Origin of the sequence: Larkinella insperata (assembly GCF_026248825.1) — a bacterium.
Taxonomy (GTDB): domain Bacteria; phylum Bacteroidota; class Bacteroidia; order Cytophagales; family Spirosomataceae; genus Larkinella; species Larkinella insperata.
On sequence record NZ_CP110973.1, the window covers coordinates 2,180,344 to 2,295,686 of the forward strand.

100 protein-coding genes (2 of these 100 only partly in view) are annotated in these 115,343 nt (G+C 53.8%); 55 read left to right on the forward strand and 45 right to left on the reverse strand.

Going from position 1 to position 115,343, the window contains the following annotated elements; genetic code table 11:
- Positions 1 to 331: the 5' portion of a TPM domain-containing protein gene (locus tag OQ371_RS08890; RefSeq protein ID WP_265993414.1), read on the reverse strand. Its footprint begins 104 nt before the window's first position; the window shows 331 of its 435 coding nt (coding positions 1-331); the start codon lies at positions 329 to 331; its stop codon lies off the left edge, out of view.
- A gap of 79 nt (positions 332 to 410) precedes the next feature.
- A complete protein-coding gene (locus OQ371_RS08895; RefSeq protein WP_265993415.1) occupies positions 411 to 992 on the reverse strand; it encodes a LemA family protein in 582 nt (193 codons plus the stop codon).
- A 229-nt stretch (positions 993 to 1,221) separates the two neighbouring features.
- On the opposite strand from OQ371_RS08895, the gene OQ371_RS08900 reads away from it, so the two are divergent.
- Positions 1,222 to 2,010: an SDR family oxidoreductase gene (locus tag OQ371_RS08900; RefSeq protein WP_265993416.1), complete on the forward strand. Its 789-nt coding sequence runs from the start codon at positions 1,222 to 1,224 to the stop codon at positions 2,008 to 2,010.
- Between the two features lie 4 nt (positions 2,011 to 2,014).
- Here the strand turns inward: OQ371_RS08900 and OQ371_RS08905 are convergent, their stop codons facing one another.
- The 3 genes from OQ371_RS08905 to OQ371_RS08915 are packed head-to-tail and all read right to left on the reverse strand — an operon-like array spanning position 2,015 to position 4,611.
- A complete protein-coding gene (locus tag OQ371_RS08905; protein ID WP_265993417.1) occupies positions 2,015 to 2,764 on the reverse strand; it encodes a DUF4129 domain-containing protein in 750 nt (249 codons plus the stop codon).
- Positions 2,748 to 3,632, reverse strand: coding sequence for a hypothetical protein (locus tag OQ371_RS08910; RefSeq protein ID WP_265993418.1), 885 nt, complete (start codon positions 3,630 to 3,632; stop codon positions 2,748 to 2,750). Before OQ371_RS08910 ends, OQ371_RS08905 begins: the two co-directional genes overlap by 17 nt.
- A gap of 13 nt (positions 3,633 to 3,645) precedes the next feature.
- On the reverse strand, positions 3,646 to 4,611 hold the full coding sequence (locus OQ371_RS08915) for a stage II sporulation protein M (RefSeq protein WP_265993419.1): 966 nt from the start codon (positions 4,609 to 4,611) through the stop codon (positions 3,646 to 3,648).
- A 173-nt stretch (positions 4,612 to 4,784) separates the two neighbouring features.
- Between OQ371_RS08915 and OQ371_RS08920 the strand changes: the two genes are divergently transcribed.
- From OQ371_RS08920 to OQ371_RS08945, 6 genes are all read left to right on the forward strand, one after another.
- Positions 4,785 to 5,885: a glycosyltransferase family 4 protein gene (locus OQ371_RS08920; protein WP_265993420.1), complete on the forward strand. Its 1,101-nt coding sequence runs from the start codon at positions 4,785 to 4,787 to the stop codon at positions 5,883 to 5,885.
- Positions 5,886 to 7,070: a glycosyltransferase gene (locus OQ371_RS08925; protein ID WP_265993421.1), complete on the forward strand. Its 1,185-nt coding sequence runs from the start codon at positions 5,886 to 5,888 to the stop codon at positions 7,068 to 7,070.
- Positions 7,071 to 7,081: 11 nt separating this feature from the next.
- Positions 7,082 to 7,780, forward strand: coding sequence for an RDD family protein (locus OQ371_RS08930; protein ID WP_265993422.1), 699 nt, complete (start codon positions 7,082 to 7,084; stop codon positions 7,778 to 7,780).
- 123 nt (positions 7,781 to 7,903) lie between these two features.
- Complete coding sequence (locus OQ371_RS08935) at positions 7,904 to 9,103, forward strand: M20 metallopeptidase family protein (RefSeq protein WP_265993423.1); 1,200 nt, start codon at positions 7,904 to 7,906, stop codon at positions 9,101 to 9,103.
- 12 nt (positions 9,104 to 9,115) lie between these two features.
- The gene (locus OQ371_RS08940) at positions 9,116 to 9,625 is read left to right on the forward strand and encodes a SixA phosphatase family protein (RefSeq protein ID WP_265993424.1); all 510 of its coding nucleotides are present in this window, start codon (positions 9,116 to 9,118) and stop codon (positions 9,623 to 9,625) included.
- A 95-nt stretch (positions 9,626 to 9,720) separates the two neighbouring features.
- The gene (locus OQ371_RS08945; RefSeq protein ID WP_265993425.1) at positions 9,721 to 10,182 is read left to right on the forward strand and encodes a hypothetical protein; all 462 of its coding nucleotides are present in this window, start codon (positions 9,721 to 9,723) and stop codon (positions 10,180 to 10,182) included.
- A 42-nt stretch (positions 10,183 to 10,224) separates the two neighbouring features.
- Here the strand turns inward: OQ371_RS08945 and OQ371_RS08950 are convergent, their stop codons facing one another.
- Genes OQ371_RS08950 through OQ371_RS08960 form a run of 3 tightly spaced genes read right to left on the reverse strand, consistent with a single transcriptional unit; the run spans position 10,225 to position 13,493 of the window.
- The gene (locus OQ371_RS08950) at positions 10,225 to 11,139 is read right to left on the reverse strand and encodes a TonB family protein (RefSeq protein WP_265993426.1); all 915 of its coding nucleotides are present in this window, start codon (positions 11,137 to 11,139) and stop codon (positions 10,225 to 10,227) included.
- Between the two features lie 6 nt (positions 11,140 to 11,145).
- Positions 11,146 to 13,125: a TonB family protein gene (locus OQ371_RS08955; RefSeq protein WP_265993427.1), complete on the reverse strand. Its 1,980-nt coding sequence runs from the start codon at positions 13,123 to 13,125 to the stop codon at positions 11,146 to 11,148.
- Positions 13,122 to 13,493 carry a BlaI/MecI/CopY family transcriptional regulator gene (locus OQ371_RS08960; protein WP_265993428.1) on the reverse strand — a complete coding sequence of 124 codons (372 nt, stop codon included), beginning with the start codon at positions 13,491 to 13,493 and terminating at the stop codon, positions 13,122 to 13,124. Before OQ371_RS08960 ends, OQ371_RS08955 begins: the two co-directional genes overlap by 4 nt.
- Positions 13,494 to 13,803: 310 nt before the next feature.
- On the opposite strand from OQ371_RS08960, the gene OQ371_RS08965 reads away from it, so the two are divergent.
- On the forward strand, positions 13,804 to 14,814 hold the full coding sequence (locus OQ371_RS08965) for an LLM class flavin-dependent oxidoreductase (RefSeq protein WP_265993429.1): 1,011 nt from the start codon (positions 13,804 to 13,806) through the stop codon (positions 14,812 to 14,814).
- Positions 14,815 to 14,862: 48 nt separating this feature from the next.
- Here OQ371_RS08965 and OQ371_RS08970 read toward each other — a convergent pair whose 3' ends face one another.
- Positions 14,863 to 16,137 carry a PQQ-dependent sugar dehydrogenase gene (locus OQ371_RS08970; RefSeq protein WP_265993430.1) on the reverse strand — a complete coding sequence of 425 codons (1,275 nt, stop codon included), beginning with the start codon at positions 16,135 to 16,137 and terminating at the stop codon, positions 14,863 to 14,865.
- A gap of 102 nt (positions 16,138 to 16,239) precedes the next feature.
- Between OQ371_RS08970 and OQ371_RS08975 the strand changes: the two genes are divergently transcribed.
- Complete coding sequence (locus OQ371_RS08975; RefSeq protein ID WP_265993431.1) at positions 16,240 to 17,844, forward strand: serine hydrolase domain-containing protein; 1,605 nt, start codon at positions 16,240 to 16,242, stop codon at positions 17,842 to 17,844.
- Positions 17,845 to 17,979: 135 nt separating this feature from the next.
- Here the strand turns inward: OQ371_RS08975 and OQ371_RS08980 are convergent, their stop codons facing one another.
- From OQ371_RS08980 to OQ371_RS08995, 4 genes are read right to left on the reverse strand one after another with little or no spacing between them, the layout of a single operon-like run.
- Positions 17,980 to 19,437, reverse strand: a complete 1,458-nt coding sequence (locus OQ371_RS08980; protein ID WP_265993432.1) for a M20 family peptidase — start codon at positions 19,435 to 19,437, stop codon at positions 17,980 to 17,982.
- Between the two features lie 4 nt (positions 19,438 to 19,441).
- A complete protein-coding gene (locus tag OQ371_RS08985) occupies positions 19,442 to 20,782 on the reverse strand; it encodes a DUF58 domain-containing protein (protein ID WP_265993433.1) in 1,341 nt (446 codons plus the stop codon).
- Positions 20,779 to 21,753 (reverse strand): AAA family ATPase, encoded by a 975-nt coding sequence (locus OQ371_RS08990; RefSeq protein ID WP_265993434.1) that lies wholly within the window; start codon positions 21,751 to 21,753, stop codon positions 20,779 to 20,781. Before OQ371_RS08990 ends, OQ371_RS08985 begins: the two co-directional genes overlap by 4 nt.
- A 15-nt stretch (positions 21,754 to 21,768) precedes the next feature.
- The gene (locus OQ371_RS08995; RefSeq protein ID WP_265993435.1) at positions 21,769 to 22,953 is read right to left on the reverse strand and encodes a DUF4350 domain-containing protein; all 1,185 of its coding nucleotides are present in this window, start codon (positions 22,951 to 22,953) and stop codon (positions 21,769 to 21,771) included.
- Positions 22,954 to 23,116: 163 nt separating this feature from the next.
- Here OQ371_RS08995 and OQ371_RS09000 point away from each other — a divergent pair, with 163 nt between their 5' ends.
- The 6 genes from OQ371_RS09000 to OQ371_RS09025 all read left to right on the forward strand — a co-directional run bounded on the left by OQ371_RS09000 (position 23,117) and on the right by OQ371_RS09025 (position 29,778).
- Positions 23,117 to 23,653 carry a DUF2911 domain-containing protein gene (locus OQ371_RS09000; protein WP_265993436.1) on the forward strand — a complete coding sequence of 179 codons (537 nt, stop codon included), beginning with the start codon at positions 23,117 to 23,119 and terminating at the stop codon, positions 23,651 to 23,653.
- A gap of 34 nt (positions 23,654 to 23,687) precedes the next feature.
- A complete protein-coding gene (locus tag OQ371_RS09005) occupies positions 23,688 to 25,655 on the forward strand; it encodes a M1 family metallopeptidase (RefSeq protein WP_265993437.1) in 1,968 nt (655 codons plus the stop codon).
- Positions 25,656 to 25,662: 7 nt separating this feature from the next.
- Entirely contained in the window at positions 25,663 to 26,592 is a 930-nt protein-coding gene (locus OQ371_RS09010) for a hypothetical protein (RefSeq protein WP_265993438.1), read from the forward strand.
- A gap of 107 nt (positions 26,593 to 26,699) precedes the next feature.
- Complete coding sequence (locus OQ371_RS09015) at positions 26,700 to 27,965, forward strand: MFS transporter (protein ID WP_265993439.1); 1,266 nt, start codon at positions 26,700 to 26,702, stop codon at positions 27,963 to 27,965.
- A gap of 20 nt (positions 27,966 to 27,985) precedes the next feature.
- Positions 27,986 to 29,218 (forward strand): MFS transporter, encoded by a 1,233-nt coding sequence (locus tag OQ371_RS09020; protein WP_265993440.1) that lies wholly within the window; start codon positions 27,986 to 27,988, stop codon positions 29,216 to 29,218.
- 131 nt (positions 29,219 to 29,349) lie between these two features.
- Complete coding sequence (locus OQ371_RS09025) at positions 29,350 to 29,778, forward strand: T9SS type A sorting domain-containing protein (protein WP_265993441.1); 429 nt, start codon at positions 29,350 to 29,352, stop codon at positions 29,776 to 29,778.
- A 40-nt stretch (positions 29,779 to 29,818) separates the two neighbouring features.
- On the opposite strand, the gene OQ371_RS09030 is transcribed toward OQ371_RS09025, so the two are convergent.
- Both OQ371_RS09030 and OQ371_RS09035 read right to left on the reverse strand, forming a co-directional pair.
- Complete coding sequence (locus tag OQ371_RS09030) at positions 29,819 to 30,598, reverse strand: FecR family protein (RefSeq protein WP_265993442.1); 780 nt, start codon at positions 30,596 to 30,598, stop codon at positions 29,819 to 29,821.
- 79 nt (positions 30,599 to 30,677) lie between these two features.
- A complete protein-coding gene (locus tag OQ371_RS09035; RefSeq protein WP_265993443.1) occupies positions 30,678 to 31,220 on the reverse strand; it encodes an RNA polymerase sigma-70 factor in 543 nt (180 codons plus the stop codon).
- A 439-nt stretch (positions 31,221 to 31,659) separates the two neighbouring features.
- Between OQ371_RS09035 and OQ371_RS09040 the strand changes: the two genes are divergently transcribed.
- Positions 31,660 to 31,956: an SCP2 sterol-binding domain-containing protein gene (locus OQ371_RS09040; RefSeq protein ID WP_265993444.1), complete on the forward strand. Its 297-nt coding sequence runs from the start codon at positions 31,660 to 31,662 to the stop codon at positions 31,954 to 31,956.
- Positions 31,957 to 31,991: 35 nt separating this feature from the next.
- Positions 31,992 to 33,431 (forward strand): Gfo/Idh/MocA family protein, encoded by a 1,440-nt coding sequence (locus OQ371_RS09045; protein WP_265993445.1) that lies wholly within the window; start codon positions 31,992 to 31,994, stop codon positions 33,429 to 33,431.
- A gap of 62 nt (positions 33,432 to 33,493) precedes the next feature.
- Here OQ371_RS09045 and OQ371_RS09050 read toward each other — a convergent pair whose 3' ends face one another.
- Both OQ371_RS09050 and OQ371_RS09055 read right to left on the reverse strand, forming a co-directional pair.
- On the reverse strand, positions 33,494 to 33,883 hold the full coding sequence (locus OQ371_RS09050; protein ID WP_265993446.1) for a RidA family protein: 390 nt from the start codon (positions 33,881 to 33,883) through the stop codon (positions 33,494 to 33,496).
- 82 nt (positions 33,884 to 33,965) lie between these two features.
- Positions 33,966 to 34,682, reverse strand: coding sequence for a pyridoxine 5'-phosphate synthase (locus OQ371_RS09055; RefSeq protein WP_265993447.1), 717 nt, complete (start codon positions 34,680 to 34,682; stop codon positions 33,966 to 33,968).
- A 137-nt stretch (positions 34,683 to 34,819) separates the two neighbouring features.
- On the opposite strand from OQ371_RS09055, the gene OQ371_RS09060 reads away from it, so the two are divergent.
- From OQ371_RS09060 to OQ371_RS09075, 4 genes are all read left to right on the forward strand, one after another.
- Positions 34,820 to 35,272, forward strand: coding sequence for a GatB/YqeY domain-containing protein (locus OQ371_RS09060; RefSeq protein WP_265993448.1), 453 nt, complete (start codon positions 34,820 to 34,822; stop codon positions 35,270 to 35,272).
- Positions 35,273 to 35,412: 140 nt separating this feature from the next.
- Positions 35,413 to 36,000, forward strand: coding sequence for a CvpA family protein (locus OQ371_RS09065; RefSeq protein ID WP_265993449.1), 588 nt, complete (start codon positions 35,413 to 35,415; stop codon positions 35,998 to 36,000).
- On the forward strand, positions 35,997 to 37,052 hold the full coding sequence (rlmN, locus tag OQ371_RS09070) for a dual-specificity RNA methyltransferase RlmN (protein WP_265993450.1): 1,056 nt from the start codon (positions 35,997 to 35,999) through the stop codon (positions 37,050 to 37,052). The genes OQ371_RS09065 and rlmN overlap by 4 nt, the downstream gene beginning before the upstream one ends.
- 190 nt (positions 37,053 to 37,242) lie before the next feature.
- Positions 37,243 to 38,658, forward strand: coding sequence for an inorganic phosphate transporter (locus OQ371_RS09075; protein WP_265993451.1), 1,416 nt, complete (start codon positions 37,243 to 37,245; stop codon positions 38,656 to 38,658).
- A 46-nt stretch (positions 38,659 to 38,704) separates the two neighbouring features.
- On the opposite strand, the gene OQ371_RS09080 is transcribed toward OQ371_RS09075, so the two are convergent.
- Entirely contained in the window at positions 38,705 to 39,517 is an 813-nt protein-coding gene (locus OQ371_RS09080) for a lysophospholipid acyltransferase family protein (protein ID WP_265993452.1), read from the reverse strand.
- A gap of 223 nt (positions 39,518 to 39,740) precedes the next feature.
- Here OQ371_RS09080 and OQ371_RS09085 point away from each other — a divergent pair, with 223 nt between their 5' ends.
- A complete protein-coding gene (locus OQ371_RS09085; protein ID WP_265993453.1) occupies positions 39,741 to 40,433 on the forward strand; it encodes a porin family protein in 693 nt (230 codons plus the stop codon).
- Positions 40,434 to 40,606: 173 nt separating this feature from the next.
- Here OQ371_RS09085 and OQ371_RS09090 read toward each other — a convergent pair whose 3' ends face one another.
- Positions 40,607 to 41,242, reverse strand: coding sequence for a hypothetical protein (locus OQ371_RS09090; RefSeq protein ID WP_265993454.1), 636 nt, complete (start codon positions 41,240 to 41,242; stop codon positions 40,607 to 40,609).
- A 309-nt stretch (positions 41,243 to 41,551) separates the two neighbouring features.
- On the opposite strand from OQ371_RS09090, the gene OQ371_RS09095 reads away from it, so the two are divergent.
- Positions 41,552 to 41,926, forward strand: coding sequence for a DUF3244 domain-containing protein (locus tag OQ371_RS09095; RefSeq protein WP_265993455.1), 375 nt, complete (start codon positions 41,552 to 41,554; stop codon positions 41,924 to 41,926).
- A 55-nt stretch (positions 41,927 to 41,981) separates the two neighbouring features.
- On the opposite strand, the gene OQ371_RS09100 is transcribed toward OQ371_RS09095, so the two are convergent.
- Positions 41,982 to 43,007: an aldo/keto reductase gene (locus OQ371_RS09100; protein WP_265993456.1), complete on the reverse strand. Its 1,026-nt coding sequence runs from the start codon at positions 43,005 to 43,007 to the stop codon at positions 41,982 to 41,984.
- 118 nt (positions 43,008 to 43,125) lie between these two features.
- Here OQ371_RS09100 and OQ371_RS09105 point away from each other — a divergent pair, with 118 nt between their 5' ends.
- Positions 43,126 to 43,437: a hypothetical protein gene (locus OQ371_RS09105; RefSeq protein ID WP_265993457.1), complete on the forward strand. Its 312-nt coding sequence runs from the start codon at positions 43,126 to 43,128 to the stop codon at positions 43,435 to 43,437.
- A 1-nt stretch (position 43,438) separates the two neighbouring features.
- Here OQ371_RS09105 and OQ371_RS09110 read toward each other — a convergent pair whose 3' ends face one another.
- Complete coding sequence (locus OQ371_RS09110; RefSeq protein WP_265993458.1) at positions 43,439 to 45,754, reverse strand: glycosyl hydrolase family 95 catalytic domain-containing protein; 2,316 nt, start codon at positions 45,752 to 45,754, stop codon at positions 43,439 to 43,441.
- 193 nt (positions 45,755 to 45,947) lie between these two features.
- On the opposite strand from OQ371_RS09110, the gene OQ371_RS09115 reads away from it, so the two are divergent.
- Complete coding sequence (locus tag OQ371_RS09115; RefSeq protein ID WP_265994289.1) at positions 45,948 to 46,394, forward strand: DUF6265 family protein; 447 nt, start codon at positions 45,948 to 45,950, stop codon at positions 46,392 to 46,394.
- A gap of 6 nt (positions 46,395 to 46,400) precedes the next feature.
- Here the strand turns inward: OQ371_RS09115 and OQ371_RS09120 are convergent, their stop codons facing one another.
- Positions 46,401 to 47,261, reverse strand: a complete 861-nt coding sequence (locus OQ371_RS09120) for a glycosyltransferase family 2 protein (RefSeq protein ID WP_265993459.1) — start codon at positions 47,259 to 47,261, stop codon at positions 46,401 to 46,403.
- A 166-nt stretch (positions 47,262 to 47,427) separates the two neighbouring features.
- Between OQ371_RS09120 and OQ371_RS09125 the strand changes: the two genes are divergently transcribed.
- Complete coding sequence (locus OQ371_RS09125) at positions 47,428 to 48,558, forward strand: MBL fold metallo-hydrolase (protein WP_265993460.1); 1,131 nt, start codon at positions 47,428 to 47,430, stop codon at positions 48,556 to 48,558.
- On the opposite strand, the gene OQ371_RS09130 is transcribed toward OQ371_RS09125, so the two are convergent.
- On the reverse strand, positions 48,559 to 49,470 hold the full coding sequence (locus OQ371_RS09130; protein WP_265993461.1) for a class I SAM-dependent methyltransferase: 912 nt from the start codon (positions 49,468 to 49,470) through the stop codon (positions 48,559 to 48,561).
- 104 nt (positions 49,471 to 49,574) lie between these two features.
- Entirely contained in the window at positions 49,575 to 50,924 is a 1,350-nt protein-coding gene (locus tag OQ371_RS09135; protein WP_265993462.1) for a neutral/alkaline non-lysosomal ceramidase N-terminal domain-containing protein, read from the reverse strand.
- A gap of 205 nt (positions 50,925 to 51,129) precedes the next feature.
- On the opposite strand from OQ371_RS09135, the gene OQ371_RS09140 reads away from it, so the two are divergent.
- The 5 genes from OQ371_RS09140 (at position 51,130) to OQ371_RS09160 (ending at position 55,668) form a co-directional block, all read left to right on the forward strand.
- Positions 51,130 to 51,945 (forward strand): MlaE family ABC transporter permease, encoded by an 816-nt coding sequence (locus tag OQ371_RS09140; protein ID WP_265993463.1) that lies wholly within the window; start codon positions 51,130 to 51,132, stop codon positions 51,943 to 51,945.
- A gap of 4 nt (positions 51,946 to 51,949) precedes the next feature.
- Complete coding sequence (locus OQ371_RS09145) at positions 51,950 to 52,729, forward strand: ABC transporter ATP-binding protein (protein ID WP_265993464.1); 780 nt, start codon at positions 51,950 to 51,952, stop codon at positions 52,727 to 52,729.
- Positions 52,730 to 52,853: 124 nt separating this feature from the next.
- Entirely contained in the window at positions 52,854 to 53,897 is a 1,044-nt protein-coding gene (locus OQ371_RS09150) for an MlaD family protein (RefSeq protein WP_265993465.1), read from the forward strand.
- Between the two features lie 18 nt (positions 53,898 to 53,915).
- Positions 53,916 to 54,740 (forward strand): glutamate racemase, encoded by an 825-nt coding sequence (gene murI / locus OQ371_RS09155; RefSeq protein WP_265993466.1) that lies wholly within the window; start codon positions 53,916 to 53,918, stop codon positions 54,738 to 54,740.
- 67 nt (positions 54,741 to 54,807) lie between these two features.
- Positions 54,808 to 55,668: a pirin family protein gene (locus tag OQ371_RS09160; RefSeq protein ID WP_265993467.1), complete on the forward strand. Its 861-nt coding sequence runs from the start codon at positions 54,808 to 54,810 to the stop codon at positions 55,666 to 55,668.
- On the opposite strand, the gene OQ371_RS09165 is transcribed toward OQ371_RS09160, so the two are convergent.
- Complete coding sequence (locus OQ371_RS09165; RefSeq protein ID WP_265993468.1) at positions 55,658 to 56,779, reverse strand: hypothetical protein; 1,122 nt, start codon at positions 56,777 to 56,779, stop codon at positions 55,658 to 55,660. The two genes, OQ371_RS09160 and OQ371_RS09165, sit on opposite strands and share 11 nt — an antisense overlap.
- Before the next feature lie 621 nt (positions 56,780 to 57,400).
- Between OQ371_RS09165 and OQ371_RS09170 the strand changes: the two genes are divergently transcribed.
- On the forward strand, positions 57,401 to 57,925 hold the full coding sequence (locus tag OQ371_RS09170; protein WP_265993469.1) for a hypothetical protein: 525 nt from the start codon (positions 57,401 to 57,403) through the stop codon (positions 57,923 to 57,925).
- Positions 57,926 to 57,983: 58 nt separating this feature from the next.
- Here the strand turns inward: OQ371_RS09170 and tatC are convergent, their stop codons facing one another.
- From tatC to OQ371_RS09185, 3 genes are all read right to left on the reverse strand, one after another.
- The gene (gene tatC, locus OQ371_RS09175) at positions 57,984 to 58,862 is read right to left on the reverse strand and encodes a twin-arginine translocase subunit TatC (RefSeq protein ID WP_265993470.1); all 879 of its coding nucleotides are present in this window, start codon (positions 58,860 to 58,862) and stop codon (positions 57,984 to 57,986) included.
- Positions 58,863 to 58,929: 67 nt separating this feature from the next.
- On the reverse strand, positions 58,930 to 60,222 hold the full coding sequence (gene glyA / locus OQ371_RS09180) for a serine hydroxymethyltransferase (protein ID WP_265993471.1): 1,293 nt from the start codon (positions 60,220 to 60,222) through the stop codon (positions 58,930 to 58,932).
- A gap of 98 nt (positions 60,223 to 60,320) precedes the next feature.
- Complete coding sequence (locus OQ371_RS09185) at positions 60,321 to 61,190, reverse strand: helix-turn-helix domain-containing protein (protein ID WP_265993472.1); 870 nt, start codon at positions 61,188 to 61,190, stop codon at positions 60,321 to 60,323.
- 143 nt (positions 61,191 to 61,333) lie between these two features.
- Between OQ371_RS09185 and OQ371_RS09190 the strand changes: the two genes are divergently transcribed.
- The 8 genes from OQ371_RS09190 to OQ371_RS09225 all read left to right on the forward strand — a co-directional run bounded on the left by OQ371_RS09190 (position 61,334) and on the right by OQ371_RS09225 (position 72,656).
- Complete coding sequence (locus OQ371_RS09190) at positions 61,334 to 62,170, forward strand: phytanoyl-CoA dioxygenase family protein (protein ID WP_265993473.1); 837 nt, start codon at positions 61,334 to 61,336, stop codon at positions 62,168 to 62,170.
- Positions 62,171 to 62,356: 186 nt separating this feature from the next.
- Complete coding sequence (locus OQ371_RS09195; RefSeq protein ID WP_265993474.1) at positions 62,357 to 64,522, forward strand: protein-disulfide reductase DsbD family protein; 2,166 nt, start codon at positions 62,357 to 62,359, stop codon at positions 64,520 to 64,522.
- Positions 64,523 to 64,625: 103 nt separating this feature from the next.
- Entirely contained in the window at positions 64,626 to 65,546 is a 921-nt protein-coding gene (locus OQ371_RS09200; RefSeq protein ID WP_265993475.1) for a TIGR01777 family oxidoreductase, read from the forward strand.
- 125 nt (positions 65,547 to 65,671) lie between these two features.
- Entirely contained in the window at positions 65,672 to 66,418 is a 747-nt protein-coding gene (locus OQ371_RS09205) for a nucleoside-diphosphate sugar epimerase/dehydratase (protein ID WP_265993476.1), read from the forward strand.
- Positions 66,419 to 66,456: 38 nt separating this feature from the next.
- Positions 66,457 to 67,617 carry a UDP-N-acetylglucosamine 4,6-dehydratase family protein gene (locus tag OQ371_RS09210; protein WP_265993477.1) on the forward strand — a complete coding sequence of 387 codons (1,161 nt, stop codon included), beginning with the start codon at positions 66,457 to 66,459 and terminating at the stop codon, positions 67,615 to 67,617.
- 135 nt (positions 67,618 to 67,752) lie between these two features.
- Positions 67,753 to 68,961 carry an acetyl-CoA C-acetyltransferase gene (locus OQ371_RS09215; protein ID WP_265993478.1) on the forward strand — a complete coding sequence of 403 codons (1,209 nt, stop codon included), beginning with the start codon at positions 67,753 to 67,755 and terminating at the stop codon, positions 68,959 to 68,961.
- 10 nt (positions 68,962 to 68,971) lie between these two features.
- Positions 68,972 to 71,134 (forward strand): 3-hydroxyacyl-CoA dehydrogenase NAD-binding domain-containing protein, encoded by a 2,163-nt coding sequence (locus OQ371_RS09220; RefSeq protein WP_265993479.1) that lies wholly within the window; start codon positions 68,972 to 68,974, stop codon positions 71,132 to 71,134.
- Positions 71,135 to 71,153: 19 nt separating this feature from the next.
- The gene (locus tag OQ371_RS09225; RefSeq protein WP_265993480.1) at positions 71,154 to 72,656 is read left to right on the forward strand and encodes a M28 family peptidase; all 1,503 of its coding nucleotides are present in this window, start codon (positions 71,154 to 71,156) and stop codon (positions 72,654 to 72,656) included.
- A gap of 76 nt (positions 72,657 to 72,732) precedes the next feature.
- Here OQ371_RS09225 and OQ371_RS09230 read toward each other — a convergent pair whose 3' ends face one another.
- From OQ371_RS09230 to OQ371_RS09240, 3 genes are all read right to left on the reverse strand, one after another.
- Entirely contained in the window at positions 72,733 to 73,371 is a 639-nt protein-coding gene (locus OQ371_RS09230; RefSeq protein ID WP_265993481.1) for a porin family protein, read from the reverse strand.
- Between the two features lie 206 nt (positions 73,372 to 73,577).
- Entirely contained in the window at positions 73,578 to 74,810 is a 1,233-nt protein-coding gene (locus OQ371_RS09235) for a TonB family protein (RefSeq protein ID WP_265993482.1), read from the reverse strand.
- Entirely contained in the window at positions 74,803 to 75,387 is a 585-nt protein-coding gene (locus OQ371_RS09240) for an RNA polymerase sigma factor (RefSeq protein WP_265993483.1), read from the reverse strand. The genes OQ371_RS09235 and OQ371_RS09240 overlap by 8 nt, the downstream gene beginning before the upstream one ends.
- Before the next feature lie 110 nt (positions 75,388 to 75,497).
- On the opposite strand from OQ371_RS09240, the gene OQ371_RS09245 reads away from it, so the two are divergent.
- The 3 genes from OQ371_RS09245 (at position 75,498) to OQ371_RS09255 (ending at position 80,888) form a co-directional block, all read left to right on the forward strand.
- The gene (locus OQ371_RS09245) at positions 75,498 to 77,354 is read left to right on the forward strand and encodes a vWA domain-containing protein (RefSeq protein ID WP_265993484.1); all 1,857 of its coding nucleotides are present in this window, start codon (positions 75,498 to 75,500) and stop codon (positions 77,352 to 77,354) included.
- Positions 77,355 to 77,442: 88 nt separating this feature from the next.
- Positions 77,443 to 78,144 carry a hypothetical protein gene (locus OQ371_RS09250; RefSeq protein WP_265993485.1) on the forward strand — a complete coding sequence of 234 codons (702 nt, stop codon included), beginning with the start codon at positions 77,443 to 77,445 and terminating at the stop codon, positions 78,142 to 78,144.
- Positions 78,145 to 78,416: 272 nt separating this feature from the next.
- Complete coding sequence (locus OQ371_RS09255) at positions 78,417 to 80,888, forward strand: OmpA family protein (RefSeq protein ID WP_265993486.1); 2,472 nt, start codon at positions 78,417 to 78,419, stop codon at positions 80,886 to 80,888.
- Between the two features lie 74 nt (positions 80,889 to 80,962).
- Here OQ371_RS09255 and OQ371_RS09260 read toward each other — a convergent pair whose 3' ends face one another.
- Entirely contained in the window at positions 80,963 to 87,424 is a 6,462-nt protein-coding gene (locus tag OQ371_RS09260; protein WP_265993487.1) for a putative Ig domain-containing protein, read from the reverse strand.
- 361 nt (positions 87,425 to 87,785) lie between these two features.
- Between OQ371_RS09260 and ispE the strand changes: the two genes are divergently transcribed.
- Complete coding sequence (gene ispE / locus OQ371_RS09265) at positions 87,786 to 88,592, forward strand: 4-(cytidine 5'-diphospho)-2-C-methyl-D-erythritol kinase (RefSeq protein ID WP_265993488.1); 807 nt, start codon at positions 87,786 to 87,788, stop codon at positions 88,590 to 88,592.
- A gap of 74 nt (positions 88,593 to 88,666) precedes the next feature.
- On the opposite strand, the gene OQ371_RS09270 is transcribed toward ispE, so the two are convergent.
- A complete protein-coding gene (locus OQ371_RS09270; RefSeq protein ID WP_265993489.1) occupies positions 88,667 to 94,690 on the reverse strand; it encodes a putative Ig domain-containing protein in 6,024 nt (2,007 codons plus the stop codon).
- A gap of 433 nt (positions 94,691 to 95,123) precedes the next feature.
- Between OQ371_RS09270 and OQ371_RS09275 the strand changes: the two genes are divergently transcribed.
- The gene (locus OQ371_RS09275) at positions 95,124 to 95,729 is read left to right on the forward strand and encodes a cytochrome c oxidase subunit 3 (protein ID WP_265993490.1); all 606 of its coding nucleotides are present in this window, start codon (positions 95,124 to 95,126) and stop codon (positions 95,727 to 95,729) included.
- A gap of 45 nt (positions 95,730 to 95,774) precedes the next feature.
- Here the strand turns inward: OQ371_RS09275 and OQ371_RS09280 are convergent, their stop codons facing one another.
- The 7 genes from OQ371_RS09280 to OQ371_RS09310 form a co-directional block, all read right to left on the reverse strand.
- Positions 95,775 to 96,362: a YceI family protein gene (locus tag OQ371_RS09280; protein ID WP_265993491.1), complete on the reverse strand. Its 588-nt coding sequence runs from the start codon at positions 96,360 to 96,362 to the stop codon at positions 95,775 to 95,777.
- A gap of 27 nt (positions 96,363 to 96,389) precedes the next feature.
- A complete protein-coding gene (locus OQ371_RS09285) occupies positions 96,390 to 97,085 on the reverse strand; it encodes a hypothetical protein (RefSeq protein ID WP_265993492.1) in 696 nt (231 codons plus the stop codon).
- A 3-nt stretch (positions 97,086 to 97,088) separates the two neighbouring features.
- Positions 97,089 to 97,553 carry a QcrA and Rieske domain-containing protein gene (locus OQ371_RS09290; RefSeq protein ID WP_265993493.1) on the reverse strand — a complete coding sequence of 155 codons (465 nt, stop codon included), beginning with the start codon at positions 97,551 to 97,553 and terminating at the stop codon, positions 97,089 to 97,091.
- Between the two features lie 80 nt (positions 97,554 to 97,633).
- Positions 97,634 to 99,277, reverse strand: a complete 1,644-nt coding sequence (locus OQ371_RS09295; RefSeq protein ID WP_265993494.1) for a hypothetical protein — start codon at positions 99,275 to 99,277, stop codon at positions 97,634 to 97,636.
- A complete protein-coding gene (locus OQ371_RS09300; protein ID WP_265993495.1) occupies positions 99,249 to 99,818 on the reverse strand; it encodes an RNA polymerase sigma factor in 570 nt (189 codons plus the stop codon). Before OQ371_RS09300 ends, OQ371_RS09295 begins: the two co-directional genes overlap by 29 nt.
- A 165-nt stretch (positions 99,819 to 99,983) precedes the next feature.
- Positions 99,984 to 100,838, reverse strand: a complete 855-nt coding sequence (locus tag OQ371_RS09305; protein ID WP_265993496.1) for a hypothetical protein — start codon at positions 100,836 to 100,838, stop codon at positions 99,984 to 99,986.
- 152 nt (positions 100,839 to 100,990) lie between these two features.
- Entirely contained in the window at positions 100,991 to 102,238 is a 1,248-nt protein-coding gene (locus OQ371_RS09310; protein WP_265994290.1) for a bifunctional 3,4-dihydroxy-2-butanone-4-phosphate synthase/GTP cyclohydrolase II, read from the reverse strand.
- Positions 102,239 to 102,454: 216 nt separating this feature from the next.
- Between OQ371_RS09310 and OQ371_RS09315 the strand changes: the two genes are divergently transcribed.
- The 3 genes from OQ371_RS09315 to OQ371_RS09325 all read left to right on the forward strand — a co-directional run bounded on the left by OQ371_RS09315 (position 102,455) and on the right by OQ371_RS09325 (position 105,972).
- On the forward strand, positions 102,455 to 104,473 hold the full coding sequence (locus tag OQ371_RS09315; RefSeq protein ID WP_265993497.1) for a T9SS type B sorting domain-containing protein: 2,019 nt from the start codon (positions 102,455 to 102,457) through the stop codon (positions 104,471 to 104,473).
- 134 nt (positions 104,474 to 104,607) lie between these two features.
- Positions 104,608 to 104,943, forward strand: coding sequence for a YbaB/EbfC family nucleoid-associated protein (locus tag OQ371_RS09320; RefSeq protein WP_265993498.1), 336 nt, complete (start codon positions 104,608 to 104,610; stop codon positions 104,941 to 104,943).
- 3 nt (positions 104,944 to 104,946) lie between these two features.
- On the forward strand, positions 104,947 to 105,972 hold the full coding sequence (locus OQ371_RS09325) for a glycosyltransferase family 2 protein (RefSeq protein ID WP_265993499.1): 1,026 nt from the start codon (positions 104,947 to 104,949) through the stop codon (positions 105,970 to 105,972).
- A gap of 12 nt (positions 105,973 to 105,984) precedes the next feature.
- Here the strand turns inward: OQ371_RS09325 and OQ371_RS09330 are convergent, their stop codons facing one another.
- A complete protein-coding gene (locus tag OQ371_RS09330; RefSeq protein WP_265993500.1) occupies positions 105,985 to 106,206 on the reverse strand; it encodes a PspC domain-containing protein in 222 nt (73 codons plus the stop codon).
- A 422-nt stretch (positions 106,207 to 106,628) separates the two neighbouring features.
- Between OQ371_RS09330 and OQ371_RS09335 the strand changes: the two genes are divergently transcribed.
- Positions 106,629 to 106,835 (forward strand): cold-shock protein, encoded by a 207-nt coding sequence (locus OQ371_RS09335; RefSeq protein ID WP_124875441.1) that lies wholly within the window; start codon positions 106,629 to 106,631, stop codon positions 106,833 to 106,835.
- Between the two features lie 143 nt (positions 106,836 to 106,978).
- On the opposite strand, the gene OQ371_RS09340 is transcribed toward OQ371_RS09335, so the two are convergent.
- Together OQ371_RS09340 and lysS are read right to left on the reverse strand one after the other, a co-directional pair.
- On the reverse strand, positions 106,979 to 107,440 hold the full coding sequence (locus OQ371_RS09340) for a 3-oxoacyl-ACP synthase (RefSeq protein ID WP_265993501.1): 462 nt from the start codon (positions 107,438 to 107,440) through the stop codon (positions 106,979 to 106,981).
- 9 nt (positions 107,441 to 107,449) lie between these two features.
- Complete coding sequence (gene lysS / locus OQ371_RS09345) at positions 107,450 to 109,180, reverse strand: lysine--tRNA ligase (protein ID WP_265993502.1); 1,731 nt, start codon at positions 109,178 to 109,180, stop codon at positions 107,450 to 107,452.
- A gap of 236 nt (positions 109,181 to 109,416) precedes the next feature.
- On the opposite strand from lysS, the gene OQ371_RS09350 reads away from it, so the two are divergent.
- Together OQ371_RS09350 and OQ371_RS09355 are read left to right on the forward strand one after the other, a co-directional pair.
- Positions 109,417 to 110,256: an SPFH domain-containing protein gene (locus OQ371_RS09350; RefSeq protein WP_265993503.1), complete on the forward strand. Its 840-nt coding sequence runs from the start codon at positions 109,417 to 109,419 to the stop codon at positions 110,254 to 110,256.
- A 66-nt stretch (positions 110,257 to 110,322) separates the two neighbouring features.
- Positions 110,323 to 110,493: a type II toxin-antitoxin system antitoxin gene (locus tag OQ371_RS09355; protein ID WP_265993504.1), complete on the forward strand. Its 171-nt coding sequence runs from the start codon at positions 110,323 to 110,325 to the stop codon at positions 110,491 to 110,493.
- Between the two features lie 59 nt (positions 110,494 to 110,552).
- Here the strand turns inward: OQ371_RS09355 and OQ371_RS09360 are convergent, their stop codons facing one another.
- On the reverse strand, positions 110,553 to 111,371 hold the full coding sequence (locus OQ371_RS09360) for a type III pantothenate kinase (protein WP_265993505.1): 819 nt from the start codon (positions 111,369 to 111,371) through the stop codon (positions 110,553 to 110,555).
- A 184-nt stretch (positions 111,372 to 111,555) separates the two neighbouring features.
- Here OQ371_RS09360 and OQ371_RS09365 point away from each other — a divergent pair, with 184 nt between their 5' ends.
- The 4 genes from OQ371_RS09365 (at position 111,556) to OQ371_RS09380 (ending at position 114,833) form a co-directional block, all read left to right on the forward strand.
- Positions 111,556 to 112,797, forward strand: coding sequence for a serine hydrolase domain-containing protein (locus OQ371_RS09365; protein ID WP_265993506.1), 1,242 nt, complete (start codon positions 111,556 to 111,558; stop codon positions 112,795 to 112,797).
- A 151-nt stretch (positions 112,798 to 112,948) separates the two neighbouring features.
- Positions 112,949 to 113,425, forward strand: a complete 477-nt coding sequence (locus OQ371_RS09370) for a Panacea domain-containing protein (protein ID WP_265993507.1) — start codon at positions 112,949 to 112,951, stop codon at positions 113,423 to 113,425.
- A complete protein-coding gene (locus tag OQ371_RS09375; RefSeq protein ID WP_265993508.1) occupies positions 113,412 to 113,774 on the forward strand; it encodes a hypothetical protein in 363 nt (120 codons plus the stop codon). The genes OQ371_RS09370 and OQ371_RS09375 overlap by 14 nt, the downstream gene beginning before the upstream one ends.
- Positions 113,775 to 113,852: 78 nt before the next feature.
- Positions 113,853 to 114,833 carry a DUF4886 domain-containing protein gene (locus OQ371_RS09380; RefSeq protein WP_265993509.1) on the forward strand — a complete coding sequence of 327 codons (981 nt, stop codon included), beginning with the start codon at positions 113,853 to 113,855 and terminating at the stop codon, positions 114,831 to 114,833.
- A 159-nt stretch (positions 114,834 to 114,992) separates the two neighbouring features.
- Here OQ371_RS09380 and OQ371_RS09385 read toward each other — a convergent pair whose 3' ends face one another.
- Positions 114,993 to 115,343: the 3' portion of a PQQ-dependent sugar dehydrogenase gene (locus tag OQ371_RS09385; protein ID WP_265993510.1), read on the reverse strand. Its footprint extends 882 nt past the window's final position; the window shows 351 of its 1,233 coding nt (coding positions 883-1,233); its start codon lies beyond the right edge, outside the window; its stop codon occupies positions 114,993 to 114,995.

Below are 115,343 nucleotides of genomic sequence, written 5' to 3' on the forward strand. Positions count from 1 at the left end.
CGGTAAACTGGTTCTGACGAAAGTGGTCACGCATGACGTTCTTGGTGGTTTCCCAGAAATCAGTCGGCACAACTTTGTTTATGCCTTCATCGCCCAGCACAGCAAACTTTCGGTCATCGGTGGCCAGATAAAACAGCACCCCGTTGCGTTGGGCGGTCTGTTCCATTCCCAACTGCCGGAATACCTGCACCGCCCGGTCTATCACGTTGGGTTCCGGGCAAAGCAATTCAATGTGCACCCGGATTTCGCCCGACGTTTCCATTTCGGCGGACCGAATGGCCTGAATAATCTGCTGCTGCTCCTCCTCCGTAAAAAGGTTGATTGCGGACATGGATGAATAAAGAATTATAAATGATGAGTTATGAACGAAATGCCAAAACCTTCCTCGTTCACAACTCACCATCCATTATTTAGAACTGGACCGTTGGGGCGTTTTGGGCAGCTTGCGAGGCTTCAAAGAAACCTTTGGGCGAGAAGCCGAACACACCCGCGAAAATATTGGCCGGGAACGTGCGAACAGAGACGTTATAATCTTTAACAGCCGAGTTAAAATCGTTCCGGGCAACGCTGATGCGGTTTTCCGTACCTTCCAGTTGAGCCTGTAACTCCGAGAAGTTTTGCGTGGCTCTTAATTGCGGGTAGTTTTCGGATACGGCCAGCAAACGCGACAGCGTACCGCCCAATTGATCCTGGGCCTGTTGGAAACGCTGAACGTTTTCGGGCGTCAGTTGGTCCGGACTCAGTTGAACGCTGGTTGCTTTTGAGCGGGCTTCCATGACGGCCGTCAGGGTGCTTTTCTCAAAGTTAGCGGCTCCTTTGACGGTGTTGACCAGGTTCGGAACCAGATCGGCCCGGCGTTGATACTGCGTCTGGACCTGAGCCCATTTCTCCCCTACATTCGCGTCTTTACCGACAAGACCGTTATACGTACTGCATCCAAAGAAACCAAAAATGAGGGCTATAACGATGACAATGATAAGACCTTTTGACATGGTGTTATTCGATTAATTTGTTAAGCAAAGCTCGTTAAAAATGGATCTAAACCGTAAGAATTTACAGGATCGGATCCTTTTGACCGTAATCGATACGCCCGGGTTGATGACCGGAAGCAACGAGTTTACCGCAAGGAATCCGGCTAGATAACTGTTTTTGGCTAACAATTGATTGAGAATTTTGTAAAATCCTGCCGTAAAACCGTTATTTCGGGCAAACCGTATACGCATGAATCTTTCGCTTACTGGAAAAACGGCCATTGTCTGCGGTAGTACGCAGGGCATCGGCTACGCTTCGGCGGTCGAACTGGCTCTGTTGGGCGCTAACGTCACGCTGCTGGCCCGCGACGAAGAAAAACTAAAGAAGGCAGTTGACGCACTGGATACGCAGCAGGGCCAAAAACACCACTACCGGGTTGCCGACTTTGCCAATCCGGAAGAAGTAAAAACCGTGATCGACGCTTACCTGGCTGAGTTTCCGGACGCCCATATCCTGGTCAATAACACCGGCGGACCGGCGGGCGGGCCGTTGATCGATGCCCGGCTGGAAGAATTTACAAAAACTTTTGCCGCTCACCTGTTAAACAATCAACAACTGACGCAGGCCATTGTGCCGGCGATGAAGCGGCTGGGGTACGGCCGGATCGTCAACATTATCTCAACATCCATCAAGCAACCGATTGTCGGGTTGGGCGTATCCAACACAATTCGGGGTGCGGTGGGGCAGTGGGCCAAAACCTTGTCGCTGGAAATTGCCCAGTATGGCATCACAATCAACAACGTGTTGCCGGGTTATACCAGAACGGCGCGGCTGGAGGCCATCCTAAACAAGCGGATGGACGAGCAGGGGAAATCGCGGGAGGAAGTGGAAGCGCAGATGCAGGCGGAAATTCCGAGCCGACGGTTTGTGGAGCCGGAGGAGGTCGGAGCGGCCGTGGCGTTTTTGTGTACGCCCGCAGCGGCTTCGATTAACGGAATCAATGTGCCAGTCGATGGCGGCAAAACCGGAAGCCTCTGATCATTTAGCGGTTAAACCGCACGAACGATTCCTGCAAGGGTTTGAACCGTTCTTCGGTGATCGGAAAATCGCCGTACCAGATGTATTCAAACTGCGTGGTCAGGGTTTCAAAGTCCGGTTGCAGGGGCGACTGCGCCAGTTCGTAGACGTAGCTGCGGTTGGTTTTGTCGGGCTTCCAGTCAATCAGGTTGCGGTTACTCAGGTGTTTGAGCGTTTGCAAATAAAGCAGCCTGACCGCCAGCCGGTAATTTCGTTGCTGAATGGCCGCATCAATTTGCTGTTCAAAATCGATTTCGTGAATGTTTTCGGTAACGGCTTCGTAGGGGAAGGCCACGCTCCGCGCTTTGGGGCTAAAGACAAAGCCCAGCACTTCGGCTTTGATCAACAGCCAGATGGCCCCGCCCGCAATGGTCGCCAGAATAACGTATTGCCAGAAATTTTCGTAAGCCCGGCTGGTGAAAAAAGCGCCCACTTTCTGCCAGAACCAGCTCCAGAACTTCGACCACAAACTGTTCGTGGGTTTAAAGTCCTGCCCATACTGATACTCCCGGTCGTTGCGGTACTCGTCGATCCGGTCGGCGGCCGGACGCCGGACTCGTACGGCACTGCGGTCGTCGGGCGCGGGCTGGGCCTGGGCGGTGCCTTTGGGTTGAGGCACCGGAAGCTGGGCAGCGGCTGAAAAGCCGGTAATCGTCAGCGCGAGTAACCACCCGAACAGCCACCATACCGCCATTCGATTAATAATCACCTTCATCGGCTGAGCGGGGGATGGGCGGGGGTGTAGAAGCCCCGATGTTGTCGATAGCCGCCAGAAGGCTGCGGCCTTCGCGTCGTTCAATCAGGTTGAAATACTGAAAGGCAATGCCCAGCGCAACGAGCGCCGAAACCAGCACGCTGCCAATCGTACTGAGGATACTGGTCAGAATGGAAACGTAGACCGGCATATCGGGCGCTATTTTCAGCGAAGCCATCATGCCCACGGCGGCCGCCGGTACGTTGAACACGAAACTGAGCAGGTAAGCAATCAAACTGATGACGAGTATCAAGCCAAACGTCGACCACCATTTGTCCCGGATCAATTCGAAACAGCGGCCCATGAACGTACTGGCCGAAGCTCCTTCGAAAACGACCAGCGCCAGCGCCAGCGAAAAAACCACGCCCAGGTAAATGCCCGGAAAGATAAAGAAAAACGTAGCCGCAATCACGAGCATAGTCACTACTACCCAGGTAGATACGGCCCGTCCCAATGCCGATTGAACCTCCGCCCAAACGGCTTCAACGGTCACTGGTTCGCCCTGGTTACGGTCGTACACCTTCATGTGGCCATAAACCGTCAGGTTAACCAACAGCGGTATCAGTAACGCAAAAATAAACGCCACAATGTAGTACGGGCTTGATAGCTGCTGCGCCATCCAGTAGCCGATGTCGTAGCTGCCCGGCCGGCCGCTGGGTTGGGTCGAGAACATCGACGAGGCCGACACCCCCGACGCAATACCGGCAATCAGGGCCGGAGCTCCGGCAATGTACAGCAAAGCCATTCCGAGGCTTCGGATTTGCTTGACGGCGTACTGGATTGTGGCATTGATTTTCTCGCCAAAATCGCGCTGTTGGTATAAATTCATAACGAAAGGTAAGCTAAGGATTTTCCGTAAACCTTTTTTCCAACTGAATCGGATAAAGGACAAAATACCAGATAATAAACGCTGCGGACGTCACAATGATGCCGAAACTGGCAACCGGGGGCAGCGGCAACCGGGTCACGAAGCTTTCCAGAAAACCCGCCGTGATGAAAACCGGCACCAGCCCAATCACGATTTTAAGGCCCTGTTTGGCCCCGCGTTTAAACGACTCCAACCGCGACAGCGTTCCCGGAAACAGAAGGCTGTTGCCGAGCGTCAGACCGGCGCAGCCCGCAATGACGATGGCGGAGATTTCCAGCGTTCCGTGGATCCAGATCGTCAGGACCGATGGCAGCAGCAGACCGCGTTCGTAGAAAAAATACTGAAAGGCCCCGAGCATCACGCCATTCTGAAACATAACGGCTATGGTGCCGAACGACGCAAACAGACCGAGGATAAACGCAATAAACGAAACCCGGATGTTGTTGACGGTGATGGCCAGAAACATATCGGCCTGCCCGCTGCTTTTGTATACCGCCAGCGGATCGCCTTTCCGGATGTTTTCGAGCGTCATGTTTACGTAATCGTCGCCCAGAATCAGCCGGACGAACAATTCGTCGTTGGCCGCCGACACCCAGCCCAGCGCCCCTGCCACCACAAATACCAGGAACGATACGAGCAGCAGCCGGTGCGATTTCCGAAACAGCAACGGCAGTTCGAATTTCCAGAACCGGACAAACCGGCCCCGCTCTTCGCGTTTGTTGTGCATCAGCCGTCGGTGCATGCTGGCTGTCAGTCCGTTCAGGTAGCGGGTAACGGGTGAGGTCGGGTAAAAAGTACGGGCGTACGACAGATCGTCGGTCAGTTCGATGAAGTGATCGGTCAGCGTATCGGGGTCGGAGCGGTCGCTGCTGGTAGCAGTTTCGCCCTCGATTTCCTTCCACTTGTCGGTATTGCGTTTGATAAAAGCGGCTTCGCGCATGAAAAAGACATCTGATGGGCCGGAGCACCTTGGTCTGATAAATTGCAAATCAAATCCCAGATTTCAAAGCTGGCGGTCCGAATTGCGGTATGGCCGCTGATTTAAAAAACAAATAGCCGTTGTCAAAGGGTTTCTCCGTAAGTTTGCAGCCGGATTGCGTAGTTATATGGCGTATGAAAATATTGTTTGATCATCAGGCTTTTACGGGAGTGCGGTACGGGGGTGTTTCCCGGTACTTTTATGACCTGATGATAACGCTTCGGCAAAAAGACATCCAGACGCAACTGTCAATTTTATTTTCCAACAATGCCTACCTGCTCGAAAGTGGGGCGTTCCGGGTGCAGTCTTTTTCGTACTTTCTCGGCTTTATGCCCACCAATATGCTTTTTTCGCAGGTCAACCGGTTGTGGAGCATTGCGAAACTGAAGCAGGATGATTACGACGTGTTTCATCCGACGTTTTTTCACCCCTATTTTCTGAACCATGCGAAAAAACCGTACGTGCTGACGTACCACGACGCGATCAAGGATAAGTTTGGCGCACGGTTTGGGCACATCGACAATGCCTCCAAGGAGCTGAAGCAGCAACTGCTCGACCGCGCGGCCCGGGTGATTGCCGTCTCGGAAAACACCAAGAAGGATCTGGTGGAGCTTTTCCGGATTAAGCCCGAAAAAATAACCGTGGTTCATCACGCTACGGCTTTTCAGGGCCTGCAGGTGCCCGACGCATTTCAGGTTCAGGTGCCCGACGCTTACCTGCTGTACGTCGGTGCCCGCAATGATTACAAAAACTTTATCCCGTTTTTGAAAGCCCTTGCGCCCACGTTTCAGAAATACCCGCACGTTCAGTTGATTTGCGGGGGGGGCGGCCCGTTTAGTCCGGAAGAAACACAGGCCATTCAGCAAGTGGGGTTGACGGACCGGGTTAGCCAGCGGAATATCGATGATTTCGTCCTGTACCGGTTTTACCAGAAGGCCCTGGCGTTTGTGTATCCGTCGCTGTACGAAGGCTTCGGAATTCCGATTCTGGAAGCGTTTGCGGCTGGCTGTCCGGTGGTGCTGAGTCGGGCGTCGTGTTTTCCGGAAGTGGCGCAGGACGCGGCTTTGTACTTTGATCCGGAGTCGGAAGAAGATATCCGGCAGCAACTGGAAACGATTATTGGGGACGATTCGCTGCGTCGTTCGCTGATTCAGAAAGGACGGGAGCGGGGCCGCGACTTTTCGCTGGAAAAAATGGCAAGTCAAACCCTTCAGGTTTATCAACAGGTTGTATAAGTGAACAGAGCGAAGAAAATCCTGCTTTTTGATACGATCATCGACGGCCACCATGCGGATTATCTGACGCATCTGATCCGGTATTGGGTGGATAAGCGGTTGGCCGGTGAGCTGATTGTGGTCACGCAGCAGGCGTTTCAGCCGTGTTTTCAGGACCTGACCGACGGGCAACCGGGAGCCGGAAATGTCCGGTTTGTGCCTATTTCGCCGTCGGACATTGAAGCCGTACACGGCGCGTCGATGCTGACGCGATCGTTCAAAGAATGGAATCTGCTGCTGAAATACGTTCAGACCTACCAGCCGACCCACGCGCTGCTGATGTATTTCGATCTTTTTCAGCTGGCTACCTGGCTGGGCCGGTCGGCGCCCTGCCCGATTTCCGGAATCTACTTCCGTCCGGATTTTCATTACAAACAGAATCCCGGCTTTAAAGCGCAGCTGAACGGTTTCCGGAAAAAGGTAACGCTGAAAGGTGCGCTGCGGCAGGCAACCCTGGCCAATGTATTTTGCCTCGATCATTCGGCGGTGGAGGGGTTGCGGCAGTTGAGCCCAGCCGCCAAAATCTGGCCGTTGGCCGATCCGGTGGAATCCTACACCCTTACACCCGCCGAAGTTGGGGCATTGCGCACGAAACTCGGTATCGAATCTGGCCGTCAGGTTTTTCTGCTGTTCGGCTACCTGGATGAGCGGAAGGGCATCGAACCGTTGCTTGAAGCCGTGAAGGAATTGCCCGCCGATCGGCAGAAAGCCGTCTGTCTGGTGTTGGCGGGGCCGGTTCAGCCGGCTTTTCAGGAAAAAATCGAGCGGAAACTAGCGGAGGTGGGCGATCTGGTGCAGGTTGTCCGCGTTTTCAGGGAAATAAAAGGACGCGAAATCCAACTGTTTTTCGAGCTGGCCGATTACGCGCTGGCGTTGTATCAGAAGCACGTCGGCATGGCGTCGGTGGTGGTGCGGGCGGCCGTGTCGCGCAAACCGGTGCTGGCGTCGGACTACGGCTACCTGGGTCATCTGGTGCAATCCGAACAACTGGGCGCCGTGGCCGATACGACGGAGCCATCCGCTATTCGGGCGATGGTGGAGCGGGTTTTGGCCGGAAAAATACCGTATTCGGCTGAAAATCTGCAAAAATTAGCGGATCGTAATTCGGACGTTTATTTTGCGGAGACTATTTTTAACCATCTTTGAGTTGTGTTGCTATGACGGTTTCGATTCTGACCTCCCAAAACGTGGCGCTGGAATACGAGCCTGCCAGCCTGGGAGACCGGATTCTGGCGCTGATGCTCGATTACCTGATCTTTTTGGGGTGGATTATTTTCTATTTCGTCCTGATAAGACTGATGCCCGGCGTTTTCCAAAACCGCTTCGCGAGCACGGCTGTTCTGGTGTTGCCGTTCATGCTGTATGATTTGTTGTGTGAAGTGTTTTTGAACGGGCAAAGTCTGGGCAAAATAGCGATGAAAATTCGGGTGGTTATGCTCGACGGATCTCCGCCCGGCCTGGGGGCCTACCTGATTCGCTGGCTGTTTCGACTCGTGGAATCACCGGTGTTTTTTGCCGGTGTGGTGCCGCTGATTGCCATAGCCGCCAACGGGCGCGGGCAGCGCGTCGGTGATATGGCCGCCGGAACGACGGTGGTGAAGCTAACCCGGCCCGTTACACTCGCCCAGGTCACCTACCACGACTTACCCGAGGATTATCAGGTCAGTTTTCCGGAGGTTGCCCAGCTTTCCGACCGTGATCTGAACACCATCCGGGCAGCGTTGCGGTCGAATAACGCTCAAATCATCGAATTGGCCGCCAATAAAGTAAAACAGGTGATCGGCGTTCGGTCGGAGCTTCACGATGTCACGTTTCTCCGAACCATAATCAGTGATTATCAGTCTCTGGCGTCCTGATTGGTACCCCTGGTTGCATACGTTTCAGTCCGTAAACCCAACCAGCACCAGGATGTTACAACGGACCTCATTTTAAAATCTCACGGGCCAAGGCTTGAACGGGCCGGTCTGTGGTTAGGGAATATGAAAGAACAAATTAAAAATCTGGCGCGGCAGTATGCTGCCGACATGATTGCCAACCGGCGTCACCTCCACGCCAATCCGGAGCTATCATTTCACGAATACAACACGGCCCAGTTTGTTGCTGAGCAGCTCAAAGCCATTGGTCTGACTCCGCAGGAGGGGGTTGCCGGAACGGGTCTGGTCGCCCTGGTTGAAGGGCGGGGTGGGGCCGCAGCCGAAAACCGGGTTGTCGGGTTACGGGCCGATATGGATGCCTTGCCGATTCACGAAGCCAACGACGTCCCCTACAAATCAACCGTCGAGGGGGTCATGCATGCTTGCGGACACGATGTGCACACGGCTTCGCTCCTGGGTACGGCCCGCATTCTGCACCAGCTCCGTGATCAGTTTGAAGGAACCGTTAAACTGGTCTTCCAACCGGCGGAGGAAAAAGCGCCCGGTGGGGCTTCGCTGATGATCAAAGACGGCGTTCTGGAAAATCCTGCCCCCGCCAGCATGATCGGTCAGCACGTGGCTCCGAACGTTCCCGTCGGCAAAATCGGCTTCCGGGAAGGCATGTACATGGCCAGCACCGACGAATTGTACCTAACCGTAATTGGCAAAGGTGGCCACGGCGCGATGCCCGACCAGCTCATTGACCCCGTTCTAATTGCTTCACACATCATTGTTGCCTTGCAGCAGATCATCAGCCGTAACCGCAAACCGGCCAATCCGTCGGTTCTGTCGTTTGGACGGTTCATTGCCGACGGTGTAACGAACGTGATTCCCAACGAAGTAACCATCGAAGGAACGTTCCGCTGCATGGACGAAGAGTGGCGGGAAGACGGGTTGCGCCGGATGAAGAAAATGGCTGAAGGCATGGCCGAAGCGATGGGAGCTCGCTGCGAATTTACGGTAGTGCGCGGTTATCCGTTCCTCAAAAACCACCCCGAACTGACCCGGCGGATGCGCTCGGCGGCAACCGATTACATGGGAACTGACAACGTAATCAACTTGGACCTGTGGATGGCGGGCGAAGACTTTGCCTTTTATTCCCAGGTCGTCGACTCGTGTTTTTACCGGCTCGGAACGCGCAACGAAGAACGCGGTATCATTTCGGGGGTTCATACGCCCACGTTCGATATTGATGAGTCGGCGCTGGAAATTGGTGCGGGCCTGATGAGCTGGCTGGCGGTAGAGGAGTTAAAAATGAAGCGTTAAGCGTTCGGAGCAATGAATTGTAAGGGGCTGCTGATTCTTGGGTGTGTGGTTGGTTTAACGGCTTGTTCGACCTCCACGGTTTACATTGTCCGGCACGCGGAGAAGGTCAGCGAAGCCGACACCAGCAGCCTGACCACCGAAGGTTTCGAACGGGCGCAGCAGCTGGCCGATCGACTCGCTGATGAGCGTATTAGCCTGATTCTGACCACGCCGTACCGTCGGACGCAGCAAACCGCCACGCCGTTGGCGCACGAGCTTAATGTGCCCATCGAATCGTACCCCGCCCAGCCAGTTCGCGCGGTTATCGAGCGGCTGGCGAAAGCCAAAGGAAAGAATAGTCTGGTTGTCGGGCACAGCAACACCATTCTGGACATTGCAAAAGGGCTGGGCGTTGCGCCGACCAAAAGTCAGATCGAGTCCGACGATCACGATAACCTGTTTGTGGTGACGGTTCGGAAGGGGCTGTTAGGAACGTCGGTTCGGCTGGATGAGCAAACGTACGGCAAGCCAACGGCGCCCTGACAGGCGGGTGTTGGGGCGAAATGATAGAAAAAAGGCAATTTTTGGGCTGGTTCGTCAGTTAAGAAAGTAGTGTTAACCCAAATTCGATCCGTTTAATGAGTTTTCGAGTTGTTCGATTGTTCTTTGTTTTTTGCGTTTTGTGGATCACTCAGCTGGGTGTAGCGAATGCCCAGCAACCGACCCCGACGGGTTCTTTGTTTCCCAATCGATTTACGGGCCGGCAGATTGTGGTCGAAGTAGGAAGTGAGCCGGACCGGCTGGAATACCGTCTGTTGGACAACGGGTTGCTTTTTTACCGGAAAGGCTCCGAAGGGTCTTTCACGCAGCTGGGCCAGCAGCGAAAAGATTCGACGATGCGCACATTCGCCCGGTTGGAGCAGGATTGCAAAATCAAAACCACCAAGCTGGAGAAGCCCGAAAAACCGGACGTGACGGTTAGCTGGAAACGCGCCAAAACCGTGTTTGCGGTAGGTTGGGAAAAAGGGAAAGCCCCCGAAATCTACAAACAGTTCTACGAAAGATTTATCGAGTTGTTTCCCCGAATCCGGCGGAAATAAAACAAAAAAGCCCCGGTTGCGCTGAGCACCGGGGCTTTTTGCTTACTCCAGTTGAAATTTGATGGGCAGATTATAGCGGACACGGACCGCTTTCCCGTCATTCAGGGCGGGTTTCCAGCGGGGCATGGACTTTATCAGTCGCACGGTTTCTTCGTCGGTGCCAAAACCAACGCCTTTCATGACTTGAATATCCTGAAAACTCCCGTCGGTATTGATGACAAAAGAAACAAAAACCTTTCCGCTGACATACGCCCGTTTGGCGGCTTCCGGGTACTGAAGATTATCGTTAATAAACCGGGTGAGCCCCTGCATTCCGCCGGGAAATTCCGGGAGCTTTTCCACGACACTAAAAATGGGGCCTTTGCCATCGTCCGTTACCTGAGGGGCAAGGGCGTCGCCCGATTTGTCCGTTTCACCCTTTTTTCCTGAAAAAGAACTTTCCTGTCCCTCAGTTGCCAAAGCCAGCCGGGCGTTGATCCTGGTGGAGCCAGCCACCGGAATTTCCACGCTTTTATGCCCTACAAAACTCACCAGTAAGGTTCCGTTGGCAGGAACCCGAAATCTATACTGGCCTTTGGCGTCGGTGGTAGTACCGGTTTGGGCACCCTTTAACAAAATCTCCGCACCCGGTATGGGTTTTCCGTCACTGGACAGTATTTCCCCGGAAATGGTGATGGGCTCCTGGCTGGTTATTTCCTTCTTCGACTGATCCTCGCAGGCCGCTACAAAGACGAACAAACTGGCAATCAGCAGGGTTGCAAAACCGTATTTGAAGACGGCCCAGCGGCTGGTTTCTGATTTCTGTAACATAAGAATTCGCTGTTTTAAGGTTGAAGGTTCAAAGAAAGGCGTTACAAACGCCGACGGTTTTGGCCCGAAAGTGTACGAAATGAGCCGGTTGTCGAGTCGGCGCTGGCAGAAACGAAGCCGGGCGGAAAAGGGTTTGGAAGGATTCATGACGGCTTATTGTTTTGTGGTTACCTTGATGGTGTACGTCGATTGGGATTGGTCGGTCTCAACGCTTTCGATCTCGTCCGGATTCAATTTCCGAAATGCTTCCTGCGTGATGGTTTTGCCATCCAGGATGTAAACCGGCGGCTTGCCGTCGTATTGCACACGACCCGCCCGCTGAAGGGTTTCGCTCATGGCGTTCTGCTTGGTCGTAACCTGAATCACCCCGTTTTTCCCCTCATCACCGTAGACGCTGGTGGCCGAAGTGCCTTTCAGGACATTGATTGACTGAATGTCATTGGGTTGCAGGTTGGCCGGCGCGCCCGACTTTACGGAAGCGGTCGGTATTTTTTTGCCATCCACCACAAACAGTGGTTGTCGGGCAGGATCATTGAGGGCCAGGTTTTCTCTGTCGAGACCGATCTCAAGCTTTCCGGTTCGCTTGTTGCTGGGCGCCGGTTCGTCTTTTTCCAGCACAAACTCAATGGGCAGGACGTACTGCGTTGAGACGGGTTTCCCATTTTGCAGGCCGGGATTCCAGCGGGGCATCTGACTCACTACCCGGACGGCTTCTTCGTCGCAGCCAGCACCGATTCCCTTCTTCACGCGTAGCCCATAAATATCACCCGTGGTCCCAACCGTAAACTGGATAAAGACGCGTCCCTGTGTGCTGTTTTGACGGGCTTCCGCCGGATACCGAATCGTACGCATCAAATAGGCGCCTAATTCCTTCATACCCCCCGGAAACTCCGGATTCTGCTCGATGACCGTAAAATTTTCTCCCGTCGTATTCGCGGAAGTCGATGACGAAGAGGTAGAACTGGTTCCACCCGGCTTTTTGACGGTTTCGTACGCCGTTACCACCAGTGGGCGAAGCGAATCAATCCTGGCTTTCAGGGTAAAGTTCAGCGTCTTGTTACCCGCCACTGGTTTTTCGGTCGTTACAAAACCGACATGACTCGCTACAATTTTGGCGTCGGCGGAGACATTTTTCAATTCGTAATCACCCTGGGCGTTGGTTTGAGTACCGCTCGTTGTGTTGCGGACCACGAGGGTAGCGCCCGCCAGCGGTTGGCCATCGGTGTTGGTTACGCGGCCCGAAACCGTTATTTTCTCGTCGGAGGGCGTCAGGACCAGCTCGGTCAGTTGCTCGCGGGCGGTGGTCATCGCCAGCAGGCTCAGCAGCAAGGGCAACACCAGCATATACTTGCCCAGGGCCCAGCGGCTGGTCGTCCGGCGGTGCAGCATCAGAATCCGTTCTTTCAGCAGCGACGGTTTGAAAAAGCCGTTGGTCAGCGTGTTGGGCTGAACGCCAAAGGCATAGTCAACCAGAAAAGTGGCGTATTGGTGTTTGTCTTCCGCCTGCGAATCCGCCAGAAATTCGTGAACCTGCTGAACGGATTGCTTATAAAGGATCAAAACCGGATTCATCCAGAAAACCAGTTGAACCGCTTCCAGCAGCAATACGTCGAAACTGTGACCCTGCCGGATGTGAACCAGTTCGTGTGCTACGATCGGCGTGTTGACCGACTGCGCATCCCGGCGGCAGAGTACCAGATACCGGAAAAATGAAAACGTCGGCACGCGCTCGTCGGAGGGCAGCACGAGTGTGTAGTCGTTCAGCGCGTGGCGTTCCGAGCGCCGGATCAACCGCCCAATCCCCGTTAGCTGAATCAGCAGCCGCACCAGCAGAACCACCGAAACCAACCCGTAGAATCCGTAGCCGATGGTTTTCCAGTCGGGACCGGTGGGCTCAACCGGCGCGGTAACGGCGACGGGCAGCGTAAAGGCACCGATGGGGACCGGAATGGTTTCAACCGTTTCGGAAGGCAGTTCGATGAAGGGCAATACCAACGAAAGCAGCACCGACGCCAGCAAATACAGGCGGTTCAGGCGGAAGAACGTGTGCTTCCGCAGCCAGAGCCAGTAACAGGCATAGAACAACACCAGAAACAGGTTGGCTTTCAGGCAATAGTCGAGTACCGCGCTCATGATTCCTTTTTACGGTTTAGAAGTTCAATAATTTCGTCGGTTTCTTTCAAGCTCAGCTTGCGATCCTTCACGAAAAACGACACCAGCTTTTTCAGCGAATTGTCGAAATACCCGGACATAAGCTGCTCCATTTCGAAGCGTTTGTATTCTTCCTCCGTAATCAGCGGGTAGTATTCGTGCGTCTTACCGTAAGCACGGTAGCCTACCAGTCCTTTTTTTTCGAGGATGCGGATAATCGTTGAAACCGTATTGTAGGCGGGTTTGGGCTCCGGCAGCTCGGCCAGAACGTCCTTGACGAAGCCCTTTTCCAGTTTCCACAACACCTTCATGATTTCCTCTTCGGCATTGGTTAATTCACGGACTTGCATAATGGAATGGCGCTAATGGGTTAATTGAATCAAATATATGACTAATGAATTAGTTTTAAAACTAAGGTATTAGTTTTTTGTTTAAAAAAACGTTTTTGTTGGCTTTTAGTAGGATATAGGAGAAGTTTACTGACAACGCCCTAATCGGAGAGCTTACTTAATTTGCGAAGGCGGTAAAGACGAACCGACAACCATGCTGAGCCGGATCAGCAATCAGCGCTGGTTTTGGAAAAGGATTGCGGAGTGAGGGCACCTTTTTTCGGCTCCCGCTTGTTCTAAACCACAAAAGGCTTTAATAATCCCGATCGATATGAAGTTAAGTGTTTTAGATCAGTCGCCGATCCGGAAAGGCAGCACCGCGCGCGAAGCGTTGCAGGAAACCGTGGCGCTGGCCAAACTGACCGAAGAATTAGGATATACCCGGTTCTGGGTGTCCGAACACCATAATGTTACCTCTTTAGCCGGTACGACGCCGGAGATTTTAATTGCGCACCTGGCCGGGCAAACCGAGTCCATTCGCGTCGGATCGGGTGGGGTGATGTTGCCGCATTACAGCGCCCTGAAAGTGGCCGAAAACTTCCGGATGCTGGAAACGCTCTTTCCCGGCCGCATCGACCTCGGCATGGGCCGGGCTCCGGGCGGTGACCGCGTAACGGCCAGCCTGCTCAACCCGACCAATACATTCAGTGATCAGGATTTGGTTCAGCAACTGTTTGATTTGCAAAACTACCTCAACGACCGCTACGCACCGGGCAGCGTTCAGGCCAAGGTGCGGGCCATGCCCATACCGCCGTCCGTCCCGGAGCAGTGGATGTTGAGTTCGTCGGGGCAGAGCGGTGCGCTGGCGGCTCATTTTGGTATGGGCTTCTCGTTCGCGCATTTTATCAATCCCCACGGCGGCCCCGAAGCCGTACGGCATTACCGGGCGCGCTTCCAGCCGTCCGAAAACCTGGAGCAGCCGCAGGTCAACGTCGCGATTTTTGTTTTTTGCTCCAACGATCCCGAAACCGTTCAGCGGCAGCAAGCCATGATCGATTACCGGTTTTTGCAGTACGAAACCCGCGGCCGGGTGGACCCGTTCGATTACAACGACATCAAAACCGTGGATTATTCGCCCGCCGAAGAAGCCCGGATTCAGCACAACCGGCAGCGGATGATTATGGGGAATGCGGAGGAGGTAAAAAGGCAATTGCTGGCCTATGCCGACCAGTACGAGGTGGACGAGCTGATGCTGGTCAACGTGGGTACGGAGCTGGAAGAACGGCTGGAGTCCTACCGGTTGCTGGCCGACGTATTTGAACTGAAAAGTGCCGTAGTCTGATCGATGTTTACCCACGGACCGGTGTACACCGGTCCGTGGGTAGAATCTTTATTTCTTGTTGTAGGCAATTCGGAAAATTGTTCCGCCCAGATCGTCTGAAACGTACAGCGAACCGTCGGCTCCCTGCGCCAGTCCGCAGGGACGGTGTTGTACGGGGCCGGTCGGTTTGGCCAGATCGATACCGGCAAAATTGTCGGCAAAAATTTCGTAAGGTCCCGACGGTTTTCCGTTTTTGAACGGTACAAACGCCACAAAATACCCTTTTTTCAACTCCGCCGACTGGCTGTGGAAAGCCACGAAAGCGCCGTTGCGGTATTTTTCGGGAAACATGGTTCCCGTGTAAAACAGCAGACCGTTCGGCCCCAGGTGCGCAGGAAAAGCCGCTACGGGATTCAGGGTTTTTTCACCCCCTGTTTTCTTGCCGTCGCCCCCGTATTCCGGAGCCAGAATTTTCTTTTTCTGAATGTGGTCGTAATAAACGTACGGCCAGCCCGCGTCGGCCCCTTTTTTCAATTCGTACATGGTTTCGGCCGGGAGTTCATTGCTTTGCTGGGCCGTGTAATACTGCGGGTAAAAGTCGTGAAACTTACCCCGGCCGTGCTGCACGACGAACAGCGAATTGGTTTTGGTGTTCCAGTCGAGCCCGACAACGTTTTTCAAACCGGTAGCAAACCGGACGCCGTCATTGTACGATTGGTTGAGCCGGTTGGTGTGAAATTGCCAGATACCGGCGGCCGAGTCCAGTAGCGGGCACGGCATGAGTCCTTTGCCGGTTCCGGCTTCCCGGCAGGCATCGTTGTCCGATGCGATGTTGACGTAAATCATCGACTGATCATCGACGGCAATCGACTTGGATTGATCCCGTTCTTTCACCCGCAGCCCGGTCACAATTTTCTCCGGCTGCTCCGGTTGCATCACCTCGCCTTTGTCGTTTAACTCATACCGATACACGTCGCTGTTGGAGGAAGCATACAGGTAATTGTTCTTGATGAAAATGCCCGTACCGGGGTAATCGCCAAAGCTCGTCTGCTCGTCAATTTTCCCGTCTTTGTTCGTGTCCCGGAGCCGGTAAATGCCTTTTCCGTCTTTTAACTTAGCCAGTTTGACGTAGATATCGCCATTTTTGCTGACGGCCATGTGCCGGGTTGCGCCCAGATCCGTTGCCAGAACGGTAGCCGAAAATCCGGCGGGAAGCTTGATGGTCGCGGGATCGACGGTGTTGGTTTTTTGGGTAGAAACGGGGGTGTCGCTTTTCGCCCAGGCGGTATGGATGCCCGCCAGCGCACTCATCAGACAGATCGTCTGGAAAAATCTTCTTTTCATGGAAGGGCTTAGTGAGTAAATAGGGAACCAGAAACCTAAAGATTGCTATTTTCTCCGTATTTTGGCACTATCACCCGATAAAATCATACTATTCCTAAAAAGATGACCTTAAATCGTCGAGATTTTCTCTACCAGCTGGGGCTGGGCGTGGCCGGTGTTGGCCTGATCAGTTCGCTGCCCACCACTCTCCCGGCTGCCCCGCTCCGGGCGTTTCAGTTGCCGCGCAGCCTGCCCGAAGCCCAGGGCATTACATCGGCCGGTTTGCTGGACTTCGTCAATGCCGTGGAAGCCGCCAGGCTGAACCTGCACAGCCTGATGGTGGTTCGGCACGGCAAGGTGGTGGCGGAGGGCTGGTGGGCTCCGTACGCACCGGGCCTCAAACATACCCTGTATTCGCTCAGCAAAAGCTTTACATCGTCGGCAATTGGGATGGCGGTGGCCGAGAAAAAGCTATCGGTTGAAGACAAAGTGGTTTCGTTTTTTCCACAGGATGTACCCGCAACCGTGAGTTCCAACCTGGCGGCCATGCGCGTGAAGGATCTGCTGATTATGGCAACAGGCCACGACAAAGACACGACGGGTTCGCTCCGGTCCGACCCTGACAACAACTGGGTGAAAGCGTTTCTGGCGCAACCGGTGGAACACGAACCCGGAACATTCTTCCTTTACAACAGCGGGGCTACCTACATGCTGTCGGCGATTATTCAGAAAGTAACCGGCCAGAAACTGCTGGATTTCCTCAAGCCCCGGCTTTTCGATCCGCTGGGTATCGAGGGCGCTGATTGGGAAACCGATCCGAAGGGCATCGCTACGGGCGGCTGGGGGCTGCGGGTGCGCACGGAGGATATTGCCAAATTTGGCCAGTTGTACCTGCAGAAGGGAATGTGGAACGGCAAGCGGCTTTTGCCCGAAGCCTGGATTGAGGATGCCACAAAAGCCCAGATTCAGTCGAAAGGGGGAAGCCGGCCCAAAGAAGAGAACGACTGGCTACAGGGGTATGGCTACCAATTCTGGCGGTGCCGAAACGGGGCTTACCGGGGCGACGGCGCCTACGGGCAATACTGCATTGTAATGCCGAAGGAGGATACCGTTGTCGCCATTACCAGCGAAACGGGCGACATGCAGGCTATTCTGGATCAGGTCTGGAAACACATTTTGCCCAGCATTCAGCCAACGGCCATCACAGCAAGACCGTCGGCGGCTTTAAAGCAAAAACTAACGTCGCTGGCCTTACCGCTGCCGTCCGGCCAGGCTACGTCACCAACCGCGGCCCGGGTGAGTGGCAAGCCGTTCCAGATTGCGGACAATCCAATGGCCATCAAACGGGTTTCGCTGGCGTTTCAGAACGGTGCCTACGTTTGTACGTTGCAGGACGACAAGGGCGAACACCGGGTTGCCGGCGGAATCGGGCGCTGGGTGGAGGGCGATACGGATCTGCCTACTTTGCCGCTGAAACTGGTGGCGACGTCGGTTCCCAACGAAACCAAAACCCGAATGGCCGCGAGTGGGGCCTGGAGCGACGAAAACACGTTTACGATGACGTGGCGGTTTATCGAAACGGCCCATTACGAGAACGTTATCTGCCGGTTTACCGGTGACGACCTGCAACTCGAGTTCCAGAGGAGCCTGGCCATCCTGACCAAGTCCAAAGACAACCGCCCGGCCCTGAACGGAAAGCTGCTGGCTGCTGTTTCGCAGGGCAAATAAGCGAATTAGTCCTCTTGCTTAAACCTTAGCGCCCGGCTCCAAGCAAATTTCTACCTTCATTTTAGGATCGTAAAACCTTAAATGAACCTACGAGGGAGAGTGGCTCGGGGCCGGGTGGTGAAGCACTTGCCAGCACTACTGGCTGTTTTTGATCAGGGTTGCGTAAAACCGGATCATGTTGTGGTAATCCGTGATGCGAACGCGCTCGTTGGTGCCGTGCATCCGTTGCGTGTCTTCGTCGTTCATGGGCACGGGTGAGAAGCGGAAAACCTGCGGGCATACGCGGGCGTAAAACCGGGAGTCCGTGCCGCCCAAGGTTAGATAAGGCGTAACGATGGTTTCCGGAAAAACGCCTTTGATCGTTTGGTGAATCCGTTCAAAACCCAGCGCGTTCGGGTCGGAGACCGGCGAGGGCTGGCTGACGAATTTGCGAAGCACCTTGACCTGAACCCGCTCGTCGTCGATGACTTCCTTTACCCGCTCGGCAACGGACTCTACAGTTTCGCCCGGCAAGATCCGGAAATTGATGGTAGCCGTGGCGTCGATGGGCAGCACGTTGTCTTTCACACCGGCCTGAAAAATAGTGGGGGCTGTTGTCGTGCGCAGCGTCGCATTCCCGGAATTCGACTGCGACATAATGCGGGTGATCAGGGGGGAAAAGAGCCACTGGTTGGCAAATACAATCCGCTGACCGAACGGCATTTCGGGGCCGATGTACCGAAACATCTGATCCAGTCCCGCATCCAGCCGGGCGGGAAACGGATTTTTTTCGAGTTTGCTCACGGCTTCGGCCACCAGCCCAATGGCGGTTTGTTTCGGCGGCATCGATGAATGCCCGCCCTTACTCACGCTGGACAGCTCCATACTGGCGTATCCTTTTTCGCCAATGCCGATCAGGGCGACGGGTTTGCTTAGGCCCGGAATGCCGTCTGTTTTGAGTACACCGCCTTCGTCGAGCACATATTCCAGTTCAACTTTTCGGCGTTCCAGTTCCGCAGCAATCGTCTGCGCCCCCCGAAAACCGGTTACTTCTTCGTCCTGACCGTACGCCAGCAGGAGGGTGCGTTCGGGCCGGAAACCCGTACTGAGCAGCCATTCGACGGCTTCGAGTTGGGCCAGTACGCTGCCTTTGTCGTCCAGGGTGCCGCGCCCGTACAGAAAACCGTCTTCAATCAAGCCCGCGAACGGCGGACGTTTCCACAGTTGCTGCGTGCCCTGAATGACGGGTACAACGTCGTAATGACCCATGAGCAGAACCGGTTTCAGGGCTGGATTACTCCCTTTCCATTCGTACAGCAAGCCGTAGCGGTTGAACGTTTCCCGTTTGAGCTGGCGGTGAATCCGGGGAAACGATTCCTGAACTAGGCTCAGAAACTTCTCGAACTGCGTGGTATCCGTCAGCGAGTAATCGGTGTAGGAAACCGTCCGCAACTGCAGGGCCTTGACCAACCGATTAACGGCCGAGTCGCCCACCGGCACGGGCGGGGCGGGGGGCACATCCGTCAGTTGCTTCGACGAAGACCGGAGCGTATTGACCAGCAAAACGGCAAGGAGAAGAACAAGGGCGATCAGGAGCCAGCGGAGTCGTTTCATGGGGTTAGATCATACCTCGCGCTTTTAATTCGAGGTATTTGTTAACGGTGTCGGCGGTTAAGTTCTGCGGAGCGGTCAGAATGGTTTGAATACCGTATTGCTGTAACTCTTTGACAATCTGTTTTTTTTCGTAATAAAATTTTTCGGCAATGGTTTTCTGGTAAACCGCTTCGGTAGTGTTGGCCGGGTTGCTGAGCAAACTTTTTAGTTCGGTATTTTCAAAAAAAACAACGATCAGCAAATGATCTTTCGCCAGCCGACGCAGGTAGGGAAGTTGCCGTTGGAGCGCGTTAACCGTCTCAAAGTTAGTAAAAAGCAGCAATAGGCTCCGTTGCCGGATGTGCTGCCGGATGCTGGCGTACAGTGCTTCGTAATCCGATTCCAGAAAGCGGGTTTTCTGCCGGTACAGCACGTCCAGAATCTTCTGTAGATGCCCGGGTCGGCGCTCGGCGGCCACCAACTGCCCAATTCGGTCGGAGAACGTCAGCAGACCGGCGCGGTCTTGTTTCCGGAGGGCGATGTTACTCAGTACCAGCGACGCGTTGATGGCGTAGTCCAGCAGGGTCAGTCTCTCAAATGGCGACTTCATGACGCGGCCTTTGTCGATGAGGCAGTAAATAGCCTGCGACTTTTCATCCTGAAAAGCATTGATCATGAGGTCACTCCGGCGGGCGGTTGCTTTCCAGTTGATGGTGCGCACATCGTCGCCCCGGCTGTAGGGCCGGACCTGTTCAAACTCCATGCTGTGCCCAATCCGCCGGACTTTCTTAATGCCCATTTCGGATAACCGGTTCGAAATTGCCAGGAGTTCGTATTGCCGCATTTGCAGGTAGGACGGAAAAACGGCAACGGTTTTATCCTGCGAAAACTGATACCGTCGTTTCAGCAACCGCAGCGCCGTCATGACGTAGACGTTGACGGCCCCGAAATGGTATTCTCCGCGTTTGGTGGGGCGCAATTCGTACCGGAGGGCTTTTGTTTCGTTGGGTTTCAGCGTGGCCGTAAACAAGACATCCCGTTTCTGAAACTGGAACGGGATTTCGTCGATAATCTCCACCGTCGTCTGGAACGAATAGCGGTTTTCCAGGTAAATCGTTACCGGATTTTCGTCGCCGTTTGAGAGCCGGTCGGGGAGTTCGCGCCGGGCAAAAAAAGCCGCTCGTCCGCTCCCGGTGCGAAACAGCATAACACCGTCGAACAGGCACAACGCGGCAAAAACCGCCAGCGCCAGTTTAACAAACGGAAAAATGACCGGAAAAACGTAGGCCGTAACAAACAGCAGGACGAACGTAATCAGGATCAGCCAAACCCGAACCGAGACATAAAGGGCGCGGAAGAAGGTCATCGTGGTACGTCAATCTTGTGCACCACCTGGCCGATAACCTCGTCGGCCGTGCCGCCTTCCATTTCGCGCTCGGGAGTGAGCAGAACGCGGTGCCGTAAAACGGGTGCGGCCAGTTCCTGCACGTCTTCGGGCGTTACAAAATCGCGGCCCCGGAGCGTCGCCAGGGCTTTCGAACTGTTCAGCAGCGCCACGGAGGCCCGGGGTGAGGCACCCAGAAAAAGCGATTTGTTGGAGCGGGTATTCTGCACAAGCTGGGCAATGTATTCGAGCAGCTTGTCTTCGATGTGCACCTGGTGAACCTGCGCCCGGAGCGCCCGCAACTGATCGGCCGTCAAGGCAGGCTGCACGGCTTCGACCGCATCGGTCAGATTCCGCCGTTCGTGGTGGCCTTTCAGGATGTTAACTTCTTCCAGAATCGTCGGATAACCAACCACCACCTTGAACAGAAACCGGTCGAGCTGGGCTTCGGGCAGGCGGTAAGTGCCTTCCTGCTCAACGGGATTTTGCGTTGCCAGCACCAGAAAGGGATCGGCCAGGGGGTAGGTGATGCCGTCGTTGGTCGCCTGCCGTTCTTCCATAACCTCAAACAAAGCCGCCTGCGTTTTGGCTGGGGCGCGGTTGATTTCGTCGATCAGCACGATGTTGGCGAAAATCGGGCCGCGCCGGTATTCGAACTCGGTGGTTTTGGGGTTGAAGATAGAAGTCCCCAGCACGTCGGACGGCATCAGGTCCGGCGTAAACTGAATCCGGCTGAAATCAACCGAAATGGTTTTGGCCAGCAGTTTGGCCATCAGCGTTTTAGCGACGCCGGGAACGCCCTCAATCAGCACGTGGCCGTCGGACAGCAGGGCCGTCAAAAGTAAGTCAATGGTGGGGTGCTGTCCGATGATAATCTTGCCGATTTCGGCGCGAATGGCATCGACGGCGGTTTTCAATTCGGTTAAATCCAGGCGGTTTTCGTAGGGAGACATGGTGTGAAATCGTGGTTATGCGTTCGCATGGGTATAAAAGTTTTCCATTAGTTCGTTCAGCCGGAGCAGATCGTATTCGCTCATTACCTGCTGTTGGGAAAAAGCAATCTGGCGAAACAGCGCCTGAACGTCCTGCTCCGAAACGCCACTTTTGCGGGCCAGCGTCTGTTTGAACTCTTCGTCGGGTACGGCCGTGTTCAAACCAAATTTTTCGCGGATAAACGCCAGCAGGTACTGGATTTTCTTCTGGGACAGGTTACTGTGATCGGCCCGCTGGTAATACAGACGGCCAACGGTCTGGACGAATTCCAATGAGGTGTTTTTCAGCGGCTCAACGACGGGAATAATGCGCTGGGTTCGTTTGCCCGCAAAAATAACGTACAACAGCAGCCCCAAAACGGTCAGGTAATAGGCCCAGGCCAGCGGTGGCTGCGAGATCACGTACCGCAGCAGCGACTGCTCATCGGTGTTAAACCGGCCCTGCTTCTGGTATTCATCCCAGTAAGTCGGGCGCGGGGGCAGGTACGACAGCGCCTTGTAGGGATAATCAGCCGTGGCGGAGTCGAGAACGTAAAAGTTGGTGAAAGCAATCGGCAGGTTGTGGATGTAAAAATCCCCTTTGCCGTAGCGAATTTTTAGAAAAATCGGCTCATTGCGGGCGTTGCGGCCCAAAACCGTGGTGTTGGCGGCTTTCGTTGTAACCAGGAAATTTCGGCCGTCGTCGTGCCGGAAGTGGTAATCAGCCTGTGCTTTCAGGGTTGGGTTGGTGAAGTTCATGCCCAGCGTTGTATCGCGGAGCGTGGGGGCTTTCAGCTCGGCCCGGAAGCCCAGCAGCATGGCCAGCGAATCCGGAAATTCGTATGCCGACAGAAAAGCCGCGTTGCCCTGGTTGACGTACGCCAGCAGCTTCTCCCGATCCGGGCGGTTCAGCCGCAGCGTATGGCAGACAAAAAGGTAATTGCTGCGGGCGGGGAGGGTGGTGTCGGCCAGATGGTTGTAAACCGGCAGACGCAAGCTCGTGACCGGTTGCTGATTCATTAGACCGGGCAGTAGGTCGAACGACACCTTCGTCCCAAACGGAATTTTGTCGCTGTTGATATACGTTGGATTCCAGTCGATGGGTTTCGGACGATAATATTCAAACAGCCCGTAAGCCACAACGGTTATCACCAGGAAAAGCAGGTATTTATTTGGTTTCAAACGGTAATGATTTAGGACTTAATGGATGCAAAAGCGGTTTGCGCCCGCATCCGGACGGGTTTAACTGCGCACGGCTTTCGTTGCAAGTTATCACAGAGTTAGAAAATCGCAACCCAACAAATTTTTATAACTTTCCTGCTCTCTATCCAAACTTAAAAGATTTATGAAAAAAGTTTTGTGGATTGTCGGCGCCCTGGCGGTGCTTGTTCTGGTCGCTTACTGGGGCATTCGTTCGTACACCAAATCGGCGAGCCCGGAGGCCACTGCCGAAATTAACCAGAATGGCGTTGATGTAAAAGTAGAATACTGCCAGCCCTATAAAAAAGGACGTAAAATTTTCGGCGGGCTGGTTCCCTACGGCCAGGTCTGGCGGACGGGCGCCAACGAAGCCACGGTGATTACCCTGGAACAGAACGTGACGGTGGCCGGGCAACCGCTCGACGAAGGAGAATATTCGCTCTGGACCATCCCCTCGGAAGGAAACTGGATCGTGATTTTCAACCGCGAAACCGGCCAGTGGGGAACCGATTACGACCAGACCAAGGATGTGTTGCGGGTGCCGGTGCTGTCGCGCAAACGCAGTGCCGTAGCCGAGCAGTTTTACATCAGTTTTGCCCCGCAATCGGGGGGTACGGACATGCTGCTGGCCTGGGATGAAACCGAAGCCGTGGTGCCAATTCGGGTGAGGACCAATGAATAAAAGCTTGCAAACCACCGGGCGGAGGATACGGGGTATGCCAGAGCGTTTCTTTTGCTCTTCGCTCCACCTTCTCTGCCCGGTGGTTTTAAGCTTGTGGGGATTCATTCCAACGGCGGGGGGCCAATCCCGGCCGCTGAGTCCACGTCTTGCCAATTACCAGATCACTGTTCAGCTGGATACCGATACGAAACAACTGTCGGGCAAGGAAACGCTGGTCTGGAAAAATCCGTCGAATGAAGCCATTAACGAACTGCAATTTCATTTGTACCTAAACGCCTTCCGCAACGATCAATCAACGTTCATGCGGGAGTCGGGCGGCCAGTTGCGGGGCGCTTTTATTGACAGAAATGACGAGGAATCGTATGGCTGGATTGATATTCTGTCGATGCAGGCCCGGCAAGCGTCGGGGAAAACGGAGGTACTGACCGGCAAATACCGGTTTATCCAGCCCGACGACGCCAATCCCGACGACCGCACGGTGATCAGCGTACCGCTCCGTCAGCCGCTTGGTCCGGGTCAAAGCATCACGCTCGACATTGATTTTCGGGCCAAGCTGCCCCGGATTTTCGCCCGGACGGGCTACAGCGACGATTTTTTTCTGGTGGCCCAGTGGTTTCCAAAAATTGGCGTTTATGAACCGCCCGGAACCCGGTATGCGGCTGCACACGGTCAGTGGAATTGCCACCAGTTTCACGCCAGCTCGGAGTTTTACGCCGACTACGGCGTGTATGACGTGACGCTGACAGTACCCAAAAACTTCCGGGTTGGGGCGACGGGCGGACTAAAGAGCGAACGGCAAAACAGCAACGGGACCAAAACCATGCGCTGGCGGGCCGAAGATGTCGTGGATTTTTCCTGGACGGCTTCCCCGGCTTTCACCATTTTTGAGGATCGCTGGCGGCACGTAGCCATTCGCGCCCTGATGCAACCCGAACACGCCAGCCAGGCGCAACGGCACATCGACGCGGCCAGGGTGGCGCTTGCTTACTTTGATAAACACCTCGGACGGTATCCGTTCACGACGCTCACGATTGTTGACCCGCCCGTGTCGGGGCTGGGGGCCGGGGGCATGGAATATCCGACCTTCATTACCGCCGGAACAAGCTGGGGAATGCCTGCGGGAGTGCGGCTGCCCGAGCAGGTTACCATCCACGAGTTTGGACATCAGTATTTTATGCAGTTGCTGGCGACCAACGAATTCGAAGAAGCGTGGATGGACGAGGGCTTTAATCAGTATTACGAAGGCCGGATCATGGACGAAACCTACGGGCCGAAATCCTCCATAATCGATCTGTTTGGGTACCGGATGGGCAACCTGGAAGCATCGCGCAATTCGTACGTTCACCTCGATCATCCGGCGATTGCTCCCTCGTTTGGCAATGTCTGGCAGTTGCCCGACGCCTATTACGGCGAACTGACGTACTTCAAACCGGCCACCTGGCTGCGGACCCTCGATGGCCTGGTGGGGCGCCCGGTGATGGACGAAATCATGCGGACGTATTTCAACCGCTGGCAGTTCAAACACCCCAATGCCAAAGATTTTATTGCGATTGCCAACGAAGTCGTTGCCCGGCGGCTTGGCAACCGCTTGGGACCAGACCTGAACTGGTTTTTCGATCAGGTGCTTTACGGTACGCAGGTCTGTGATTACGAGTTGCATGCGGTTCGAAGCGTCCGGCAGGGTAATGCGTTTCGTTCGGTCATTACGGTTTATCGGCGGGGCAATGCGCAACTGCCGGTCGAGGTGCTGGTGCATTTTGAGGATGGCAACGAACAACTCCTGCGTTGGGACGGCAAAGCCAGCGTGCATACGTTTACCCTAACGAAGCCAACCCGGGTGCAATGGGCTAAAGTTGATCCGCAACAGAAGGTTTACATCGACGTCAATCTGAATAACAACAGCTTTACCGTACGGCCACCCGCCAGCCCGGCGGCCAAGTACGCGGCAAAACTGATGTTCTGGGCGCAAAACTGGATGCAGTGGCTGGCGTGGATGGTGTAAACAAACGATGCCCCGGAAGGATGGTCAACAGCCTCTACAGAAACGGATTATGGTAATTTTGAGCAGTTTTCAGCTGATCCGGCGTTCGTGGCGCATGGTACTGTGGCTCTACGGGGTTAATTTCCTGATGAGCCTGCTGGTCTTATTGCCCGCTTACGCAACGTTTCGGCGGGATATGGGTGCCTCGCTGGAGTACCTCAAACTGTTAAACGGCTTCGATTTTACGGTTTATTCGGATTTCCGGCACAACCACGGATCGGCTACCAATTCGTTACTGACCGTTGGTTTCTGGCTGGGTCTGCTTTATTTGTTGATTAGCGTATTTTTTACGGGAGGCCTGTTGCAGCAGGTTGCTTCCGCCACCGATCGTCGCCAGACCTTTCGGTTAAGCCGGTTTCTAGCCGCCGGTGCGCAGGGTTTCGGACGGTTTTTTCGGTTATTTCTGTGCGTGTCCAGCTTTATTTTCTTGCTTTCGGTTGTCTTTCTGCTCGCGGGCGGCCTTAGTGCTTTGGCGCTGACCAAGACGCTGAACGAAGAGGAGTTGAGTTATGTAGCGCTGGCCTTCCTGCTGGTCTTTGCCCTGTCGGCCCTCTTGGCGCTTTGTGTCGGCGATTACGCCAAAATCCGGCTGTTTCGACGCGATGAAACCCGCGCGGTTTTCGCTTTTTGGGTATCCATGCGGTTTTTGTTTTCCCGCGTTCGGGTAACTTTCGGCAACTATCTACTGCTGATTGGCGTTGGTTTAGCCTGCTTCGGGGTCTATTTTCTGCTTGAGTCGTGGATCGTCACCCGCGGCTGGGCGGAAATCGCGCTCCTGTTTCTGATCCAGCAACTCTTTATCATTTCCAGAACCTTCCTGAAAGTCTGGGTCTTAGCCACCGCAACGGTTGTTTTTACAGAGCAGGAAAAACAACCGACGATTTCGCCAGCCCGGTAAATAAAAGCCTGGATTCGGTACTACCTTTGTGCAGTAGCTTGATCAAATGTGGCTAAATCGATAACTTGCCAACTATTATTTTTTCCTGATCTTTTTTTGCCAAACGAATGCAGTCGACTGTTCCTCCCCCGCCGAAAGTATCCTATAAATCCTTATTCGGTCTTCCCGTTATTGTAGCCGCGTTAGGCTATTTCGTAGACATCTACGATCTGTTGCTGTTTGGTATTGTTCGCGTGCCCAGCCTGAGAGACCTGGGGTTAAACGACGAGCAGATTTCCCGCGTGGGGGCCAACATCATCAACTGGCAAATGGGCGGTTTGCTCCTGGGTGGTATTCTCTGGGGGGTTCTGGGCGACAAACGCGGGCGGCTTTCGGTGCTGTTCGGGTCCATCGTTACCTATTCACTGGCCAACATTGCGTGCGGTTTCATCGACAAGGTTACGTTTATGGATCCGACGGATTACTACGCCCTGATGCGGTTTGTTGCCGGGATTGGACTAGCTGGTGAACTGGGCGCCGGTATTACGCTCGTCTCGGAGGTACTGCCGAAGCAACTGCGGGCCATTGGTACGTCGCTGGTGGCTGGGGTGGGTCTGTTCGGAGCCGTTTTTGCTTATTTCACTGTTGAATTGTTTAACTGGCAAAACGCGTTCTTCGTGGGCGGAGCCATGGGAATCGGGTTGTTGTTGCTGCGCGTTGGCGTGATCGAATCGGGAATGTTTACGGAAGTATCCGAACAGAAACACGTTCAGAAGGGTAATTTTCTGGCATTCTTTACCAGCCGGGACCGGTTTTCCCGCTACATGAAGTGCATCGGCATCGGACTCCCTACCTGGTTTGTCATCGGCATTCTGGCGACGTTCAGCAACGAATTTGGAAAAGCCTTCGGCATTGCGGAACCCGTCAAGCCGGGCCTGACCATCATGTGGTGCTACGTGGGGCTGGCGTTCGGTGATTTAGCCAGCGGGATTATTAGCCAGGGACTGCAATCGCGTAAACGGGCGGTGTCTTTGCTGATGGGCTTCACGTTACTGGTTAGCTTGATTTATATCTTTGCTGCACCCAAAACGGTAAATGGCCTGTACATGTATTTTCTGGCCATGGGCTTCGGTATTGGCTATTGGGCCATGTTCGTCACCATTGGTGCCGAACAATTTGGCACCAACCTGCGGGCTACGGCCGCCACGACGGTACCGAACATGGTTCGCGGAATGGTTATTCTCATGACGAGCCTTTATACGTACCTGAAACCGTCGGTCGATGTCATCAATGCCGGGATTGTGGTCGGCATTCTGAGCTTTGCCATTGGTTTTTATTCCATCCTGACGATTCCGGAAACCCACGGTAAAGATTTGAATTATCTGGAGGAGTAAAGCTCCTTTCGTCTGCTTGTATGAATCCTGCTTCACCTGCCGTATCCTTCCGGCCGTTGTTTTCGCTGCCGGTTATCGTGGCCGCTTTGGGCTATTTCGTGGATGTCTACGATCTGCTTTTGTTTAACATTGTCCGGGTACCGAGCCTGAAAGACCTGGGGCTGGACGAGAAACAAATCTCCATCATTGGCGGAACGGTTTTGAACTGGCAGCAGGCCGGGTTGTTGCTAGGGGGCGTTTTATGGGGGATTCTGGGCGACAAACGCGGGCGGCTTTCGGTGCTGTTTGGGTCCATCGTTACCTATTCACTGGCCAACATTGCCTGCGGGTTTGTGCAGGACGCCAACACCTACGCACTCTTGCGGTTTGTGGCCGGGCTGGGACTGGCCGGGGAACTGGGCGCCGGTATTACCCTGGTTTCCGAAATTCTTCCGAAGGAACTCCGGGGCTACGGTACGTCGTTGGTTGCGGGGGTGGGCCTGTTCGGAGCCGTGGTTGCGTACTTCACCGTGGTGCTGTTTGATTGGCGGACGACCTACTTCATCGGGGGCGGCCTGGGGTTGGTTTTACTGTTGCTGCGGGTGTCGGTATTCGAGTCGAGTATGTTTCTCCGGATGAAAGAGCAAACCGTTCAGCGTGGTAATTTCTGGTCGCTGTTTACCCATTCCAGACGGCTTTTGACCTATCTGCGGTGCATGGGGCTGGCCGTTCCGACTTATTTTGTTATCGGTATTCTGGCGACGTTCAGTAACGAATTCGCCAAAGCGCTGGGCATCTCGGAGCCGATTGCACCCGGGCGCGTCGTGATGTTTACCTACGTCGGTATGGGCGTTGGCGATTTGATCAGCGGCCCGCTGAGCCAGTGGTTTCGGTCCCGTCGACGGGCGATCGGGGCTTTAATGCTGCTCAATTTGGTCTTTGTGGCGATTTATTTGTTTGCCGGAATCGCGTCGATTCCGCTTTTCTATACCGTTTGCGTTATCCTCGGTTTTTCAATTGGCTACATCGCGCTGTTTCTAACCGTGTCGGCCGAGCATTTCGGAACCAACTTACGCTCGACGGCTACCACCTCTATCGCCAACAATGTGCGGGCCACCACATTACTAACGATTCCGCTTTTCCAGTCGCTCAAGCCATCGGTAGGGGTGATCGGCTCGGCAGCCGTTGTGGCCCTGCTCTGCTTCCTGATCAGTTTCTGGTCGCTGGCGACGCTGGACGAAACGTATGGCAAGGATTTAAATTACGTCGAATAGACCGGAACCATCCCGTTCAGGACCGCTTATCCTGTTTTTCCGCCATTGCTCCCAACATCCCGCTCCGGGGGCGGGTGCGTTGCATCTTTTCGGTGAATTTAGATCAGTAAACAACAAATCTAACGAACACCATGAAAACGATTGTCCGCACGGCCAATGCCCTTTTGCTGGGCGCCCTTCTGTTGGTAGGAAACACTTCCTTCGCTCAAAACAGTTCTAATGATAAGCCTTTCCTGGTTGCAACTTACCCATCGGCGAATCCGATGAAGTTGTGGATGAACGTCCAGCGGAACGATCCCAAATGCAAGATTGTCGTGCGGCTGCTCGACGAGAAAAACCGGCTGGTGTACTCGGGAACCATGCCCAGAAGCAGAGACAAATACCGTCAGCGGTTCGACATGAGTAGCATGACGGACGGTACCTATACGCTGCAGATCACGGATGGCCGCGAAACCGTCGAAAAATCGTTTCAGGTCAAAACGTCTGGTATCATGGAGCGCTCTACGCAACGCGTGTTGACCGTCGTTCCGGCCAACGAACAATTGACCAGCCTGAAATAACCATAAATTGCTTATACTTGGCTTGGTAGGAGCGGGGAACTTAGTTCTCTTTGGTCCAGGAGGTGTAAGCGGAGGGTTTCACATGGCGCCGGATCAACTGGGTTGATCCCTCGTTGTACTCCGCCATATCGCCCCGCTCTAATTTATATTCTTTCATTTTGTCCAACAGGCCCGATTTCTGGAGGATGAAGTTCACAGTGCCCTCTTCGACAATAACCTGACTCGACTGTTTTTTTCGGTTGACGTACACGCGGGCTTCCTGGGTTTCGGTTACGACGTGGTTGCCCGTGTGAATTTGTAGCCGAAAACCGAGCGGTTGCCTGGCGACCAGTACCACGGCTTCTCCGTTCAGCCAGATTTTCCGGTTAGGCCCCGACCAATCGGATGAAACCTTGACGGTGGAGTTCTTTCTGAGAATAACGGCGGATTTATCCGGCAATAAAATGTGCCTATATGGTTTGTCGCCGGATTGGTAGACGGCATCTGCGGGTAATTGGGCCTGACGAAGCAATCGGATACTGAAGCCCAATGCAATGATGCACGTAACCCAGATGGCAATCCGGATCACCTGTTGCCACACGGTGCGGTAAAGTGGAAGCTCGGGTTCGGTGGGTACGTGTTTGGTTTGCTGGGAGATATCCAGCCACATCCGCTGCCAGTTGGGAGAATCGACATCGGTAACGCAGGGATTATTCCATTGCTTCCGCATCAAGCCACGTAGGTATGCTTCGTTATCCGGATTTTGCAGCCAGCCAATCACCCATTGCTCTTCCTCGCGGTTGCATTCGTTCCGAACGTATTTAACCAGCAAATCCTCCATATTACCAAGTGGTTGATTGGTTGTGAATTGCTCCGCACGCGCCTTGGCGGGGCCGTTTCTTCAACCGATCAATCACGATTTAATAGGTATGTCGTTCAAAATAAGTACCCAGCGTGTTGTAAGCCTGATTCAGGTGGTCGTCGACGGTTCGGGTCGAAAGGTTCATGCGGTCCGCAATTTGTTGCGACGTATAGCCTTCGTGCCGACTCAGCAAGTAGATTTCGCGACGGCGTGGGGAAAGTTGCGCCACCGCCTGCTGGTACAGTAATTCCAATTCCTGATAGAGTACCTCTTCTTCCGTATCAGAACCCGACTGCGTGGTCAGCCGCTGCAAAATTTCCTTGGGCTGGCATTGACTGTGCCGTTCGCGAAAACTGGATAGCACCAGACCGTAGGTGATGGTGAACAAATAGCCGTTCAAGGGAATATCTTCGTCTAGCGTATTGCGACGCTCCCAGAGTGAAGTAAACACATCGCGCACAACCTGTTGAGCGGCTTCCGGTGATTTAAGGATGCTTACCGCGAAATAATAAATTCGTTGCACGTAGCGGTCATAAACACGCCGAAAAGCCGTTGGGTCAGCATTCCTAAGTTGTCGAAGAAGTGTTTGTTCAGCTTGCATTCTGAATACACATTTTTAACAAGTGCCCGCCAGAGAAATAGTTATCGGACAAAAAAATCAACGAATTAGTCAACAAAGTTTAGTCTATTTCAACTCCGGCATCCTTCTCTAAGTCCTTTACACCTTTCCCGTTTACTACTTTAGTAAACGGTAGTTGCTGACGCTATGTAATACATTAAAGCATCTATTCGGGCCTGATGGGAAGCTAAAAGGCTCTCAATATCTAAAAAAGGCAGAATATGAATGTAGCTACACTTAATCAGACATACTGGCATTTTTATCCATCGGTCCTGAAAAGAACAGATTTGTTCAGAGGGCAATTAACGGGTTTGAACTTACTAAAAATTTCGGTATTCTGCATACTTTTACCGAAAAAGCCGTTAGTTTTATTAGCTATTGTCCTATCTAATCCAGATTTGATTCAAAACAAACCACACGCATGACATTACAAGATTTCACGGAGGAGATTCGGCGCCGGGTGAGCGCGGACAGCAGCTTTGATGCAACGGTCAAACTGGCGACCGATCAGGGAGTTATTTACATCGACGGGCGGCAGTCGCCCCCGGTGGTTTCCAACGAAGATGCCGAAGCGGATAGTACCATCAAAGTTTCCCTGAGCGATTTGCAGAAACTCGGCACGGGCGAATTGAATCCCATGACGGCTTTCATGTTTGGCAAACTGAAAGTATCGGGCGATATGGGCCTCGCCATGAAAATTGGCCAGAAACTCAGTTAGCGTTTTGCCATTTCTGATTCCCAATTCCTGAATCCATGAAATTCTCTTTCTCGCGTCGAAAATTCCTGCAGGGAAGCGCCCTGGCGGCTGCCGGTTTTACCATCGTGCCGCGTCATGTGCTGGGTGGCCCCGGTTACGTAGCGCCCAGCGACAAGCTGAACATAGCCGCCGTCGGGTGTGGCGGTAAGGCCGACGTGAACATCCGTTTGGCCTACAACAACGGTTCGGCCAACATCGTGGCGCTGTGTGATGTTGACGACCGGCAGGCGAAGAAATACCGCGCCCAGTTTGCGCAGGCCCCTTATTTTCGGGACTACCGCCAGCTGTTCGACAAGGAAGCGAAAAATTTCGATGCCGTAATCATCTCCACGCCCGACCACATGCACGCTCCCATTGCGATGGCGGCCATGCAATTGGGCAAGCATGTATACTGCGAAAAACCGTTGACGCACGATATTTACGAAGCCCGGATGCTGACCGAAGCCGCCCGCAACTACAAGGTGGTGACGCAAATGGGCAACCAGGGCAGCAGCGGGGATGACACGCGTAAAATAGAAACCTGGATTCAGAAAGGTGTTATTGGCCCGGTGCACACCATCAATTGCTGGACCAACCGGCCGGTATGGCCGCAGGGTGTCCGGTCACCTAAAGACCGGGGCGAATCGCAGCCGGTGCCGTCGGAGGTGGATTGGGATTTGTGGCTGGGAACGGCTCCCCTGCGCAGTTACCACGAAGCCTACATGCCGACCCGCTGGCGCGGCTACTGGGATTTTGGAACCGGGGCGCTGGGCGATATGGGCTGTCATTTCATGGACGTACCCTTCCGGGCGCTGAAGCTAAAATACCCGACTTCGGTGGAATGCAGCGTTGGGTCGGTGTATTCAGACTTCTTCGTGGAAGCGTTCTACGACGATGTTTGTCCGCCCTCATCGGCCATTCACCTGACTTTCCCGTCGGACAACCGCAAGGTGAACGAAATCAAGTTCTCGTGGTACGATGGCGGTATTCGCCCGCAAGTGCCGGAAGGAATTCCGTACGAAAAAGTATTTACGAGCATCGACGGCGGGATGATGTTTATTGGCAGCAAGGGTATTCTGGTGGCTGAGTTGTTTGGCAACAATCCGCGGCTATTTCCGGAAGAGAAGTTTGAGGGCAAAAAGCTGCCCGACGCCGAAAAACCGTTGGTCGAAGGCAAAACGGAGGGGCACCAGCAGCAATGGGTGAAAGCCTGCAAGCAGGGGTACGGCGCGTACACGAGTTCGTCGTTTGAGGAAGCTGGTCCGCTAACTGAAACCGTCCTGATGGGCAACCTCGCCACGCGCAGTTACATGCACCGGGAGGCCAGGGCCGACGGTGGGTACAGCTTTCCCGGCCGCAAAAAGCTTTTCTGGGACGGTGCCAACATGAAAATCACGAACTTTGATTACGCCAACCAGTTTGTGAAGCGGCAGTACCGGGGGCGTTATTCCCTTTGAAAAACCAGTAAAAAAGCCGGCCCGGTCGGGACCATACTGTCTTGCTGACCGGGCCGGCTTTCTTATGAGTTTGTTTTGCGAACCGCCACGGCTTCAATCTCAATCAAAAAACCGTAGTGCAGCTTGTTGGTCGGCACCACGGCGCGGGCGGGTTTGTGTTCTCCAAAAAAACTAGCGTACAGCGCATTGACCGGCTCCCACAGCCCAATGTCAGCGATGTAAACCGTTGTTTTCAAAACGTGATTCAGGTCGCTTCCGGCGGCTTCCAGAACGGCTTTCACATTTTCCAGCACCTGACGGCTCTGGTCTTCGATCGACCCGGTAATTTTTTCCTTTGTAACGGGATGAATCGGCAATTGACCAGATACAAAAATCAGGTCGTTCCAGACGGTGGCCTGGGTATAATGCCCGGCGGGAAGTGGAGCGTTGGGCGTTTCGACGAATTGAATCATGTGGAAAGACACAAAAAGGGAGACCTGCGACAAAAAATAACAAAACCCGAATGAGAGGTCTTTGCTCTTTTATCTCAGTTCTTTATTCCCCTAACTGTTTCAAATAGAGCTGAATGGTATTCTCAAGACCGAAGTACAGCGCGTCGCTGATGAGCGCGTGTCCAATGGAAACTTCCAGCAAACCGGGAACGGACTGCTGAAAATACCGCAGGTTTTCCAGGCTCAGGTCGTGGCCGGCGTTAAGGCCCAGCCCCAATTGGTTGGCAACCTGAGCGGCTTTAACAAAAGGAGCAACGGCGGCCGCCCGGTCATCGGGGTAATGGGTGGCATACGGTTCGGTATACAACTCAATCCGGTCGGTGCCGACTTCCTTGGCGCCCTCGACCATGCGTTCGTCGGCATCCACGAAAATCGAAACCCGGATTCCCAGGTCCTTGAATCGTTTGACCAGATCCGTCAGATGAGCCCGGTGCGTAAGGGTATCCCAGCCCGCGTTGGAGGTAATGGCATCTACGGCGTCGGGTACGAGCGTCACCTGCTCGGGCCGGACGCGGGAAACCAGTTCAATAAACCGGGCGTCGGGGTTTCCTTCAATGTTGAATTCGGTGGTTACAACCTCCTTCAAATCCAGAACGTCCTGGTACCGGATGTGCCGTTCGTCGGGGCGCGGGTGGACCGTGATGCCCTGAGCACCAAACCGCTCGCAGTCGAGCGCTACGTTGACCACATTCGGATTGTTGCCGCCCCGCGAATTCCGGAGCGTGGCAATTTTATTGATGTTTACGCTCAAACGAGTCATTAGCTGAGTGATGAATTAAGAGTTATGAGGGATGAATTGTAACAAGCCGTCCTCGTTTTTGTAACTTTGCCCAACTTTCAATGGTTCCGGAGTTGATAAACTCTTCACTCATAACGCTTAATTCATCACTCAAAAGTATGTCGCTGAAACAACAGATTGATACGGATATCAAAGAAGCAATGAAGGCCAAGGATCAGGATCGGCTGCGGGCGTTGCGGGCCATCAAGTCGCTGATTTTGCTGGAAGAAACCAAAGATGGTTCGGCCGGGGGCGACCTGAAGCCTGAAGATGAAATTAAACTCCTAACCAAAGCCGTTAAGCAACGGAAGGATTCGGCTGATATCTACCGCACGCAGAGCCGCGAGGACCTTCTGCAGGCCGAGCTGGCGGAAATTGCCGTCATTGAGAAATACCTGCCGCAGCAGCTTTCGGAAGAGGAACTGAAAAGCCGTTTGCAGGAGATCATCGCCCGGGTAGGCGCATCCGGATCGTCGGATTTGGGCAAAGTGATGGGCGTTGCCACCAAAGAACTGGCGGGGCAGGCCGACGGGAAAGCCATTTCGGCCACGGTAAAAAGTTTACTATCTTAAGGGGATTAATGGTTTTGGATGGTTAAAATGGTCAGATTGTTGAAAGATTATTTTCCAGTACTTAGCGGCATGATGCCTCAACTGTACACCATCCACGTATTTTTTTCCATATAACCATTCAAAACCATTTTTTCCCAACCTTGAAAATCCTCGACATCATCATCCTCATTACGCTGGGCTACGGTGCGTACAATGGTTACCGCAAGGGATTGCTGGTGGAAGTTGTCGCCATTGTGGCCTTTGTCGTGGCGATGATCGTCGGCTTTAAATTTCTGGGGTTCGGCATTGATCTGCTGGCGCCGTACATCAGCATGGAAGTGGCCCGGCGGCTGTTGCCGTGGATGGGGTTTTCGGTTATCTTTTTTCCGACGATTTTTCTGATCAACCGCATGGGGTTTTCCCTCCGGAATTCGATGCGATATACGTTGCTGGGTACGTTCGATAGTCTGGCCGGAGCCGCCGTCGGAATTTTTACCTGGGTTTTCGGAATTAGTGTAATGCTCTGGTTGTTAACCTGGATGGGGATACGTATGCCGATCAAACACACGCAGGAAACGTACCTCTATCCCATGGTCAAACCCATCGCGCCGAAAGTCATGGACGCAACGTCCGGCTGGATTCCGGTGGGAACGAACTGGATTCGTAAACAGAAAGAAGAATTTTCGCGAAGCTGGTCCGATACCAAGCCGGACGACTTGAAAGCGGAACGTGCAGACAAAAAAGGATGACAACGACAAAGCAGGACATACGAAAACTAAACGAAGACCAACTGAAAACCTGGCTGACCGGCCACGGCGAACAAGGCTTTCGCTCGAAACAAATTCAGGAATGGCTCTGGAAACGATCGGCGCGGACGTTCGACGACATGACGAACCTTTCGCTGAAAACCCGGCAGTTGCTGGCGGAGCATTTTGAAGTGCGTACGCTGTCGGTAGCCAAACAGCAGCAAAGCGCCGACGGTACCATCAAATCCTCGTTCCGGCTCTACGACGGCAATCTGGTTGAGGGTGTTCTGATTCCGGCCCTGCGGAAAGACGAGGACAACCGGATGACGGCCTGTATTTCGTCGCAGGTGGGCTGCTCGCTGACCTGCAAATTTTGCGCAACGGGTTACATGGATCGGAAACGCAACCTGGAAGCCAGTGAAATGGTCGATCAGGTGGTGGCCATTGACCAGCAAGCCAAAGATACCTACGGCACCGGCCTGACCAACATCGTGTACATGGGGATGGGTGAGCCGCTGCTGAATTACACCAACATGCTGGACTCGGTCGAGCGGATTACGTCGCCCAACGGGCTGGGCATGTCGGCCAAACGGATTACGGTTTCGACGGCCGGAATCGCCAAAATGATCAAAAAATTGGGTGATGATCAAGTGAAATTCAACCTGGCGCTGTCGCTCCATGCCGCCAATGACGACAAGCGGAACCAGATCATGCCGATCAACGAGAGCAACTCGCTGCCTGCGCTGGCCGAAGCCCTGAACTACTTCTACAAGAAAACCGGTACGCGGGTCACGTTTGAGTACATCGTTTTTAATAACTTTAACGACACCCTGCAGGACGCCAAAGAGCTTTGGCAGTTTACCAAAAAGGTGCCCGCCAAGGTAAACATTATCGAGTACAACCCGATTGCCGAGGCCGATTTCCGGAATACCGACTCCCAGAAACTCGACCAGTTCGCCGGTTTTCTGGAAGACCGGGGCGTGGTGGTCAACATCCGCCGGAGCCGGGGAAAAGATATTGACGCAGCCTGCGGACAACTGGCAGGGAAACAGTAATTTTTTCTGCGCCTTTTTGAACTGTGCAGGTTACAAAGTATTCAGGACTAAGTACAAAACCGGAAGATTTTAACAACCGGTCCGGTTATTGCTTAACATTTAGTTAACATTGCCCTCGGAAGTTTACTGTACTTTTGAGGAATAATTGATTGAGTTTTCACAAGGCTCAGTACTACAGACTTGTATCTGCATGTTCGGATTAGAAACGGATATTTTCATCCTCCTCGCTCTTTGTCTCTTTGCTGCCTGCGCGTTTGAATTTGTAAATGGATTCCACGATACGGCCAATGCCGTCGCTACGGTTATTTATACAAACTCCCTGAAACCCAACATCGCCGTGGTGTGGTCGGGGATCTGCAACTTTGTTGGGGTTTTGATGGGTGGTATCGGCGTTGCCATGGGAATTGTCAACCTGCTGCCGGTCGAATTGCTGGTCGATCAGAACGTTTATCACAGCATAGCGATGGTGCTGGCCCTGCTGTTTAGCGCTATCATCTGGAACCTGGGTACGTGGTATTTTGGTTTGCCCAGTTCCAGTTCGCATACCCTGATCGGTTCCATCCTGGGGGTGGGCCTGGCCTTCTCGACTATGGGCACGACCGGCGAACGGGGGGGCGTCAACTGGGAAGAAGCCGAAAAAATCGGGAGGGCCCTGTTGCTGTCGCCGTTGATTGGTTTCAGTCTTGCCATCATCCTGATGTTTTTGCTGCGCCGGTTGGTGGGCAACAAAGACCTGTTTAAAGAACCCAAGAAAAACGCTCCCCCGCCGACCTGGATTCGCTCGATTCTAATTGTGACTTGTACGGGCGTTAGTTTTTTTCACGGCTCCAACGACGGGCAGAAAGGGGTGGGGCTGATCATGCTGATCCTGATCGGAATTACACCGGCTTATTTTGCTCTAAACAATAACATCGAGCCCACCACCATGCGTGGAAACCTGGTGCAGATTTCCCAGATCATCAATAAAATTGATACCGTTGGCTTATCGGATACCGACCGGCGCCGGATCTCCCAAACCAAAGCGGAACTCACCGATCTTCAGGGAGTCATCAACATCCCGCTGGAAGATGGGAAATTCAAAGCCGATGAACGTTTGCAGATTCGCCGTGACTTGCTGCTGATCAACAACAACGTCAAGAAGTTGGTGGAAAGTGAGGAGGTGGGGTTGAGCGCAACGGATATCGCCACGCTGAATACCAACCTGAACGAGAAAGCGGGTTTGCGCCGGTTTACAGACTACGCTCCGCTTTGGGTCATTCTGATGATTGCGCTGTCGCTCGGCCTGGGAACGATGGTTGGCTGGAAACGGATTGTCGTAACAATTGGTGAGAAAATTGGGAAGCAGCATTTGACCTATGCCCAGGGAGCTTCGGCGGAATTGGTGGCGGCCACGACCATCGCGTTGGCGACGCTGTACAAAGCGCCGGTCAGTACCACCCACATGCTGTCATCCGGGATTGCCGGTAGCATGGTGGCCAGCAAAGGGATCAAAAACCTACAGGGAGGAACCATTCGCAACATTGCACTGGCCTGGGTGATGACGCTACCGGTGTCCATCCTGCTTTCTTTTACGCTTTACCTGCTCTTTCGCTGGATTTTAGACTAACAGCTTAGCAGGATATTGAAAATGACGAGGCTCTATCCCAGGCGGATTAGAGCCTCGTCATTTTTTCTTTGGGAAGCTCCTGCTCGATGGCTTCCCGAACTTTGTCGACCAGCGATTCGATGGATTCTTTCGCATCGTATTCCAACGGCGGTTTAAAGCGTACGCTCAGTTGCGTATTCCGCTTTTTTAACCGCAACCCTTTTTTATCAAACGCCCGCCGAAAACCGTTAATGACCACCGGAATTACGATTGGGTTGGTGGTTTTCAGAATGTGACCCGTACCCTTTCGGATCGGGGCGTAGGGGCTGGTGGTTCCCTGCGGAAAGCTAACTACCCAACCGTGTTCGAGCGCTCGTGCGATGCGGTCATTGGCCGTATTATCTACTTCCCGATTAACATCCTGGCCTTTCGACCGCCACGACCGTTCGATCTGAATGGCTCCTCCCAGGGCAAAAATACGGGGTACCAGACCTCCCTTCATGGTTTCGCTGGCCGCTATATAGTAATTGCGAGCGCGGGGCCAGAGCAGGTACAGTGGCGGTACGATATTATTTTTGAATCCCCATTTGACGCTGCAAAAAATGTGGTAGAAGGCAATTACATCGGCAAAATAGGTCTGATGGTTGGAAAGGAAAATCACGTTGTTGACTGGTAGGTTCTCCAGATATTCCGTGCCTTCGATGTTGAGCTTGTTGTAAAGCGTGTACCGGAAATAGGTAATCCAGCCCAGAATAGCAATCAAGATCCGTTTGATAAACAGGGAGTTGCCGAAAGGATCCTTGTCAAAAAGGCCGATAAAATCGAGTTTGTTGAGCGGTTTCGGCAGAAAGCTGTATTGCGTTGGCGGTTTACAATCCATTCATCATCAGATTAATCGATCATGTAGTAAATCCAAAAAATCAGGACAATGTTTTCGGCGAAAAGTACTGCTTAAGCCCAGAAGTATAAATAAAAATTGATAAAAAAGTAAAATGGCATTAATCCATTGGCGTTCGCGCATGTCCAAGCATCAGATTTCAGTAACAACGGCTTACCATTACGGCCGCTTTGCCATAGATAACCAACCTATTTTTTTATCAGTCATGAAACGATTTACACTGGCCGGAATAGCCGCACTTGCCTTTTTATGGATTCAAACTGCATCCGCACAGGTTCAGGTGGGCTTTCGGGCGGGCGCCAACTGGGGCGCAGTTTCCAAACCTGAATTTTTAGATAATTTTTCGCCCACTTTTCGGTTGTCACCCGGTCTGACTGGGGCGGTTTTTGTGGAAGCTCCGGTTAGCGAGCGTGTCAGCATCCGGCCCGAAGTTTCGTATATTCAGAAGGGTTTTTTGATTGACGAAGGCTTGAAGCTTCCGTTGGGCGGCTGGAGTTTGCCGCTCGGTGCCCGGGTTGCCTACCAGACGCGGTACGTGGAGCTGCCGGTTCTGGCCAAAATCAACCTGAACGAAGGGCCGGTCCAGTTTTATGTGCTGGCGGGTGGAGCTGCGGGTTACGCCGTCAACGGACGCATTCGGACCCGAACTAGTGGTATATTCCGGAGCAAACCTATGGATGTAGACATGAACATGGGACTGCTCAATTACAACCGTTGGGATTTTAGCGCCATCGGCGGGCTGGGCTTCAGCGCGGAAGCCGGAGCGGGCAAATTTTTTGTCGAAGCGCGGTACCAACACGGTTTTTCGCGGCAATACGATCTCCCATTTGTTCAGCTTCCGATCCGCAACCGGGGCTTGAGCGCATCGATCGGCTACTCGTTTGCCTTCGGACAATGAGTAAAGCAATGCGGTGACCAACAGCAATATAGCGGTCTGCCGGGATTTGTTACGCGTTAATAATTGTTTACTAATAAAGCATTGTTTGTGTGTGTTTAAGGGTTAGAGTTGAGCTGGAAAAGCCCGGGGCGTTTGCACCGGGCTTTTTTGTTAGAGATCAACCAATATAGTTTTTACAGAATCCCTTTTACCAGTCCCAGTACACTATCAAGTTGACTCTTTACGGCGGGTTCGGCGGCTTTCGCCACAGCGCCCCCCTTGCTTAATTTCGACAGACTACCCAAAGTTGTGTTGATGAGTGAGTTGCCGGAACTGGCACTGCTACCACCCAGCGCCGACAGCCCGGTTTTGACCAGATTGAGGTTTTTGGTTAAACCACTGACTTTCGAAATCAAATTGCCACCACCCATGAGCTTCTCAAGTTGATTCGCACCGAGCGCCGTCTTGGCCAGGCTTACAGCTTTTTGCAAAACATTACCTTTTAGTAAGCCGCTTTGGGCCAGCGGAATCAACTTTTTCAGATTGCTGACCTGCCCGAGTAGTTTGTCTTTCAAACTACCGGTGCTGCTTTTGGCTTCGGCTTCGAGGGCCGTGGTTCCGGCCTGCAATGCCTGCACGGTACCCGCCTTGTCGCCTTTGGCGCTGGCGGATACGGCTTTGTCGAGCAGGGCTACGGTTGAATCCGTGTTTGCCTGAAATGCAGAATGCATCGTTGCCGAAGGGGTAGGAACTGGCAAAGCAGCCGCGGCTGTTTGCACAAAACCCGCAGTTGCGAGCGCAACCGTCAGGCTCAGGACGAGTTTTTTCATGATTGTGTAATTAAGTGCCATATACAGGCTTTCGTATCTTTTACTAATGCTTTTACAAGCAAATACTGTGCAAGCTGATTCTACACTGTCCAGGAAAGCGTACACTTTTGTCCGTAAGTGAACAGAGGTTGTCCGACTTCGTACACTTTTATAAACTGAGCATTTTGATAATTGTTTAATTGTTAGGGCGTTAGGTTTTTGTCTTCTTGTTGGCATGGCGTTGGCATACAGATAAAGCGAACAGGTAAACAACAACACTAAGACATACACAACACCGCACTGGCGGCCTATAACCAAACAACAAATGCCATGATGAATTTACTCAGTAACCTGATCTGCACTGCTCTCTTAAGTACAACTTCCATTGACCCGGCTACAGCTCCGAAGACTCTTTCATTCGATGCCAGCGCCTATGTAACCGTCAATAACCAGATTCGGCTGGCGGTCGAAAAAACATCGGCGGAGCCCGTTGTCGTCCTGTTGCGTGATAAAAACAGCAAGGTTCTTTTCCAGCAATTTGTTGGTAAGAAAGCCCAGAAATACGCCGTTAAACTGGACGTTGCCGATTTGGCCAACGGAACCTACGAACTGGAAATAAAATCAAAAGAGGGCAGCATCCGGAAAGAAGTGAATCTGGACTCAAAACCCACAAAAGCGCCCACGCGTCTGGTCGTCATGAACTAAGCGCTATCGCGGGTTTCAGCTATAAAAAAGCCAGGCTTGACCTGGCTTTTTTTGTTTAGGCAATGTATTTCTTTCGGTCGCCCATCTGGCGTTCGACCATCCAGCCCGGATATTCCGGAGCCAGTTTGCTGACTTCATCCAGTTTTGCCAGTTCATCGGTCGTTAGCACCACCTCGACGGCTTTCAAGTTGTCTTCGAGTTGTTCTGGTTTTTTGGCGCCGATAATTACCGTAGTAACGGCGGGTTGGTGCAGGAGCCAGGCCAGCGCCACCTGAGCCACTGAAACGCCTTTTTCGGCGGCAATTGGTTCGATAACGTCCAGAATGTTGAAGGCTTTTTCCTTATCAACAGGCGGGAAATCAAAATTGGCCCGGCGGGCATCTTCCGGATTCTTGTTACGACCGTATTTGCCGCTTAAAAAACCGCCCGCCAGCGGACTCCACACCATCAGACCCACCTTCTGATCCAGCAGCAGGGGTACGATTTCGCGCTCCAGATCGCGACCCGCAACCGTGTAGTACGCTTGCAGCGAAACAAATTTGGCTAAATCCTTGTGTTCGGAATACGAGAGGGCTTTCATCAATTGCCAGGCCGCCAGGTTGCTGGCTCCAATGTAGCGCACTTTTCCGCTGCGAACCAGGTCGTCCAGCGCCCGGAGCGTTTCTTCCAGCGGAGTCAGAAAGTCAAATCCGTGAATCTGGTACAGGTCAATGTAGTCGGTTTTCAGCCGGTGCAGGCTTTCTTCCGCCTGTTGCAGAATGTGTTTCCGGCTCAAGCCGATCTGGTTCGGGCCTTCCCCCATTTTTCCCCGCACCTTAGTCGCAATCACCAGTTCGTCGCGCTTGATACCCAGGTTATGAATGGCCTGGCCGGTCAGTTCTTCCGACAAACCTTCCGAATACACATTCGCCGTGTCAATGAAATTAATCCCGGCGTCGACGGAGCGTTTCACCAGTTGATCGACGGGATCCTGGTCCAGTTGACCAATGGCCGTCCACATGCCTTTTCCGCCGAACGTCATGGTGCCGAGGCAGAGTTCAGAAACCAGTAGGCCCGTATTGCCTAAGAGGTTATACTTCATGATGTAAAGTGATTATGGGTTGATCGGCCCGGCTCCCGGAAACCGTCCGAAGCCTGCTGCCGTTGGTTCTAACAAAAGCCGTTGCAATTCGTTTCAATCAACAAATGATCTTTATGTTATGAACCGGCTTTTGTTTTCCCTGATGTTTGGTTGTACGGCCCTGTCCGGCTACGCACAACGAGATACGACCGTTCGCCAGAACAACCCCCAGCAATTACCCACGACCATTGCACCCGTGGTGACGCCCTCGAACGGCGTACCCATGACAAGCCCGGCTGCGGAACCAGTATCCATACCCGGCACCGTCGTTAGCCCGCGCGAAGGCCGGGGCAAACGCAAAGTCCGCGTAGTGCCGCCGAGCGAACCCAATGCCTTCGGAGTGGGCGCTACGCTGGAAAAACGGGATACGACCCGGCGGAAAGACAACTAAGCTATCGACTGATCAGCGTCACTGAGCCACCGGGCTGTAGTTTGACGGTCACAAAACCGACTTCGGCGGGTTCAACAGTGGCCTGTTTCGGAGATTGAGTACCGTAGTTCTGAAAAGGTAATTTCAGCCGGGTAGAACCGCCTTTTTCCGCCTTTACCGTGATCGCCGTTACGGCCCCGGCGCGTCGTTGGGCGCTGACCAAAAAAGCGCCTTCCGTTCGCAAATCCGTAAACGCAACGTCGGCCCAATTAGCCGGAATGGCCGGAAACACTTCGATGAAACCGGCGTAACTCTGAATCAGCATTTCCTGCAAACCGGCGGCAAACGCAAAATTACCTTCCAGCGTAAACGGCCGGTACGTAAACTTCGACTTCCCGGATTTGGTTTGATCGCCGTTCAGGTGGAATGAGTTTGGCGAGCAGAAGGCCGTCGCAAACGTGTTTAGCGCTTCGCGGGCCCCGTTGCCGTCTTTGGCCCGCGCTTTCAGGCTGCCCAGCCAGGCGTAGGAGTAACCACACCACCAATCCGGTCCGATGCGGTCGAGCAGGGCCAGCGAATTCCGGATGATCTGCTGCGCGGCTTCCCCGTCTTCCCACCGAATCAGACCCAGCGGATGAATGGCCATTGTATGCGAAAAATGCCGGTGCGACTGGTTGTAAGGCAGACTGGCGGCAAACATCAGTTCATTTTGATCGCTTATGGCAAAATCGCTCCACTGGTTTTGAACGGCCTGCCAGTGGCTGGCGTCTGCATCGTTGCCCAGGGCCTTCGCCATGTCGGAAGCGGCTTTAAACACAAACTTCATCAGGGCCAGATCGTAGTTGGTATTAGTCGTAAACCAGGCTGTTAGTTTGTTGTCATTGATCTCCGGGCTGGAACTGATGGGCAGTTTCCGTTTGCCGTTTTCATCCAGAACCGTCAGTTGTTCCAGATGCTGCGCTACGCCTTTCAGCCAGGGATAGGCACGCTGGCGCAGAAAATTCGCATCCTGGCTATACCGCCACTGCAAATAATAGTGGTGCGCCAGCCAGGCCGAAACCGTGGGCGAAAGCGAATATTGAATCCAGCCGCCCATTTCTTTGCCCGTCAGGGTCGTAACGCCGGGAACCGCAATGCCGTCCGTGTTGAAATACCGTTTGGTGTAATCGCGGTAAGTGGGCAAGTTTTCTTCCAGGTGATTGAGGTAGCCCAGGCTTTCTTCCAGATGGTTACCGCTGTAGCTCGGCCAGTAACTGAGCTGCGTATTCAGATCGTGGTGGTAATCGCCTTTCCAGGGCGGAATCCGGCCGTTGTCGGCGGTCCAGACGGCTTGCAGGGAAATCGGCGGGGCATCGGCACGGGCGGTGGCCCCAAACTTATACGTTTCCAGGTACCACTGCTTTAAAAGTACCGGGTCGGGCACGTGCAGCGACGATTTGGACCAGAACCGCTGCCACCAGTCGCGGTGCGTAGCCAAATCACCGGCATACGTCCGGCCAACGGGTTTGATGGGAACCAGCGTTTTCTTTTTCTGCGGATAGTCAGATGTGATGGTCCAGGTGCCCTCAACGGTTTTGCCTTTCTGCGTCCACTGCACCGTTACGTCGTACGAAAAATCGCCCCAGCCGGTCTGGTGGTAAGTGATTTTGTTGTTTTGCTGCGAAACCGTTCCCTGCGCGTATCCCAGCCGGACCAGATCGTCGCCATCGACAACGGCATTTTCGGCTTTCTCCTGAATGGGTTTCCCGTAGGCGGGCGGAATCAGGTTGGGCGTGAAGCGGGCCGGGAGGTTTTCAAAGCGAAACCAGCCGATGGGTTCCGTTGCGTGCACGAACGAGCGCAAAACCGTGCCGTTCTTCCATTTCACTTCCGCCACGGCATCCCGGATCAACAGCCTCGCCGACTGGACCGCACCCCAACCCTTGGTGTCGAACTCCAAAGCCGCCCCCGGAATTTTGGTCGGACCGGGCTCCTGATCGTACGGTTTATCGAAATATTCCTGAACAATTTTGTAGTCTTTTTTCATTACCTGACCCTGCACCCAGCGGTAACTGAATTCGGGGCGGTCGAGTCCTTTCATCGGGCGCAGGTCCCACAGATCGGCCCGGTCGAGCGAGAACCGTAAGCGGTTGTCTTTCTGCCAGATTAAGGTTCCCAAAATGCCGTTTCCCAGCGGCAGGGCTTCGTCCCAGCGGGTGGGTAGCAGGCTGAATTGCAGATCATACGGACCGGCCTGGAGCGACTGGGCGATGGCGGGCGGGCGGGTCAGAAAAAAAACGCAGGCGACTCCGGCCAGAATTTGCTGGAATCGCTTCACACTGATGGCGTTGGCGGTCATACGGGTTTAGGAAAGTTAGGATAAGCAAGGTCTACAGGGGTTCGCAAAAAAGCAAATGGCCGCATCTCATCAGGGAGATTTTAGTATCTTGCCGATCATAAAACCTATTCCCATGCACCTATTTCCCAACTTTCGCGGCCGTTCGCTGCGCCGTCTTGCGTCTTTTTCGCTTCTTGTTGTTTTTGGTTTCCTGATGACCCCGACGGTTTTTGCCCAAAAAGGGTCTTTGTCCGACGTAGCTTTTATGGAAGGCCGCTGGCGGGGCACATTCAACGGCGGGCCGATTGATGCCGCCTGGTCCGCTCCGGAAGGCGACAACCTGCCCGGTTTCATGCGCATGATGAAAGACAACAAGGTAACGATGTACGAAATGCTGATTTTCGAACAAACCGAGCAGGGGCCCATTGTCCTCGTCAAACACTTCAAACCCGGTTTGATCGGTTCGGAGGAGAAAGACCAGTCGGACCGGTATTCGTTTATCGAAGCCAAGAAAAACCAGGCGTTGTTTGAAAAATCGGATGGTCAGGTCCGGATTATTTACGAAAAACGTTCAGACAACCAGCTTGTCATTCAGCGCGGCAAAAAAGAAGGTGACAAATGGACGTTCGTCGATTTGTTTGTGTTCAACCGCGTTAAATAAAGGCGTTTAGTAAAAACTCTCGATTTTCAGAATTTGCTCTTCAACGGCGGGTGGAACGACCCGCCGATTTTTTAGGATAGAGGGGAGAGCCTTCAAAGCCGTGCGGTATCCTCTGCGCACGTCGGCGTCCGACCGGCTGGCGCGGTGAATCAGCAGGGTATGGCGCAGGGCGTAGTACCACGGCCGACGCAGCCAGTAGTACCAAAGCGTATCGCGGGTAATGTTCTGTTGCCGAAACGAGTAATTGCGCTGTTGGGAAGGGTAGTGGTGAGCGACCATATCGTCAGCGTACGCCAGGCTCCAGCCGTGGGTCCGCATATCCACCGAAAACATTCGTTCTTCACCCGCGATGGCAAACCGCCGGTGAAAGCCGCCTACTTCCAGAAAAGCCGTCTTCCGTACCACCACGGCGCAACACACAAATCCCAGAATAGCCGGTCCGGGAAGCGGGCGCGGGTCCGTTAGCGGGCTGTTCTGCATAGCATCACAAACGGGATCCACGGTTTCTTCCTCATTAACCAAAACCTTACCCGCCAGCACGCCCAGGTGCGGATAGTGTTTGAAATAAGCAACGGCTTTGGTCAGGGCACCCGGCTCCCAGAAGGAATCGTCATCGCAGAATGACACCAGGGGTGTCTGGGCTATCCGGACCCCTTCGTTGCGGGCGGAACAGGCCCGATTTTCCGACAAAGCTACGACGGTAACTTCCGGAAAGTGCTGTCTGACCCGCTCGGGCGTGCCATCGGTAGAAGCATTGTCAACCACAATCAACGGCGGTTTTTCGGGAAGTCGGCTTAATTTATCCAGGGTCCAAAGGAGGGTATCAACTCGGTTGCGGGTAACCACAACAATGGAGCAATCTTGCATAGCCAGCGGTAATGTTCAATTCGTCAGGTAGGATTACAACCGTGACCGGCAGACGGGGTTGAGGAAGATGAGGATACGGGCACACTGTTTTTGAAGCCCGTGCCGGAACTACCCGATGGTGCCGCTTGTTCTCCGTCATATGCCTGACCGGCAGCCTACCGCTTCCATGAAAAAAGTCATCAAAAGAATGGCCCTTGTTGTTGTTTCGCTCCTACTTGTCCTGATCCTCGCCGTTGTTGCCTTCGTCAATTTATCTCCCCAGTTCGGGGCCAACGCAACGGGCGAGCGCTTGAAACGAATGCAGGCTTCCCCCAATTACAAAGACGGCACGTTTCAGAATCTGGTGCCGACCAGCATTGATATGTCGGCGGGCAAGATGGTTTCCGCAACCTGGAAAATGCTGACCGGCGTACCGGGTGCCGAGCCGACCGATACCATTCAAACCGTACCTTTCGACGCTGCGCTTTTTGCGGGAAACGGCGGACCGGAACAGGTGGCTATCAGTTGGTTCGGGCATTCATCGCTGTTGATTCGGATTCAGGGAAAAACGTTGCTGACCGATCCGGTGTTTAGCGAACGGGCTTCGTTTGCGTCTTTCAGCGGACCCAAACGGTTTCTGTACAATCACTACATGGACGTGGATGAATTACCAGCGGTTGACGCCGTGATCCTGTCGCACGATCACTACGACCATCTGGACTATGGAACGTTTATCCGACTGAAAAGTAAGGTAAAGCATTTTTTTGTGCCGCTGGGTGTGGGTGCTCACCTGGAAAAGTGGGGCGTTTCACTGGCCCAGGTTACGGAACTGGATTGGCATGAATCCGCCAAATTGGGCGATCTGACGCTGGTTTGTGCCCCGGCCCGGCACTTTTCCGGCCGTGGCCTGACCAACCGGAACGGAACGCTCTGGTGCTCGTGGGCTCTGCTCGGAACCCAGAAACGAGTTTACTATGGTGGTGACACCGGTTACTATCCGGGCCTGAAAACCGTCGGTGAGAAATACGGGCCGTTCGATATCGCGCTGCTGGAGTGCGGGGCTTACAACGAAGACTGGATCGACATTCACATGATGCCCGAACAAACGGCTCAGGCCCAGCTCGATGTAAAAGCCGATGTACTCATCCCGATTCACTGGGGTAAATTTAACCTGGCTCTGCACACCTGGCGCGACCCGATTCAGCGGCTACTCAAACGGTCGGCGGAACTGGGCACCAAAGTCGCCACTCCCCGGATTGGTGAAGTGGTGGTATTGGGAACAGCGCTTCCGGTCACACCCTGGTGGGGAGCAGACTGACTACTTCTTCCTCAGCCAAATGCTTCCGCCCGGATTGTAGGTGCAAAGGGGCATGTTTTCCGAAATCCAGGTGCCGTAGTGCTGGTGCATGAACGAATTGAAAAAGACAATTTCGAAACACGCGTTATACATCATGAAGTTGCGCAGCATGTAACTTTCGTTCCAGCCGAACCCTTTCCAGCCCAGCACCCATTCTTCCGGGTATTCAAACGGGTAGAAGATGTCGTGAAAGTGAATAAGCACTCCGCTTTTCAGCCGGGGTAGAATTTCAAAAAAGATGTAATTGACATCGCTGCCAGTTTTGGCGACGTGGGTGGAGTCTACAAAAAAGATGTCATTTTCGGCCAGCGTGTCAAACGTTTCCAGCGGAACCACCTGGAGTTTCGTTTCCAACACCGTCAGATTTTTTTTGTCTTCACGGCGGAGTAAACTGTGCAGCCGTTCCGGATTGGGGTCTATGCAGGTCAGCGTGAGAGCGTTATCTAAGAACAACTCGCTGGTGTCCAGCATAACCGCTGAGCTAAAACCCGATCCGGCTTCAATAATACGGCGGGGGCGGAAATGGCGCAGCATAGAATGCAGAATGATGGCATCTCCGTAGCTGAAGAGGTCATTTTCGAAGTAGTACCGAAAATCAGATTGTTGGTCCGCCGGGAAGGGAACGCTATCATAGTAATGCCACGCGAAGGCCTGCAGAAGCTGAAACTGCGCGTGCCTGCCCAAGTCGATGCCTTCAATGGGCCGGGATTTTCTCGAAAAAATGATTGTCCGTATCGGAGCCAGCTCCCTGGCATCCACAATGGGGCTGTAATAATGGCCGGGAGGATACATGGTCTGATAGCGCTCCAGTTGAAGCCGCATATTTCTGATGTACGGAATGGAATGTAGCAGGGCTTTAATCAGGGTTTTCATACCGGGTTCAGGAAGAAACTTATTGTTACTTGTGCACGCAAATATAGTGCTGTTGCAAATCTTTCCTAATTAATGCGGTTATTTTTGCCGGAAAATGTCCCTGATTACAGCCGGGTCAGCAGACCCTGCATCATTTCCACGAAGTATGCGCCATTTTCGGGTCCAAACCAGTTCATGGTTTGCGTTTCGTAAGCCTGTTTGTGGTAATATTTGTCGGGAGTAATGTAACCGACATAACCGCCGTTAAAGCTCGTAACCATCAGGTTGAGTTTCTTCCGGTCGGCCAGCGGCAGAAGATTGGCCATCAGCTCCCCCGAGAAGTCGCAGGGCGTGCCGAGCAACACCGTTCGACCAATTCGCAGCGCTTTCAGATCGGACGGGTAATCGCCGTAAACGGAATAAAACAGCCAGGGCCGCACCCGCCAGTCTCCAACGACGCGGGCGTTGGGTTCGCGCAGGTCGAGCGGCAGGGTTAGCAGTTCCAGCGTACTGTCCGGTTTAGTCTTCAATTGGGGCAGGGCGGGGATGATCCGGTTTGTCAGGCTGTCGGCGTAGGTCCGGATGGTGCTGAAAACGTTTTTTTCTTCCCGCACTTTCGAGCCCGTGCTCCCCACCGATCCGGCCATAAACAAAGCGAAGCTTCCCGTTTGTTTTTCCAGTTGATCGACCAGCACGCCCGGGTAGTCGCGGCTCAGGTACTGCGCATCCAAAGCCCGGAAGATGGTAGCGTGGCCGCCAAAGGTGCAAAGCAGCGCCGATTCACCGGTCTTTTTCTGAAGCTTCAAAAGCCGGATGTTACCGTCTACTTTTCCTTCGTCGTTCATGCGGTTGTACACCAGTTCGGGAGCTGCAATCTGCGTAAAACCAATTTCCACCGGTGCGAGTTGCCGCTGCGCCAGCGTAATTGATTTCAAGACGGCATTGGTAACATGATCAACCACCCGCTGGTCAAAATCGCCCGCGAAGAGCCCGCCGACCAGGCCGGGAGCCCAGCCGCCCAGGCTGTTGTGGCTGTGAATGGCCCCGGTGAATACATTCTCCCACCGAAAACCGACTTCCGGCAATCTTTTTTTGAGTTGGTCTGTTACGGTGGGGGGCGTAATCAGGAGATCCAGGGCAACAAGGGCTACCTTGGTGCTGCCGTTGGTCAGCACAACGGTCCGGACGTAGATGGAATCGGAAACCGTTTTCCAGTGTTCTCCCCGGCGGACCCCGTAGCCACCCGTTGGCGTGGTAAAAGAAGGCGTCAGGTTGACTTTGGCCCAACCCGCCTGCAAACTGCTTCGGGGGTTAGGAGGCTTGGGCAGATGAAGAAGTCGTTGCCGGGTCTGCGAATAATAATCAGTTTGGCGGTAGGGGGTGTCGCTGACCGGTGCCAGGCTGACGGCCAGAAAAAGCAGGATGATGCCGACCAGACCCAGCAGGAATTTTAAGAGAATACGCAGGTATTTCATGATTTTCGAATGCCAAATCTAACAAAATCTAACCTTGTATCCTCAAAACCAGTTATTAGAGAGTACAAAAAAGCTGTTTGGAATTTATCGGTTGCGGTTCAGGTCTTGATCGGAAGAGATTCTGCTGATTTTCGAGTATTGGTAACTAAAAACGGTAAATAATAAACCATAAATTAATTTTGCCCGGTTCCATTGATTTTTACTAATGCAAGCCAGCACAACCCCATCAAAAAGTGACTCGTCGACCAAACCGGTGGTTACCCGGCGGCTCGATCGTATGTTCCTGGCGCTGAGCGATGTGTCATCGTTTATTGCGCAATTTTTTAAAGAAGTATTTGTTCCGCCCTATGAAGGCAAGGAGATCGTCCGGCAATGTTACGAGGTGGGCGTTCGTTCGCTGCCTCTGATTTCAATGACGGGTTTTATCACCGGGATTGTGTTCACTAACCAGTCGCGTCCGTCGCTGGCTACGTTTGGGGCTACCTCCTGGCTACCCTCGCTGATTTCCATCGCGCTGGTGCGGGCGCTGGCCCCGCTGGTGACGGCCCTGATCGCTTCCGGGCGGGTCGGGTCCAACATCGGGGCCGAGCTGGGCTCGATGCGCGTCACGGAGCAGATTGAAGCCATGGAAGTATCGGGAACGAATCCGTTTAAATTTCTGGTTGTCAGCCGGGTATTGGCTACTACCTTCATGATTCCCACGCTGGCCATGTTTTTTATTTTGCTGGGGATGCTTGGCTCTTACGTCAACGTCCACCAGAATGAAGCCACCAGCTTCATGACGTTTGTCGATCAATTCTTTAGCTCAATTTCTTTTCTGGACATTAACTCGACCGTAATCAAATCGATTGTTTTCGGATTTACAATCGGTATGGTGGGGTCGTATAAGGGGTATCATTCCTCGAAGGGGACAGAAGGCGTTGGTCGGGCGGCTAACTCGTCGGTGGTAACCTCGATGTTTCTGGTCTTTATCGAAGAATTGCTGGCTCTGCAGATTGTAAATGCCATTCGTGAAGTATAGTGCTATGGATTCGAAACAACCGCGACTTAACGATCAGAGAGAACGGGTTATCGTAATCCGGGACCTGAAAATCTCGTTTGGCGATCTGCACGTACTTCGGGGGGTCGATTTGGATTTATACCAGGGTGAGAACCTGGTTGTGCTGGGTCGTTCCGGTACTGGAAAGTCGGTCTTGATTAAGATCATTTCCGGTCTGCTGGAGCCCGACGAAGGGTCGGTGAATGTACTGGGGCAGGATGTGAACCAGCTGAACAGCCGGGAGTTGGACGCGCTGCGGCTCAAAATCGGGTTTTCGTTTCAGAGTAGCGCCTTGTACGACAGCATGACCGTTCGCGAAAATCTGGAGTTTCCGCTGATCCGAAACGTTCGCAACCTGAGCCGCGCAGAAATCAACAAAGCCGTTGAAGAAGCCCTGGAGGATGTTGGATTAAGCCAGACCATTAACCAAATGCCATCGGAACTCTCGGGCGGGCAACGGAAACGGATCGGGATTGCCCGCACCCTGATTCTGAAACCGCAGATCATGCTCTACGATGAGCCAACGGCGGGGCTGGACCCCATAACATCCAACGAGATTAACAACCTCATCAACGAGGTACAGGAGCGCCACAATACGTCTTCGATCATCATCACGCACGACCTGACCTGCGCCAAAACCGTCGGTGACCGGATTGCGATGCTGCTCGACGGCCGGTTTGAACGGCAGGGTACGTTCGAAGAAATTTTTGAAGATCCGAACGATGAGCGCGTAAAACAGTTTTATGAGTACAACTTTGTTGATTGACCGTACTCCAGTTTAACGTTGATACGTTAGAGTTAGCTTTGATTCTAGTTCGCTGACAATAAACCATTTCAGATTTAAGACATTAAGGATTTAGGAGTGAAATCCATACCTAAAAAAACACGTAATGAAAGCTGCAGAAAATAAGCGGGCCATTTCCGTCGGTATTTTTGTGTTTATCGGCATCGTTATTCTGGTGACCGGAATCATGGTGCTGGGCGGAAAACAAAAACGGTTTGTCAAAAGCATCCGGGTAAATGCCATTTTTAACAACGTAGGCGGTTTGCAGTCCGGGGCCAACGTCTGGTTCTCCGGGGTAAAAGTCGGTACCGTTCGTCGCATTCAGTTTTACGGCAACTCCCAGGTTGAAGTGACGATGAACATTGAGGAAGATGTTCAGCAGTACATTCGCAAAGACGCCCAGGCGGCTTTGAGTACGGATGGTCTGATCGGGAACAAGATCGTGGAAATTGTCGGCGGTAGTACCAACTCTCCCGTTGTGGAAGACGGCGATATCCTGCATTCCAAGGCGGCACTCAACACCGAAGAAATCATGACGACCCTGCAGGCCAACAACAACAACCTGCTGCGGGTGACGACCGACGCCAAAAAGATTCTGGATGAAGTGCTGAAAGGCAAAGGCGTTGCGGGGGCCGTACTGCGGGACTCAACCATCGCCATCCGGTTCAAGAATACTATGACCAACCTGCAATCGGCTTCCAGCAGTGCGGCTCAGGTTACCCGTTCGTTAAGCTCGGCTTCCGGCTCGCTGAACCAGTTTGCGGCCAAACTCAACACCAAGGGCACGCTGGCGAACGACCTGGTTTCGGATACGGCAATTGTGCGGGATTTGCGGGCGTCGTCAGCCCGGTTGCGGGCCGTGTCGAACACCGCCGTCGAAGCCACCGACAACGTACGACGCGCAACGGAAAAGCTGAACAACAACAACAATGCCCTCGGGTCTTTGCTGAACGACGAAGTTGTGAACCGGGACCTCAAAAGCACGATTCATAACCTGGAAACGAGCAGCCAGAAGCTCGATGAGAACATGGAAGCGTTGCAACACAACTTCCTGTTCCGTGGCTTCTTCCGGCGCCGGGCCAAAGAGCAGGCCAAGCAAAAGAGCGCTACGGCAGCCCAGTCCCCGGCCGACACGAATGTGCAGAAGTAAAAGCCGTATATTTGCGGCATGGCTCCAACTCAACCCATTGGTGTGTTCGACTCCGGTTACGGTGGTCTGACGGTATTGAAATCCATCGTTCGGCAGTTGCCCCAGTATGATTACGTTTACCTGGGCGATAACGCCCGCACGCCCTACGGCACCCGCTCGTTCGAAACGGTGTATCACTACACACTCGAATGCGTTCAGCACTTGTTTGCGATGGGTTGCCGTTTGGTGATCCTGGCCTGTAACACGGCTTCGGCCAAGGCGCTACGAAACATTCAACAGCTCGATTTGCCCGTTATTGCGCCGGATCGGCGGGTGTTGGGCGTTATCCGGCCCACAACGGAAGTAATCGGGCGGTATTCGAAAACCGGGCACGTCGGAATTCTGGCAACGCGCGGAACGGTTACGTCGGAATCGTACACGGTTGAGATTGAAAAGTTTTTTCCGGACCTGAGTGTCTACCAGGAAGCGTGCCCGATGTGGGTACCGCTGGTTGAAAATGGCGAGCACGACGGCCCCGGAGCTGATTACTTCGTCAAAAAACACCTGGAGCGACTTCTGGAGCAATCGCCGGAGATGGACACCCTCTTGCTGGCTTGTACACATTACCCGCTGCTGCTGCCCAAAATCCGGCGGTTTGCACCTGACAATTTAACAATTCTGAGCCAGGGGGATATTGTGGCCCACAGCCTGGCGGATTACCTGCATCGCCATCCGGAAATCGACGCTCAATGCACCAAAGGCCATAGCCTGAAGTTTTACACAACTGACTCGGCGGAAGAATTCGAACAGAAAGCCACGTTGTTCTGGGGGGAACCCGTCCAGGCTAACTGGCTGAAACTGTAACGAACGATTTTGAAAAAGGAGGGTTGTTGATGCGTAAAAACAAACCAGACTTCTGTCTGCAAACGATATGATTCAGCGTACCATTCAGGCCGTCATCACACCGCAGGCCCAGAGACTTGGCCCTCTGACGATGCATCAGCCGCTTCCGGCCAACGGGCTCGACCAGCTTGATCCCTTTTTACTGTTGCACCACCACGGTCCGACAACGTTTTCCGCTCACAACAGCGGCCTGCCGTTCGGACCGCACCCGCACCGGGGGTTTGAAACCGTAACGTTTATTTACGAGGGTGACGTGCGGCACCGCGACAGCAGCGGTTTTTCGAGCACCATCCAGACCGGCGGCATTCAATGGATGACGACGGGCCGGGGGCTGGTGCATTCGGAAGGGTCGTCCGAAGAGTTCCGGGAAAAGGGCGGGCCGGTTGAGCTCATTCAGCTCTGGACGAACCTACCGGCCCGGTTTAAAGGCGTTGACCCGCACTACGTGGGTTTGCAAAAAGATGCGATTCCTGACCTGACGCTCGACGACGGCAACGTGACGGTAGCCGTTACGTCCGGAACCTGGAACGACATTACCGGCCCGATCCAGCCAGTTTATGACGTCGAACTGGCGAACGTAACCCTGCTGCCGGGTGGTTCGTTTGTCCGCCAGGTGGAGACTTCCCGGACTGTTTTGTTCTACCTTCTGAACGGGTCTGTGGTGGTCAACGGACGCGAAGTAAGTGGTCGGGCGCTGGTGGTTTTCAACAACGACGGTGACGAACTGCACGTCCGGGCGACAGACAACTCGCGTATTCTGCTCGGTTCGGCCGAACCCATCAACGAGCCGGTGGTCTCGCACGGCCCTTTTGTGATGAATACCGAACAGGAAATTCGTCAGGCCGTGATGGACTACCAGAGCGGGCGAATGGGGACGCTCACGGATTAACTTTCAGGACGGTGTACGCGGCCTGGTTGGGTTGACGGATCTGCGTGCCTACCTTCGTCTTGGCGCGATCGTCGTCGTGAATCACCAGCACGCGTTGAGCATCCGGAAACGTCAGATCTTCCGCTTTGTGATTGAAATGCACCGGCCGGCCCTCGGGATCCCGCAACAGGGTCGGCGGACGGTTATTCAGGAGATCTTCGGGCTTTACCGTCCACACGTAGGCATCCAGTTGGCCGTTGCTTTCGATGGAAGTCAGCAGCCAGAACAGATTGCGGGTCCGGTCGTATTCAAGACTCGACAGCGCCAGCGGTTTGGGTAACTCGGCAACCGTTGACGGATCAAAATCGGTTACAATCCGCCAGTTATTTTTCAGCAGGATTCGCTCACTGGTTCCGGTCTTTTCCACAAAAAAGGAGACGGCTACAACGCGGACCCGGTAATCGAACGTATCGAATTTTTCGCCTTCCTCCCGAATTCCAAACAGCAGCAGCGTATCCGTCGCAGCCAGGCCTTCAATTTTGAAGTACGGCATTCCGTTTGGAAAGGCGGGACGATTTTGCGCCAATAGCGTGCTGAGCTGCTGGCGGAAGGCTACCGAATTTTTGGCATCCCGCTCCGGTGCCAGCACCTGCGGGTTCGCTTCCTGACCTTTTTTCCAGTACAAGACGGTGTTGTAGCCGTCCCAGTCCGTCGAGCCCGGCTTGACCCGGTCGAAAGCCGTAGTCAGAAAAACATAATCCTTGTTGCTGGCAAAATCTTCGTATTTCCGGGCGGTCCGGAAAGCTTCCGCCAGCAGGGGGGTCGGCCGGACGGTGGAGTCGGCTAAACTTTTCCAAGGCTTGGTGAATACTGAGCTGAAGCCAGCGGGCATGTCTTTGTCGTTGGCGATGAAAACCGTTCCGTTGTCGTACAGGACCGCCGATGCCTCACACCAGACCGGATTACCGTCGGGCATTTTTGTGCCGAAGTCGCAGCAGGAAAGCAGATTCTCGGTCTCAATCGAAGCACGCAGCGCGGGTGTGGCGTTGCCGGTGGTCGGACGGCTGGTTTTACATTCGACCAGAAAGAGAGCTGCGAACAACAGATAAATTGGTATGCAAGCGGTTTTCATAAAGTAAGAGGTGTGTTTCACCGCAAAATTAACCGCAAACTTCTCTTTGACTACTGCCCCTGCAACACTTTTCGGTACGGCTGCGTATCTTCAGAATATAGATAAAAAGGTTAGAATTACAGGCCCCGACACTTGCCGGGGTTTTGTTTTTGCTAACCGGTGTACTCCGCCTTCCCTGTTGGTCTCCTTTCCATCTTCCTGCAACCGCGTAAAGTTGAATCATCCGGGTGCTTAATCTTGATAAAAACGGCATCCGTTTGTGACCACGGCCCGAAAAGGTTCAGAGAGATTCGTCTTGGGAAAAGGAAGAGTTACAGAAATATACGTTCGCAAAATCTTGTGTTTTAGTTATAAGTCACGGTAGTTTCAGCTAGTCTTGTCCAATTGTTTTCTATAAAATTAAAATTTCGACCCGGTTTTTTCGTTATAGGGATATTGTGCATACGAAGCAGGTTACCACTTAAGTATGGTTTTCAACGCTTCAGTTTGTGCTTTTCTCAGTTGATTCTTTTTACGATTGAATTCGCCTGGTTTCGTTATCACCTTTGTCCTGTCAGTTGGATGGCTGCGAACGTCCTCTCTCCTGAACAGTAAACAACGAAGGCAGTAATAATAACCCTTGTGAAGAACCTACTACTCTGTCTTATTCTAGCTGGCTTTATGGCCGTAACACCCGGTTTTCCGCAGGCATCTCAAAAAATTGAGAAGATGCTTAACCTGGGCTTGGGGATGCAGACGTACGCCTTGGGAGGGCTGTGCAACGGAGCGTCCTTTGAACTGGGCTTTCCAAATAAAATCAGCGTCGGAGGCTTTTTTGACTACGCCATTTACGGCACGAAAGTCGAGGACCGGCGATGGAAATCGCAGTACGCTAATTTCGGGGTACGGGGTTCATACCATTTAGCTGAAGTTCTGGGCATCGGAGACGATAAGTTTGATCCGTACGCGGGTTTATCGGTGGGCACCCGCACGGCCATCCACCGCGCTCAGCTTGAACAGGACGGCCGCTTTGTTCCCCGGCTGAAAGGCTTTTTTCCGGGTGTGCACGTCGGTGGCTTTTACCATTTCAGCCCAAAGGTTGGCGGTTTTGCCGAAGCGGGTTGGGGGATAGCCGCCCTCCGGCTGGGCCTGACCGGAAAATTTTAACTAAAAAAGGGCAACGAATGCTGCCCCTTATTAGGATTTTTTCTGAATCGCTTTCCGATTAATCTTCGTAACCGTCACTCTTCATTAGCGCCTGCTCATCTTTAATCCGCATACGCTGCACGTAGCCAGATACCCAGATACTAACTTCATAGAGCAGGGCCAGCGGCATCGCAACCAGAATCTGGCTGTAAATATCCGGTGAAGGCGTAATGACAGCCGCAACGATCAGGATCACCACCAGCGCATGGCGACGGTACTCGCGCATGAAGTTTGGCGTCAGGAAGCCAATTTTTGAAAGCACAAAAGCCACAATCGGCATCTGAAAGGTCAGACCGCAACCCAACGTCAGCGTAGCCAGCGTAGAAATATACGACGTAATATCAAACTCGTTGACAATCCGTGGGTCGAGCTGGAAATTAGCCAGAAAGTTTAGAGCCAGGGGCGATACAATGTAGTATCCGAACAGGACACCCGAGAAAAAGAGGGTCGTTACAAAAAACACGGCTCCCCGGGCTGCCCGGCGCTCGGAAGTACGTAAACCCGGCACAATAAACCGCCATAATTCCCAGAAAGCATACGGAAAAGCAAACAACAACCCAATCATCAGGGAGGCTGTCAAACCCATTGTAAACTGACCGCCAACCTCACGGCTTTGAAGGGTAAAGTTCAGTTTATCGACACACAAATCCGTAAAGCCTGTTTTTTCGGACAACTTGCACATCATCCGATACGTCCAGAAATCGGGACTGGAAGGTCCTAAAATAACAAGATCGTAAATTTCACGAATGTAGATAAAAGCCAGAATAGCAAACACGGCAATTGACGCCACCGCCCGGACAAGGTGCCACCGAAGCTCCTCTAAATGCTCAAGGAAGGTCATCTCTGACCCGTCTTCCACCTCGTTCTCGCTATCAAATTCTTGGTCTATGGGCTTCATTTAACTTGGAATGAGTGAAGGGGAAGGGCCAGTCCGGTAGTCCGGCCCCTCATCCTTCCGCAATGGATTAACTATATAATGGAAACGCTTTCATCCAGGAGTTGATTTCTTCTCTCACCACCTGAAGTTTGGCTTCGTTGTCGTGGTTCATCAACACCTCGTCAATATATACGACAATTTGCTCCATGTCAGATTCTTTCATGCCCCGCGTTGTAACGGCGGCCGTACCAACCCGCATACCGGACGTCACCATCGGGGATTTGTCGTCGAACGGAACCATGTTTTTGTTGATCGTAATATCGGCTTTGATCAACGTGTTTTCTGCCAGTTTACCCGACAGTCCTTTCGAGCGCAGGTCGATCAGCATCAAGTGGTTATCCGTACCGCCGGAAATAATCTGGTAGCCCCGCGACAGGAAGGCCGAAGCCATGGCCTGCGCGTTTTTCTTAACCTGATCGGCGTAGTCCGCAAAATCGTCGGACAGAGCCTCGCCAAACGCAATGGCTTTCGCGGCAATAATATGTTCCAGCGGACCACCCTGCGTGCCGGGGAACACCCCTGAATCGAGCAGCGACGACATCAGGCGAAGTTCTCCTTTGGGGGTAGTAATGCCGAACGGGTTTTCGAAATCGTTTCGCATCATGATCATCCCACCCCGGGGACCGCGCAGCGTTTTGTGGGTGGTCGTGGTTACGATGTGGCAGTAATCCATCGGGTCGTTCAGCAAGCCTTTGGCGATCAGACCCGCCGGGTGCGAAATGTCGGCCAGCAGCAAAGCGCCTACCGAGTCGGCAATGGCGCGCAGCCGGGCGTAATCCCAGTCACGGCTGTAAGCCGACGCCCCGCAGATCATCAGTTTCGGGCGTTCGCGCTGGGCGGTTTCTTCCACGTTATCGTAGTTGATCACCCCCGTTTCTTTTTCAACGCCGTAGAACATCGGCCGGAAATATTTTCCGGAAATGTTGACCGGAGACCCGTGCGTCAGGTGACCGCCGTGCGACAGGTCGAAGCCCAGAATGGTATCGCCCGGTTTCAGACAGGCCAGAAATACCGCCGTGTTGGCCTGGGCACCCGAGTGTGGCTGTACGTTGGCCCACGTTGCTCCAAACAATTCTTTGACGCGGTCAATGGCGATCTGTTCAATTTCGTCGACCACTTCGCATCCGCCGTAATACCGTTTGCCGGGCAAGCCCTCGGCGTATTTATTCGTTAAGACGGTTCCGGCTGCTTCCATTACCTGCTTGGATACAAAGTTTTCGGAAGCAATCAGTTCAAGACCGGACTCCTGACGGTGTTGCTCTTTGGCGATAAGGTTAAATACCTGCGTATCACGGGCAACGGAGGTGGCTGTAGTCGACATAAGTAACGGTTCGCCAAAACGATTGGCGGTCAATGAATGGATAACGATTTAACAAACAGATACAAAAGTACGGAGAAAAACAGCAATCTCGTTGTCTTCTACTTATTATGTTGAAGCGATTGGTATTTCAGGGGAGTTGTACCGTTATGAAGCTTGAATTGCCGGTGAAAATGAGAGATGTTATTGAATCCGCACTCCAGTCCAACCTGGCTGATGCTGAGGTCGGACTGCATCAGTAGTTTCCGGGCGTGACTAATCCGGAGTTCGTTCAAATACTCAATAAACGACTTGCGAGTTCGCTTTCGGAAATACCGGCAGAAAGCCGCCGGTGCCATACCGGCCACGGAGGCAATGTCATCAACCCGGATTTCTTCCCGAAAATGCGTCAGCATGAAGTCCAGAACCCGTTTCATGCGCTCGGTTTCGGCCTGGCTGGCTTTCAGTTCGTAGTTGTCGCTGGCCAGCATCAGCGCATTAGGGTCGTCGGCCAGTTGCTGAAGTAGCAGCAGCAGGTTCAGCAGCCGTTCAAGGCCGTTGCAATGCAGCAGACTCTCCACGGCCTGCTGTACTTCCCTGACTTTTTTTGCGCTAAACCGAAGGCCGTACCGGGCGCGGTTCAGCAAGGTTGTCAGCGCCTGTGTTTCCGGAAGTTGCGGGAGAATGTTCGTGCCAAGCAACTGCGCAAACTGCACCACGATGGCTTCCGCCCGGTGCCCGGACTCGGGGCCGTAATAGTCGTCGTCGTTCCGCCAGAAATGCGGCAGGTCCGGTCCCAGAAGCACCAGGTCGCCCGCGTCGAAGGGCTCTACGTGATCACCGACGAAGCGCTTCCCGTGGCTGCTTACGATGTACGTCAGTTCGTATTCAGGGTGGAAATGCCAGGGAGCATCGAAATAGGGTAGTTCCAGGTGAATGACCCGCAAAGAATTATGGTCACCTAATTCAATTTTTTCGAACAACGCTTTCACATCGTGCAGTATTTTTACTCTTCAGGAGTAAGTTGCAGAACAAAAAGTCAAAATTATACAGTAATCGGGATAATAATTAAATTTTTACAAGAAACAATTGAACCAATTTTGTACTACTGATTTTTCCTAAACCCATTGATCATATGCAAGTAACCGTCGACAAAGGTTCTCTGTTGCGGGAATTAGACGAGGAATACGTCGTCAGCCCGGAAGCCATTGCCTTCTATCGCAAAAACGGTTACGTTAAGTTAAAAAATGTACTTAGTCCCGACGTTCTTCAGTATTACGGTGACGTAATTACTCACCTGGTCGTTAAGCTCAACACCCTGACCAAATCGATGGAGGAGCGCACCACTTACGAACGGGCTTTTCTGCAAATCATGAACCTCTGGCGGGAGGATGCAACGGCCAGGGAGTTTGTCTTTTCGCGCCGACTGGCCAAAATTGCCGCCGATCTAATGGAGGTGGATGGCGTCCGGCTTTACCACGATCAGGCCCTTTACAAAGAACCTTCGGGCGGCTTTACGCCCTGGCACGCAGATCAGTTTTACTGGCCTTTATCATCGCCCAAAACCGTAACCGTCTGGATTCCGTTGCAGGATACACCAATGGAAATGGGACCGCTGGCGTTTGCGGCCCAGAGCCAGAGCGTCGAAATTGGCCGGGACATGGAAATCAGCGACGAAAGCGAAAACGTACTTCAGGATGAACTAACCCGCCGTAACTTTCAGGTTAACGATACGCCGTTCGAACTCGGTGAAGTGAGTTACCACGCGGGCTGGACGTTTCACCGCGCCGGTCCGAATACGTCAGACATGCCGCGGAAAGTGATGACGATGATCTACATGGATCAGGATCAGACCATAACCCAGCCGATTAACACCTACCAGGAAGCCGACTGGACAACCTGGCTGGCAAGTTTCCCGATCGGTAGCAAACCCGAAAGTACTCTAAACCCGCTTCTTTTTCAGAAGCAATAAACAAGTTACAACAAAGCCCTTAATAAACCCTTTCCCATTCTTAATAAACATAGGTTGGTTGTGCAGAACACCCCGCTGGAGCTCCGGCAGGGTGTTTTTTTATGGTTCCGAATGATTTATGAGTGGATTGGAGATATTTTTGCAAAATTCGTGTTGTTAGGACAGGCAATTCAGTAAGCCATTGCTATGAAACCAGTTAGTACTTTTATTCTCTTTCTGACGGCTTTTTTCGTCGCACTGAAATCAACCGCGCAGATTCAGGCGGACCCGACCCACTGGACATTCAGCGCGTCGAAAACCGAAGCCAAAGTAGGCGATGTGGTTGAGATTCGCATGAATGCCACCATCGACGCGGGCTGGCACATGTATTCGTCGGATCTTAACCCGGACATCGGTCCCATCCCTACTACGCTTAAACTGAAAGAAAACGGCAGCTTTGAAAAAGTTGGCCCGTTTGCTTCCCTTAATCCAAAAGAAGAATTTGAAGAAATCTGGAGCAGCAAAGTCCGGTTTTTCGAGAAGAAAGCTTCGCTGGTTCAGAAAGTTAAAATTCTGAAGCCCAATCCCGTGATTCAGGGAACGCTGGAATACCAGACGTGCTCGGGCAGCAGTTGCCTGCCGCCGGCTGAACAAGAATTTACGGTTGGGGTTAAAACAGCCGCTGTTTTGGTGGCTCCTTCTTCAGTGACGCCCACTGCGGAAGCCGTTGCGGCAGAATCTGCTCCGGTAGCTGCCAGTCCTCGTCCGGATACGGTTTCACAGGTTGCCATAGCCCCTTCCACCGATACGGCCGTGGCCAGCACCCAAACGATCAAACCGGATTCGGTTCCGGAAACGGTTACCGAAACAATCAGTCAGCCGGAAAAAACCGAGGAATCGCTGCTTGGTTTTATGGTGGCAGCCTTTCTGTCGGGTCTGCTGGCCTTGCTGACGCCCTGCGTTTTTCCGATCATTCCAATGACGGTGAGCTATTTCACCAAACAGGACGACGGCCTGTGGAAAGCCGTACTGTACGGGTTGTCAATTATCGGGATTTACGTGCTGGTTGGCACCGTCGTTTCCCGGATCAACGGACCGGCGTTTGCCAATTTTGTCAGTACCCACTGGCTGCCCAACGTGCTGTTTTTCGCCATTTTCTTTGTTTTTGGATTGTCCTTTCTGGGCCTGTTTGAAATTGTACTGCCCAGTTCACTGGTGAACTCGATGGATGCCAAAGCCGAAAAGGGCGGTGTGCTGGGTATTTTGTTTATGGCGTTTACGCTGGTGCTGGTATCGTTTTCCTGCACGGGGCCAATCGTGGGTAGTTTGCTGGTAGCGTCGGCGGGGGGCGAAGTACTGAAACCGATTGTCGGTATGGCGGCTTTTTCGGCGGCTTTTGCGATACCGTTTACCCTCTTTGCGGCTTTTCCGCAGTGGCTCAAAAGCTTGCCCAAATCGGGCGGCTGGTTGAACTCGGTGAAGGTTGTTCTCGGCTTTCTGGAGCTGGCCCTGGCCCTGAAGTTTCTGAGTGTTGCCGATCAGGTTTATCACTGGAACCTGCTCGACCGTGAAGTTTATCTGGCGTTCTGGATCGTCATTTTTGCGCTGATTGGATTTTACCTGCTCGGAAAGATTCGGTTGCCCCACGATAGTGAAACCAAAACCGTCAGTGTGCCGCGTTTGCTGCTGGCTATTATGACGTTTGCGTTTGTGGTGTACATGATTCCCGGATTGTGGGGCGCGCCCCTGAAGGCGCTGGCGGGGTATCTGCCTCCAACCACTTCGCAGGATTTCAACCTGACCAATCAGAACCCGTCCAGCCGGATTCCGGCGATGCAACTGGACGAAAAGCCCAAGTATGCCGATCTGTTTCATCTGCCGCACGGTTTGCAGGGATTTTTCGATTACAAACAGGCGTTGGAATACGCCAAAAGAGTTAACAAGCCGATTTTTATCGACTTTACGGGTCATGGCTGCGTGAATTGCCGAAAAATGGAAGAGAGCGTCTGGTCTGAAAAGCCGATCCTTCAGCGTCTTCAAAATGATTACGTGATTTTGGCCCTGTACGTCGACGATAAAACCGAACTGCCGGAAGCCGAATGGTACAAATCAACGTACGACAACAAGCAGAAGAAAACCATTGGCGCCCAGAATGCAGATTTGCAGATTGTTCGCTACAACAACAACGCACAGCCCCATTATTGCCTGGTCGATCACGAAGGCAAGCTGCTGGTGCAGCCGAAGAATTACGATTTGAATGTGGATAACTTTGCCGGTTTTCTGGATGAAGGCAAGCGGGCATTTTCCACTCCCGCAACGGCCCGGGTTGGCGCTCCTGCCCAGACCTCTATAGAGCTATCGGCTTTAAAATAAAAGAACACCGCGAGTCTGCAGCGTTAAGCATTCCTGACGCTACGGACTCGCGGTGTAACAATCCCTTATCACCGCGGGTTAAACAGGCTTATCCCATTAATTCATGGCAAAGACTGTTTTAATCACCGGCGGCACCGGCGTCATCGGTCGTCGGCTCACTCAACTGCTTCTCCAGCAAGGTTTTCAGGTTTCGCTCCTCAGCCGTTCGGCGGCCGATAAAAACCTCCCCAACGTTACGGTTTATCAGTGGAATGTCGAGAAAGGCCACATTGATCCGAAGGCCATTCTGACGGCACACCACGTCATTCACCTGGCGGGGGCCGGTATTGCCGAGCAGCGCTGGACGGATGAACGCAAACAACTCATTATTGAAAGCCGCACCAAATCCACGCAACTCCTGGTGAATGCCCTGCGTTCTACCCGACACAACGTCGAATCGTTTGTGGCGGCTTCTGCCATTGGTTATTACGGCGGGGACACCGGCGACCGCCCTTTGACCGAAACCAGCGAAGGAGGAACCGACTTCATGGCTCAGGTGGTTCGGGCCTGGGAGCGCTCCGCGGAGGAGGTCGCTAGTCTGGGCATTCGGATGGTCAAGCTACGGATTGGAATTGTACTGTCCATGGAAGGGGGCGCGTTGCCCAAACTCGTGCAACCCGCCCGGTTGGGCCTGGGTTCTCCGCTGGGTTCGGGCCAGCAGTATCTCTCCTGGATTCACGTCGATGATCTCTGCCGCATGTTTATTCAGGCACTTACGGATAAAGAGTGGCAAGGCGTTTATAACGCGGTTGCGCCCGAGCCTGTGACCAACTCGACGTTTGTCAGTCTAATTATCAGACAGCTCCGTAAGCCCTCTTTTTTACCCAAGGTTCCTGGTTTTGCGGTTCGCTTGCTTTTCGGAGAGATGGCTATCGTGGTCCTGGGTGGTAATTACGTACTGAACAAGCGAATCCAGGAAGAAGGGCGCTTTTCGTACAAATTTACGGGACTCTCTGATGCGCTTGCTGATTTGTTGGGCCGGTAATTTGGGTAGGGTGATAATTTAATTAGGGGTTCTTAACGCTGCTGTCTATGTAAAAAAAAGTCTTGCGTGGTTCCGGTGGGTACAAGCCCGCTGGTGTAATACCGCAGTTATGGAACTTTAAACAAATGGTTGAACAGCTACTAAAAACAAGCGCGACGCGTTTTGTGTCCAGTTATCTGGTGTTAGGTTGCGACGTAATCATTTGTATTATGTCGTTCGCCATTGCCTCCTTGCTGCGCTTCAATTTCGAGGTGAGCGGAATCCGGCAGGACTACTTTGTATACTGCCTGAGCGTGGTCGTCAGTATCCGCGTCTTGTTTTTTTCTCTTTTCCGATCGTATCAGGGAATCATTCGCCATACTAGTCTAGAGGATGTCAGTTTGCTGGTGTATGCCGTCACCCTGAGCGGGGCCGTAACGGCGCTGGGCTCGCTTTTGATCTGGCGCCTGTCAGGGCAGGTTCATTATTACGTTCCCGTATCCATTTTACTGATCGATTACTTCTGTTGCCTGGTTATGTTGTCGGCACTCCGGATTCTGGCCAAAACGTTATACTGGGCATTACGAGCCGACAACACGGGGGTTCGCCAGCCAGTCTTGATTTATGGCGCCGGAGAAGTGGGCCTGCTAACCCGGAAAGTACTCGCTCAGGATGCTACCCGGCGGTATAACGTTGTTGCCTTTATCGATGACAATCCGTATAAAATTCAGAAAGTTATTCAGGGAATAAAAGTAATATCCCGTCAGGATGCCTACGAACGGTATATCCGGGATCAGGCCGTTCTTCCGGAGGTGATTCTGGCGATGGGATCGGTCGATGGTCGGCAAAAGAATGCAATAACCGACTTTTTCTGCCGCTTCAGGTTACCGTAAAAACCATTCCGACGATTGGGCAATGGATTGATGGCGAATTGAAGCCCTCCCAGATTCGGGATATTCGGATTGAGGACTTACTGGAGCGCGATCCAATTGAGGTTACTAATCCGGCCATCGGTGAACAGTTGCGCGATCAGGTAGTGCTCGTTACCGGAGCCGCTGGTTCCATCGGCAGCGAGTTGGTCCGGCAGGTACTATCGCATCTACCGCGTACAATTGTGCTGCTGGATCAGGCCGAGTCGGCTCTGTTTGACCTGGAATTTAACCTGCGTCGGGAGTGTAAATCCTTGTTAGGCTACACGCGTCTGATCATCAAAATTGGCGACGTAGCCGATCCGGTCCGGATGCAGCATATTTTCCGGGAAATCCGACCGGACTTTGTTTTCCACGCAGCCGCATACAAGCACGTTCCACTGATGGAGCAGCACCCGTACGAAGCGGTTCGGGTCAATGTGCTTGGTACGCAGATTGTTGCCGACTTGTCCTTGCGCTACGGTGTCCGCAAATTTGTCATGATTTCAACCGACAAGGCCGTCAATCCCACCAATGTTATGGGCGCTACCAAGCGGTTGGCCGAAATGTACGTGCAGAGTCTGAATCATCCGAATGAAGAACTGCAAGCAACGCGTTTTATCGCCACCCGATTCGGCAATGTGCTGGGGTCCAACGGTTCCGTCGTGACGGTTTTTCGTCAGCAGATTCAGGCTGGTGGCCCGGTGACGGTGACGCATCCCGACATCATCCGCTATTTCATGACAATTCCTGAAGCCTGTCAACTGGTGTTGGAAGCCGGAACAATGGGAAAAGGGGGCGAAGTATTTGTCTTTGACATGGGCGAACCCGTGCGCATTGCCGATCTGGCCCGTAAGATGATTCACCTTTCCGGTTACATTCCCGGCAAAGACATCAATGTGATCTATACCGGTTTGCGTCCTGGTGAAAAGCTGTTTGAGGAATTGTTGAGTAACAACGAGCAGACGTTGCCAACGCACCATCCCAAAATCATGATCGCCCGCGTTATAACGCCCGTTCGGGATGAAATAAGCGCGGCCCTGCGAGAACTGCGGCATTTGTCCGCTCAGGCCGATGCCACCAAGTTAGTGCGCGTTATCAAGCAGATGATTCCGGAATACATCAGCAACAATTCCATCTATACGTTGCTGGACACCCAGGAATCCGAAACGGTTGAAGCATAGCTCCAGCCCAAGCCTTTCTGCCTCCAACTACCTCATGTAATTTTAGCCCAGGAGCTTGCGACCTACAGGCCATACCGGTAAGTTTGTTTTCCAGTGATTGATGCGTTCGGTCACTGCTAAAACAAGCAATCACCAATGCCCCAAGCCTTCATTTATGACGCTGTCCGGACACCCCGCGGTCGGGGCAAAAGCGATGGCTCCCTCCACGACGTACAGCCCGTTCAATTATTGAGCGTAGTGCTGGGCGAACTCAAAAACCGAAATCAGCTCGATACCTCGCTCGTTGACGACGTCATCATGGGCTGCGTGACGCCCGTTGGGGAGCAGGGAGCCGACATTGCCCGGACGGCGGTGCTCGAAGCTGGTTACGCCGAGAGCGTTGCCGGGGTGCAACTCAACCGCTTTTGCTCGTCGGGTCTGGAAGCCATTAATATGGCGGCTGCCTATGTGATGTCGGGCCAACTGGATGCCGTTATTGCCGGGGGCGTGGAGTCAATGTCTCGCGTGCCGCTTGGGTCGGATGGGGGAGCGTTATTGATGAATCCGCAGATTGTGGCCCGGCATCGCATTGTTCCGCAGGGCATTTCGGCGGACTTGATTGCCACCCAGTACGGTTACAGCCGTGCCGATGTTGACGCTTTTGCCGCCGAATCGTACCGCCGGGCGGCCCTGGCCCAGCGGGAAAACCGGTTCTCTCGGACGCTGATCCCCATTAAAGACGAACTCGGTGTAACACTGCTCGATTACGACGAGGGCGTTCGACCCGATACCACCGTCGAAAGTTTGGCAAAGCTCAAACCCGCCTTCGAAACCGTGGGGAAGATGGGTTTTGACGCACTGGCTTTGCTGAAATACAGCAACCTGTCCCGAATTGACCATGTGCACCATGCCGGAAATTCTTCCCAGATTGTCGATGGGGCTGCCGGTATTCTGATTGGCTCTAAAGAATTTGGCGAAAAAACGGGCCTGATGCCCCGCGCCCGGATTAGAGCCTTTGCCGTCATAGGAACCGACCCAACCAGTATGCTCACCGGCGTTGTCCCGTCTACGCAGAAAGTGCTCAGGAAAGCGGGGATGCAACTGGCGGATATTGACCTGTTTGAAGTCAACGAAGCGTTTGCCGCCGTGCCGTTGTTCTACATGGAACAGCTCGGTGTCGACCACAACCGGCTCAACGTAAACGGCGGAGCCATTGCGTTGGGGCACCCGCTGGGCGCTACCGGGGCCATAATTTCGGCAACGCTTCTGGATGAACTCGAACGCACGGGCAAACAAACAGGACTGGCGACGCTCTGCGTGGGCGGAGGGATGGGCGTCGCGACGGTTTTTGAACGGGTAAACTAAGCCGCTAACCATGATCAATTACACGAAAAACCGCCGTGTTGCGATTCTAAGCTGGAACATAAGCAGCGCCCCGATGAACGTTCTGAACGACGACTCCATTCCGGCGTTTGAACGGGCGTTGCAGCGGGCGTACGATGACGCGGAGGTGAAGGGAATTATCATTACGTCTGAGAAGAACGAGTTTATTGCCGGGGCGGATTTAAAAATGATTCTCCGCAACAACGATAAAGAGCCAACCGAAATGCTGAAAGTTTCGACGGAACTGAACCGGATTTTCCGGGCCATCGAAACGGCGGGCAAACCCGTGGTTGCTGCCATTAACGGTACGGCCCTGGGTGGCGGCTACGAAGCCTGTCTGGCCTGTCACCACCGGATTGCGCTCGACAACCCCAAAGCCGTTATCGGGTTGCCCGAAGTGACGCTGGGCTTGCTGCCCGGTGGGGGCGGTACGCAGCGCTTGCCCCGCCTGCTCGGGATGGAAGCCGCCCTGCCGTTGCTGCTGGAAGGCAAGCGGGTCAGCCCCCGCGAGGCTCTGGCATTAGGGATGGTTGACGACCTGGCCGCTTCGCGGGAAGAGTTGCTGGAGAAAGCATTTGCGTGGATTGACGCCCATCCCGACCCGTTGCAACCGTGGGATGAACACGATCGAAAGACGGGCCGGATCGTTGGAAAGGAAAACGGTAAAATGCCGGGCGGAGCGGTTCAAAGCCCGGCGGGAATGCGGATTTTTGGGGCAGCAACCGCCATGGTAATGGAAAAAACGCGCGGTAATTACCCGGCTCCGCTCGCGATCCTGTCGTGCGTTTACGAAGGGCTGCAGGTAAATATCGATCGCGGTCTGGTCATCGAAGCCCGGTATTTTGTAAAGGTCGCTACGTCGAATGTTGCCAAAAGCCTGATCCAGACTATGTTTCTGGGCTTGAACGAGGTAAACAAAGGCAGCAGCCGTCCCAAAACCGTTGCCGCCACGGAAGTGAAAAAGCTCGGGGTGGTGGGTGCCGGGATGATGGGCTCGGGTATCGCTTACGTGGCAGCCAGGGCCGGAGTCGATGTCGTACTGAAAGATATTTCGCTGGAAGTGTCTCAACAAGGAAAAGCGTACGCGCGGGCGGTATTGCAAAAAGCCGTTGAGCGGGGCAAAGAAGCGCCCGAAAAAGCCGAAGCAACTCTGAACCGGATCCAGCCAACCGCCGATGTTACCGACTTGAGGGGGGGTGACCTTATTATTGAAGCCGTTTTCGAAAGCCGTGAACTGAAAGCGCAGGTGACGCAGGAAATTGAACCGTTGCTGGCCGATCAGGGCGTTTTTGCCTCGAATACTTCGACCTTGCCCATCAGCGGTTTAGCCGGAGCGTCGACCCGGCCCGCCAATTTTGTTGGGATGCATTTCTTTTCGCCGGTCGATAAAATGGCTTTGGTTGAGGTGATCCGCGGGAAAAAAACAGCGGACCATGCCCTGGCGGTTGCGCTGGATTTCGTAAAGAAGCTGCGCAAAACCCCGATTGTCGTGAATGATTCGCCCGGATTTTACACCTCACGGGTTTTCAGAACCTATACCACCGAGGGCATGGAAATGCTGAAGGAGGGCGTTGAACCCGTGCTGATTGAAAATGCCGGAAAAAATGCCGGATTTCCGGTCGGTCCGTTGGCTGTTTCTGATGAAGTATCCCTGGAACTGATTCACATGATTGCGGGGCAGGGCGTTCAGGACGGTGTCCTGACCGGACAGGATACGGCGTATCAGGTGGCTGGAAGTCTGGTGGCTTCCGGGCGGTTGGGTAAAAAAGCAAAAGCCGGCTTTTACGCGTATCCGGAGGGCGAAGCGAAACACCTCTGGCCGGGCCTACAGGATCTGTTTCCAGTGGCTGCCGTCCAGCCCACGGTTGAAGAACTTAAAAAACGATTCTTGTACCGGCAGGCGCTCGAAGCCGTACGCTGTTTTGAGGAAGGCGTTATTCAAACCCAACTCGATGCCGACATCGGTTCCATCCTGGCCTGGGGTTTTCCTTCGTACACGGGTGGCGCTTTGTCGTTTGTCGATTTTGTGGGAATCACGAACTTCGTGCGGGAAACTGACCGATTGGCCGATGCCTACGGAGAACGGTTCCGCCCAACGACCCGGCTGCGCGAAATGGCCGAACGGGGCCAAAGCCGATTTGAACACAATTATTAAAAATGAATCATCAACTATCATGCTGAAACCAAGCTCTTTATTAGTCGCCAGCCTTCTGCTGGTTACGGGTGCCGTTGGGCAAACCGTTTCCAAACTGCCCGAATCAAAGCTAAGCCGGAATGAAGTCGAAGCGCAGATGCGCTTTCTGGCCGCTGACGAACTCCAGGGCCGCCGAACGGGCGAGCCCGGCAATATGGTGGCCGCCCGCTACATTGCCGAACAATACCGGACGATGGGCCTGAAGCCGGTGGCTGGCCAATCCGATTATTTTCAGAAAATACCGTTTCTGAAAGCCAAACCGGCAACCTACGCGAACCTTCAGATCGGATCGGCAGACTCTCTGAAACTGGGTCGGCATTTCGTCGTGATCAGCGGACCCCAATCGGATATCAAAGCCGAAACCGTCTACATTGGATACGGACTGACCGACGGGGTCGATGGCTACAACGGTAAGGACGTTCGGGGTAAGATTGTGGTTGCGCAGGTTGGGTCGCCGGATGCCACAACCAACCGGGGGTTGCTGTCGGCTTCCGAACAAAAACTCCGATTGGCGGCTGAAAAAGGGGCCGCTGGGTTGATTGAACTTTACACGAGTGGCACGTATCCCTGGCCGATTGTAACGCGGTCTTTCCTGGGAGAACAGCTGTCGTTGGCGTCTTCTACGGACGTGCCGACGCTGTTGCACATTTGGGTCGATAACGGTAAAAACCAACTGGCCAGCCTGAAAGACGCCAGCCAGACCGTGAGCATCCGGACGTCGGGCCGGGAACAGCGGATCGTTGACGCGGTCAATGTGGCGGGGGTGATCGAAGGCACGGACCCGAAACTGAAAAGCGAGTTCGTTCTGCTGTCGGCGCACTTCGACCACGTAGGGGTTGGCAAGCAGGGCGGTCAGCCGTATACCTCATCCGATAGCATCTTCAACGGCGCCCGGGACAACGCTTTCGGGACGGTTGCGTTGCTGGCGTCGGCCAAGGCGTTGCAGGCCCAACGCCCCAAACGGTCAATTTTGGTTCTGGCACTGACTGGCGAGGAACTGGGTTTGCTGGGCAGCCGCTATTACGCCGAGCATCCGCTGATTCCGTTGAAACAGACCGTGTTTAATCTAAACAGCGATGGCGCAGGCTATAATGATACGACCATTGTGTCGGTCATCGGATTGAACCGGACGGGGGCGAAGACGGAAATTGAAACAGCCAGCAAAGCGTTCGGGTTGGGCGTATTTGCCGATCCGGCTCCCGAACAAAATCTGTTCGACCGTTCCGATAACGTCAATTTTGCAGCAAAAGGCATTCCGGCTCCTACTTTTTCGGCCGGGTTCAAGACGTTTGGGGCCGATTTGTTCAAGTATTACCACCAGGCGGCCGACAATCCGGATACAATCGACTACGGTTATCTGCTTAAATTTTGTAAAGCGTTTGCCTACGCAGCCCGGTTAATTGCCGACAAACCGACGCGTCCGCAGTGGGTAGCCGGTGATAAATACGAACCAGCCGCCAAAGCTTTGTACGGAAGTAACTAACAAAGAAGGCCGTCGGAAGAGCAAACATATTTGCTCTTCCGACGGCCTTCTGCTATAAAGCGTTTAACCGGCCGGCTTAATATCTCCGTCCGATGCCGAAGCTGTAACCGAGTGTGAAGGAGAAGGTTGAGTTACCAAGCCAGGGCGCTGAGTTAACCCGGACGTTGGTCAAACCAAGGTTATACCGGGCATCGATCAGAAAGCGCTGGGTATTTTTAACTTTGAAGTTAGCCTGAAATCCACCGGTTGCTCCCAGATCGAGGGGTTCGAATTCGTCATCCGTCTTGGAATCAGGATAAGCCTGACCCTGGCTAATTGCATTGGTTCGTTTGGAATTCAGCAGCACACCCAGAGAAGGGCCGATGAAGATGTTGGGACGGAAGTTTCCGCTTAACGTCAGGTAATACCGGGCAACAACCGGAATCTCCAGGTAATTCAGGTGCTGAACATGGCTGCTACGGTCGCCGGGATTGTTGTATTTACCGCCCCGTTGTGAGTAAAGCACATCCGCAGAAATGCCAAAATGGTTGATGGCGCTGTAGTTAACAAAGGCACCTGCGACTAAACCGACTTTTGCGTCGTAATAACTGCTTTTGCCGTAAAGGCTTGATACATTGAGACCAACCCGGGGGCCGGCGCTCCAGCGTTGTTGGGCAAATAATGTAGACGCACTGGCCAGCAGAAAAAACATTCCAAATACTATTCCTCTTCTCATAATGCAATTTAATTGGATCATTCTTGTGACGTGGGTTTGATTTGCTTCTTTACAACTGATCCGGCTGTTAAATGTTTTTACAACGTCCGAAACGGCGCAAAGATAATGTTTCCGGTTAAACTACGACGTTTAAAATACCGTTACATGAGGAGGAGCAATGGAAGGCTTTAGAGGAAAGCCGCCGGGCGGAAGGGGGCGTTAAGTCTTCAAAATACAATTTCGTGTTCGGTAAATGCGGCAAACGGTTTACCCTTCCGGAGGGCGGGTTGCCAGCGCGGGCCTTCCTGAATTAAACGAATGGCTTCTTCATCGCAACCATTTCCGAGGGATTGCACGACAGAAAACTGGCGAACGGTTCCGTTGGTTTCTACCCGAAACCGGACGCGTACCGTTCCGGAAATTCCTTTTTCTTTGGCTTCAGGCGGTAACTGCCGGTTTTTTGTCAGGTATTCCTCAAAACCAGCCGGGGCGCGGGGGGCAACGATTTTTGCCGGATTGGCTCCAAATGCACGGTTAGACCGCACCTGCTCCTTCTGAACGCCATAACCCACAATCACTACTTCCGACAGGACCGCCGTATCGGGCTGTAAGCGAACAACGCTGGAGGGTGGCAGATCGTCAACGCGGATTGTTTTCATTTGGTAGCCGATAAAACTAATCTGTAACGAGTCGTCTTTCGGCCGTTGAGTGAGCCTGAAACGCCCGGCCGTGTCAGTAATGGTGGCACGCTGAGAATTTTTAAACAGCACAACCACTCCCGGCAGGGGTAAATTATCGTCCCCAACCACGAAACCACTGACAGCGGGCTGTTGAATGGAATCGACGGCGGATTCGGTTATTTTCCGGGATAGAGCGGGAACGGAAGCGGGGCCCGTTATCGCCACCGGTTCCTGGACATGACCCAATTTACCAGAATTAGCCAGCCAATCCTGTCGCGGCATCGGCAGGCTATCCCTGGGAGAAGCAGCTTCACGGGCTAACGTCGGGCGTTTCGTTTGAAGGCTCGCGGGGGGTAACGGGGCTGGCCGACGGCTTGGGCGCTGATCGGCCGGGGCAACGGCCTTTTCCAGCGCGGGTGGCTGTCGGAACACCTCAACGGCTTGTTCTTCTTCAGGAGTCTCCGGTAACCACAGGAATAAACCAATGCCCATCACCAGCGCAATCGAGGCCGCCAGAGCAGAAATCCAGCGGGGCAACCGACGGGTTTTGTCGTCTTCAATTCGTTTCTGTAACCGCTGGCGTAATTCATTCGATACCCGAGTCAAATCGCTTGTTTCCTGCTCAGCGGTCTCCATCCCTTCCAACGCTTCGGCATACAGCGGGTTTTCGAGCAGCAGCCGTTCCACCCGGTGCCGTTCGGCAGCGGAAAGAACCCCGGCCCGGTAGTTGCGCAGGTCGTCGGGGGACAAATGGTCGTTATGGGGTTGGTTGTCAGTCATGGCGTTTGTCCATGCAGATTTTCAGGTTTCGTCGGCCATTTTGAAGATGGCTTTTTATGTTTTTCAACTCATAGCCCGTTAATTCGGCGATGTCGGCGTAAGTTTTCTGATTCAGGTAAAACAGGGTGATGCTGGTGCGTTGTTCCTCCGACAGCGTTTGCAAACAGCCATCCAGGTGGGTGAGCTTCGTTTCCAGCTCCAGGCCGTCGGATTCCGGCCAACTGGTCAGGGGCATGGGCAGTGTTTCCGCTTCAGCCTCTTCGTTAACTCCACCAGCTATCATTTTCCGCTGCCGCAGGTGCATCAGACAGTGGTTGCGGGCGGTTGAGTGTAGCCAGCTTTTGAAGTTCTGAATTTCGTATTTCCGCAAATCCGTGATCAACTGCTCGAACAAGTGCATGACGGCATCTTTGCTCTCTTCTTCATCCCGCAAGTAGTTGAAACAAACCGCATACACCAGTTCCATATACCGTTCATACAACGCACCGAGCACGTTCAGGTCGCCCGTAGTCTTATAGGCCGACAGGTATTCGGCATCAGTGACGGGTATCGGTTTACGGAATCGTTTAAAAAACATACAATCAGGGCGGCTTTGCGAACTTACAAAGAAATAGTCCGGGGGCCGTGTGGAATTCAAACCGGGTTTGCATCCATAAGAGAAAAAAGCCACGCTAATTCCATACGACCATGCGCACTATTTTTTCCATCCTGATGCTCGGGCTGCTCTTTGTGTCGACCACCCGATCTACCCGCACCCTTACCGGCCAGGTGACGGACTCCGTGACGAACGAACGGCTACCGGGTGTTACGATAACCCTGAAAGGCACCCAGATTCGCACCATCACTCAAGCCGATGGGCGCTACACGCTGACGATTCCCGCCGGACCGCAAATCCTGCTGTTTCAGTACATTGGCTACCTGAACCATGAAGTAAAAATTGATACGCAAACTGTAGCCAACGCCCAGTTGAACCAGGATTTGAGGGCCTTGAACGAAGTCATTACACTGGGTTACGGGAAGCCGGTTAGGCACCAGGAGCTGGGGGCCGTCGGGCGAATTCTCGGTTCGCATTCAACGTTGATTGCCGTTCCCAGAGTCAACACCGAAGATTACAGCGCCGTTACGGAGCCTGGCTTTCAAAGCGTTCGCAATCAGGCCGTCACCACCTTTTCGGTCGATGTGGACCGGGCGGCATACGGTAATATTCGACGGTTTTTGAATGGCGGAAACCTGCCGCCTAAAGACGCCGTTCGCATTGAGGAGATGGTGAATTACTTTGAGTACGATGATCCGCAGCCCAAGGGCAACGACCCCGTAGCCGTCAAGACCGAACTTTCGGAATCGCCCTGGAACCCGGGTTTGCAGCTCCTGCGCATCGGTTTGCAGGCCAAAACCATCCCGACTGGCAGTTTGCCCGCGTCGAATCTGGTGTTTTTAATTGACGTGTCGGGGTCGATGGAAAGCGAAAACAAACTACCGCTTGTCAAATCAGCCCTCAATTTGCTGGTCGACCAGCTCCGTCCGCAGGACCGGGTAGCGATGGTGGTTTATGCCGGGTCGGCCGGTCTGGTGTTGCCTTCAACGCCGGGTAGTGAGCCGCAAAAAATCAAAGATGCCATCAGCCAATTATCGGCAGGCGGCTCAACGGCGGGGGGCGAGGGCATCCGGCTGGCGTACCAGACTGCCCAGGAAAATTTTCGGAAAGACGGTAATAACCGGGTAATTCTGGCTACCGACGGCGATTTTAACGTGGGTGTTTCGAGCGACGGCGATTTGCAGCGGCTCATTGAGGACCAGCGCAAATCCGGCGTTTTTCTGAGTGTTCTGGGGTTTGGCATGGGCAACTACAAAGACAACAAACTGGAGACCCTGGCCGATAAAGGCAATGGCAATTACGCTTACATCGACAACATGCAGGAAGCACAGAAAGTGTTTGGCAAGGAGTTCGGCGGTACGCTGTTCACGGTGGCGAAAGACGTAAAACTGCAACTGGAATTTAACCCCAAGCGCGTACAGGCGTACCGGTTGATCGGCTACGAAAACCGGATGCTGAACAACGAAGATTTCCACAATGATCAGAAAGATGCGGGCGAGATAGGTTCGGGTCATACCGTCACGGCGCTGTACGAAATCATTCCGGCCGGGGTTGAAAGCCGCTATCTGCCCAAAGTCGACGCGCTGAAATACCAGCGGCAGACCGCACCAACCGGAGCTGCCGATGAAGTACTGACGTTGAAAATCCGGTATAAGAAACCGGATAGCGAGACAAGCCACCTGCTGACTCACGCGGTGAATGATCAGCCACAAAAATGGAACAACACCTCGAATGATTTCCGCTTTGCGGCTTCCGTCGCGGAATTTGGTTTGCTGCTTCGGGATTCTGAGTTCAAGGGAAACGCGCATTATCCGCAGGTTGAAGCCCTGGCCCGGCAGGCTCTGGGCCGCGATCCGGAGGGCTACCGGAGCGAATTTGTTCGGTTGGTGAAATTGGCTCAGTCTCTGTCGGATGCGGGGCCGGTGGTGAAAAAATCAGCCGGAAAGTAACGGGCGGTTCCAACGGTGCTTCCGAAAGCGGGGTCATTTTAAACGGTAGCGCTACCAACCTAACTAAGTTAAACGAAAAGATACGACGATGAAGCAAGTAAAATGGGCAGTTGCCGCCTTGTGCTTATGGATTGGCGCAGCTTGCCAGAATGATGACGTTACGCCCGATGGCCCGGTAACCATAACTTCTGACTTCAAGACAAGCACCGACGGCTGGACCGCCGAAATAACGGATTATTCCACCGAGCAGGACGCGCTCATCGAATTCCAGTCGGGTCTTAAGGCATTGCCCGCTCCGCTGGATTCGACTAAAAAGGCGTTCATGATTTCGAGCCACAACCGCAGCGACGATCTGTTTATGTTCGTGAAAAGGAAAGTGACGGGTTTGCGGCCCAATCAGACCTACAAAGTGACCTTCGACATTGAACTGGCTTCCCAGTACGCCACCAACAGCCTGGGAATCGGCGGTTCGCCCGGCAACAGTGTGTTTCTGAAAGCCGGGGCTTCCGCTACTGAACCGAAAAAGATAAAAGAAGGAAACGAATACCGCCTGAGTATCGACAAAGGCAATCAGGCAGAAGGCAGTGATGCCGTACCGGTACTGGGTAACATCGGTGCCGGCGAAGATGTTACCCAGTATAAACTCATTCAGCGCAGTACGCAGCAGCCGATCACGATCAAAGCCAACGATGCTGGTGAATTGTGGCTGTTGGTTGGTACAGACTCCGGCTTTGAAGGACTGACAACCTTGTATTACAACAGGATCAAAGCTGTGGTGGAATTGCAGTAGTGAAAAGTTAAGTGTAACAAGTAAGTTTAAAGTCGTCGTAATCTGTGCATTACGGCGGCTTTTTTATGGCCGAACAGGGACACGCGCATGATTTTACAGGCTTTCAGGGCCGCTTTCAAGAAACAGAGCGTGAAAATTTAAGGAGAACACGGACGACACGGAGCGCAAATAACAAATTTATTGGTATAATTGCTTAATCAAACAATAATAGTGTTTTTGAAAAACGACTGAGCCCGGTATGTTGGGACTCCAGCCAAAGACACCAGTTCATCATGGGCATTTTTACCTTCCAGCGTTGGCGTAAGCAACTTATCTCCTGCGGCTTACTAGTGGGTGTCATAAGCTTCTGCCAGGCGCAAACCGATACGCTGCTGCTGCAGGCCAACCGCCAGTATAGCCTGAAAGCATACGCTCGTGCCATTGAACTCTACAGCCAGATACTGGCCGACGAATCGGCCAAGCTGAATGGGGAACAGCGCATGGCAACTCAGGCTAATCTGGCTCATTCGTACAAGCTGGTCGGCGAGCTGAAAAAAGCCGAGCAGTTGTACCAGACCCTGACGGCTGCGGAGGAATTGCCCGGCAACCAGGCGGAGAGTTACCGGCAGTACGCCCAGTTGCTGGCCGAAACGGGCAGGTACGCCGAGTCGCAGCGCATGTACGAGAAATACAACAAGCTTAAAAAGAAGGCCATCGAAGCGGAAACGACTCCTTTTCTGACTCCGGCTACCCGGGTAATCGGAAAAACCACCCCGACCCGCTACCGACTGGAAGTACTCGGGCTCAATTCGAGCAACGCTGAATTCAGTCCGATGTATTACCGCGATGGGCTGGTGTTTGTATCGGGAAAAAAAGCCAGTGCTGCCATTGAAACCGCTGGTAAAGGAGGGGGCGGCAGCTACCTTGACTTGCTGTATGTTCAGGATCGTCAGCAACTCAAAGCCAGCCAGCTTATAAAAGCGGACGGCACAGTTTCGAAGCCGGTTCAGAAGCGGGGCCGTAAAGATCGCCGGCCGGTCAATACCGTCCGCAGCCGGGCAACGGCCAACGATTCCCGCATCCTGGGCGGGTACAATGGCGGCATCACCATTTTGGAAGGGTTGCGGTACTCAAAAACCGTTCAGCCGTTTAGCCGTTCGATCAACAGCCGTTACCACGAAGGACCCGTTACGTTTTTTCAGGATGGCTACCGGATCATTTTTACCCGCAACAATTACGATGGTCGGCGGGTGCGTCAGAGCGCCGAAGGAGTTACCAACCTGAAACTGTATACGGCTACCCAGCAGAACGGTACGTGGGTCAACATTGAAGAATTGCCGTTCAACAGTGATGACTACTCGGTGGGGCACCCGGCCCTGAGCCAGGACGGCCAGTTGCTGTTTTTTGCTTCCGACATGCCCGGCGGGCTGGGCGGTACGGACCTGTACGTTTCCCGGAATGAAAACGGCCAGTGGACCAAGCCCGTCAATCTGGGCAAAGAAATCAATACCAAAGGCAACGATTTGTTCCCGTTCGTCGATGAACGGGGAAATCTGTATTTTGCCTCCGACGGTCGCAAGGGGTTGGGGGGGCTGGATGTTTTCTACGCCCCTCTGGCGGATGGCGTACCGGTGGGTCCGGTCGAACACCTGGAATCCCCCATCAATTCCGAAATGGACGATTTTGGGCTGATCACCGACGGCAATCGGAAAGGTGGCTATTTCAGCACGAACCGTCGGAAGGGCGACGACGATATTTTTCGTTTTGTGCGGGAAAGCGCGCTTTACGGATGCCGTAACCTGACGCTGCGCATCTACGACGAACTGACCAAACAGCCTATCGACAGCGTCAATCTTGAAATCAAAGCCCGGGGCGAGGGGCGCAAGGACCAAACCGTCGTGACGAAAAAGGACGGACTGGTGCACCTGTGTCTGGAGTCCAACAATGATTTTGTGTTTCGGGCCTCGCGGGACGGTTTTGTTACCAGTACAGTCGGTTTCTCGACCAGCGCGCTGACCGATGACTCCCCCTCCCGGCTGGAAATTGCGCTGAATCAGCCGACGAAAATAATGGATACGGTATGGGCCGCTCCCGCACCGCCAGACGATAGCTGGGAGGTGATTGAACTGCAAAGAGCCCGGGTGCAGGGGGTGGTGATGAGCGAGAAAGACCACAAACCGATTGAAGGGGTGACAGTGATCTTGAAAAGTGATTGCAACGGAGCGACGCGGCAAGTCCTCACCGGTTCCAACGGACGGTATGAATTCGAACTGGCGGAAGGGTGCAACTACACCCTGAGCGCTACCAAAGCACAGTACGGAACCAATACCGCCCGGATTCAGAAAATTGCGGCCAAATCGACACCTAAAACCCTGTCGGCGGATTTTCACATGCTCCAGGTTGGCGACATCCTTCCGGTGAACAACATTGATTACGATCTGGATCAGTGGACCATCCGGCCCGACGCCTACCGTGAACTGGAAAAATGGGTTGCCACTCTGCAAAAGTATCCATCACTGACCGTGGAGGTCCGGTCTCATACCGACAGCCGGGGGGATGCCGCCCGAAACCGCTATCTATCAGCGCAACGGGCCAACTCAGTGGTTAATTACCTGGCCTCCAAAGGCATCAGTCGTAAGCGCATGGTTGCGGCTGGTTACGGAGAATCGCTCCTACTGAATCATTGCGGTAACGGCGTCGATTGTTCGGACGCCGAACACCAGCACAACCGCCGAACGGAAGTTAAGGTCTTGTCCATTAAATAGAAGGGCTGAAAGATGCCAAAACAAAAAGCCGCAGATGAACCATCTGCGGCTTTTGTGTTTCTTAAAACGTTAGTTTACCGGTTGATCAGCAGCCGTTTGATAACTTGCTGGCCATCGGTTTTCATCTGAACGAAGTGGATGCCAATGCTCCCGCCAGACAGGTCGACGGTTTGTTGCTGCCGTTGACCATTGCCCACCACTTCCTGCTGCCACGCGGTTCGGCCCAGTACGTCGACCACCTGCAACTGACCTTTCTGCTGGCTGGCTAGTCGGTAGCTGATTACGAATCGTCCGGTGCTCGGGTTGGGGGTCACGGTCAGATCCGTGCTCAACTCTGCATTGGGGGCGGCTTCGCGGCCACCGTTGGGGCAGGTCAGGGTTTTGGGCGACCACTTCAGGGTGTATCCGCTGTTGTTGGGCACACGACCAACGATCACGTGGGGCTGACCATCTTTGAGCGAAGCCGGAACCGTAAAAGCGTAGCCGTGGGCGCCGTTGCCTTTGCCGGCATCTTTCAAATCCTGACGATAATTACCCGCATCGGTTTTACCAATCACCGTTGTGCCATCCAAAAATTCGACGGTAATCACGGCGTTGGGCTTGTCACGGTCCCAGATCCAACCTTGAATGGCATCACAATTAACCACATCCAGATACCCTTCGTAATTGCCCGGACCCGTAACGCCGGTTGTCGGATTAGGGTCAACGGGGGTCCCTGTGTCGGAAACGGTCAGGATCAGGGACTTTGCAACCGGATTACTCTTGCCATCGGTCGCCGAGTAGGTCAGGTTGAAGCTGCCCTGGGTTGTGGGCGTTCCGGAGAGCACCCGGGTGCCGGCGTTGAAGCTCAAGCCCGCCGGTAGTCCCGTCAGCGTATAGGTCAGCGCATCGTTGTTAGCATCGGTGAAGGCCGGTAGAGCCGCCGAGGTGTAGGCAACATTGATCGTAGCCGTCAGGTTAGCTACGGTGGGCGCTACGGGCGGCTGGTTCGTCGGTGGGGTACCAGTACCCGCACAGTTGATAATCTTCGGCGCCCATTTCAGAACAAACTCCGACCCCTGAACCCGGGCCCAGATCGTGTGATTCTGTCCATCCTTGAGACTTTCCGGAATCGGGAAGTCGTACCAGTGCACACCGTTGCCCTTGCCCGCATCCAGCAGGTGTTGTTTGAAGACATCCGCAGCAATGGTTCCAATGGGCTTTCCAGCGGCAATGGATGGCCCCTCGAAAAACTCAATGGCCACTACGCTATTCACACTGGTGCGATCAAACGCCCAACCCGACAGCGTGTTGCAGTTGACCTCCTGGGTCAGATACCCGTCGAAGTTTGCGGCCGGGGCAAGACCGCCCGTAGCTACGTTGAGGGTGAGTGTCAGGTCGGTTTTGGCTTGGCCATCGCTGGCGGAATACACCAGCGAGAAGCTGCCCGAAGCCGTGAGCGTGCCTGAAATCACCCGGGTGCTGGCATTGAACGACAAGCCCGCGGGCAGGCCCGTCAGCGTGTAGGTCAACGCATCGTTGTTGGCATCGGTGAAGACCGGCAAAGCCGCTGAGGTGTAGGCGACGTTGACGGTGGCCGACAAGGCTGCCACCGTGGGGGCCACGGGGGGTTGGTTGGTCGGTGGCGTGTCGGTCTCGTTAACCGTCAGCGTGAAGCTGGTCGATACGGGGTTGCTCTTGCCATCGGTGGCCGAATAGGTGAGCGTTGTGTTTGCTTTGGCCGTGGGCGTGCCCGAGATTACCCGGGTGCTGGCGTTGAAGGACAAGCCCGCGGGCAGGCCCGTCAGCGTGTAGGTCAGCGCATCGTTGTTAGCATCGGTGAAGGCCGGTAGAGCTGCCGAGGTGTAGGCAACATTGACGGTGGCTGAGAGGTTGGCCACGGTGGGGGCTGTGGGGGGCTGGTTCGCCGGCGTGCCCGATCCCTGACAGGTCAGAGTTTTGGGTGCCCACATCAGTACGTAGGTTGAGCCTTCCACACGGGCCCAAATGGTGTGTGCCTGATTGTCCTTGATACTTTCGGGAGTAGCGAAGCTGTAGCCGTGCACACCGTTGCCTTTGCCCGCATTAACCAGGTCGGTTCGGAAAATATTCGCCAGGTTCGTGCCAATCGGAGTGGCGGTAGCAACCGTAGCACCTTCCAGGAATTCAACACTCAACGGCGTATTGGGTTTGTCGCGATCCCAAACCCACCCCGAAATCGTAGTACAGGTCACCTGATCCAGGTAGCCTTCAAAGTTGCCGGTCACTACAACTCCACCCGTAGCTACGTTGAGCGTGAGGGTCAGGTCGGTTTTGGCTTGGCCATCGCTGGCAGAATACACCAGCGGGAAGCTGCCCGAAGCCGTGGGCGTGCCCGAAATCACCCGGGTGCTGGCGTTGAAGCTTAAACCTGCTGGCAGGCCCGTCAGCGTGTAGGTCAACGCATCGTTGTTGGCATCGGTGAAGACCGGTAAAGCCGCTGAGGTGTAGGCGACGTTGACGGTGGCCGACAAGGCTGCCACCGTGGGGGCCACGGGGGGTTGGTTGGTCGGTGGCGTGTCGGTCTCGTTAACCGTCAGCGTGAAGCTGGTCGATACGGGGTTGCTCTTGCCATCGGTGGCCGAATAGGTGAGCGTTGTGTTTGCTTTGGCCGTGGGCGTGCCCGAGATTACCCGGGTGCTGGCGTTGAAGGACAAGCCCGCGGGCAGGCCCGTCAGCGTGTAGGTCAGCGCATCGTTGTTAGCATCGGTGAAGGCCGGTAGAGCCGCCGAGGTGTAGGCAACATTGACGGTGGCTGAGAGGTTGGCCACGGTGGGGGCTGTGGGGGGCTGGTTTGCCGGCGTGCCCGATCCCTGACAGGTCAGGGTTTTGGGCGCCCACATCAGCACGTAGGTTGAGCCCTCCACGCGGCCCCAGATGGTTTGTTGCTGGTTGTTTTTGATGCTGTTTGGCACCGCAAAACTATATCCGTGCACACCATTGCCTTTGCCCGCGTTGAGCAAGTCCGTTCGGAAAATGTTGGCAACCGTAGTACCCACAACCGTAGCCGATTCAATCGTTGGATTGCTGCCGGTTGCCGCCAGGAATTCAACCGTGTAGGGCGCATTAGGGCTATCGTAGTTGAAAACCCAACCCGAAATTGTAGTGCAATTCACCTGATCCAGGTATCCTTCAAAGTTACCCACAATGACGGTTCCGCCCGTGGCTACGTTGAGCATAACGGTTAAATCGGTCTTGGCTTTGCCGTCATTGGCTGAGTAGGTCAGGTTGAAGCTGCCCGAAGCCGTCGGCGTTCCCGAAATCACCCGGGTGCTGGTATTGAACGACATGCCAGCGGGTAAGCCCGTCAGCGTGTAGGTCAGCGCGTCTTTATCGGCATCGGTGAAGACCGGTAGAGCCGCTGCCGCATAACCAACATTAACGGTGGCCGACAGAGGGGCAACCGTCGGAGCCACGGGCACCCGGTTGGCGGGTGTTTCCAGGTCGTTGATCGTCAGCGTGATTGAGGTTGTAACCGGATCACTTTTGCCATCGGTGGCCGAATAGGTGAGCGTTGTGTTTGCTTTGGCCGTGGGCGTACCCGAGATTACCCGGGTGCTGGCGTTGAAGGACAAACCGGCGGGCAGACCCGTCAGTGTGTAAGTCAGCGCATCGTTGTTGGCATCGGTGAAGACCGGCAGGGCCGCTGAAGTGTAGGCTGCGTTGACGGTGGCCGACAGCGGAGAGACGGTCGGCGCAACCGGCGGTGTATTGGCTGGCGGATTCGCGGCCTCGTTAACCGTCAGTGTAATGGCGGTCGAAACCGGGTTGCTCTTGCCGTCCGTTGCCGAGTAAGCCAGCGTCGAAGTGCCTTTGGCCGTGGGCGTACCCGAAATCACGCGCGTACTGGCGTTGAAGGACAAACCGGCGGGTAAGCCCGTCAGCGTATAGGTCAGCGCATCGTTGTTAGCATCGGTGAAGACCGGCAGGGCTGCCGAGGTATAAGCCGCATTCACCGTCGCGGACAAGGGGGCTACGGTCGGCGCAACCGGCGGTGTATTAGCCGGTGGGGCGGTGGTGGTTTCCGTTGCGGTGTTACTGTTCCCCGAAACATTACCGGTTGGATCGACGGCTCGGATAAAGAAGTAATATTCGGTTCCCGCTGCCAAATTCGTGACGTTGTAGGCCGTCCCGGACGTAACGTCGGCGATTTTGACGTTGTTTTGGTATACTTCATAACCGGCTACACTGACGTTATCCGTTGATGCATTCCAGGTCAGCCGCATGGAGTTTTGGGTAACGTCGGATATGACCAGATTCGTTGGCAGCGTGGGTGGTTGCTGGTCCGAAGCATTGGACACTACGTTGAACGACCGTTCTGCCGGGCGAGCAGGCTGAAAACCGTCACCGCCGTGTTGAGCTGCCCGCACGGTTACTTTCCCCAGGCGTCCGGTCAGGAATACTTTCCCTTCGGCAATGACGGCCGGGCCTTCAATAACGTAGAAAACCACCGGTTTGCCGGACGAGGCCGTGGCCTGGGGCGTAAAAGCGGCTGAATTCGGAGCCCGATCGGCAATGGGGTTGAACGTGATGGTCTGGGTGTTTCCGGCGCAGTTGGGGTAAATGTAGCGCATGGTTTCCGTTTTGAGACCACCCGCATCGGTTACTTCCAGTTTAACCCCGTACCAGAAGGTCAGCGTACCGTCGCAGCCGATGGGCGGGAGCGAGGCTGTTGCGGTTTGGGCGGTGGTGATGAAATCATCGTGCTGGTGGTCGTTGTGAAAGAGCGAAACCGTCCACTTATAACTCAACTGATTGGCGGGCGTCTCATCATTGATAACCGCCGAAAGGTCGATGTTCCGGATCTCGCTCAGGTCCATCTGCTCTTTGTCGTCAACGCTGGTGCTGACAATAACCGGCGCGGCATTGGACGCACTGCTGACGGTGATCGTCTTCTCGGTCTGGTTGGTTTTCCCCTCCGGGTCTGTTACCGTCAGTTTAACGATATAGGTTGTCGAAGTGGAAGTAGTGGTAAAGGTGTGTTCCGGGTTGGCGGCTGTGCTGGTTGTTTTGTCGCCAAAATCCCAAGCGTACGTCAGGGCTTTTCCTTCTGGGTCGTAAGACGTATTGCCCGTAAATTTGACGGTTAACGGACTCGGTCCGTTGTTTTTATCCGACAAAATAATAGCCACCGGAGGGCTTCCGCCCGCACTTCCGCTGTAGGTTACCCGACGAATGCGCTCACCGCCGTTTTCGGGGTAGCGCAGGTAGTACATGTTTTTATCGATCGGGTTGAACGCGATGCATGTTATGTACTGATAAGAAGAACCCCCGTCCAGCAGTTTGGTCAGGGTTGCGGGCTGCGGCTGGTTATCACTGTCAAACGATATTTTGGAAATCCAGCCCCCGTTGAAGTCGCCGAAATAATAGGCGTTTTGGTATTCAGCCGGGTAATTTCCTCCGCCCGGATGCCAGCCTCCGCCAACGGCGCAGTAACCCGGTAGCGCACCGGCCGGCGTGTTTTTTACCTCAGTGATGGTTCCATTGCGGTTAACTTGCCCCGGTCCCGAACGCCAGGAAATTACCGGCTTCGTAAAGGGAATCGACGGCTTATACTGCGTTTTGTTGTAAGGGCGGGTTGACTTAACCTGTCCTTCTTCGAAAGGCCAGCCGTAATTAGCGCCTTTTTTGATGACATTGATTTCTTCCCAGTCCGTTAGCCCCACTTCGCCAACGTACAGCGAACCCGGGTCACCAGCGTTGACGTCGGCGCTCCCCGTGTTGGGGCGCAGCGAGGTCCGGAAAGGCTGCCGAAGCCCCGACGCAAAAATCCGGCTCTTGACCGAGCGGGGGTTGCTGGGGTCATAGCCGGGGTTGCCGGGCAAACCGTTCCCGTTGTCCGGGTTAATCCGAAGGACTTTGCCAGACAGCGAAAAATCTACCTGCGACCGGTAGCTGCCAATGTTTTCCGCGGCCGTCATGAAACCGTTCTGGATGGATTGACTGTGATACGTTTCGGAATAGTTTCCCTCGTCGAAAGCCGGAGCCGCCCCGTCGCCGGTCGGAATCAGCAGGGACCCATCGGCTCCCATCGTAATACCGCCCCCGGCGTGGGAACTGGAGGTCAGGACAATGCAGTCACCCGGGACGCCTTTGCTGGGGTTGTTGGGGTCGGGTGCACCGATCAGAATCTGGCGGCTGTTGGGCTTGATGGAGCGAAAGCCATCGTCTTTGTTGGCTTCATACCGCGTCACCCGTGCGTAGGTGCCCTGGTATTTCACCGGAGCATATCGGATGACGTAATACAGATAAAACCGGCCGTTGTTGAGGAAGTTGTTATCCAAGGCCATGCCCAGCAGACCAAAATCGTCGTACCGACCCACTTCCCCGGATATGTCCAATAAGGTGGATTTCTTCTTTGACTGCGGATCGACCCGAACGACTCGACCGTCAATTGTCCAGATGTACATGGCGCCGTTTTTGTCGAATGCAAATCCAACGGCACCGGATTCGTCGATGTACACTTCTTCCGAAAAACCAGGCTTAAATTGGCTGTGGGCATTCGGTGCAAAACACACGAATAAGGCGAAAAGAAGAGCTAAAACCTTGAGTTTAGTACAGAGATTTACCATAAAATTTACTTTAAGTTGCCACTCGCAGAACCACGCGTCACAAAACAGATGAGGAAAAAGAATAGAAAGAATGGGCTTCAGGTGAAAAACCGGTCGAAAAAAGCGCAACGGCTGTATCTTTATTCGCCAGCTGACCTATTAATAGAGATTCCGGGGGAAAAATAGAAAAAATACAAATGTCCACATGCCTAATGAAAAAGGGACTTATTGAACGGTTAAAAATAATGGGCTGATTATCAGCCGTATGAATGATAAATAGTTCTTTCATTTGTTCAAATTTCTTATTTAAAGGTTACATTAACGCTCAATGGTTTTTTTTCCTAATGCCAAAATTAACATTGGTTTGCGAATCACCGAGAAGCGCTCGGACGGGTTCCACAACCTCGAATCCTGCTTTTATCCAGTCCCTCTAAGCGATCTGCTGGAAATCATGCCGGCTTCCGAGACCTCGTTTACCACGGGCGGTATTGCCATTCCCGGTAACATCGCTACCAACTTGTGTATGCGGGCTTACGAGCGGTTGAAACAAGATTTTGGACTGCCGCCCGTTCGGATTCATTTGCACAAGTTGATCCCAATCGGCGCAGGCTTAGGCGGGGGGTCAGCCGACGCGGCCTTTACGCTGCGGCTTTTAAACGAGCAGTTTGATTTAGGGCTATCCGTAGAGCAATTGGAGGAATACGCCCGGCCTTTGGGGAGCGATTGTGCTTTTTTTATCCAGAATCGACCGATGTACTGTTTTGAAAAAGGAGATCGGTTTGCTGAGATTGACGTGTCATTGAAAGGTTATACCCTTGTGCTGATTTACCCGAATCTGGCTATTTCAACGGCGGAAGCGTACGCGGGCGTCCGGCCCCAACAACCTGCTGCTTCGCTCCGTACGTTGTTGCAGGAACCTCTGGAAAGCTGGAAAGACACCGTTCAGAATGATTTTGAAAAGAGTCTTTTCAGTATGTACCCAATTTTAGATTTTATTAAACAAGAATTATACCATCTGGGCGCTTTGTACGCTAGCATGAGCGGTTCTGGCTCCACCCTCTACGGAATTTTTGCCCAACCCGTGGAGTTGCCGGCTCACTTTGACGCGTATCAGGTCTGGCAGAAAGTACTTTAGGTTATAGTCTCTGGGAAAAGAAAAACCGCAGGTGAATTGCCTGCGGTTTCCTACTTTAGAACCGTTTGTCCGGATTAGCGGTTTAGCAGCAGGCGTCGGGTGACGATTTGCTGGGCGGTCTGCAATTGGATCAGGTAGACCGTCGCGCTCCCGGTGTTTAAATCGACCGTTTCGCTTTCTACACGGCCGGTACCGGTCGCGGCTTTTTGCCAGATCGAGCGGCCGTTCAGATCGATCACCTGCAAATCCGCCCGTTGTCCGGCCCGGACCCGGTATTTGATTTCAACGCGGCCCCGGCTTGGGTTAGGGCTGACACTCAACTCCATGCTAACCTCGGCACTTTCGCTCAGGCCCTGCCGACTGCCACTTGGGCAGGTCAGGGTTTTGGGCGACCATTGCAAAATATAATTGCTGCCCGGTACGCGACCGCTGATCGAGTGGGCCTGGCCATCTCGCAGCGAAGTGGGCACCTCGAAGGCGTAGCCGTGTATACCGTTGCCCTTGCCCGCACTTTGCAGGTCCTGCCGGAAAATAGTGGCGTCGATGCGACCAATGACCGTATTACCGTCAACGAATTCAACGGTAATCGGGGTGTTGGGCCGATCACGATCCCAGATCCAGCCCTGAATGCTGCCGCACTCGACCACATCAAGGTAACCCTCGTAATTGCCCGGACCGTTACCACCGCTGGTGGGAGGTGGCGTGGTGGTGCCGTTGCTGACGGTCAACGTTAGAAAGGTACTAACCGGAGCGTGGCTGGCGTCCTTGGCTGCATACGTCAGCGTAAAGGTACCGCTGTTGGTGGGCGTACCGGCGATTACCCGGGTGCTGGCGTTGAAGGACAAACCCGCGGGCAGGCCCGTCAGCGTGTAGGTCAGGGCATCATTTTCGGCGTCGGTAAAGACCGGCAGGGCGGTGGCTGTGAAACCCACATTCACCGTGGCCGACAACGGTGCGATGCTGGCCGGGGCGATCGGGACTGCATTACCGCCTGGCGGGGGTGTACCGGTACCCGCGCAGTTGATGATCTTCGGCGCCCATTTCAGAACAAACTCTGAGCCCTGAACCCGCGCCCAGATCGTGTGGTTTTGTCCATTCTTGATGCTTTCGGGGATCGGGAAATCAAACCAATGTTCGCCGTTGCCCTTGCCCGCATCTTTCAGGTGTTGCCGGAAGCCGTTGGCCACCATAGAACCCAGCGGGGTACCCGCGTTGATGGAGGGCCCATCGAAGAATTCAATAGTAACCGCCCGGTTGACGCTGGTGCGATCAAAGGCCCAACCCGACAGCGAGTTGCAGTTGGCTTCCTGGGTCAGATAGCCGTCAAAGTTTGCGGCCGGGGCCAGACCGCCCGTGGCTACATTCAGTGTAACGGTCAGATCGGTTTTGGCTTGGCCGTCGCTGGCCGAGTAAGTCAGGTTGAAGCTGCCCGAAGCCGCGGGCGTGCCCGAAATCACCCGGGTGCTGGCGTTGAAGCTTAAACCCGTTGGCAGACCCGTCAGCGTGTAGGTCAGGGCATCGCTGTTGGCATCGGTAAATACCGGCAGGGCTGCTGAGGTATACGCTACGTTCACCGTTGCTGCCAACGCCGAAACCGTCGGGGCTACCGGCGGCTGGTTAGCCGGTGGCGTGGTGGTGCCGTTGCTGACGGTCAACGTTAGAAAGGTACTAACCGGAGCGTGGCTGGCGTCCTTGGCTGCATACGTCAGCGTAAAGGTACCGCTGGCGGTGGGCGTACCGGCGATTACCCGGGTGCTGGCGTTGAAGGACAAACCGGCGGGCAGACCCGTCAGCGTGTAGGTCAGGGCATCATTTTCGGCGTCGGTAAACACCGGCAGGGCGGTGGCTGTGAAACCCACATTCACCGTGGCCGACAACGGTGCCATACTGCCCGGGGCGACCGGGGCCGCGTTAACTGGTGGGTTCCCCGCACCTTCGCACGTCAGTTTTTTGGGCGACCATTTCAGGATATAAGTCGATCCCTGAACTCGCGCCCAGATGGTGTGCTCCTGGTTATTCTTGATGCTTTCGGGCGTGAAGTAGCTGTACCCGTGGGCGCCGTTGCCCTTGCCTGCGTTTTTCAAATCTTGCCGGAAAACATCGGCCACCACAGAACCAATGGACACGGCGGTTTCGATGGTCGCTCCGTCAAGAAACTCGATGGCGATGGGCGTATTGGGCTTGTCGCGATCCCAGATCCAGCCGGAAAGTGTGCTGCAGTTCACCCCGTCCAGATAGCCGTCAAAATTGCCCGTAACCACCGGATTACCGCCACCCGTTGCTACCATCAGGTTGAAACTAGTGCTAACCGGAGCGTGGCTGGCGTCCTTGGCTGCATACGTCAGCGTAAAGGTACCGCTGCTGGTGGGTGTACCGGAGATTACCCGGGTGCTGGCGTTGAAGGACAAACCGGCGGGCAGGCCCGTCAGCGTGTAGGTCAGGACATCATTTTCGGCATCGGTAAACACCGGCAGGGCGCTGGCCGTAAAGCCTACATTCACCGTGGCCGACAACGGTGCCATACTGCCCGGGGCGACCGGTGGCTGATTAACCGGCGTAGTAGCCGGGTTGACAACCAACGGGAAAACCACCGTGCTCCTGGCGCCCGGCTGATCGGTGGCTGCGTAAGTCAGGCTAAACGTACCCGTCACGGTCGGGGTGCCGCTGATGATGCGGTTGCTGGCGTTAAAGCTTAACCCCGCCGGCAGACCCGTCAGCGCATACGTCAGGGCGGTGTTTTCCGGGTCGGTAAAGGCTGCCAGGGGAGCGGAAGTAAAGCTGGCGTTGACCGAAGCCGACAACGAGAAAACGGACGGCGGAACCGGCGGCTGGTTGACCGGTGGGGTTCCCGTACCTTCGCACGTCAGCTTCTTGGGTGACCAGCTCAGGATGTACGTCGATCCGGCTACGCGCCCCCAAATGGTTTGCTCCTGATTGGTTTTAATGCTTTCGGGAACGATGAAGCTATAGCCGTGGGCACCGTTGCCTTTGCCCGCACTTTGCAGATCCTGCCGGAAAACATCGGCTGATACCGTGCCAAATACAGTTGCGGATGCAAGCGTGGAGTTGGGACCGGTGGCGGCTAAAAATTCGACGGTAACCGGGGCATTGGGTTTGTTGCGATCCCACACCCAACCCGAAATAATACCGCAGTTGACCACATCCAGGTAACCTTCAAAATTACCGGTCACCACCGGCCCGCCACCCGTCGCGATGGTTAAAGTTACCGAAAGGTCGGTTTTCAACTGGCCATCGGAAGCGGAGTAAATCAGTGGAAAAGAACCCTGCTGCGTTGGTGTACCCGAAATCACGCGGGTGCTGGCGTTGAAACTCAGTCCGGTCGGCAAGCCCGTTATCGTATACGTCAGCGGATCGCTGTCGGTGAAAGCAGGGAGTTGTGGCGATGTATAAGCGGTGTTTACCGTGGCCGACAACGCCGAAACTGTCGGTGCCACCGGGGGCTGGTTACCCGCCGGAGCTTCCAGCGTTTTGGCCAATACCGTGTTGCTGTTGGCGGATGTGTTCAGGGCGGCATCCCGGGCCACTACGATAAACGAATAGGTGGTGTTGGGCGTCAGACCCGCAACGGCAAAGGTGGTTCCACTGATGAGGTTCGGATTAATTTTAGTACCGCCCTGGTAAACATCGTAGCCCGCGACCCCAACGTTGTCGGTTGCGGCCTTCCAGTTCAGTTGGAGAGAGGTCTGCATAACATTAGACGCTGTCAGTCCCGTGGGGGCGGTGGGCGCCTGCGTATCCGGGGTGCTCGGTACGTTGTTGGTAACCATGAACGACCGTTCAACCGGCTGGGCGTACTTGAACTGCCCGTTGCCGTGCTGGGTAGCCCGAATGGTCACCCGGCCAATGCCGCCCGTCAGTTTTACCTGGCCGTTTTCAATCGTGGCGGGGCCATCAACCGAAAACAGGGTTACCGGCAACCCCGACGAAGCCGAAACCGCCGGCCGGAAAGCCGGAGCTGTGGGCGCTTTGTCCGGGATCGGTTCAAACGAAATGGTTTGCTGCTGCCCCCCGCAACTCAGGTAGATGAATTTCGTGTAACTGGTGGTCAGGCCGTTTCCGTCGGTAACATCCAGCACCATACCGTACCAGTAACTGGCTTCGCCGTCGCAGGTTCCTTCGGTCAGGTTTACCGTGCCGGTGCGACCGTTGATGATCGAGATGGCGTGCCGGTGGTCATTGTGGTACAAGTAAACCGTCCACTGGTATTTCAATTGATCGGCGGGCGTTTGGGCGTCCGTGGCCGACGCATCCAGGTTGATCGTTTGCGGCAGCGAAATCTGATTGTACCCGTCTACGCTGGTCGATTGAATCGTCGGCGGGGTGTTGTTGATCGAGATGGGCGTCTGTACGGTATTGCTCTTTCCCTGGGCGTCCGTCACTTTCAGGGTGACCATGAACGTCCGCGGGCCGTTGGCCGTGAACGTCTTGGCGGGCGGAGTCTGGGTACGGGCAACCGAACTGCCATCGCCAAAGGTCCATTCGTAGGATAAAGCGCTTCCCTCCGGATCGTAGGAATCCTTGGCCGAAAAATTAACCGTCACGGGGCTGTTTCCGAATTCTTTATCTTTCGAAATAACGGCCGTTGGCGGCTGGTTGGTCGTGAAGGCCAGTTGCCGAACCAGTGATTTTTCTCCCAGCGTTACGTAGTACATGTTGCGGTCGTACGGGTTGAAGGCCATGCCCACAATCCGGTCAGAACCTTCGGTGACGGTCATTTTGCTGGCCATTTTAAAGAGGCTGTTCGACTCGGGGTTTTCGTCGTGGCCGAACTTTGCCCCGGCAATCCAGCCGCTACCGTAGTCAGCAAAATAGTAAGTATCCTGAAACTCTTTGGGGTAATTGCCACCCCCACCGTGCCAGGCACCGCCAATGATGCAGTTGCCTTCCAGGGGGCGTTTGTCCGAACTGACCACCGCATTGCCCTGAATAATCTGCGTATTGCGGTTTTCGCGGTACTGAATGCGGGGTTTGATCGGATTGGCGGGTTCGAAAACCCGGGTTTTCCAGTACCCTTCCCGGCCCTTTTCCTGACCTTCATAGTAGGGCCAGCCGAAGTTCTGACCCGGAGCCGATACCACGTCGACTTCCTCCCAGTACGAAAAACCGACATCCCCAACGTACAGAACGCCCGGATTGCCGTTGGCCGGGTTAGCGTCGCCGGTATTCGGACGGACCGAAAGCCGGAATGCCTGCCGGAACCCCAGCGCGTAGATGCGGTTTTGGGCTTCTCTCAGATCGGAGCCGCTGCCGATGTAAAACGGGTTAGACGGGTAACCGTCGCCATTTTCCGGATTGATCCGGAGTACTTTACCACAAAGCGAAAAAAGGGCCTGTGCCTTGTAAGCACCGATGTTTTCCGTTATCCGGCTGGGGCTGTAGGTACCGCAGTTATTGAACGATTCGCCGGGAATGGATTTAAGGATTCCTTTGTCAATGGCTTGTCTGGTCCAGGTCATCGTACCGTTGCAGCCTACGTCGACCTCAATGAAGCTGGACGCGTCGCCCGTTCCCAGCAGGATGCTGCCGTCGGCGCCGGTAGCCAGCCCGCCCCCGGCGTGGGAGGGGGTTACAATGGGAATACCGGTTGATAGGGTTTCGCCAATTAGAATTTTGCGGCTGGCCGGATCGGCTTTATAGTCATTGGCCGGATTGAGGGTATACCGGGTCAGCCGTCCGATGGTCGCTACGTCGTCGGTTGATCTGTTTTTATCGTACCCCGGTTTACCGAAGTTTTCGTAGTAATACATGTCGACCACGTAGTACACGTAGAGCCGGTTGTTGGCCAGAAAGTCTTTGTCCAGCGTCAGGCCCAGTAAACCGTGGTCGCCGTAACCGGCTACTTCGTCCTGAATATCGAGGATCATCGTTGCTTTGGTTTCACCCCGTTTGATGCGGTGGACCAGTCCGTAGCGACCGGCGATGTAGAGGTTGCCGGCATTGTCAAAAATGATACTGGTTGCAGCCTTAAATGTGACCGCCGGGTTGGGTTTAGGATCAACAGCGTTAATGTAGTCTTTGTCTTCCATATTGATGCCCACCTGCCCGAAGCCCAACAGCGACAGGAACATAGCAAGCATCAATACAACACAAAAACGTGAAGTAGAGGAATTGAGCATAGAAAAGAAGAGTTAGTGAAAAAGAAGGCACCTCAGCCGGAAACAACAAGAAATCGGAGAATCTTAATATTTCGGAAATATAGCTAACAAAAATGGGGCAGCAAAACCGGAACTAGTTTTATATTCGTATCCGGTTTGCCACCGTAAACGGTATCATTTTTGGCTTCTGGCCGAATATTCTGTTCGATCGGGATTTACCAAAAAGTTTTGATATCTTGTTAGAAGCGAGCAACTGAGCGAACGGTCCGTGGGGGAGCGGCTTTTGGTCGGAATCCGTTTACAGACTACTGACTGCTCAGATCTTTTTTCTTACCAGCGTTTCATCCGGTCAAACCATTTGCGGCTGGCTGACGTTTGGCAAGCATACCCTACAAACTACTGGTTACACCACCTGATGGAAACCCGTCGAAAAAACAACTTTATGACGCGTCGTCGGGAGCCAAAACGCTTCATGCTCTGGCTTTGCATGGCCAGTAGCGGATTTATTTTCACCGTCTTACTGATTGCCTACGTCGTGCGGAGAGTGGGCGCCGACTGGCGCGATGTTCCAATGCCGACGGTATTTCTGGCCAGCACCGGCGTTATACTGGCCAGCAGCCTGACGCTGCACATTGCCAATGCCGCTTTTCGGCACGACCGTTTTACGCAATACCGTCTTTACCTGGGTACGACTCTTTTTCTGGGTGCCTTGTTTGTCATCCTGCAGGTGCTGGGCTGGCGGGAACTGATGCTGAAGGGATTTTATATGCAGACCAATCCGTCGAGCAGTTTTCTGTTTCTGCTGTCCGGTCTTCATTTGCTGCACATCCTGCTGGGGTTGTTCTTTCTGGGCGTGGCCTTTGCCGAAGCAATGCGCCGGATCCCGTACGTGGAGTCATTTGTGTACAGCGTCAATCCGCCCAACCGGCTGAAAATTATGCTCTTTACGCTGTACTGGCATTTTGTCGACGTACTCTGGCTGTACGTTTTTCTGTTTCTGCTGTATCACCACGGGTTATAGGTTCACGGAAGCGTCCGCTGACGGCCCGCTTCCGTGAACCGGTCTTCAGGAAGCCGTATCCTTGAAAACCACGTGAATCTTCAATTTTACGGTTTCGTCCACCGGCACCATCATCAGTGACGGTTTTTCAATTTTGTAATCGGATAATTTGATATCAAAGTCGCCCTTCACGGTGATCTGCCCGTTGCCATCCTGCCGATTGGCCTGAATCACAACGGGTTTGGTAACGCCGTGAAACGTCAGGTTTCCTTTGATGGCCAGGTTATTTCCTTCCTGCTGCACGTCGTTACTGGTAAACGTAACTTTCGGGTATTTCAGGGCCTCCATCGTTTCCAGGGCGTGCGAGTCGCGGTTGGTGTTGTCGCTGTCGAAGCTGGAAAGTTTGGTGGCTGCGGCTACACTCTCGATCTTGTTGGCGTCGTCGACCACCATCACGCAGGCAACATCGCGGCTGACGCCCTCGAAACTGTGCATGGGATGGCTCATGGCGTAGGTGATCGTCGATTTGGTCCGGTCAGCCATCAGCTTCCGTTTGGCGATTACGGGCGTTGAGGCTGGTTGGTGAAAAGCCACTAATCCTGCGCTGACGAGCACGATCCAGCTCGTCAGCCGGGGGTATAAAAACGTCTTCATGGCAAGAAGGTGTAGTTTGATGATGCGTTAAAACTTGATGACCACGATGGCAGCCGCAAAAGCGGCAAACGTCGTAAAGGCAGCCGCGCGGTGGTATGGTTTCAGGTTGGCGTTTTCCTCCACCCGGCGGGCTATAACGTTCGTGGCTACCATTCCGGCCAGGTGCGCCACCGCCAGGTACTTGTGCAGCTGAATCGAGCTAAAACCGCGCCGGGTGCTGCTGGTTGGCAGTTTAGGCGGGGCCGTCAGCGACAACAAAGCCGTAGCACCGTAGGTGTAGTTGATAATCGTCGCCATCGTCGCGTGCTGCTCCTTGATGCGGATGTAATCCAGCCCTTTCGCATTGTACAGACGAGTGCCCAGAATCCCCTGCGCCACAAAACCGGCCAGCGTGGCAAAACCCAGCACCTGGTGGCTGACCAGCATCGTCCGGCGAATTTTCAACTCTTTCTCGCGGCCTTCGGGCGTCAGCGGTGCCAGATTCGTCACCCGCAGTAATCCCTTAGGACCCCAGAAAGCCCGCTGCGTGAAGATGATCTTTTTGGGCAGCAACTCCTGAGCGTCCGCCGAACTGTCGGCCAGTTCGGCCAGCAGATCGTCGGCGTCGGAAGGGGCTTTGATGCTTGTATCGGCCGGAGCCGCCGTATTTACGCGGGTGGTGTCCTGCGCCCGCAGGGGCACGTAGCCGAGCAGGAGCAGGAGCGCAATTGAGAGGTATTTCATCGATTAGCTGGTTATGCGTAAGCTGTTACCCGTTACGGTGGTTTTGTACTGGGTCAGGTTTTTCTGGCCCGATGCAGCCGGTACGGTCACGACGCCCGCCGTGTTGTATTGTGATCCGTGGGTTGGGCAGTAAATATCGTCGTTGTTGGCGCGGTACATAACGGTTGAAGACTGGTGGGTACAGGTTTTCGATAACGCCACGTAGTTTCCGTTTTTCACCCGCGCAATCAGAATGTCTTCGTGGTAGGCATAGCCGCCGATGGTTTGCAACGATTTGAAATCGGGCTGGGTCAGGTCCAGCGTTACATCCAGTCCGCCGGGCGTGGGATCCGGATCCGGCTCGTCCGAGCCTTTCGAGCAGGAAGTAAGCGTTCCCATGCAGTAAAACGCCATCAGGGCGGCACTGCTTAACCCCAGACTCCGGATAAATTCACCTCGTTTAATCGGTTGCTGTTGATTGGTTTCCATAGAGAAATAGTGAGTTGGTTGTGAATAAATGTACCTACATTATTTACGCTAAACGGATAGCCTGCACAAAAAAGTGTTGGTCAAAGCCGGTAACGCAGTGAGAAAAACACGCCGGTACTCATGAGCCGAATCTTGCCGTAGCCGAGCGTAGATCGTCGGGGGTCTTTCAGGAAGGGTTCAACCTGCCAGGAAAGCCGCCGGAGTGGGCCGTCGGAACGGAAATTACGTTCGTACCCAAACGAGAAATTTAAGTGACTCCATTCGTGAAAACCGGTTTTGCCGTACCACTCTTTGTATTTCTGCTGAGTTGGATTAACACCATACGGGTAATTGTATTTGTAGTGTTCCTCCTGCATAATGTAGGAAGAAAAACCGGAACTGATAAACCACCGACGGCGGCTATTCAATAAAAAATCGAACCGCAGGTTAACCGGAATGTCCAGAACCGTACAAACCGCATCGACGCTTTCGTACAGGGGGCCGTACCAGTGATCCGGCCTGGTGTAGTCGGAAGCCGCAGCCCGGTATGTTTTGACGGATCGTAAAATACCACCCTGAATGGTAAACCGCCGTAGAAATCGGTACTCTGCCAAGACGCCCACCTGAAAATCCCGTGCTCCCTGGCGGCTTTTTCCCACAAAATTCAAGTCCGGAGCGGCTACGACCCGAATCGACAAAGCCGGATAGCCAACGACCGGAACTGCGGGCGGTGGTACAATTCGGGGGACAACGGGTGGCCGCATCGGCTCCAGATCCGGCTCCGGTAACGCGGGTAAGGCCGGTTGCTGGGGTGTCCGGGCCGGTATATAAGACAGCTTGCTCAATACGTCGAACGGTACGGTTTCGGAAGACGAATTGGAGTTCCTGGAACGGTCAATGTCTGAAATGCTCCCGGTCCCCGCGCGGTTGTCAGCCGTAACCAATTGCCCTTGCGAACGCGATCTGGACGGGTTCAGACGGTTTGAAGCCGAACCCACCAGCCCCGCGCCGGTGTTGCCGGACAGCGGCTGATCGGCGGGTTTTGCCCTCCGTCGGCCCGGACGGTTTGATACCGTTCGGCCAGCGGAATTGCCCTTCAACGTTTCCGACGTCACCAAGCGGTTTTTGGTCACCGGGTCGGCTGCAACCCTTTCGTTTGCTGATGAAGTCTTCAGGTTGTTACCCGACGGATTACTGCGCTGGGCCAGCCGCGGTGCCGCGCCGGGAGCCGATTTTGCCATCCGCCGTGCCACCGGGTCGTTGGGTTGCGGCAGTTTATCCCTAGTTCGGGTTTCGCTTCCGGCATCTGCCGGGCCAGACGCTCCGTTCAAGACCGTTGGTGTGTTGGTTTCGGTGGAGGCCGATTCCGAACGATCGGTTTGGGAGGACGGCGGTTCAGACGGTTTTTCATCGGTGGGTACGGAACCCGTTGGCGAATTACTCCGCGGAGCTGCTGGTTGGCCGGATTCTTCCGCCAGAACGGTAGCCGGTTGTTGCGAAACGGTCCGGCCGGCCGACTGGCCATCGTTCGGCGACATCAGCAGGGACGTTGTCGTCAGTAACAGCAGCAACAGCGGTAACCCCCAGTAAATAAACCGGTCGAGAAACCGCAGCCGGTCGTCATCGTCGAGACGTCGGCGCAGGCTGCTCCAGTCATCTGGATTATAAGGCGGCTCAAACTCCTCGGCTGACGACCGGAAGAGCTTGTCCAGTTCGTCATCGGGAAGTTCTTGCAAACTCGCCATGGCATCTACGGATTAATAATTGTTTCAATTGTTCGCGGGCGCGTGCCAGATTCGACTTGGAGGTACCCACCGAAATATTCAATTGCCCGGCGATTTCCTCGTGGGTATAGCCATCAATGGCGTACAGGTTGAATACCATTCGGTAGGCGGGCGTCAAAAGCTGCACGACTTCCATTAACTCCTCATGGCTCAGCTGGTCGAGGGCGCTGGCCTCAACGCCCGGCAACTGGCTGGCCTGATCAATATCCTCGTGGTAACGGTGTTTCAGGTTTTGCCGGTAATAATCAAGGGCGGTGTTGATCATGATCCGGCGCAACCAGAGCTTAAACGGTACGTCCGGCCGGTATAAATTCGACCGGGTAAATACCTTCATAAAGCCGTCGTTTAAAATTTCCACGGCTTCGTCCCGGTTGTGCGAATAACGCAGACAAATCCCCATCGCATACCCATAGAACTGCCGGTACAGCAGCTCCTGGCTTCTGCGGTTGCCATTCTGGCACTCCTGTAGCAGTCCGGCGATATCTGGGGAGGGAACGGTCATACGTCGGGTTTCAGTCGTCAATACGCGAGTTGACGCGGATAGGTTGCGTCAATCAGCAAAAAGTAGTTTACGGTTTTCAGTGAGCGGTTCTCATTACGAAACATAGATTGGTAGAACTACTAAATCAAACTGCTGAGAACCAGCCCACTGAAGCCCGCAAACCGCTTAGGGCGTGGGCGCTTCCGGCGTGTTGTTGTTGACAATCGGCCAGACGCCCGGCTGTGGAAAACTGATGCCTTTGTTCAGGCCCCGTTTGCCGTTGTCCTGCTGAAAATAATACAGCGGCCAGCCTTTAAACGTCAGCTGCTGACGACCTGCCACAGTAATGGTGCCAAAAAGTGACTTGTCGACGGTTGACGGCACTTCTTTTAGCGTTTCTTCAAACATCGGCCAGACGGCATTGTTGCTCAGGTCGGCCCGGGTAAAGTTATTCACATTTTTCTTGTCTCGCTGAAAGGCGTACAGCGTTCGGCCCTGGCCGTCGGTGAAGTAAGTCGTCACTCCGGTGCCTTCCTTGTAGTCGGACGTGTATGATTTGCCATTATGACCAACCAGTTGCGCGCGGGCGATCATGATGGAATAATTCGGTTTGGCGACAAACCAGATGCCGCCCACGTTTTCGCCTTTTACGTCACCCTGCGCCACATCGTCTTTGTAGTAATACAACGGCCAGCCCTTGAAGGTGCTTTGTTTGGAACCATCGGCGCGGGTAATGGTCCCGAAATCGGATGCAGTCAGGCCGGAAGCCAGTTTCGGATTTTCCCGGTAAAAAACGGGCCAGTTCGTCAGGCAGTTGCCGGTGCAGGTGGATGCACCGGTACTGTCGTAGTCGTTGGAAAAGAAATAAAGCGTCCGGCCCGTTTCGTCCGTCATCACATTTCCCAGCGACGTGTTGGTGAGGTTGATAGCCGGTTCGGGGGGCGTAGGCGTGTCGTCTGAGCCCTTGTCGCACGACTGGGTCAGGCAGGAAACAATAAGCAACAGGGCGACTACGGGAGTCGCAATCCTTTTCGTGTTCATAGCAAATAGAAAAAAAGGTTAGAATTACGAACGCGTCCTGTTGAATCGATTCGATGACAGTACGGAGAAGCAGAAAAAAGGGTTGCGTGTTCGGCAAAAAAGTGCAAAAAAAAGCCCGTCCGGCCGGACGGGCTACTAAGCCGTATAGTGGTTTAACCGACCTGATCGGTAAAATGCTTGAGGATGTGCCCCATTTTATCCCGCTTCGTGCGCAGGTACACTTCGTTGTGCGGGTTGGGGTGAATATCAATCGGAACGGTTTCGATAATTTCCAGGCCATAGCCCATCAGCCCCGCCCGCTTTTTGGGATTGTTGGAAATCAGCCGAAGTTTGGTGATGCCCAGATCCCGCAGAATCTGCGCGCCAACGCCGTAGTCCCGGGCGTCCATCGGCAGGCCGAGTTCCAAGTTGGCTTCAACGGTATCGCGGCCCATTTCCTGCAATTTGTAGGCTTTCAATTTATTGATCAGCCCGATGCCCCGGCCTTCCTGAAACATGTAAAGAATCACGCCTTTGCCTTCCTGCTCCACCATTTTCATGGCCGCGTGGAGTTGTTCTCCGCAGTCGCAGCGGCACGAGCCGAAAATATCGCCCGTTACGCAGGAGGAGTGGACCCGCACCAGCACGGGTTCGTTTTTATCCCAGGTTCCTTTGATCAGCGCCAGGTGCGTATCGTCGGTGTTGATCTGCTTGTAAGCAAGGAGTTCAAAATCCCCGTATTCAGTCGGCATCTGAACGCCGATTTCGCGCCGGATCAGGCTTTCCTGCCGCAGCCGGTATTCGATCAGGTCCTGAATGCTGACAAGCTTCATCCCGAATTTATCGGCCATCTCGCGCAGTTGCGGCAACCGGGCCATCGTGCCGTCTTCGCTCAGAATTTCGATCAGCACCCCGACTGGTTGCAGCCCCGCCAGTTTCGCAAAATCCACGGCGGCTTCGGTATGACCCGCCCGGCGAATCACCCCGCCGTCGACGGCCCGCAGCGGAAAAATATGGCCCGGGCGGCCCAGGTCTTCGGGGTGGGTTTCGGGATTGACCAACGCCTGAATGGTTTTGGCGCGGTCGCTGGCCGAGATGCCCGTGGTACAGCCGTGGCCCAGCAGGTCGACCGAAACCGTAAACGGCGTGGTATGGACGGAGGTGTTGTTGCCAACCATCATTTCCAGCCCCAGTTCCTGGCAGCGTTCGTCGGTCAGGGGAGCGCACATGAGGCCCCGGCCTTCCTTGATCATGAAATTGACCATTTCGGGCGTGATTTTCTCCGCAGCGCAGATCATATCACCCTCATTTTCCCGGTCTTCATCATCGACAACGATAATGATTTTGCCGTCGCGGATGTCCTGGATCGCGTCTTCGATGCGGTCCAGACGAATACCGGTATTGGTATTATTATTGCTCATCATAAAGAGTAATGACTAGAGGTACTAGACAAAGAGCTGTGAGATAAAAGACCAGTGGCCGTGATCGCGCCGGATGCGTTAACTCTATTGTTTCTTGTCTTTTCGCTCACGTCTTCAAGAACATTCTTCCGCAAAGATACGTTCGATATGCTAAATTTGGGTTTTGGACGTTGTAATCAAAAAAACGAGTTATAGCTACGTAAAACTTTACCTCCCGTGAGCGTTTCCAGGAAGTGGTCAGCCGGTTTATCAAGAGCAGTCCGGCAGCGAGTCCGGTTTTTCCTGACCGGCCTGTGTATTGGTGTGGTTTTAAATACGCTTGTCCAAACAAATGTAGCGTGGGCGCAGGACTGGTGCGCCAACCCACCGGCTGCTGCGGCAAAGGGCGGCTTTACGGTATCGGCCCAGAAAGGGTGCGCGCCGTTCACGGTTACGGTAAAGAACACGACCAACAGCCCGGACAACCTGTTTCTGTATGTATACGACTACCAAGGGGGGGATCCGGTTGCGAGTAAATCAGGGGTTGCCGACATAACTCACGTGTATACTCGGCCCGGAAAGTATAAAATTCTGCAAATCGGTAATGTTAATACCGGCTCCGTGGCCTGCCAGGAGATTGAAGTGGTTGATGCAATTCCACCGAATTTTGCGGCCTACAGTTGTGCAGACATGAAAGTCATTGTGAAAATCACTCGTGATGCGGTTGCTGAACCATATGACGACTTTAAAATCGATTGGAACGATGGCAGCCCTATTGAGACAGTTTCGAAGGTTGGAGAGGAGGACATATTGGCCACGCATACGTATCAGAATAAAAGAGCCTACCAAATCAAAGTATCAGGTAATTATCAGGGCATCAACTGCGGGGGCGGTTCCTTTCAGCAGGTTACGCCACTTCTAAGCACCGAGTTCACCAATCCGGTTATCACCAAACTGACAACCACTGGAACCAACGTTACGCTGCAAGTACAAGCCGGTGCCCAGCAAGCCGTCACGTTATACCAGAAAGATTCATCGGGTGCCTACGTCGCCAGGGCGATCTCCCGCATTGGGAATGGTTCGCTGGTGGCTACCGATATAACGACGCACCCGACCTGTTTCAAGGTTGTCTCGCAGAACGCTTGTGGTGAAAAGTTTGAATCCGAGGAAGTGTGCAGCATTGGGGTGAGAGTGGAAGCGCGGGAAAAAGAAAACGAAGTGATCTGGAATGCGCCGGGCAATCCGACCAATTTTCAGCAGTATACCGTCACCAAAAACAACGGTGTACTTCGCACCTTCAACGGGTTTACGACTACGTCCGTTGTCGACTCCGACGGAATTACCTGCAACGAAGACTATTGTTACCAGGTGACGGCGTTGTCGGGTTCTGTCGAGATCGTGTCCGATGCGGTATGCGTAAAAGCCGCTTCGTCGACGCCCCCCCCGCCTTTTACAACCGTGCAGGTATCCGTCAACGGCGACAACCGCATCGATCTGCGGAGCATACCGCCCATTCCGACATCACAGAGCCCGAGTTACCGAATGATTATTTTTCGGCAGGACCAGCCCGGCGGTGCGTTCGTTCAGACCAGCATGGAGGTGGATCGAAACATTCACCAGGACGGCGATGTGCAGCCCCAGCAACAATCTTACTGCTACCAGGTGGTTTATCAGAGTGCCTGCGGAGTATCGTCGGAGCCTTCCAAAACCGTTTGCACGATTTTACTGAATTCCAAGACCGCCACCACCATCAACTGGACCGGAGACGCACCCTTCGCCGACGAAGCAATTGATCGCTACATCATCGAAAAAGTGGACGGCAGCGGAGCGGTTCTGGAAGAAATTGCCGTTGGGCTGGACACTTCCTATGAACCGGTTCAAGATGACCCCAGCGTGCTGGAAATCCGTTTTCGGGTTAAAGCCGTGTCTAAATCCGGCGCCATTAGCTATTCTAATTTCTACACGTACCTGTTTCCCCAGGAACAGCGGCTTTTTGTGCCGGATGCTTTCACGCCCAACGGCGATGGGACGAATGATCTGCTGGAAGTAAAAGGCAGCACGAATTTTCAGTCCATGCAACTGACGGTTTACAACCGCTGGGGCGAAGTGGTTTTTCGCACCGAAAACCGGGAAGGTTGGGACGGTACCATCAACGGCCAGCCCGCTCAGCCTGGCACCTACGCCTACCGCATCAACGTCGTCAATGTGGAAGGGAAAAAAACAGAAAAGACCGGCTCTGTGTTACTGATTCGGTAGACCAGGAGACATTGGCGAGCGACAAAAGCAGAACCGACATTCGGGCCATCAGCTATTCGTTGCTACCTTTGGACCCACTGAAAGAATGATAGTCTTTCTCCGGTCTTTTGTTTCACTTCTTTTTTTGATACGCTATGTTCAACATGATGGATATGTTCGGTAAGGTTAAGGAATTTCAGACCCGAATGAAAGAAGCCCAGGGCAGTCTGAATGGCATTACCGAATCGGGGGAATCAGGCGCGGGGATGGTCCGGGTAACCGTCAACGGCCTGAAGCAAGTTATCCGGCTGGAAATTGATCCGGACCTGGTGCGGCCCGACGACCGCGAGATGTTGCAGGATCTGGTGGTAGCCGCGACCAACAAAGCCCTCGAAAACGTAGAGCCCAAAATTAAGGAGCATCTTCAGAAAGCCACCGAAGGGCTGTTGCCCAATATTCCCGGTTTCGACCTGGGCAGCATGATGTCTTAAGGCATGGATCAGGTTGCTATTGTAATCCTGAATTACAACGGAAAAGCTTACCTGGAACGGTTCTTACCGTCCGTACTGGCGCATTCGGAAGGGTGCCCCGTGTATGTTGCCGACAACGCTTCCACGGATGATTCGGTCCGTTTGCTTCAGGAGGACTTCCCGGCGGTGCGGCTGGTGCCGTTACCGCTTAATTTTGGTTACGCGGGCGGTTATACTGCGGCTTTGAAGCAGATTCAGGCCCGGTATTTTCTGCTGCTCAATTCCGACGTTGAAGTAAGTCCGGGCTGGTTGTCGCCCCTGGTAAAATTAGCGGAGAGCAACCCGCAGATTGCCGCCTGTCAGCCCAAAATCCGGTCGTATAAAGATCCACACCTGTTCGAATACGCCGGGGCTGCCGGGGGCTACATCGATTACCTGGGTTACCCGTTCTGCCGTGGACGGCTTTTTGATACCGTCGAAGAGGATCAGCAGCAGTACGACGACGCGCGGGAAATTTTCTGGGCTACCGGTGCGTGTATGTTGGTCCGTGCGGAGGTTTTTCACCAACTGGACGGTTTCGATCCGCGATTTTTTGCCCACATGGAGGAAATTGACTGGTGCTGGCGCGCCAAAAATGCCGGTCATCAGATCTGGTACTGCCCTGACTCGACGGTTTTTCACGTCGGGGGTGGTACGCTGCCCAAATCCAATGCGCGCAAAACGTTTTTAAACTACCGCAACAGCCTCGCCATGCTCTACAAGAATCTGCCGACGGGGCATGTATTCCTGACCATTTTTATCCGGTTGGTTCTGGATGGGGTAGCGGGTTGTCAGTTAGTAATGAAGGGAAAGTGGCGGGATACCGCAGCGATTATACGGGCGCACTTTGCGTTTTACGGATGGCTTCCTTTTCTGCGCAGACAACGGCGTAGTTTAACCGATTTACGAAAAAATCGTGTGGTTCACAAGCAAATTTATCCGCACAGTATTGTGCTCCAATATTTCCTGAAAGGCCGCAAAACGTTTCGGGATCTTCAAAACGATAAATGACCGCAGCCGACGCTAAAGCTCCCAGATTGTCGGGTGATTGTGCCGGCGAAGGTGCTTATTCATCTCCATCCAGAACGCCATGATCAGATAGAGTACCACCGGAGAGCCCAGCGTAAGGCAGGATGTGTAGATGAAATAAAGCCGGATGCTGCTGGCCGAAATATTCATCATCTCGCCCAGGCGTGTGCAGACACCGAATGCCTGACTTTCGACGAAATACCTGAGTTTGTTCATAATAGTAACGGTCCTGATAATCAGTGCGCAACAAATAATTTATATATTTAAAGCGAATTTGCGGAGGTTGAATTGGACAAGCTACCAAATATACGTTGATTGCATTGCTACAACAATTCACCAATCAAAAAGTTTTAGCGAGTTATTTAATGGCGAATAAGTTACGCACAATTAAGTGTTGGAATTAGATAATTAAATTCAGGGAAATTGTTTATATATTCGTAACAAATTTTGTTACTTTGTGTTTACTAAGGCGTTGTCTTATAAATTTTAAGATATTTTTGCTATTCAACAAAGTCAGTGCATAGACGGCCAGTTCCATCCGTATCGCCCATTTCGTGTGTTAACCTGGAACCTGTTTGAAGACTTTTGTTAAGAATACTCCCGATTAGTAATGTTTTATTTTTAATTTTTTAAGTTTTATGCAAACAGGTGTTGTCAAATTTTTCAACGAGAGCAAAGGCTACGGGTTCATCGTCGAAGATGATACGAACCGTGACATTTTTGTCCACATTACTGGCCTGAATGGCACGACTATTCGGGAAACAGACCGTGTCTCTTTCGAAGTAATCGAAGGCAAAAAAGGCCTTAATGCCGTTAAGGTGAAAAAACTGGAAGGAGCTTACTAAGCTACGATTCCTTCATGAACATAAAAACCCCGGCCGCATGACCGGGGTTTTTTTATGGCTTTTCGAAATTAAACATTAGACGCAAGACACGAGAGCCGGTATTTTGTCAAGCAAAGTCGTTTCTGCGGTCTTTCAGCGTTTCGCTACGCCACCGCCAGAATGCGAATCGGTTTTCCGTTGAATACAACTTCCGTATTCGCCTGGGCGTGGTTTAGCCGGGTACCGATGGGCGAAGCGGGCGAGACGGCGAAATAATCAGTTTTGTCGAGGGTAATTTTTCCGGCGCTGATGGCGATGAAATAATTACCCTGACTCGTAATGACCAAGCTGCCCGGTTGACCGCTCGTATAGGTTTTACCGCTGTCAATCCGGGTTAGTTCCTGCTGCAGCTTGAGCGCTTCGGCCAGTTGCTGGGCGTGCCGGTCGCGTTCGATCTGCGCCATGGCCCGCCCGGTTTCGTACTTGTCGCCCGCGCTGCTTTTCGATTCCTCATTGGCCGCAGCCTGCGCGGCTTCCATCGCGGTTCGGGCCGTTTCGATGCGTTGCGCAGCGTATTCCTGACAACGCTCGAAAAGCGCCTGTTTAACCGTTACGTAATCGATCATGGCGGGGTGTTACTGACCGGTCCAGTTTTTTACCTGATCCAGCGTCGGCATTGGCAGGTCCAGCTTCAGCTTTTTCCGCATACCGCCCAGGTCGTTGAAAATCTTGTTGGCGTTGGCCCCGCTCAGTTGGTTGACGTGCTGGTAACCCATTTTCTGCAAGGCCGGAACCCAGCCTGCCGGAATGCCCAACTGCTCAAAATCTGCTTCGGTTGATACGTCCAGTTTTTTCTCGGGACGCATCTGCGGGAAAAACAGCACGTCCTGAATCGACGGCTGGTTTGTCATGATCATGGAAAGCCGGTCGATTCCCAGGCCCACCCCGGCCGTCGGCGGCATCCCGTATTCGAGCGCCCGCAGGAAGTCTTCGTCCATTGCCATGGCTTCTTCGTCACCCCGTTTGGCCAGTTCGAGTTGTTCTTCAAACCGGGCACGCTGGTCGAGCGGATCGTTCAGCTCCGAATAGGCGTTGGCAATTTCTTTCCCGTTGCAAATGGCTTCAAACCGTTCAACCAGTCCCGGTTTATCGCGGTGTTTTTTGGTCAGGGGCGACATCTCAACCGGGTAATCCGTGATGAAGGTCGGCTGGATCAGCTTCGGCTCCACGGCTTCACCGAACAGTTCGTCGATGAGCTTCGATTTGCCCATGGTGCTGTCGGTTTGAATGCCCCGGCTTTCGGCCACCTTCCGCAGCTCGTCTTCGCCCATCGCCGACACATCGACGCCGGTATATTCCTGAATGGCTTCAAACATGGTAAACCGTTTCCAGGGACGCTGGAAATTGATGATTTTATCGCCCACCGGCACTTCGGTTTTTCCGTGCAGATCCAGCGCGATCTTTTCGACCATCTCCTCGATCAGATCCATCATCCAGTGGTAATCCTTGTAGGCGACGTACAGCTCCACCTGCGTAAATTCCGGATTGTGGAACCGGCTCATGCCCTCGTTGCGGAAGTCTTTTGCAAACTCAAACACCCCGTCGTAACCGCCCACAATCAGGCGTTTCAGGTAGAGCTCGTTGGCAATCCGCAGGTACAGCGTCATGTCGAGCGTATTGTGGTGGGTGCGGAAAGGCCGTGCTGCCGCGCCCCCGTGAATCGGTTGCAGAATCGGCGTTTCGACTTCCAGGTATCCCCGGTTGCTCAGAAACGTCCGGATTGAATTGACGAGCTGAGTCCGTTGCACAAACGTTTTGCGCACTTCCGGATTCACGATCAGGTCAACATACCGCTGGCGATACCGTTGTTCAGGGTCCGAGAAAGCGTCGTAGGTTTGCTTGTTGCCCTGTTCGTCCACCACCTCTTTCACCACCGGCAAAGGCCGCAGCGATTTGGTCAGCAGCCTGAATTCCGTGACGTGGATGGAGATTTCGCCGGTTTGTGTGGTGAACACATAGCCTTTGACACCAATGATGTCGCCGATGTCCAGCAATTTCTTGAAAACCGTGTTGTAGAGCGTTTTGTCGTCGCCCGGGCACAGGTCGTCGCGCCGGAAATAAAGCTGAATCCGGTCGGTAGCGTCCTGTAGTTCGGCAAACGAGGCCGACCCCATGATGCGGAAGCTCATCAAACGGCCCGCAATCGAGATGTTCTTGTAGTCGGTTTTGTTGCGCTCGTAATTTTTATGAATGTCGGCCGCTGTAACGTTGACCTCGAATAATTCAGCAGGGTAGGGGTCAATGCCCATCCGCATCAGTTCCTCGCGCTTGTTGCGCCGGGTGATCTCCTGTTCGCTCAGTATCATCTTATTGTAAAAAAAGAGTTGCAAATATAGGGGATCAGAGTACGGATTTGATAGTCAAGCGTAACGGAAAAGGCGCAAAGCCTCTTTTTGACACCCTATTTCGGGTAAAAACGGGCTTGTTTAGGCTCAATGTTTTATCCGCTCCATTGTATTTTTCAACCGTGCATCCCAAAAGGTTTGGTTGTCAACCGAAATTATTGCTATTATTGTGATATCATAATACTATCACATGCGCCATGATTGAAAAGAACCTTGCTTCCCGTTCGGGCTATGAAGTGTTGCCCCTGGCCCTGCTCTTATTCCTGGGTTTTCTGGTTGATACGCCCGTGGTCGGCGTCCTTGTCTCGTTAGGCTATATCATTGTTACGACTGGTTTGGTCATTGTAAATCCAAAAGAAGCTGTTGTAACCACGTTCTTTGGGGAATACGTAGGAACGATCCGGACAACGGGGCTTCGATGGGTGAATCCGCTTTACCGCAAGAAGAAAATCAGCCTCCGCGCCCGCAACCTCAACGGCCAGACGCTCAAGGTAAATGACAAGATGGGGAACCCCATCGAAATTGCGGCCGTTGTGGTTTGGCAGGTTGCCGATACCGCCAAAGCGCTGTTTGAAGTAGATGATTACACGTTGTTCGTGCAGATTCAGTCGGAAGCGGCCGTCCGGCATCTGGCCAGCACCTGCGCCTACGATACGATGGAAGACGAAGACGCTACCGTTACGTTGCGCGATAGCACCGGCCAGATCAACGTCCTGCTGGAAAAAGAATTAAACGAACGGCTGGCACGCGCCGGGGTAGATGTCATCGAAGCCCGGATCAGCCACCTGGCCTACGCGCCCGAAATCGCGGGGGCCATGCTGCAACGTCAGCAGGCCACGGCCGTGGTGTCGGCCCGCAAGCAGATTGTGGAAGGGGCCGTCGGGATGGTCGAAATGGCGCTGGCACGACTGGCCGAGAAAGACGTGGTAGCCCTGGACGAGGAGCGAAAAGCCGCTATGGTCAGCAACCTGCTGGTGGTGTTGTGCGGAGAGAAATCCGTTAATCCCGTCGTCAACGCCGGAACCTTATATAGTTAGGAATGGAGCGTCAAGCGTAATGAGTAGGAACGCTTAACGCTTCATTTTTCACTCTTCACTCAAAAAATGGCTGCGGAGAAGAAAGCATTTGTATTGCGAATCAATCCCGAAACGCTGAAGGAACTCGAACGCTGGGCACAGGAAGAGTTCCGCAGCGTTAATGGGCAGATTGAGTTTATCCTTCATGAAGCGTTGAAAAAAAGGAAAAAAAACCCTCCTCCCGAACGAAACGACTAGTCTTCTGAGGAGCTTTGGTCCACGGGGGATAACTTCTCGCGGACCAAAGCTCCTCAGGGTTAAACCCGCAACCCGATTTCGCGAATGCCGTCGAGGGTCAGGTTGGGAATGATTTCGGTAAAGTCGGGATGCAACGCCGTAATAACCGACGCCATCCCGCCCGTTGCGATGGCGATGCAGTCGCCGTTCAGTTCGGCGCGGATGCGGTCAATCAGCGAACGCACCAAGCCCTCGTACCCCATCACTACCCCCGCCTGGATGGCGTGGGCGGTGCTGGTACCCAGGGCCGAATCCGGCGTTACCAGCGGAACTTCCGGCAGCTGGGCTGTATTGGAAAACAGCGAACGTACGGCAGTTTTCAGGCCGGGCGCGATGGCAACACCGGCAATCTTACCGTCGCCCGTTACGGTGGTGAACGTCAGGGCCGTTCCAAAATCGACGATGACACAGTTTTGTTTGTAGCGCAAATAAGCGGCCAGCGCGTTGGCGACCAGGTCGGTTCCAATTGCGTAGGGGCGCAGAATCTGCATCGGTAAAGCCGGGTAAACCGCGGGGCCAACCACAACCGGCTCCACGTTGAAAAGCCGCATCAGGGTGGCGCGCAGGGTTGGAGTCAGTTCCGGAACCACGCTGCTGATAACGATGGATTCAACGGCGCCCAGTGGCACATTGGCTTCCAGAAACCACAACCGCAACAGCCTTTCGTACCGATCGTGCTCGGCCGGAACCGCAGCTAGGTCGCCAACCGGTCGGTCGGTGACGTGAAAAGCCATCGGTTCTTCGAGCAGGGTACGCGTCCGCCAGACGTGCCGCCATTGCTGCTGATCATGTAAACCAAAAACGGTATTGGAATTGCCTGCGTCGACGGCGAGGAACATAAAATAAAAATACGGTAAGTCAGTAAAACTGCAAAGATAGCACGAAAGACCGTTTTGAGAATCAACTCACTGCGCAAATCACGCGGCTCGTTTAGTAAGCGTCGTTATAAATCGTTACTTTTCAGAAACGGATTCGCATTCCGGCTTCCTCTTAACAAGCGGCTTTTCAAAAACGGATACGGTTATGTTCAGGAACAAGCTTCACCGGTTGATGGGTACCGCCCTGCTGATGCTGCTGGTGGGTGTAATCAACAGTTGCCAGAAAGACCCCGATGAACCGGCACCCACCAAGCCCATGACCTGGTTTGATTCTTTTGGGAAGGCGCTCGACGATTCGCTCAAGCTCAAAAAAATTGGCTATGGTTACGTAATTCTGGAAGGCGCCGAGGTGCGGGCTTCGGGGAGTGGCGGTTTCAAATCCCGGAGCAACGAAGCAGAAGGCGAAAAACCGTTTACGCTGGATACCAAAATGCATATTGCCAGCATGAGCAAAACCATTACAACGATGGCTTTCCTGCACCTGGCAGCCGAGAAAGGAATTAAAACTACCGACAAAATTGCACCCTATCTGCCGCCCGCCTGGGTAAAGGGCGAAAACATAGACCAGCTTACGTTTCGGGATCTGATGACGCACAGCAGCGGAATTATCGGGCTGGGCAACAACTGCGCTAACGGCGCCTATTCCGAAAACATCTGGTCGGGTTTGCAGCAACTCGTGCAGAGGGGCATTCGGATTACCAACCGGGGCAAGTACTGTTATCAGAATGCCAATTTTGGGCTATTTCGGGTGCTGATTCCCTCCATCCTGGGGTATTCGTTTACCGGAGACGACACCCTTGACGATCAGCAGACCCAGCAACGGTACATGGAATACGTTCAGCAGAGCGTGTTTGATAAAGCAGGCATCACCAGCGCCAATGCCAACCAGCCGTCGGGGGCGCCGACGTATGCTTACACGTATCCGTCGGCCCAGGAGTCGGGCTGGAATGCCGGTAGTTTTACCAATACCGTCGGGGGGTACGGCTGGTACCTGACGCCCACGGAAGCCGGAAAATTGTTTGCCACGGTTTTATCCACCGCCGACCAGAGCATCCTGACAACAGCCTGGAAAGATACCCTGCTAACCCACGGGCTGGCTTACTTCTCCGGGAGAGTCGCGGAAGGCCCAATTCGGTACCACGACGGGTGGTGGTACCTTCGGCTGGCGCAGTACCAGGGCGTCCGGACGGTCTGGATGCAGTTTCCCAACAACGTCACGGCGGTTTTATTTGTCAACGCCCTGCACGGCACCCGCGGGTATTTCCCGAGTGACGACGGCAACGACATTGTAACCTACCTCAGCCGGGCGTATACACTGGCCCGGGCCGCGAAAACCGGTCGGAAAATGGGGGGTACGGTGACGCTCGAACACCCGGAGCCGCATTGATTCGGCCCACAAAAGGATGGAAATTAAGCCGGTTCGTTGTATCTTTACCCACTGATTTTCAGTAACTGAGAATTATTTCACAGCCGATGGCGTCTGTTGCGCAGCTTGTTGCACCGACCCGGCTGAATACGTAGACAATAGATACGAATGTATGTACCCGGCATTGCTAATTGCCAGACAGTTTATTAACAAAGGCATCTCCGAAGGTCGGCCCATCACGCCCATGAAGCTGCAAAAGCTGATTTACATGGCGCACGGCTTACACCTGGCCCGGCACGAACACCCCCTGATTGCCGAAAAAGTACAGGCCTGGTCGTACGGCCCGGTAATTCCTGATGTATACACCCGTTTCAAACGGTTCGGAAATCATCCCATCAATACGCCCATTCCGACGCACGACTGGGAGGAGGAGCTTGATTCGCAAGCGCAGGACTCCATTGATTTTGCCTGGGACATTGCCCGGGATTACAACGCCATTCAGCTCTCCAACTGGACGCACATTGAGGGGTCGCCCTGGTACCAGTCGGTGAGCCGCAGCGACGGCGGAGCCATCGAGCAGGAACCCATCGATAACGAATTGATCAAGGAGTATTTCACCGAAATTATCAGACGCGATGTCGGAGAGTGAAGACAGTGAAAAGGCCAAAGAAAATTTCCGGAAGCTAATCGAGTCCTCTTCGACTGACCCCCGCAACAGCGGCCTTTCCCGAAACGAATTCGATCAGTACGACCAGGAGGAGCGCCGGACGCGGTTGCAGGGTTTGGTGCAGGACATCCAGGAGCGGAAGAAGTTTGCGCAGTGGATTTTCTGGATGGTAGTGTTCTGGCTGGTAGTGATTCTGGGAATCATCATTGCTGAGGGGCTTCACTGGCTGGATATTCCCCAGGCCGTCACCATCGCCCTGATCGGTTCGACGACGGTTAACGTGACGGCGTTTTTTGTGATCGTGACGAAGTACCTCTTTCCCGGAAAATAGCGGATTTAAGCGTTTTGCTAGTATAAAAGATCGCTGCGGTCCTTTCTCAGAAATCGTCTACATCGCTACAACCGACTTATGGAGTTCACAACCCGAATCGTTCAATTGCGCGGGCGCGCGGTTGCTATCCTGCTTCTGCTGATGGCCCTTGCCAATCCATTTGCTTTCTCACAAACGGGTGCAACGCCGGTTTCCGGAGCAAAGGCAAGCGGCAAACCGCTCCGGCTTTTTATCATCGGCAACAGTTTTTCCGGCAATGCCACCAAGTACCTGCCAGCGCTGAGCAAAGAGGGCGGTCGCGAACTAGTGATCGGGCGGGCCGAATTGGGGGGGTGTTCACTGCAACGGCATTGGGAGATTGTGCAAGCCGCCGAGGCCAATCCGGATGACCCGAAGGGGAAAGCTTATAACGGAAAATCACTGAAAATGCTGCTGTCGGAAGGCACCTGGGATGTGGTAACCCTGCAACAATACTCCATGCTGTCCGGCGATGCGGAGACCTACCAGCCCTACGCCCGGAAGCTACATGACTACATCAAAGCGCTGCAGCCTTCGGCTAAAATTGTCCTGCATCAAACGTGGGCGTACCGCGCCGATGCCGACGGTTTTGGTAAAATTGCCGGGGAAACCGTGGCGCAGACCGAAAAGGAGATGTGGGAAAAAGCACGGGCGGCTTACCATACCGTCGCCCGCGAGCTGGGCGTGTCGGTTATTCCCACCGGCGATGCCTTCTGGCAAATGAGTTCGGACCGGAACTGGGGTTTTCGAAAAGACGACGGTTTTAACGTGACTACCGCTCAACCGCCCCATTTGCCAGCTGAGAAGCATTCGCTGCACGTTGGCTACCGTTGGAATGACAATAAACTGGCGTTTGATTCCCACCACGCCAACAATGCGGGTTGTTATCTCGGGGCGCTGGTCTGGTACGGTTTTCTGTTCAACGAATCCCCGGTCAGGCTGACGTTTGTGCCCGAAGATGTGCCCGCTAATTTTGCCGCCCAACTGCGGAAAACGGCCTGGAAAGCGGTGCTGGAAGCCGGAAGTCCCGTTGCGCGATGAGGGTTTTAAAGCGCTTTCGGGTGGCGTGAGCGGGTGTCAGCGGGGGACCGCGCCAGCCAGTTGCCCAATCGACACCCCGTTTAAGAAATCCTACAATACAAAGGCCGCAGACTGAATTGGATCAGCCTGCGGCCCTGTGCGTTATGGCGCATCAACCGGTTATTTCTGATAACTCACCCGGTAAATCACCCCGTTGTTATCATCGGTAAACAGCAGTGAGCCGTCGGGCATGGCGGCAAGCCCAACCGGACGGCCAAACTGCGCCTGATTATCATTGACCAGAAAACCCGTCACGAAATTATCAATACGGGTGGGCTTACCGCCCTCGTAGTGGATTCGAATCAGGTTGTAGCCCGAAGGTTTCGACCGGTTCCAGGAACCGCGCATGGTAGCAAAGGCGTCGTTCTGATACTCCGCCGGAAAACCGCTGGCGGCTCCGGTACCCGTATAAAACACCATGCTCATGGGAGCCGCGTGCGGGTCGTACGAGAGGCTGGGAAGCGTCGTTTT

Bases quoted from the DNA above. Each gene is read 5' to 3' on its own strand.
- OQ371_RS09290 (WP_265993493.1), bottom strand. From the start codon at position 97,553: ATGGAAACCAATCAACAGCAACCGATTAAACGAGGTGAATTTATCCGG.
- OQ371_RS09085 (WP_265993453.1), top strand. From the start codon at position 39,741: ATGAAACGATTTACACTGGCCGGAATAGCCGCACTTGCCTTTTTATGG.
- OQ371_RS09275 (WP_265993490.1), top strand. From the start codon at position 95,124: ATGGAAACCCGTCGAAAAAACAACTTTATGACGCGTCGTCGGGAGCCA.
- OQ371_RS09235 (WP_265993482.1), bottom strand. From the start codon at position 74,810: ATGACTGACAACCAACCCCATAACGACCATTTGTCCCCCGACGACCTG.
- OQ371_RS09230 (WP_265993481.1), bottom strand. From the start codon at position 73,371: ATGAGAAGAGGAATAGTATTTGGAATGTTTTTTCTGCTGGCCAGTGCG.
- OQ371_RS08935 (WP_265993423.1), top strand. From the start codon at position 7,904: ATGAAAGAACAAATTAAAAATCTGGCGCGGCAGTATGCTGCCGACATG.
- OQ371_RS09375 (WP_265993508.1), top strand. From the start codon at position 113,412: ATGTCGGAGAGTGAAGACAGTGAAAAGGCCAAAGAAAATTTCCGGAAG.
- OQ371_RS09125 (WP_265993460.1), top strand. From the start codon at position 47,428: ATGAAAAAAGTCATCAAAAGAATGGCCCTTGTTGTTGTTTCGCTCCTA.
- OQ371_RS09165 (WP_265993468.1), bottom strand. From the start codon at position 56,779: ATGAAAACCGCTTGCATACCAATTTATCTGTTGTTCGCAGCTCTCTTT.
- OQ371_RS08945 (WP_265993425.1), top strand. From the start codon at position 9,721: ATGAGTTTTCGAGTTGTTCGATTGTTCTTTGTTTTTTGCGTTTTGTGG.
- OQ371_RS09285 (WP_265993492.1), bottom strand. From the start codon at position 97,085: ATGAAATACCTCTCAATTGCGCTCCTGCTCCTGCTCGGCTACGTGCCC.
- OQ371_RS09115 (WP_265994289.1), top strand. From the start codon at position 45,948: ATGACCCCGACGGTTTTTGCCCAAAAAGGGTCTTTGTCCGACGTAGCT.
- rlmN (WP_265993450.1), top strand. From the start codon at position 35,997: ATGACAACGACAAAGCAGGACATACGAAAACTAAACGAAGACCAACTG.
- OQ371_RS09095 (WP_265993455.1), top strand. From the start codon at position 41,552: ATGATGAATTTACTCAGTAACCTGATCTGCACTGCTCTCTTAAGTACA.
- OQ371_RS08980 (WP_265993432.1), bottom strand. From the start codon at position 19,437: ATGAAACGACTCCGCTGGCTCCTGATCGCCCTTGTTCTTCTCCTTGCC.
- OQ371_RS08915 (WP_265993419.1), bottom strand. From the start codon at position 4,611: ATGCGCGAAGCCGCTTTTATCAAACGCAATACCGACAAGTGGAAGGAA.
- OQ371_RS08965 (WP_265993429.1), top strand. From the start codon at position 13,804: ATGAAGTTAAGTGTTTTAGATCAGTCGCCGATCCGGAAAGGCAGCACC.
- OQ371_RS09090 (WP_265993454.1), bottom strand. From the start codon at position 41,242: ATGAAAAAACTCGTCCTGAGCCTGACGGTTGCGCTCGCAACTGCGGGT.
- OQ371_RS09035 (WP_265993443.1), bottom strand. From the start codon at position 31,220: ATGCAAGCTGAACAAACACTTCTTCGACAACTTAGGAATGCTGACCCA.
- OQ371_RS08905 (WP_265993417.1), bottom strand. From the start codon at position 2,764: ATGAAGGTGATTATTAATCGAATGGCGGTATGGTGGCTGTTCGGGTGG.
- OQ371_RS09300 (WP_265993495.1), bottom strand. From the start codon at position 99,818: ATGACCGTTCCCTCCCCAGATATCGCCGGACTGCTACAGGAGTGCCAG.
- OQ371_RS08970 (WP_265993430.1), bottom strand. From the start codon at position 16,137: ATGAAAAGAAGATTTTTCCAGACGATCTGTCTGATGAGTGCGCTGGCG.
- OQ371_RS09325 (WP_265993499.1), top strand. From the start codon at position 104,947: ATGGATCAGGTTGCTATTGTAATCCTGAATTACAACGGAAAAGCTTAC.
- OQ371_RS09360 (WP_265993505.1), bottom strand. From the start codon at position 111,371: ATGTTCCTCGCCGTCGACGCAGGCAATTCCAATACCGTTTTTGGTTTA.
- OQ371_RS09250 (WP_265993485.1), top strand. From the start codon at position 77,443: ATGAAGCAAGTAAAATGGGCAGTTGCCGCCTTGTGCTTATGGATTGGC.
- OQ371_RS08950 (WP_265993426.1), bottom strand. From the start codon at position 11,139: ATGAATCCTTCCAAACCCTTTTCCGCCCGGCTTCGTTTCTGCCAGCGC.
- glyA (WP_265993471.1), bottom strand. From the start codon at position 60,222: ATGTCGACTACAGCCACCTCCGTTGCCCGTGATACGCAGGTATTTAAC.
- OQ371_RS09335 (WP_124875441.1), top strand. From the start codon at position 106,629: ATGCAAACAGGTGTTGTCAAATTTTTCAACGAGAGCAAAGGCTACGGG.
- OQ371_RS08975 (WP_265993431.1), top strand. From the start codon at position 16,240: ATGACCTTAAATCGTCGAGATTTTCTCTACCAGCTGGGGCTGGGCGTG.
- OQ371_RS09340 (WP_265993501.1), bottom strand. From the start codon at position 107,440: ATGATCGATTACGTAACGGTTAAACAGGCGCTTTTCGAGCGTTGTCAG.
- OQ371_RS09320 (WP_265993498.1), top strand. From the start codon at position 104,608: ATGTTCAACATGATGGATATGTTCGGTAAGGTTAAGGAATTTCAGACC.
- OQ371_RS09220 (WP_265993479.1), top strand. From the start codon at position 68,972: ATGATCAATTACACGAAAAACCGCCGTGTTGCGATTCTAAGCTGGAAC.
- OQ371_RS08955 (WP_265993427.1), bottom strand. From the start codon at position 13,125: ATGAGCGCGGTACTCGACTATTGCCTGAAAGCCAACCTGTTTCTGGTG.
- OQ371_RS09150 (WP_265993465.1), top strand. From the start codon at position 52,854: ATGAAAGCTGCAGAAAATAAGCGGGCCATTTCCGTCGGTATTTTTGTG.
- OQ371_RS08960 (WP_265993428.1), bottom strand. From the start codon at position 13,493: ATGCAAGTCCGTGAATTAACCAATGCCGAAGAGGAAATCATGAAGGTG.
- murI (WP_265993466.1), top strand. From the start codon at position 53,916: ATGGCTCCAACTCAACCCATTGGTGTGTTCGACTCCGGTTACGGTGGT.
- OQ371_RS09140 (WP_265993463.1), top strand. From the start codon at position 51,130: ATGCAAGCCAGCACAACCCCATCAAAAAGTGACTCGTCGACCAAACCG.
- OQ371_RS09380 (WP_265993509.1), top strand. From the start codon at position 113,853: ATGGAGTTCACAACCCGAATCGTTCAATTGCGCGGGCGCGCGGTTGCT.
- OQ371_RS09205 (WP_265993476.1), top strand. From the start codon at position 65,672: ATGGTTGAACAGCTACTAAAAACAAGCGCGACGCGTTTTGTGTCCAGT.
- OQ371_RS09005 (WP_265993437.1), top strand. From the start codon at position 23,688: ATGCCAGAGCGTTTCTTTTGCTCTTCGCTCCACCTTCTCTGCCCGGTG.
- OQ371_RS09010 (WP_265993438.1), top strand. From the start codon at position 25,663: ATGCCCCGGAAGGATGGTCAACAGCCTCTACAGAAACGGATTATGGTA.
- OQ371_RS09030 (WP_265993442.1), bottom strand. From the start codon at position 30,598: ATGGAGGATTTGCTGGTTAAATACGTTCGGAACGAATGCAACCGCGAG.
- OQ371_RS09330 (WP_265993500.1), bottom strand. From the start codon at position 106,206: ATGAACAAACTCAGGTATTTCGTCGAAAGTCAGGCATTCGGTGTCTGC.
- OQ371_RS09270 (WP_265993489.1), bottom strand. From the start codon at position 94,690: ATGCTTGCTATGTTCCTGTCGCTGTTGGGCTTCGGGCAGGTGGGCATC.
- OQ371_RS09060 (WP_265993448.1), top strand. From the start codon at position 34,820: ATGTCGCTGAAACAACAGATTGATACGGATATCAAAGAAGCAATGAAG.
- OQ371_RS09350 (WP_265993503.1), top strand. From the start codon at position 109,417: ATGATTGAAAAGAACCTTGCTTCCCGTTCGGGCTATGAAGTGTTGCCC.
- OQ371_RS08920 (WP_265993420.1), top strand. From the start codon at position 4,785: ATGAAAATATTGTTTGATCATCAGGCTTTTACGGGAGTGCGGTACGGG.
- OQ371_RS09370 (WP_265993507.1), top strand. From the start codon at position 112,949: ATGTACCCGGCATTGCTAATTGCCAGACAGTTTATTAACAAAGGCATC.
- ispE (WP_265993488.1), top strand. From the start codon at position 87,786: ATGGTTTTTTTTCCTAATGCCAAAATTAACATTGGTTTGCGAATCACC.
- OQ371_RS09020 (WP_265993440.1), top strand. From the start codon at position 27,986: ATGAATCCTGCTTCACCTGCCGTATCCTTCCGGCCGTTGTTTTCGCTG.
- OQ371_RS09255 (WP_265993486.1), top strand. From the start codon at position 78,417: ATGGGCATTTTTACCTTCCAGCGTTGGCGTAAGCAACTTATCTCCTGC.
- tatC (WP_265993470.1), bottom strand. From the start codon at position 58,862: ATGAAGCCCATAGACCAAGAATTTGATAGCGAGAACGAGGTGGAAGAC.
- OQ371_RS09245 (WP_265993484.1), top strand. From the start codon at position 75,498: ATGCGCACTATTTTTTCCATCCTGATGCTCGGGCTGCTCTTTGTGTCG.
- OQ371_RS09130 (WP_265993461.1), bottom strand. From the start codon at position 49,470: ATGAAAACCCTGATTAAAGCCCTGCTACATTCCATTCCGTACATCAGA.
- OQ371_RS09000 (WP_265993436.1), top strand. From the start codon at position 23,117: ATGAAAAAAGTTTTGTGGATTGTCGGCGCCCTGGCGGTGCTTGTTCTG.
- OQ371_RS09195 (WP_265993474.1), top strand. From the start codon at position 62,357: ATGAAACCAGTTAGTACTTTTATTCTCTTTCTGACGGCTTTTTTCGTC.
- OQ371_RS08985 (WP_265993433.1), bottom strand. From the start codon at position 20,782: ATGACCTTCTTCCGCGCCCTTTATGTCTCGGTTCGGGTTTGGCTGATC.
- OQ371_RS08910 (WP_265993418.1), bottom strand. From the start codon at position 3,632: ATGAATTTATACCAACAGCGCGATTTTGGCGAGAAAATCAATGCCACA.
- OQ371_RS09200 (WP_265993475.1), top strand. From the start codon at position 64,626: ATGGCAAAGACTGTTTTAATCACCGGCGGCACCGGCGTCATCGGTCGT.
- OQ371_RS08900 (WP_265993416.1), top strand. From the start codon at position 1,222: ATGAATCTTTCGCTTACTGGAAAAACGGCCATTGTCTGCGGTAGTACG.
- OQ371_RS09145 (WP_265993464.1), top strand. From the start codon at position 51,950: ATGGATTCGAAACAACCGCGACTTAACGATCAGAGAGAACGGGTTATC.
- OQ371_RS09015 (WP_265993439.1), top strand. From the start codon at position 26,700: ATGCAGTCGACTGTTCCTCCCCCGCCGAAAGTATCCTATAAATCCTTA.
- OQ371_RS09215 (WP_265993478.1), top strand. From the start codon at position 67,753: ATGCCCCAAGCCTTCATTTATGACGCTGTCCGGACACCCCGCGGTCGG.
- OQ371_RS09055 (WP_265993447.1), bottom strand. From the start codon at position 34,682: ATGACTCGTTTGAGCGTAAACATCAATAAAATTGCCACGCTCCGGAAT.
- OQ371_RS09110 (WP_265993458.1), bottom strand. From the start codon at position 45,754: ATGACCGCCAACGCCATCAGTGTGAAGCGATTCCAGCAAATTCTGGCC.
- OQ371_RS09355 (WP_265993504.1), top strand. From the start codon at position 110,323: ATGGCTGCGGAGAAGAAAGCATTTGTATTGCGAATCAATCCCGAAACG.
- OQ371_RS09040 (WP_265993444.1), top strand. From the start codon at position 31,660: ATGACATTACAAGATTTCACGGAGGAGATTCGGCGCCGGGTGAGCGCG.
- OQ371_RS09190 (WP_265993473.1), top strand. From the start codon at position 61,334: ATGCAAGTAACCGTCGACAAAGGTTCTCTGTTGCGGGAATTAGACGAG.
- OQ371_RS08990 (WP_265993434.1), bottom strand. From the start codon at position 21,753: ATGTCTCCCTACGAAAACCGCCTGGATTTAACCGAATTGAAAACCGCC.
- OQ371_RS09025 (WP_265993441.1), top strand. From the start codon at position 29,350: ATGAAAACGATTGTCCGCACGGCCAATGCCCTTTTGCTGGGCGCCCTT.
- OQ371_RS09105 (WP_265993457.1), top strand. From the start codon at position 43,126: ATGAACCGGCTTTTGTTTTCCCTGATGTTTGGTTGTACGGCCCTGTCC.
- OQ371_RS09050 (WP_265993446.1), bottom strand. From the start codon at position 33,883: ATGATTCAATTCGTCGAAACGCCCAACGCTCCACTTCCCGCCGGGCAT.
- OQ371_RS09310 (WP_265994290.1), bottom strand. From the start codon at position 102,238: ATGAGCAATAATAATACCAATACCGGTATTCGTCTGGACCGCATCGAA.
- OQ371_RS09160 (WP_265993467.1), top strand. From the start codon at position 54,808: ATGATTCAGCGTACCATTCAGGCCGTCATCACACCGCAGGCCCAGAGA.
- lysS (WP_265993502.1), bottom strand. From the start codon at position 109,180: ATGATACTGAGCGAACAGGAGATCACCCGGCGCAACAAGCGCGAGGAA.
- OQ371_RS09295 (WP_265993494.1), bottom strand. From the start codon at position 99,277: ATGGCGAGTTTGCAAGAACTTCCCGATGACGAACTGGACAAGCTCTTC.
- OQ371_RS08895 (WP_265993415.1), bottom strand. From the start codon at position 992: ATGTCAAAAGGTCTTATCATTGTCATCGTTATAGCCCTCATTTTTGGT.
- OQ371_RS08940 (WP_265993424.1), top strand. From the start codon at position 9,116: ATGAATTGTAAGGGGCTGCTGATTCTTGGGTGTGTGGTTGGTTTAACG.
- OQ371_RS09240 (WP_265993483.1), bottom strand. From the start codon at position 75,387: ATGTTTTTTAAACGATTCCGTAAACCGATACCCGTCACTGATGCCGAA.
- OQ371_RS09135 (WP_265993462.1), bottom strand. From the start codon at position 50,924: ATGAAATACCTGCGTATTCTCTTAAAATTCCTGCTGGGTCTGGTCGGC.
- OQ371_RS09100 (WP_265993456.1), bottom strand. From the start codon at position 43,007: ATGAAGTATAACCTCTTAGGCAATACGGGCCTACTGGTTTCTGAACTC.
- OQ371_RS09075 (WP_265993451.1), top strand. From the start codon at position 37,243: ATGTTCGGATTAGAAACGGATATTTTCATCCTCCTCGCTCTTTGTCTC.
- OQ371_RS09225 (WP_265993480.1), top strand. From the start codon at position 71,154: ATGCTGAAACCAAGCTCTTTATTAGTCGCCAGCCTTCTGCTGGTTACG.
- OQ371_RS08930 (WP_265993422.1), top strand. From the start codon at position 7,082: ATGACGGTTTCGATTCTGACCTCCCAAAACGTGGCGCTGGAATACGAG.
- OQ371_RS09365 (WP_265993506.1), top strand. From the start codon at position 111,556: ATGTTCAGGAACAAGCTTCACCGGTTGATGGGTACCGCCCTGCTGATG.
- OQ371_RS09080 (WP_265993452.1), bottom strand. From the start codon at position 39,517: ATGGATTGTAAACCGCCAACGCAATACAGCTTTCTGCCGAAACCGCTC.
- OQ371_RS09045 (WP_265993445.1), top strand. From the start codon at position 31,992: ATGAAATTCTCTTTCTCGCGTCGAAAATTCCTGCAGGGAAGCGCCCTG.
- OQ371_RS09305 (WP_265993496.1), bottom strand. From the start codon at position 100,838: ATGAACACGAAAAGGATTGCGACTCCCGTAGTCGCCCTGTTGCTTATT.
- OQ371_RS09120 (WP_265993459.1), bottom strand. From the start codon at position 47,261: ATGCAAGATTGCTCCATTGTTGTGGTTACCCGCAACCGAGTTGATACC.
- OQ371_RS09280 (WP_265993491.1), bottom strand. From the start codon at position 96,362: ATGAAGACGTTTTTATACCCCCGGCTGACGAGCTGGATCGTGCTCGTC.